Source organism: Pedobacter humicola, from assembly GCF_056490705.1.
Map to the genome: position 1 here is coordinate 173,015 of NZ_JBWJIG010000003.1, position 115,343 is coordinate 288,357.

Here is a 115,343-nt window from a genome sequence, read left to right on the forward strand (position 1 = left end):
ATTCAGTTTTCCATAGCCATACACAAAATCGACCTGTGGTGTTCCCAAATCGTCGGCCGAATTAATCAGTGTTGCCCTGACCAGCGATGCTGAAGCTGCTTTTTTATATTTCTGTTGATAAAACTGTTCTAACAAAGCCACTGAACCACTGGTAATTGCTGCCGAACCCGATGTTCCGTCTTCACCCAGTGCAACGAGCTCAGGTTTTACACGTCCATCATAAGCTGGTCCCTTACTGCTTAAACTTTCAGAAACATCCTCCCTGCTAATCCCCCCTATAACCAATAAATTTTTGGCCTGTTTAAAATTACCTGTTAAATTTGCCCTGGAGCTTATCCCTTGATAAAAACCAACCGACGATGTTGTTGTGCCTTTATTTCCGGCTGAAAAAACATGGATCATGGTGTCGGTTTCAAATATCTGTTGATCATATGCAGCAGCTTCCATTCCGTAATCATTATCAATATCGGTACCGTAAGAATGGTTTTGCACCTTAATCTGAAGCCGGTTTAAATCTGTAACCAAATCAGGCATCAGATTAGAAAAATCAGAATATGCCAGTTTAGCTTTGGGTGCGGCACCCAATCCCCGGATAAAAGAATTGCCATTGCCTAAAGCAAGCGTGGCCATGGTAGTGGCATGACTGGTGGGCGGATCGCCGATAATGGCACCTGGCAAAGTTTTTCCAAGCAGATCGAGATCGGCTGCATCATACATTCCCTCTTTAAAAGAAACATTCATTCCGGTACCATTGATAGCCGGAAAAAGACTATGGGCATTCGAAATCTGATTTAAACTTAAATCGAGACCATTAATCACTACCTCTTCTTTAGCCACAGGCAGAACATCCGCATATAAAACATCATCCTGCTCCAGCATCAACATTAAATCGGCAGCCAAAATGTAAACAGTACAAATATGATTTATATAGTCTATCTTTTTTATGCTAAGGTTTTTGAGGGTATTAGGCAAAGGATTTATGCTTTTAAAAGCTAACCTCACCAGGATAGAATCGTTCTTTTTACTTGTCTTACTTAGCACTTTCATCAGCCGATCACTGGCTTTCCAAAGTCCGTTAGCTTGTTCCTGATAAATGATGTTTTTAGAAAAGCTGGAAACTGCTGATTTTTCGACAATAAAATAATCGCCGGCAAGTTTCTTTTTAGGGTTCAATAATTGGATTTCGCTGGCCGTTAAGCTACGGTTGAACCGACCCAAAATGGGCTGTTCGATACTTATTTTTTGAGAATTGCCTGTCTTTGAAATATATTTTTCAAAAAATTTTTCTATTCCCACAGGTTGTACTTGTGCGTTTAAACAAAACGCAGACATACACAAATACATAACTAAAAATACAGTAGTGACTTTCAATAATTATTTTATTACAAAGTTTTGTTTACATCGTTTATCTTCCCTAAATTAGGATTTATAAGGTAATCCACCAATTTTATTAACTAACTTATTCATTCTAAAAAAAATCAAACCTAAACAAGATGAAAACATCCCAATTTTTATCCATTGCAGCACTATGCCTTCTATTCAGTACTTTATACTCTTGTAAAAGTAATAATACAGAAAATGCTGTAGAAAACAAAACAGATATTTCAGCTGACAAATTATCACAGATCAAATCCCTAGGCTTTAGTACGGATAATGTACGCAAATTAGACGAAGGTTATTTAGTTGAAGGCGATATCCTTTTAACTGAAGATAATTTAACTGAAACGTCAACAGGTGCAAATTTAAATATTGCTGAAACCGAGCAGTACCGAACCACGAATATCGTTAAATCTTTACCACGTGTAGTTACGATATCGGTTACCAATTTACCTCAGGTATACAGTGATGCAGTAAACACAATGATTTCGAGATATAACTCGTTAGGCTTACGCCTTACTTTCCAAAGAGCCAGTGGAAGTGCAAAAGGAAATATCGACATTGTTGGTTTTAATCAAGGACCGAGCGGTGGCTTTATTACGCTGGGCTCATCAGGCTTTCCTACTTCATCAGGTGCGCCTTTTAACCAGGTTAAAATGAACACCAATGCTGCAGCCTATGGTTCTAATCCTAATTTATTGTACCTGGCTTCTGTTCTTCAGCATGAAGTTGGCCATTGCATTGGTTTCCGCCATACAGATTATATGAACCGTGCTTTTAGCTGTGGTTCAAGCGGCGCAGGAAATGAAGGTGCCTCTAATGTTGGCGCAGTTAGAATACCAGGAACTCCTTCGGCTCCTGATGCTGCATCATTTATGCTGGCATGCTCTAATGGTGGCAACCGCACCTTTAATGCAAACGATGTAATTGCAATCAATTACTTATACAAATAAAAAAACACAAAAAGGATTACCTTACAGATCAAATTCAGAAGCCCCGGATATTCGGGGCTTTTTGTTTTAAATGTTTATGGGAACATGGAATGAGTTTTAGTAGCGGAGACACGGATTAAGCCGGAGTATTTTTAACCGATAAGTGCATGCGTAAGCCAGGCTTCAACATGTGATCCATTTTCCGTGCCCCTAGTCTCCGTGGGAGAATGATTAAAGATATTGCAAAAATGGCCTGCGTTTCCACAGGCCATTATCAGATTTTTAAATTGCCTCTTAAGGACACGAACCATGGCAAAGCATTTTTAAGACAGGTAAACACGGATCGAATCTGTGTTCACCATTTTCATACGTGGTTAATCATTACTTCCCATTCTGCTCAATATCCCGGTCCATTTCTACCAGATCCACATCACTTGGTTCAGAAAAATCGCCAATTAAATATTTGTTAAAATGATCAGCCAGTTTCCAGAAAGCATATTCGGTCATATCGCCAAAACCATGGCGCTGTCCTGGAATGATCAGAAAATCGAAACGTTTACCTGCTTTCATCAATGCATTGGCCACACGGATAGAGTTTGCCGGATGCACGTTATTATCTACATCGCCATGCATCAACAACAAATGTCCTTTCAGGTTTTTAGCCAGATCAGGGTTTTTATCGATGCTATATTTAAATGAAGTATCTCCTTTTAAAGAAATGGTTTCCTTTACACCGTGGTGTTTTTCGCTCCACCAACGGTTGTAAATACTATTGTCATGGTTCCCTGCGTTCGAAACTGCAGCTTTAAAGAAATCAGGATACACTAACATGGCCGCGGTAGACATAAATCCGCCACCAGAGTGACCTGTAATGCCCACTTTAGTTTCGTCGATATATGAATATTTGGCTGCCAATTGTTCAATCGCTGTTTTTTTGTCGGCCAAACCGTAATCGCGAAGGTTACCATAACCATAAGTATGGTACCATTTAGAACGCGAAGGATTTCCGCCACGGTTACCCACTGTAATGACAATATATCCAAATTGCGCCAAACGTTCGGTACGGTCCATGCTTTTGCTGAAAGCCTTGTTTACGGCCTCCGTTTGCGGTCCAGGATACACATATTCAATAATCGGGTATTTTTTATTCGGATCGAAATCGAAAGGTTTATACATTACACCATAAAGGTCGGTAATCCCATCATCAGCTTTTACCTTGAAAGTTTCCGGGAATTTGTAACCTGCGGTCATTAATAATGATAGATCGGTTGTTTCCAGATCCATTACTTTTTTACCAGCTCCATCATAAAGGGTAGCTTTTGGCGCCGTATTTACACGTGAGTAATTGTCAACAAAAAAAGTATTGTTATCGTTCATACTCGAAGCGTGGTCAAAATCGCCGGCATTTAACAATTTCATATTCGAACCATCAAAATTGATGCTGTATAAATGCAAATAGTATGGGTCTTCTTTACCCTCGCGTCCATTCGCGGTGAAGTAAAGAATGCGTTTTTTTTCGTCGATATTTACAATACTCTCGCAGTGAAAAGCACCTTTGGTAATCTGATTTTTTAGTTTACCGTTTTCATCAAAAAGATAAAAATGTGCCCAGCCATCACGCTCGCTCCAATGGATCAGTTCTTTACCATCGTTTATCAAACCCGGACGGTTCACTTCAACATAAGTATTGAAACGCTCGTCGATTAAGGGGGTAACTTTTCCGGTTGCAATATCAATGGTACCGATATCAATGCGTTTTAAATCACGACTGGTACGGGAAAAATAGAACCTGCTATCGTTCCCTAGCCAAATCGATGGGCGGAATTCGTTATCGCGGTCTTTGTTTAAGGATGGTTTGCTCCAAACCGAAACACTTTGATCTTTAAAAGCGGCAACACTTAGTTTTTTATAAGATTTTGCCGCGAAATCGAACAGCAACACTTCATCCTGAGGGGCTTCGGCCTCTCCAGGCATCTGGTATTTATACGTTTCTAAAGTTGGACGGCCAGGTGTAACGCTATTGATTACCCATAGGTCTTTAACTTTGCGCGAATCAGTCCTGTCCAATACAAAATATTTCGAGTTTGGCGACCAGAGCACATAAGCACCGCGGCGTTTTTTATTGTTCTTTTCGTTTTCCACATTGTTTTCGCCATCACCATCACTTCCATACGAATAGAATTTCACGCCATCTTTAGTTAACTGGTGCTCTACAATGGTACTGTCGTCTTCATTCTTAACTGCTTTTTTGTAATTGTCTTTATCCATCCAATACAGGTTGTAATTGCGGGAGAAGATAATAGCTGATGAATCGGGCGCAACTGATCCCCAAACCGGTTTTGGTTTAGGCTTACTGAAATTTGGCACTTCTGTTAACTTTGCAGAAGCCAGTTCATATTTAAAAGAAAATATTTTCTTCTGCATCGAATCTGCAGCTTTTTTATCTTTTCTGTCTTTTTTTAACTCATCGACACTGCTTTTGATTTCGAAAGATATACTTTTTTCGTCGGCAGAAAATTTCAGGTTTTCGAGCGGTAAATGTTCAGCATCGAATGGATCACGTACAGCTAAAGTAATATCGGCTGCGATTTTGGCATTATCAAACATGAGTTTTTTGCTTTTGGTTGCAGGATCGACCAGATACCAGAATTTTCCGTTCGGACTTTCAAAAGTGTACCAAAAACGATTGCTCAGCTTTAGCCAATGTGGATCTACCGCGGTAGAATACACCATTTTCTTCAACTTATTTGGCGAAAAACGCGATGCAAGCTGGTAATTTGCCTTGGGTTGAGGCTGAATATTCTCAGTAATGGTAAATGTTTTGTTTTGTGCAGCTACAGTTAAAGATAAAAACTGCGCACCCAACAGGAGTTTATAAAGTTTATTCATTAAAGTTTGTTTGAGCCGCTAAATTATTTAATTAAAGGCTATTAATCAGGTTTTAATATGTAATAAATGCGATAGTTTGCATAATTTCTTAGCTCTTCAATTAATTACTAACACAATTTATTTTCTTAGTTAAATAATTAATGGTTTTTTTAGTTTTGTAGCTATATACCCTAATCATGAAATACAGCTTTTTAACCCTAATAACAGCCGGAGTAATCTTATTTGCCAGTTGCCAGTCTAAATCTCAACCAGAAAATCCTGCTACAACAGATTCTACCACACAAACAACCAAAACCGAAGGAAACCCAGCCACAGCAGTTGATGTTTCGAAGATAAAAGTTGCCGATGCGAAGACAATCCTAGCCCGGAAACAAGTGCCTATTTTATGTTATCACCAGGTAAGAAACTGGAAACCAACCGATGGAAAGGTAGGTAAAGATTATATTGTAGAAATCCAGAACTTTAAAGACCAGATGAAAATGCTGGCCGATAGCGGTTACCATAGCATTTTACCCGATCAGCTTTACGCTTACCTGAATACTGGTGCTGCCCTGCCAAGCAAACCTATCATGTTAACTTTTGATGATACGGACATGGACCAGTTTACCATTGTTCGCCCTACTTTGGATAAATTAGGCTTTAAAGCCGTTTATTTTATCATGACGGTTTCTATCGGCAGAAAAGGCAAGTTTGTAGATTACATGACAAAAGAACAGATCAAACAGCTTTCTGATGAAGGAAACATTATCGGCAGTCATACTTACGACCACAAAAACTTTAAAAAGTACGCTGGTAAGGATTGGGAAGAGCAATTGGATAAACCCACTAAAAAACTCGAAGAAATTACCGGAAAAACCATGACCGAATTTGCTTATCCTTTTGGTTTATGGAACGCAGAAGGAATCCCTGAATTAAAAAAACGTGGTTTCAGAATGGCTTATCAACTATCAACCAAACGTGATGAAAAGGATCCATTGTTTACCATACGCAGGATAATCGCCAGCGGATACTGGTCGCCAAAAACATTAAGCAACAGCATTAAAAACAGCTTTTAAAAACTAATCCCGGCAAGTGTCGGGATTTTCTTTTTTAACGAAATCTCTTAAACATGAAAAAATCCGCATTATTGTTTTTATTGACTTTACAGTTGATCAAACTCCATGCTCAAACACCGCATTTAAGCGGAAAGGCAGAAATTGTAATGGCCACTGGCCAGATTACCTGCGATTTTGTACTCAGCAACATCCCTAACCTGGGAAAAGACTATCAGATCTTACTGAACAAAGGTTTCAACATTAAGGCCATAAAAGATTCGGCAAACCAGACACTAAAATATTCTGGATTTTATGGCGGTGCCATGCGAGGCGAAGGTTTAACCTATGCGCCTTTGTATAAAGACAGTACCATGGTAAACCCGGTTAAACTGCACATCACCTATACCGGAGCCTTCCCAATTTATACCGACACACTAAACTTTATCGATTTTAAGGGGCTGATCGCCTTTAACGGCAAAACCATGCGGGCTACCGATCAATCTAAATGGTACCCGATTATTTACGACATCAAAAACGACCGGCAGATTGAACAGATGACCTTCGATATCCAGGTGACCAGTAAAGATGCCAAAATGATCTTTGTAAATGGCGATCAGCCTAAAGCAGGTCCGGTTGCGAATTTTAAGTCGGCCATCCCCATTGCACCCATGATTTTTGCAGGCGATTATGGTGTACAAAAAACCAATGGGGCGATATTTCTAAACACGCAGATGAACGATAAGCAGCTGAAAGTTTTTGAAGAAAATATTGCCGAAATGAAAGCTTATTATTTCAAGGTTTTAAAAATCCCCTACAACACTAAAAATGTATTTATTGAACATGCACCGGTAGAAAAATTCAACAAAGGCAGAAGCTGGGGTTTTGTGGCTTTCCCAACCATTGCTTTTGCAGGCATTAAACTGGGTGATATGATTGATGAGGAACACCGTAAACTTAAAGATTCCACCGATTATCCTTTTATTGCACATGAAATTGGCCATTATTATTTTGGTAATGTGTTACAGCCGAATTCAACTTTATTCTGGTTCTTTTTAGAGTCTACTGCCGAATATCTATCGGTTAAGGCGAGTGAAGAAAAATTCGGCAAAACTTTCGGTACCAAATATTTTGAAGACAGAGGAAAACAGTTAAAAAACTTTAAGGCCAAACCTTTAAATACCATTAAAGAAATTAATGAAATATCGGGTACCTACCGCTATTCCTATGGTCCCTTCCTACTCCGTGGTTTAGAACAGATGATCGGCGAGCAGCGCATGTTTAAGTTCCTTAACACCTGTTTAACCACTAAAAACGAATTAACGGATTATAATTTCTTCAGAAAAAATGCATTAAAATCGGGCGTCACGCAAAAAGAGTGGGATGCTTATGAAAAAACATATATCCTTTCTGAAAACGCTGTATCTTTGATCAAATAAATTTCAAAAAACATTGAATAAAGATTTAAAACCAGCTATCCATACTCTTTTATCGGTTCTATTTTTGGGGTCATTTTCATTGGCCTGTTCCGGCAACAAACAAAAAGAAAAAATTTCGGTAGCCGGTACTACCGAAACGGTTCAGATCGATTCGGCCAATACCAAACCTGCCGATAACAAAACCATTCTGGCGCGCAGAGAAGTACCCGTACTTTGCTACCACCAGATCAGAAACAACATCGCCAGCGATAGTAAAAGGGCACACGACGATATTATAGCCCCCGATAAATTTAAGGAACATATGAAAATGCTGGCCGATAGCGGTTACCATTCCATTTTGCCCGATCAATTGTATAATTATCTGATTTATGGAGCCAAACTGCCAGAAAAGCCGATCATGATCACTTTCGACGATACCGACCAGGATCAATTTACCACAGGCAACGCTACCTTGAAAAAATATGGCTTTAAGGGGGTTTATTTTATCATGACTGTATCCATTGGTAGAAAAGGCAGAATTAATTACATGACAAAGGAGCAGATTAAACAATTATCCGACGAAGGCAATACGATTGCCAGTCATACCTATGACCATAAAAACTTTGCTCAGTTTACCGACGAAGACTGGACGACTCAAATTGATGTCCCAACCAAAAAACTCGAAGAAATTACCGGCAAAAAGGTAGAATATTTCGCCTATCCCTATGGCGTTTATAAAGCTTCGACTTTACACAAGCTAAAAGAACATGGCTTTAAGGCTGCCTTTATCCTGTCTACTGCAAGAGATGAGAACTACCCGCTATACACCATCAGAAGGATAATTGATCCGGGAAGATACACTGCAAAAAACTTATATTACAGCATCAATAAAAGTTTTAATAAAACAAAATCTAAGTAGAGGGGTTTAAATTTAAAGAGGTTAGAAAGTGGTTTAAGGGTTTGAAGGTTGAATATTGAAAGGTTAATTTATCATAAAATACAACATTCAAACTTTACAACTATAAACCAAATTAAAACACTAACAATACCACAATGAAATATCCTTTAATTTTTTGCCTTTTCGGAATAGCGATCATATCAGCCTGTAACAATCCTAAAAGCGGAGCCAATAATACTGAAAGTTCAGATAGCACAAAAAATGCGAAAGCGGAGCTTACCGAGACTTTTTATAAACGGTTAGAAGGTACCATTGCAGGTAAAAAGGTAGTGATGCACCTGCAAAAGGTTGATGATGATGTAAGTGGCACTTACTATTACGATGGTTCATGGCTCAACCTCTCAACCGATACCCTGATCGGCAGAGATAGTATTGTACTTACCGAATACAGTTTTTATGAATCGTATTTTACCCAGGATTTTAAATCACCACATTTAGCGCTAAAATGGAATGGCAATGGCTTTAATGGCAATTGGGAAAGTGGTGATAAAACCAAGAAATTCCCTATTGATTTAACAGAAAAATATCCTGACGGCAGTTATCCATTCAACGCAGGCATCTATAAAGATTCGATTAAAGCCTTTGCTAATCAGCCGAAATCGCCAGCGGCGGAAATTAGCTTTGAATATCTGGAAAGCAAAAACAAGGATGGATATGGCAACTGGCTCAATACCGAACTCAAAAAAATTTCTGGTGTTAAATCAATGGTCGACCGTTCGATAGGCTTCAAAAATATTGCTGATGCCTATTTTAAAGACTATAAAACACAGGTTACCGAGCAGTCAAAAACCAGTCGTGGCGAAGATTTTCAGGCCTGGATGAATTACACCAACAACAGTCAGCAATCGGTTAGCTATAATGATAATGGTTATGTCGTAATCGATTTTCTTGCTGATGCCTACACCGGTGGTGCCCATGGCAATTATAGCAGCACCATGTACTGCCTGGATGTGAAAAACAAAAAACAACTGGTGCTGAGCGATATCATTAAAATAGATTCGAATAGCTTACAAGGTATTTTAGAACGTAATGTTCGAAAAGAATACAACATTAAAGCTAAAGATGCTTTAAGTACCGTACTCTTTGATGATTTTATCAAACCAAACAATAATTTTTATTTCAATGCAAATGGTATCGCTTTTATGTATAACCCATACGAAGTAGCCAGTTATGCTCAAGGTCAGATTGTAGTTTTTGTTCCTTATGCGGATTTAAAAACGTTTTTAGTGCCGGCCTTTGCGCAAAGGATGGGGATTAAATAAATTCTTGGCTGGCAGTTATTACCAATGTAAACTATACACAGGGAATTGTTAACTGAAAACTTTACAATATCTCCTTCACGATATAATCCTTACCATTAAACTTAAAACTTTCATTTTTAGCTTTTCCGATCAAAAACCTGCCTATAGGTGAAGCCTGAGAAACAGCAAAGAATTTCTGTCCATCACTATTTAATTCACCTGCACTGATGCTGATGTAAAAATTACCTTCTGAAGTGAGTACCAAACTCCCGTTTTTAACTACCTTATCTGATTCTACATTTTCAATCTGCTGCAAGGCAATTTTCTGTTGACCAGCTTCATAAAGTAATTTACCGTTACGGTCCATTTCCTGCTGCATCATTTCGCGGGTAGTTTCATATTTATCGCCAGCACTGCTTTTTGTATCATCATTGGATGCCTGCCGGGCCTGTTGCAAAGAATATTCAATGTTTTCTATCCGGTTTTGGATAAAGGTTAAGCAAAGCTGATAAAGATTGGATTTTAATGCAGACATATAATAATGGATGATGTAAGACGGATAATGGGCATGGGTGATGTTAAATGGAATGCTATTTGCGCAATTCAAATGCCTGTTTTAAAATGGATTCGATTTTCTTTTTGGGGATATCTTCAAGATGGTTGATCAATAAAATTTTCATTCTGGCTCTTTTCTCCTGCAACAGATCTTCGTGTTCAATTTTATTTCCGTCAACCAAACCAATGTAAGGCTGATGGAGCTGTTTGTGCATCCAAATATAGCAGAACATTTTTCCTTTATAATAATAAAAAGGCATTCCATATTTCCAGTGCTCGGTAATACCGGCGTAAGCCATTAAAAGCAACCTCAAATATTGAAGACAGCTTTTAACCGGTTCATCTTTTTGCTCGAAATAATTATCCAGAGGACTTAACATAAATGGAAAATGGATGATGTATAGTCAATAGCTCATGGTTGATGGCAATTAAATAATCTCAGGCATGAAATTAATTAACCAGACTGACCATGAACTAATAACTATTGAACGAATGAACTAACCCTCTATCCACCTCACTTTTTCCACCATCGAAGTCCTATTGGGTTCCCAGGGTTTTTCGTTGTGATAGCCCATATAAAATAGGCCGATGCACTTTTCATTTTCTCCCAGACTTAAAAAATCACCCAGATCATCAATCAGTGGTGGCGAACTCCAATATGCACCAACTTGTAAACTTTCGGCAGTTAAAGCCATATTCTGAACGGCGCAGGATACGGCTGCCAATTCTTCCCACTCCGGTATTTTACCGCTCACCTGCATATTAATGGCAATAATACAATCGGCCTGGCTTGTTTTTTCGGCAAAGCTATCGTACTTTTTCTGTAAAAACTGTTGCGGACTAACCAATGCTTGATATAATTTACCTAACTCTTCGCCAAGTTTGGCTAAACCAGCTTTTCTGATGACCACAAAGCGCCATGGTTGCGTTAATTTATGTGTTGGTGCATAATTGGCAGTTTCTAAAATCTGGTTGATCACCTCAACCGGAATTTCCTTTTTGATATAACTGGCAGGGAAGATACTGCGCCGTTCCTTTATAACTTTTGTAACGATATCATATGTTGTACTCATTTGGTAAATATAAGGTAAAAGGCCCAAGGTAGAAGGTTAAAGGCTCTAATAGCATCAAGATTTGACCTTTTAATGTTCATTTTCCAGGCATCCGCCATTTAATACCTGCTACTCAATACTTGATACTAGCAACTTGCTACCCGATACTCACTACCTGCTACCTTACTTGCTACTTTAACTGCTTCCTGATCTGTTTTACCTTTGCAAAAAAAGCAATACTCTCCTTATCCACCAGAAAATCCATCGTTTGTAAAAGCTCTTCCCTGATCCAATCATGTTTGGCATTTAGATTGGCCAGGATATTCAAACAATGCGATTTTATGGCTACAGGAATCTGCTCATCAATCAACCAGGCAAAAACAACTTCTACCAAATGATCAGTATCGTAATCAGTAATAATCTGTTTAACCGATACCGATGCATTTTTCTTGGTCATAAATGCCAGGATTTTAACATAATGCCGCAGTGCCGATAAATTGCGTTGTTGAGGAAACTTTTCTAAAAAATAAAGTGCATCAGGTAAAAATCTTTCCTCATAACAAGAATATACATTTTCTAAAATCCATGCCGATCTGAAACCGATCTGTTCATCATGATGGAAACTTAAATCAATCAGATCTTTAACCGAAAAGGTTTCATCAGAGGCAACAGCTGCCAGTTTTTCTACTTTAGTTTTTTGAAGTGTGGTTTTAATAGTTTCGAGCAAGATATTGTGCATATGGCTAAAATAAATGTTTTGGCACAGATTTACAGATTATTTTGCCACAGAAAGCATAAGGTATAAAAAAACTAATCCATCTTTATGGAGCAAGCATGATTAGCTTTCGGTTTCAAACCATTGGCCAAAAGCTTCTTCCTTTGTTAAATAAACCTGGTAGTAGCGAACACGGAGTGCAACGGAGTAAAGCGGATAACGGGACTGCAACTCCCCCACAAAAAACAGAACCCGCCATTTCCCCTCCTCAACCGTTCAACCTTTCAACTTCAACAATCAAATACCTTTCTACCCTCAACCTTTTTGCCTATCTTTGCGCCTTATTTCAATTAAGCATGATTTCAGTTTCTAATTTATCATTACGGTACGGCAAGCGCACACTATTTGAAGATGTTAACCTAAAATTTACCCAGGGCAACTGCTATGGTGTAATTGGGGCTAATGGTGCGGGTAAATCTACTTTTCTAAAAATTTTATCGGGAGAAGTTAACCAAACTTCTGGTAGCGTGGCTTTTACTCCAGGCGAAAGAATGGCAGTTCTAAAACAGAACCACTACGAATTTGATGAGTTTTCGGTATTAGAAACCGTAATGATCGGCCATAAAGAACTTTATGCCATCATGAAAGAGAAAGATGCCATTTATATGAAAGAGGATTTTACCGAGAAAGATGGCGAACGTGCCGGAGAACTGGAAAATCTTTTTGCCGAAATGGATGGATGGAACATGGAAAGTAATGCTGCAACCATGTTAAGTAACCTTGGCATTACCGAAGATAACCACTATAAATTACTAAAGGAACTTGATAATACGCAAAAGGTACGTGTGTTATTGGCACAGGCCTTATTTGGTAATCCAGACATTTTATTACTGGATGAGCCTACCAACGATTTGGACATTGAAACTATTGCCTGGTTAGAAAACTTCTTGGCCGATTACCAGAATATTGTATTGGTGGTATCTCACGATAGGCACTTTTTAGATGCAGTTTGTACTCACATTGTGGATATCGATTTCGCTAAAATGAGTATTTATACCGGTAACTATACTTTCTGGTACGAATCTAGTCAGCTGGCTTTAAAACAGCGTAGCGACCAGAACAAGAAAATGGAAGATAAGGTGAAGGAGCTTCAGGAATTTATCCGCAGGTTTAGTGCGAATGCATCTAAATCGAAGCAGGCTACCTCACGTAAGAAAGCTTTAGATAAGATCGATATTACCGAAATTAAGGCATCAAGTAGAAAATACCCTGCTATCATTTTCAATAACACAGGCCGCGAGGCTGGTGACCAGATTTTACAGGTAGAAAATTTGGGTAAAAATGGAAATGAAGGCATTTTGTTCGACAAAGTTACTTTTATGGTAAACAAAGGCGATAAAATTGCAGTACTATCTCAAAACAGTTTGGCTACCGCAGCATTTTATGATGTATTAACAGGGAGAGATACCGATCATAGAGGTGAATTTAAATGGGGTGTTACCATCAGCACCGCCGATATTCCGAACGATAATTCTGAATATTTCGCTGGGAAGGATGAAAACCTGGTTGACTGGTTACGCGAATATTCTGGCACCGAAGCCGACGAGCAGTTTGTACGCAGTTTCCTCGGCCGTATGTTATTCTCAGGCGAAGAAGTGCTTAAAAACGTAAAAGTACTCTCAGGGGGCGAGAAAATGCGCTGTATGTTTTCCAGGATGATGTTACAACAAGCCAACTTATTGATGTTTGATGAACCTACCAATCACCTGGATTTGGAATCAATTGAAGCGTTAAACAATGGCATGAAAGATTTTAAAGGAGCAATTTTGTTTACCTCACGAGATCACCAGTTGACAGAAACCGTTGCTAACCGCATTATCGAGATTACGCCAAAAGGCACTATTGATAAGCTAATGACTTATGATGAATACATTAACAGCAGTGATGTTGCGAAATTAAGAGAAGAAATGTACGCTTAATTCTTCAATTAAAATACCGTTTTAAAAGCCATATGCCATGCATGTGGCTTTTTTTTATAAAATAATTTAGAGCAACTGTAGCGTTCTTATTCAGTTAATCGTTTACAAAGAAAAAAGCGTTAATGGCCATTAACCAATTTTGTTAATAAAAATTGATTTAAAACATTAAAATGAAAACGAATTTGAAAAATTTTAGCACAACGACAAAAATTATACTCTCTCTCTTAGCGATCACTTTAACCATAACTGCTTGTAAAAAAGACTTTAACGATGATCCGATCGAAGCTGCAGGTATTGGTTTTATACATGCATCACCGGGAACAGCTGCTTTAGATTTTATCTTGGATAACCAAAAAATAAACAGCTTTACCTATACTAAAGATTTAGGGTATTATGCTGCTTATCCTGGAACAAGGTTGGTAGGCGTAGCTAAAAAAGATTCTTTAAAGTATTTAACAACGGCTACCGCTACATTAAAATCAGGATCATTCTATTCGGTTTTCGTCGTAGATACTTTAAAATCTACAAAACTTTTAATTCTTGAAGATGATTTAAAAGCGCCTGAAACCGATAAAGCAAAAGTTCGTTTCGTAAACTTAAGCCCAGGTTCTTCGCCATTTGATTTAACTGTTTCAGGCACGGATGCACCATTGTTTACAGCAAAAGCATTTAAAGAGTTTACCACTTTTAGTAACATTACTCCAAATGATGCTTATACTTTCCAGTTAAAACAAGGTGGTGACGTTAAAGCAACCTTACCAGCCGTTAAAATCGAAAAAGGAAAAATTTATACCATTTGGGCTAAAGGCTTATCAAGCAAAACCGATAGCACCGGAGTTGGCTTATCAGTGATGACAAACAAATAAAATATTTCACTCTACCTGTGAAAACAAAAATGACACCACTCAAAAAAACTGAGTGGTGTTATTTTCTTAAATTTGTAAGCAAATTAATCATGATAAACCTTTAATAAATAGTCCTTTACGGGAGTGATAAAAAAAATACTCAGTTTTGAGGAAATTTTAAAAGGCTGTGTAAAAAACGACAATAGCTGTAAAGAAATGATGTATAAATCATTTTATGGCTATTTAATGGGCATTATTTTAAGGTACACAAAGAATCCTTCTGATAGTGAAGAGCTTGTAAATGACACTTTTATCAAGATTTTCAAACATGTTGGCGGCTTTAAAGCGCCAAAAAACCCGGAAGAACTACAGCGCTCTTTTAAAGGTTGGATTGCTCAGATTGCTTCCCGAACAGCAATAGATAAGATACGGAGTTCGAAGGTTCAGTTTTATGTTGATGATCTGGCAGAAAGTGAACATCCGGTTACCCAGGTTTCGGTTGCTTCGGAACTTCATGTTAATGATATTTTGAATTTACTAAATCACTTACCAGATACACAGAGACTGGTATTTAACTTATATGAAATTGAGGGCTTTGCCCATGATGAAATTTCGAAGATGTTGAACATTCCGGAAAGTTCGAGCCGTGTTTACCTTACACGCTCCAAAAATAAGTTACGTACCCTTTACCTAAATACCATGGTTAATTCATACGAAAAAAATGGATAAGGAATTAATTGAGCATATTACAGCGCAACTCCAAAACCATGAGGAAATATACCCTGATGGTGCGTGGGAGCGCTTTTCGAAAAAAGAAAATAAAAGGCTACGGATAGCTTACTGGCCTATATGGGCAGCTGCTGCCATCATTTTAATATTTGGTGGTGTATTTTTGACTTTAACGAATATTACACCTCAAAACAAGATTGCGATTATTAAACCTAAGGCAGACTATAATCCCTTAACTGAAGGAGATACCAATACCGGGACTAAGGAGGCTCCTAAACCATTAAATGAGCATATTATTTCTTTAAATCATCCGGCTGTAAATGATCAGGCTATAGTTTCGCATACTGTGAAGCCCCAACCGGCCCCACAAAGTGTGGTAACGCAGTATAGCGACGATGCATTTGTTAATACGTCAGAAGAATTACATCTAATCAATAGCAATATATTAGAGCAGAAAGTTGCAGGCATCAATCTTTCAAACTTGAAGTCAAAAGAGTTTGATATTTCAAGAGAAAGGAAAAAAACTGCACCAGTTAAGCCGACCACATTTGAAGATCTGCTTGCACGAGACAGTTATGCAAATCAGCAAAAACCCCAGTCTAAAACAAACGAAAATTCTAAGTGGCAGCCTGATGTATACGTTGCCCCTGCAATGGGGAACGACAACAAGGTAACCATGAACTATGGTTTCTCTTTATCTTACGCCATTGCCAATAAACTTTCGATAAGTTCTGGTGTTTCTTATGCCTCAATCAGTACCACCGAATCGTTAAATGCTTCTGCACCACAAACGTTATCGGGCAAAAACCTCGAATCGGTTGATGCGAAGGTCCGTGGAATTAATATCCCTTTAGAATTAAAATATAGCATAAGTGATAAACTGTACACCAATATTGGGGTTTCTGCATTGGCCGTTTTAAATAACTCACAACAGAACAATTATATCGTAAATCAGGTACAGAGTTTTTCTTCTCCTGCAGTAAATGGTTATTCCGACTCTAAAACACTTATTGTGAAGGAAAAAACAACCGAGCCGCAGCCCGAATCCAATATCGACCCTGACAAGTACATTGGATTTTACAACTTCTCTTTGGGTTATAAACAAAAAATATCCAAAAAGAACAATATTGCCATCGAACCTTTCTTAAGGCTTCCGATGAAAACCTTCTCAAAAGAAAATCTCAATCTTACCAACGGCGGACTACGTTTGAAAATTGATTTTTAAAAAAACTAAGATATTTAGTATATTTGGTTGGATACCGAATATGAAAAATATCAAGCCATACCCTACCGAAGAAGAGTTACCTGCAATTAAAACGCTTAATGAAGTGGATTTTTCTGCTGCTTATAGTTATGCCGACTATATGCGCTTTGAGTTTGAAGAGCGATTAGAAATCATCAAAGGGCACTTGTTTAAGATGAGTCCTGCTCCCTCCCGTCTTCATCAAGGGATTTCAGCTAACATTTTCGTTCCTATTTACAATATACTTAGAGGGAAACCGTGTCGTGTGTATAACGCTCCATTTGATGTACGTTTGGCAAAGAAAACCCAGGATGATAAAGAAGTTTTAACCGTAGTACAGCCTGATATAGTAGTGATCTGTGACCAAACAAAACTCGATAAACGTGGGTGCATTGGCGCACCGGATATTATTGTGGAAATTCTATCACCAGGCAACAATAAAAAGGAACTGATCAACAAATATGAGGTTTATGAAGAAGCAGGCGTTAAAGAATACTGGATTGTAAGCCCTTCGGAAAAAACTTTTTTCAGATATATCCTTGATGATGAAGGCAAGTTTCAGCCCACAAAACTCCTCACAATTGGCGAAGTGGTCATCACGTCGGTATTACCAGGATTTAAACTGATTTTAGAAGAGGTTTTTCAGGATTAACAGGGATATAAACGAAGGAAGTCAGGTTCAAATGGCAAAATTGCCATTTAAACCTGACTTCCTAAGAATGCTTTTTTATATCGATTGATTAGTGACCTGAGTGACCATCAGCACCATGCGCATGACCATGAGCCAATTCATCTTGAGTGGCTTCACGTACATTTAGAATCACACCACTAAATACCAGGTTTTTACCGGCCATTGGGTGGTTTAAATCTACTGAAATGGTTTCATCATGCACAGCAGTAACACCTGCTCTAAATTGGTTTCCATTGTTATCTTGCAAAGGAATCACATCACCAACATTAGGCAATTCGCCACCAGCTTCGGTAAACATTGTTTTTGGAAGATCGGCAAAAGCACCTGGATCGATATCGCCATAACCATCTGCAGCAGAAAGTTCGAAGCCATATTCATCACCGGTTTTTAGGCCAGTTAAATGCTCTTCAAATTTAGGCAACATCATGCCAACGCCATATAAAAATACTAAAGGATTTTCTTCATCAGCTTTTTCTACAAAAACTTGTTGTCCTTCTTCGTTAGTAGTATGCAATTCGTAAGTTAACGCTACTACAGAGTTTGGTGAAATATTCATTTAAATTAATTTATTGTAAATACTCTAATGCGTCCTCAACAGTGTTAACCGGCAACTGGCATACTTTATTTCGGCAAATATTTATTAAACTTATTATAGTGCTTTTAAATATTGCTGGGCAAAGATAAGTTAATTATTTACCTAACAAAAAAGATGCGCTGATTGTTCAGAAAAGAAGATGTTTTTTAGTACTAGTACAAAGTTTAGTGCTAAATTTTTTCTAGAAATCTGATAATTCATATAATAGACAGGATATTATGAGTGTCTAAATTTATCCATCAGCTTCTATCTGAAACTTCCTTTATTTAATTTATGATAACGGAATAGAAATTAATCATTTTTTTTGTGAATAATCATTTTCAATTATATTTAAAAAAAATTAACACTTTAATATGATAGAAAACAAAGGAGGTAATCATATTAAACATTACTCGATAAAAAAGTATTTACTCTACGGTACTCTACTCGTCTTTTGTTGTTATTGGTTCTTATCTTTTTATGATGCATTAAAAGCGATAAACTATGAGTTTAATGGGCCAGTTCAAAAAGTCAAACCATCTTCAGGGTATTATAAAACAATCACAGTAAACAACAAAGATTTTGATTTAGAATGGGTTAGATGGTATGATGATTTATATAGTATAGAAGTGGGTGATAGCGTAATTAAAAAAAAAGGCACGCAATGGATGGACCTAACCAAGAAAAAATGATTGTAAATTTACTCTAATGGCGTTCACTTTAAAACCTATAGAAATTCATTTGTAATGATTATACTATTTATCTATCAGCTTTAATGCGTCCTCAACAGTGTTAACCGGCAACTGGCATACTTTATTTCGGCAAATATAAACTTTTGTTTCATTGCTTTGCTTACCTTTTAACAGCGGTAAGTTACTTTTTGTTCCGCCCAATGTAATTTTGTTCGGAATGTAATGTCCGCTTAATTCTAATTTAATAACATCAGTTTCCAAACCGGTAATGGCAATTTCATTAATACCATAAATTTCATTCAATAGCTGAATGGCCCAGTTTGAATAGGCAGAACCATAAGTTTTGATCTTTGGATGAACCGCAGCAAGCATTTCTGAGGATTTTTCAGTATAAAGATCAATATCAAAAAGCAAACCCAGTTTCTTTAAATTCTGTGCCATGACAGAGTTTGAAGCTGGGATTACATTGTCCATTACTTCATGTTTACGGGCAATTAAATCTTCGCTTTCAGCCGAAGTATAGAAAAACATTGGCGAATGCGGATCAGTAAAATTGGTGATTACATAATCGGTCAGTGCTCTTGCTTCTTCCAACCAGTTTTCATCAAAATCAGCCTCATACAAAGCGATCAGGGCTTCGATAAAAAATGCATAATCATCTAAAAACCCGGTAATAGAAGCTTTTCCGTTCTTATAATTACGGTAAAGGCCGCCACTTTCTGATTTTAGGTGATTTAAAATGAAACGGGCTGCCGTAGCGGCTTTTTCATAATATTGATCATGATTTAAAACCTGTGCCGCATCTGCCAGCGATTTAATCATCATGCCGTTCCAGGCAGTTAAACATTTATCATCCAAACCTGGTCTAACCCTTTTGCTCCGAACAGCCAATAATTTTGCTTTCGCTGATTTTACCTTATCGTAAAGCACATTAACATCGATACCAAATTTTGCAAGCAAATCATCATCGCTGATGGTTTTACGCAAAATATTGGTCTGTTCTTCTTCCCAGTTCCCCTCTTCGCTAATGTTGTAATACGCGCCAATCAATTGGGCATCTTCGCCCAGCACCTGATCAAATTCTTTTTTGTCCCATACATAAAACTTGCCCTCCACACCTTCGCTATCTGCATCCAGCGCAGAATAAAACAAGCCATCGGTCGAGGTCATCTCATTAAAAACCCAATTTATGGTTTCTACTACAGTTTGTTTAAAAGAATCGAATTTGGTGCACTGATAAGCTTCTGCATATAAACTAACAAGCTGTGCATTGTCGTAAAGCATCTTTTCGAAATGTGGTACGTGCCATTGATCATCAACCGAATAACGGGCAAAACCACCACCAATCTGATCATAAATACCACCTCTGCTCATTTCTTCGAGCGTATGACAAACGGCTGTAAAAACAGATTCATCATCTTTTAAAAAGCCATAACGCAACAAAAATACCCAATTATTGGGCAGAGGAAATTTTGGTGCCCGGTTGTATCCTCCATATCCAATATCGAAATGGCGTTTCCAGGGATCAATAATTTCGGTTAAATGTTCGTTGCTATAAGTTTCTGTTGAAACGGCGGGAATTATTTTTTCACTGTCTTTAATGCCAGAAGTCAATCGCTCTGCATATTGAATGGCTTTATCGGGTTCATTTGCCCAAAGTGCGGCAACATTTTCTAAAATATTGATCCAATCGTTTTCCCGGAAATAAGTACCGCCATAAATCGGGCGTTGATCGGGTAAACAGATACAATTTAAAGGCCAGCCTCCACTGCCTGTCATGAGTTGGATGGCATACATATAAATCTGATCAATATCCGGACGCTCCTCACGATCGACCTTAATACAGATAAAATGCCGGTTCATCACTTCGGCAACTTCATGATTCTCGAAACTCTCGCGCTCCATTACATGACACCAATGACAGGCTGAATAACCAATACTGACCAATATCAGTTTGTTTTCCGCTTTGGCTTTCGCTAATGCCTCTGCACCCCATTCGTACCAATTAACAGGGTTATGCGCATGTTGAAGTAAATATGGTGATGAAGCGTGGATTAAGTTATTGGTATCTGACATGGCGGCTGATGTAAAATGTAAGCGGGAAAATGGAATATCATTTCGAGGCGTAAATCTATTAATAATCTACAAACCTGTTCCTATTTAGTTTTTGTTTTTATACTTTAGTTGGAAATCCAAATGATAAATGGAATTGAGCACAAATGAGTTATTTATTGCTATAAAGGAGATCATTAATCAATCTCGCTTAAAAATATTCCGTGCGGCAAATTCTGCATTGCTGCAATCTTATTGGCAAATTGGAAAACTTATTGTTGAGGATGAGCAACAGGGAAAGCTACGTGCTGCCTATGGAAAAGAAACTTTAAAAAACCTGTCTATTCAGTTAACGTTAGAGTTTGGGAAAGGTTTTGATGAAAGCAACCTACGAAATATTAGAAGCTTTTACAAATCATTTCCAATTCGTGACGCACTGCGTCACGAATTGAGCTGGACGCATTACCGACTTTTATCCAGATTAGATACTGAAGAGAGAAAAAGATTCTACATTAGCGAATCTATCACTTCAAATTGGAATAGCAGGGAATTGCAAAGACAGATAAATTCTTTATCTTATGAACGCGCTTTAACTGCACGTAAAGAAAATAACCCTACAACAAATATTCATAACTATATAAAAGATCCTTATATTTTTGAATTTCTAGGTTTAAATCCAAATATTAAAAACACTGAAAAAAGATTAGAATCCGCGATTATCGACCATCTTCAAAAATTTTTATTGGAATTTGGAAAGGGTTTTGCTTTTGTAGCACGACAACAACACATCGTAACAGATACTTCAGATTTTTTTATAGACCTTGTATTTTACAATTATATTTTAAAATGTTTTGTCATCATTGATCTTAAAACAACAAATATAAGCCACCAAAATATCGGGCAAATAGATATGTATGTTAGGATGTATGACGATTTGAAAAGAAATCATGGCGACAATCCAACAATTGGCTTATTACTATGTACCGAAAAGGATGAAACAATCGTAAAATATTCAGTTTTAAGCGATAAGAATCAGTTGTTTGCCAGTAAATACCTATTGTACTTACCAAAAGAAGAAGAATTAAAAGCAATCATAGAACAAGACAGACAACATTTTGAATTAGATAACCAATAAAAAATGAAAATCACACACACCGAAATATACCGCTTTAGCATCCCGATGGAACCCTTTGTGATTGCAACAGGAACCATGCATTTTGCCCAAAATGTATTGGTCAGGATTTATACCGATGCTGGCATTCATGGCATTGGAGAGTGTTCTGCTTTCCCGATGATTGTAGGCGAAACCCAGGAAACCTGTATTGCCATGGCGAAGGATTTCGCTGCTATATTAAAAGGGAAAGATCCTTTGGAAATTCCTGAACGGATGAATGATTTATTGGGCTACGCAGACCATAACAACACCATTAAAAGCGCTTTTGATATGGCATTATTTGATATTGCCGCCAAAAATGCAGGATTACCGCTTTATAAATTTCTTGGTGGACAAAAACGTACCATCGAAACCGATATGACCATTGGTATTGATACACCCGAAGGAATGGCTGCTACAGCCTTGAAATATAAAAGTCAGGGCTGCCGCATTATTAAAATCAAATTGGGTAAAAAAGTTCATGATGATATAGAAAGGGTTAAACACATCCGAGAGGCTGTTGGTGAAGAATTGACGCTTCGGTTAGATGCCAATCAGGGCTGGAGTTTTGATGATGCTTTATTTGCTTTAGGTGAATTGGAAAAATACAATATCGAATTCTGCGAACAGCCTATGCGTACCTGGTACGATGATCAACTCCCGGAGTTAAATGTAAACTCACCAATTAAGTTAATGGCCGATGAAAGCTGTTATAACCATCACGATGCCCGTAAACTGATCAACAGCCAGTCTACCACCTATTTAAACATTAAATTTTCGAAATCAGGAGGGATTTTAGAAGCGCAAAAAATCCATGAAGAAGCTTTGCAACGCGGTGTAAAATGCATGATTGGCAGTATGCTCGAAAGCAGAATTGCCTTGAGTGCTAACCTACATTTTGCCTTGGCAAGTCCTAATGTGGAGTTTTTCGACTTGGATACAGCATTATTGGGGCATTTGGTCGATCCTGTAGTTGGTGGCTTAACTTACAACGGTTACTTTCTTGATGTTCCTGAAGAAATCGGTATCGGCGCCGAAGCAGATGAATTTTTCTTAGAAAAATGTGAAAGCTGGACGGTTTAGCTATACCAGTTTGGAGTTGAGTATTCGGCGCCTGGAGTCGGTTAACCGATTTAAACAATTAACCGGTTAACCTCATCTAATGAACCAATAACCTATCCAACGCCAAACTGTCGCCATTAAAAGCATTAAAGTCAACTATATGACCAATGCCGTTAATTTTGGCCTTATCAGAATGCTGCCAAAATTTCCAGCGGCTTTTATCCATGCGTAACTTGGGTTGATAATAGTGCGCAATCCACAAGGGGTAATCGTCAAAATGATCAACCAGATAATCTTCGTAAAACTTAAGCCCAGTGTAAACGATTGGTCTGACTTTTGTTTTCAGTTCAACATAATTAAGGAAATCAGAGAGTTCTGCCCGCATTTTTAAGGGAGAAACACCATCTAACGATTCGATATCAACAACCGGAGGTAAATCCCCTTTTTCTATATTCACTACCTGCAAGAAAAACTTAGCCTGCGTTTTACCATCCTTTTTCGGTCTGAAAAAGTGATAAGCACCACAGATAATGCCCGATTTTGGCGCCTCTCTCCAGTTTCGTTGAAAATATGGGTCAACCAGCATCAATCCTTCGGTGGCTTTAATAAAGGCAAAACGGATACTCACCTCATCTTCTTTCATTTCTTTAACCTTTTGCCAGTTTATTTTGCCCTGGTAATAGGAAACATCGATACCGTGAATGGTATATTTTTGGGGGATTTTGATATTAAAACTTTCATAAGTTCTGTAATTGGGATCCTGTCCCCAATCTTTAACCCAGCGCCAGGTGGCAACAAAACTTCTCAGTACATAACCATAATAAAATGGAGAAAGTAAAACCAACAATAAACCAGCGATAACCAATTTAAGCTGAACGGATATAGCGCTTTTCTTTTTTTTGCTCGCGGCAGATTTTCGGGTTCCAGTTTTCCTAACGGCAGGTTTTCTGGCAACAGGTGTTTTATTTACAGGGGTTCTTTTCTCTGGCGGCATTTGATCGGTTTCCGGATGCAAATTTGTAAAAAATTACCCGATATTTTTCGCCGATCTTTTTTTAGTTGATCACCGGATATTGAATTCAGATGATCAATTAATACGCTGGCTTTTGCTATTTTTACGGCATCCAAATATATCATGTTCAAACTCATTTTTAACACTTACAAAACCTCTTTTAGTGGATTAAGCAGAGAAACCTGGCTTTTGAGCTTTGTGATCCTCTTTAACAGATTTGGAAGCATGTCGGTTCCGTTTATGGGACTATTTGTTACCCAAAGCTTGCATAGATCAGTAACAGATGCGGGTTTGATCATTATTCTATTTGGTGTAGGTTCTGTTCTGGGTTCAGCAACAGGCGGTAAATTGACTGATATGATCGGTTTCCGCCCGGTACAGGTCTTATCTTCCATCATAAGCGGGTTGTTGTTTATTTTATTCTCTACCCTCACCCACTTTTATAGTCTGTGTATCCTGGCCGTAATCATCAGTTTTTTTTCTGAGGCTTTCCGTCCGGCCAACTTCACAGCGGTTGCCCATTACGCCGCAGAAGGTACTTTAACGCGATCATATTCTTTAAATAGGTTGGCTACAAACATGGGCTGGTCTATAGGGATCAGTTTTGCAGGTATAATTGCTTCTATTAATTATAGGCTACTCTTTATTGTTGAGGGTGTGGTGAGTATTATCGTTGGTTTATTGATACTGTCATTTTTGCCACAGGTAAAAGGTTTCATCAAAAAGGCCAAAGAAACAGCCCATAATATGGTCATAACGAAACCATGGCAAGATGCTTTCTACGTGAAATTTATCCTTCTTACCACCGTATTTATTACCTGTGCTTTTTTAATGTTCAGGATTGTGCCCGTATTTTTTAAACAAGAATGGCATATTGACGAATTTGCCATTGGTATTATCATCGGGATCAATGGTGCCGTTATCGCCTTGTTTGAGATGGTGATGATCAATAAAATTGAAGCAAAAAAGTCGCCCATGTTTTTTATCGTCATAGGCGCTGTTCTATTTTCTGCTGCATATATAATACTAAGCACTCCTGTAAGTCTTCATGTGGTTATGGCGATATTAACCATTGTTGTTTTTACTGCCGGGGAGATGCTCACATTACCCTTTATCAATACCATCGTCATCAGCAGAAGTAACGCTCACAATAGAGGCTTATATGCTGCAGGTTATACCTTAAGCTGGTCGTTCGCGCAACTTGCAGGTCCATATCTGGGCTTTTTAGTAGCTGAAAACCTCGGTTATAACTGGCTTTGGTTAGGGCTTGCCTGTATGCTTTTATTATGTGCATGGGGATTTGACACCTTAAATAAAAAGCAGGCAAAAATTGTTTTAGAAAAAAGTAAAGTTCAGCTGGAAATTGAATAAAATCCAGCTGAAGGATAATTATTTTACTTTTTCGGCTTTTACACCTTCGTTTGTGATTTTTACAGGAAGAATATTGCCATCAGCGTCAAATTTCATCTCATCAATGCAGGTAACACGATGATTACCATCGGTTTCAGTTAATGGCCTACGGTGATAAACAATATAATAATTTCCTTTTTTCTCATTGATAATTACAGAGTGATGGCCTGCACCAGTTGCAATTGCCGCATCTTGCTTCAAGATTTTACCCACCCTTTTAAACGGGCCAAATGGCGAATCGCCCACTGCGTAAGCTACAGAGTAATCGGGGCCAGTCCAACCGCCTTCGCTCCACATAAAGTAATACTTACTATTCCTGATAAACATATATGGTCCTTCTACGTAATTATCCGGTGTAATTTCTTTGAAGGTTGTTCCATCATCGAAAGGCACAAAGCCACTAAAATCTTTATTCAGTTTGGCAATATTACAATGTTTCCACCCCCCATAAATCAAATAATACTGACCGTCTTTATCTTTGAATACAAACTGATCAATAGGTTGTGCGCCATTATAAAATTTATCAACCAAAGGTTTGCCAAGGTGATCTTTGTACGGTCCTTCTGGTTTATCGGCAACGGCAACACCAATTCCACCTACTTCATTATCGCTCTGGATATCGTTAGCACCAAAAAACAGGTAATATTTCTTATCCTTTTGAACAATTGCAGGCGCCCACATGGCTTTATTTGCCCATTTTATGGCAGCAGTATCCAGTATATGGGGATGTTTTTTCCATTTCACTAAATCATCCGATGAAAAGGCATCTAAAAATACCTGTTCCTTATATTTTGCAGAGTATGTAGGATAAACCCAATATTTGTTGTTAAAAATAGCCGCATCAGGGTCTGCATACCAACCTTGAAAGATTGGATTCCCAGATTGGTTAATCGTTTTAGTATCCTGAGCGAAAGAAGTAAGCCCCGATAAAAGTAAAAGAGAAGAGAATAGGTATTTCATGGTACCAATTTAGAAAAAAATCTGTGGTTAAAAAATTAAGCGCTAAAATCCATTGATTGAAATCAATAGCAATGAATCTTTAAAACCACGGTTGGAGATAAAAAAATGATTTGGGAAGCAAAAGCTGTCCTGCTTATTTTCAAAAAAAGCAAATAAAAATCCCTGTCTAAAAAAATTAAACAGGGATAGCCATCGACTACGCTCGAACCGACAAATAATAGATTTATTTACTCAGTTCTGCAAAATATTTATGGAATAAAGGCAAGGTCTCGATTCCTTTATAATAATTGTAAATGTCGTATTTCTCATTTGGGGAGTGCAATGCATCGCTATCTAAACCGAAGCCAAAAAGCACTGATTTAATACCTAACACATCTTCGAACAAGGCCACAATCGGAATACTTCCACCACCACGTGTAGGAATTGCTTTTTTGCCAAAGCTATCTTCAATTGCCTTTTCTGCAGCCTGGTAAGCAATGCTATCCGTTGGGGTTACCACCGGTTCGCCACCATGATGAGGGGTAACTTTAACCTTAACATTTTTAGGTGCAATGCTTTCAAAATGTTTGGTAAAAATTTCAGCGATTTCTTCAGAACTCTGGTGTGGAACCAACCGCATGGAGATTTTTGCATTGGCCTTGCTTGGCAGTACGGTTTTTGCGCCTTCACCAATGTAACCACTCCAGATTCCGTTAACTTCCAATGTTGGGCGGGTACCGGTACGCTCTAATGTAGAATAACCTTTTTCTCCCCAAACTTCCTCTATATCAAGGTCTTTCTTATATTCAACTTCATCGTAAGGTGCAGAGTTTAATGCATTTTTCTCCTCATCGGTTAATTCTACCACTTTATCATAAAAAGCAGGAATAGTGATGTGGTTATTTTCATCGTGCAACGAAGCGATCATTTTACAAAGAATAGTAGCCGGATTGGCCACCGCTCCACCATAAACACCAGAGTGTAAATCGCGGTTAGGACCAACCACTTCTACTTCCATGTAAGCCAGACCACGCAAGCCGGTTTCTATTGACGGGTGCTCCATACTGATCATCGAGGTATCAGAAATTAAAACCACATCAGCTTTTAAACGTTCGGCGTTATCTTTTACGAAAATACCCAGATTAGCAGAACCTACCTCTTCTTCTCCTTCGATCATGAATTTCACGTTGCAAGCCAAAGTACCGGTTTCCATCATCAGCTCGAATGCCTTTACGTGCATATAAAACTGACCTTTATCATCACATGCACCACGTGCATAAATTTTGCCATCACGTACAGTTGGTTCGAAAGGCGGCGTATGCCAAAGCTCTAATGGATCTGCAGGTTGAACATCGTAGTGTCCATATATTAAAACAGTTGGTAAAGAAGCATCTATAATTTTTTCACCGTAAACAATAGGATATCCTGCAGTTGGGCAAATTTCGACCTGATCAGCTCCAGCATCTTTTAATTTCTGTGCCACATAATCGGCAGTTTTTAAAACATCGCCTTTGTATTTCGGATCAGCACTAACCGATGGAAAACGCAATAACTCAAACAGCTCATCTAAAAAACGTTGTTTGTGCGTTTCTACATAATTTTTAATCTCTTGCATAACAAAATGAATTTGGACAAATATAGGCTTTAGCAAATAAATGGCACAGTAAGCAGCTATAATTAAACGCACACAAATTAAATATTTCACTTGTAACCAGATAGTTAATGAGCGTAATTATTTTTTTCTGATGAAAAAATCATCCTACTATTTTTTTAAATTCAAAACCCGTCTTTTAACAGATACAAAAAATGGTTTAACGTTTGTAAAAAAGAAAGAAGCAGCATTATTTATATTTAGTTTTTTGTAAATTGCGCCCAATAACAGATCCTTAAATCCTGTAAGAAAGAATTTTAACAATGAAGTTTGGCGCAAAAGTATTTTTATCTCTGCTGCTGCTTCTGTTTATCCGCATTTCTTCTTTCGCTCAAGCTCAAAATCCTACACGTGTAAGTTGCCCGGAAGCGGCCCAATATTATTCGAAAGACAGCATAAACATCGTAACTTTTGGAGCCAGCACAGTAGAAGGTGTAAATGGCCTTGGTTTCCAGACTCTGCTTCAGAACAATTTTTCAAACTGTTACACCAATAAGTTAATCGATATTACCAACCATGGCATTGGCGGGCAGACTACTTTTCAAGGTTTGCTCAGGATTGACAATGCCATAGCGAATAGAACCGGCTTTATTGTGATTAATATGGGAATTAATGATGCCCTTGCCATGATTGGCGGCAAGGGTAGCGTAGCCGAAACTGTAGCCAATATGCGGGTATTTATCACTTCAAGTTTGAAACAAAAACTGGTACCTATATTATGTACACTTCAATTTGTTGATGATAGGACCAATAAAAGTTATATTGCGGTAAATGCAAACATCAGGAATATTAACGCGGCTTACAGAAAATTAGCAACCGAGTATAAAATTTATCTTGCGGATATAAATGCAGCGATGAGACGCGATTTTTCTTTATATCAGGATGCCTTTCACCCCAACGCCCGTGGCTACAGACTGGTGAGTTATGTTATTTTTGATGCCATCAACAAAGCTATTTTTGATAATTTCCTCAAGTTTACGGTTTCTCAGAATTACCCGAACCCCGCGGCAATGCAGACCTTTATCGATGTGGTTTTACCAGAATCTGATAAGCTTAATATCCAGATTTACGATTTAATGGGCCGCCTCGTTAAAACCGTGGTAAATGAATACCTCAATACCGGAAAACATACGTTAGAGATCAATACCTCGACTTTTGTGCCCGGCATTTATTTTTTCAAGATTTCTTCTGATTCAGGCCAGTATAATACGGCAAAAAAGTTTATTGTAGCGAGGTAACAAAAGATTTAAATATTAGTCTACATAGAAGACTAGTATGTTTTTATATCTTTAGCCATGCCTGCAGATTCCCTATTCACCAATGAAACCATTGATCTTGAACAACTTCCAAGATACGAAGAGATACCGTTAAAGCAACCACACCCCCATTACTGGAAAATTATCCGCATCAACCTGCTGATCATTTTTGGTATACTGGGCGTTGGAGTTGGTACACTACTATTATTTGTTGATGAGGTTAGACCCAATGCCTTATGGATAATCCCCGTTTACTTTGCCCTGGTGGTTATTTTCTTTTTGTTGTACTACTTAAGCTTTAAAAAACGTGGTTATGCAGTACGTACCCACGATGTAATATATAAAAGTGGGATTATTGCCGAATCTACTACAATTGCTCCTTTGAATAGAATCCAGCATATTGAACTAAATGAAGGTATTTTCTCCAGGATTTATAAATTAGGATCACTACAGCTGTTTACCGCAGGTGGTCAAAGCGGGCATATCCACATTTCGGGCATTGCCATTGATGAAGCAAAAAGCATCAGGGACTTACTGCTGAAAAAATTAGATCTACTTGAAAACCCAACGACTGAACCGGAAGCGTAATGGACAACGATTTTAGTAAACCACAGCGCGAATCGGCCTTTGGCATTATTGTAATGGGTGCTCATACGTTTTTGCAGATTTTTAAAGCAACCTTCTTCGTATTTATTGCAGCATTTATAAAAATGCCGGCAACTACATTTACCTATCTTTTATTAGGCATTGCCGTTATTTTATTGATCAGTTTCTTTTTTGCATACCTATGGTACCTGAAATTCACTTTCTTCCTTGATAAGGAAAAACAAGAATTTGTGGTAAATAAAGGAATATTTAACCGCGACCAGCTCATTATTCAACTGGATAAAATTCAGCAGGTGAACATTAACCAGAATATTTTGCAGAAAATTATTGGGGTTTATGGTTTAAAAATTGATACAGCAGGTGCACATGGAGACGAAGTAAGCATAAAAGCAATCGATGAAACCTCTGCCTATAATCTAAAAGAGCATTTACTGAACAGAAAGGCAACAGTTGAAACACAGGTTGAAACTGAATATGAAAATCATCTTGCTGAAGAAGCCCCATTTTTAAGAATAAGCGCGTGGACTTTATTAAAAGTAGGGTTAACCTCCAATTACGGACAAAGTTTGGCCCTACTCGCTGCTTTTTTCTACACTGTCATTTATGAGGGCAGGCAGCTGCTCGATGTTTTTAAAATTGATAAAGATGCGATTCAGAGCACGGTAACGGGCATGCTGACTATTGTCACTGTTTTTATTTTAATTGCATGCCTTTTGGTGGTGCTACTGATTATCAATCTCGTTAGAACATTCTACAAGTATTTCGAATTGGAAATCAGTCAGCATAAAAATACGCTATTACTTTCATCAGGATTGATCGCCAAGAAAAATACACTAATCAGTCCGAATAAGGTACAGATTTCAAAATACAGCCAGAATTATTTCCAGAAAAAGATGAACATGCTGAATATGAGTTTAAAGCAGGCACATTTCGGCCAAAGTAAAAAAGGGCATGAAATGCAGGGGAATACCTTAGAAATACCTGGCTGTAATCCTACTGAAAGAGATGAACTGCTAAAAATGATATTAGGTTCAGCCCCTTTAAAAGGGAAAACTTTTATCCCCGACTGGCGTTTTTTGAATTTACCCATTTTTTTTAAACTGGTTTTACCTGTTGCCATATTCCTGATCATAGCGTTTAAGATACCAGAGGTAAAACCATATATCGGTATTGCGATAGCCTATTTTATAATCGGCATTTTAATGATCTACATCAGTTACAGAAAACACCGGATTTCGGTAAACCAGCAATTTATCATCAAAAAAAGCGGTATTTGGGATATTTCGACCGAAATTGTAATGCCAAATAAAATTCAGGCGATTACTACTTTTCAATACCCATGGCATAAAAGTATAGATGTTGGTCATCTTTCTCTACACACTGCTGCCGGGCAGATCCATTTTAAGTATGGGAATTATACCGAAATTAAACAACTGGTAAATTGTTGGTTGTATCAGGTTGAAAGTAGAAATGAAGATTGGATGTAAGCCCCAATTAAGGCTATTGTTTATAGATTTAGCGTAACGGATAGCTCATCCGCTACGCATATCATGTTTCTTATTTTTTGCCTTACAACGTCATAATTCCTTTAATGTTTCCTACCTGTTTATAAACAGCGATCACCTCATCAGCATTTTGCATTTTCTTTTTTACCGTTATCGAAACATATTTTCCGGTTTTCGAAGGTTGCTCAATAAATTCATCATCAGGCAAAATGGCACGTAAGTCTTTTATTTTATCTAACCCACCAGTTATAATAAATTTAAAATTGTAAACCCCTGGAAACTGCTCAACACTTTCCAATTTCTCTTTTAAATTGGCATAAATATCTGCATTTGTCCCTTCCGGGATATCAGAAAACTCAATATCCTTATTTATTTTTTTCTCTTCCATAACCCTAACATATCAAATTCTATACCCAAATCATGAGGGTGTAATTCTGACAGCGTACAACATTTATTTCATAAAAAAACCAGCCACTTTGCGCGAATCGAAGCAAAACATGATGACAATATTGGCTTGGTTTTACCCAAAGTCTCCTAAGGGGCCCAGGTACCCAAATCTAATCTTCTGGTCTTTGCATTTATTTATCTATTGCAAGAAAAATTCTGAAACATGCTCAGCATAACGAACGACTGGGTTTTAAACTAATTACTAACAACTTTGGCAAAAAGCCCTAAGAATTGTTATTTTTGAACCTCAAAAAAACAGGAGCCGATTTGGATTATTTAGCAGGATTAAACCCACAACAAAGAGCAGCAGTAGAAAACACGAAAGGACCGGTAATGATTGTTGCGGGTGCTGGTTCGGGCAAAACCAGGGTAATTACTTACCGAGTTGCCCACCTTATTCAGACCGGTACCGACCCCTTTAATATCCTGGTTTTAACCTTTACCAACAAAGCGAGTAAGGATATGCGCGAGCGTATCGGCAAGGTGGTTGGTGCGGAGGCAAAAAACATATGGATGGGTACCTTCCACTCTGTTTTTGCGAAAATTTTACGTGTGGAAGCCGAAAAAATCGGGTATCCGAACAATTTTACCATTTACGATACCGATGATAGTAAAAGTGTAATCCGCGCCATTTTGAAAGAAATGCAGCTGGATGATAAATTATATGCTGCAAATTTTGTCTTCAATAGAATCTCCTCAGCCAAAAATAATTTAATTTCCTGGGGTGAATACCAGGCCAACGACCAGATTCAGGCCGAAGATATTCAAAACAAACGCCCGTTAATCGGCCAGATTTATGAAACTTATGCCAAACGTTGCTTTAGGGCAGGCGCAATGGATTTTGATGATTTGTTGTTTAAAACCAATATTCTGTTAAAAGAACATCCAGAAGTATTAAACAAATACCAGCAGAAATTTAGATACCTGATGGTAGATGAGTACCAGGATACCAACTTTTCGCAGTACACCATTGTAAAAAAATTGGCCGCTGCCTATCAGAATATCTGCGTGGTGGGTGATGATGCACAAAGTATTTATGCTTTTCGTGGCGCAAATATCCAGAATATCTTAAACTTCGAACGCGATTACCCTGACTTAAAAGTTTATAAGTTGGAGCAGAATTACCGTTCTACCCAAAATATTGTCGACGCGGCAAGCAGTATCATCGCCAACAATAAAAATCAGCTCGAAAAGAATGTGTTTTCTGAAAATGCAGAGGGAGATAGAATTAAAGTTTCGCGTGCGTTTACCGATAACGAAGAAGGTAAACTGGTTGCCGAAGCTATTATTCAGGAGCGCAGTACAAAGGGCTATCAACACAACGATTTTGCCATTTTGTACCGTACCAATGCACAAAGCCGGGCCATGGAGGAAGGTTTACGCAAGCTGAATATTCCTTACCGTATATATGGCGGTCAATCTTTCTACCAACGGAAGGAGATTAAAGATTTAATCGCGTATTTCCGTTTAACTTTTAATCCGAAGGATGAAGAGGCCATAAAACGGGTGATCAACTATCCTAAACGCGGTATTGGTGATACTTCGATCGACAAGATTATCGTTGCAGCAGACCAGCATGGAAAAACCATGTGGGACGTAATTTCTAGTGCACACGAGTATGTTGATGGCCGTTTAGCAAATCAACTGAACGATTTTGCGATGATGGTACAAAGCTTTCAGGCAGAAGCGAAAAAACTCGATGCTTATGATACCGCTTTATTTATTGCTCAACACGCAGGTATTTTAAAGGAATTGTATACAGATGATAGTGTTGAAGGACGTGCGCGATACGAAAATATCCAGGAATTATTAAACGGTATCAAAGAATTTGCCGAACGTGAAGATATCGAAGAAAAAGGCCTTGACATTTTTATGCAGGATGTTGCCCTCTTAACCAATGATGATAAAGATGGCGATAAGAACAAGGATACTGTATCATTAATGACGATCCACTCGGCGAAAGGTTTGGAGTTTAAAAACGTTTTTATAGTAGGTTTGGAAGAAAATCTGTTCCCTTCGCAGATGTCGTTAACCAACCGTACCGATCTGGAAGAAGAACGCCGTTTATTTTATGTAGCCATTACCCGTGCTGAAGTAAAACTGACGCTTACTTATGCTACTTCACGTTACCGCTGGGGAACTTTAACCAACTGCGAACCAAGTCGTTTCATAAACGAAATCAGTCCCAGGTTTTTAGAATTGGATGTTAAACCCGCCAAATCTACCAGTTTTGAGGGCAATTTTGATGACGACCGCAAATCGTGGACTTCTCAGCCCCGCGATTTCATGAGCAAGCCTAAACCTGCAGGTGCCGCTACTTCTGCCCCACCAGTACGCCCGAAAACAACATCGTTACTGGCAAAAGCGCACGTGCCCACACCTGGTTTTACACCATCACAACCGCACGAATTTCAGGGTGGCATGGAAGTGGAACACGAAAAATTCGGTTTCGGAAAAATCATCAGTTTAGAGGGAACTTTACCAGACGTTAAGGCAACTGTATTTTTCCAGGGCTTAGGCAATAAACAACTGCTGCTCAAGTTTGCAAAGCTGATGATTGTAAAATAAGGATAGATTTCCATTTAGCCACGGAAACTCAGAAAAGGACAATTAACAGAAATTCGTCATCCTGTCCCGATTTTACATTGGGATCAGGATCTTAAAAGATTAACATAATAGATGCAGAATCAAGTTCAGCATAACGATAGCTTTTGAAAATTGCGCCCAACGCTATGCCCGCTGCGCTTTACTCTCAGCGTTCTCTGCGGTTAAAAACGCTATGGTTAAAAACTTGAAAAACCACAAAATTATCCTTAATATTGGACTCGGTTCTCCCGATTACAAACCATGCAACTTACCAGGTTAGAAATTAAAGGTTTTAAGAGCTTTGGCGATAAAGTGACCATCAATTTTAATGAGGGAGTTACAGCTATTGTTGGGCCTAACGGTTGCGGAAAATCTAATGTAATCGATGCCATGCGCTGGGTTTTGGGCGAACAGAGTACCAAAGCCTTGCGTTCAGAAAAGATGGAGAACATCATTTTCAACGGGACAAAAAACCGTAAACAGGCACAGCTCGCTGAGGTATCCTTAAGCTTCGATAATACCAAAAACATTCTTCCTACAGCATATTCGCAGGTTACGGTAACGCGTAAACTTTACAGAAATGGTGATAGCGAATACCGCTTAAATGATGTGCAATGCAGATTAAAAGACATTACCGATCTGTTTTTGGATACCGGAATTGGCTCTGATAGTTATTCGATCATCGAGCTGAAAATGGTTGACGAGATCATTACCAATAAAGAACATAGCCGCCGCTCCCTGTTTGAAGAAGCATCGGGTATCTCTAAATACAAATTACGTAAAAAACAGACTTTCAGCAAGTTAAAAGATACTGAAGCCGACTTAGAGCGTGTAGAAGATTTACTTTTCGAGATTGAAAAAAATCTAAAGACCTTAGAAAATCAGGCACGTAAAGCAGAACGTTACTATAAGTTAAAAGAGCAATACCGCGAATTAAGCGTTCAATTGGCTACACATCGTATTGCATTTTTCCGTACTGATTTAAATGCTTTAGAAACACAGGAACAAAACCAACAGGTAAACCGTACAGAACTCAGCAACAAAATAGATACTGGTGAAGCTGAGCTACAAAAGCTTAAACTGGGTAGTATCAGCCAGGAAAAGAATCTTTCAGTACAGCAAAAAGCTACAAATGAGTTTGTTTCCAAAATCCGTGCCTACGAAAGTGAGAAAAAAGTAAAGAACGAACAGATGCGTTTTTTACAGGAGAAAGAAACACGTTTGTCCGGCGAACTTGAAAAAGATAAAAACCAGGTTAATCACATTAAATACAATATCAAGCGACTAAATGAAGAAGTCGTAACAGAAACAGAGGTCTTCAACAAACTGGAATCTGATTTAAAAAGCTTAAAATCTGCGCTCGATACTTTACGTGAGCAGCAACAAACCGAGAAAAACAGAATTGATAACCTGATCAAATCTGTTAATGAGCTGCAAAATCAAGTATACCAGTCGCAAAAGGAAATTGATATCCTGAACATCCAAAAAGATGCTTTGGTACAGGAAAGCAACCGCAATGTAGATGATACCGAAACCAAAACCCTTGAATTAAAGGCTTTTGACCATGCTTTGGCCGAATTGGATATTCAGGTAAGAGATAAGCAGGCCAATATCAAAAACCTCACAGCAGCTGAGGAAATCTTAAAGGAAAAACTGGCTGGTTCAGAAATCAACCTAAGTTCGAACAAGGAAAAACTGACGGCCGAAAACCGTAAAAAAGATGCCAAACAAAACGAATATAACCTCACAAAATCGCTGGTTGATAGTTTGGAAGGTTTCCCCGAATCGATCCGTTTTTTAAAGAAAAACAATGCTTTTGCAAAAAGTGCCCTGCTCCTTTCTGATATTTTATTCTGTAATGAAGATTACCGCATTGCCATAGAAAATTACCTCGAACCGGTAATGAACCATTATGTTGTAGATCAGTATGCAGATGCCGTTCAGGCGATTAACCTCTTAACCGATGCGAGTCGAGGACGGGCTAACTTTTTCATTCTAGAAAATGTTCCCGATAAAAACCCGGTTATTGGTACGCATGAAGGTCTGGTTTCGGCTTTATCGGTTATTGAGGTCGACAAAAAATACCAGCACCTTTGCAATTTGCTTTTGCAAAACGTATACATTGCAGTGGCTGAACAAGAAAATCTATTTAAAACAACGCCAACTGATAGTTTAACCATCCTGGCCAAAAATGGAAAATATGCCCAAACTAAATTTACTTTAGCAGGTGGTTCAGTAGGTTTATTTGAAGGTAAAAGGATAGGTCGTGCCAAAAATTTAGAAAACCTGGCGAAAGAAATCAAAGCTTCCGAATCGCTGATCAATCAGTATAATGCGGCGATAAAAGCCGAAACTGACAATATTTTTGAATTAAAAGAAGCGTCTAAAACCAATCAGATCAGTGCTTTGCAGCAAGAAATGAACCGTTTAAACAACGAACACATTTCGGTACAAACCCGTCGCGACCAATATCAGGAGTTTATTACCACGAGCGAAAACCGTAAAACGGATATCGCCCAAAAAATCGTTTCGATAGAAAAAGCGCTTTCCGAAAAACTGCCAGCACTGGTTCAATTGCAAAAAGACCAACAGGAAGCACATGTTAATCTACAGGAACAACAACTTAACTATCAGGAAATTGCCGATCAGGTAAACGAAAGCGCCGGTAAATACAACCAGGATAACATCCGTTTCCACCAGCAGCAAAATAAATTATCGGGTTTAGAAAAAGATTTAGATTATCGTTTTGTACAGGAAGAAGCTTTAAATAAACGTATAGCCCAAAACGACAAAGAATTACAAGAAGCTTTGATCCAAATTACGGCAACATTGCAACATACCGATCTTAACGACGATACCCTTTTAGAAATGTATCAACAGCGTGAAGAGATGGAAAAAGGCCTGGCGGAAGCTGAGCAAGCCTACTTTACCAGTAAAGGAAGCATTAACGAGGTTGAAAACGACCTTACCAATATCCGTAAAACCCGCGAAGAAACTGATTTTCTGCTAACTGAAATCAAGGATAAAAAGAATGCCTTAAAAATTGATCTCAATGCATTAAAAGAACGTTTAGCTGTCGAATTCAACATTGATATTAATGATCTTTTGGAAACCGATCACGAGATTGAAGCTTTAGAAAGCGAGTTCGAACTGCGCCAAAAGGTTGAGAAAATGAAACGCCAGCTCGACGAGTTTGGTGCCATTAACTCGATGGCCATGGAAGCTTTCAAAGAAATGGAAGAACGTTACACGTTCATCCAGAATCAGAAAAAGGACCTTAATGCAGCCAAAACCGATCTTTTACAAACCATTAAAGAGATAGACGATACCGCTAAAGATAAATTTATGCAGGCCTTTACCCAGGCCCGTGAACACTTCATCGTCGTTTTTCGTTCATTATTCAATGAAGAAGATAGCTGCGATCTCATTTTATCCGACATTAACAACCCCCTGGAGGCTGATATCGATATTATCGCCCGCCCAAAAGGGAAAAGACCGCTATCGATCAACCAGTTATCTGGTGGAGAAAAAACTTTAACGGCCACCGCCCTATTGTTTTCGCTGTACCTGTTAAAGCCTGCGCCATTCTGTATTTTCGATGAGGTTGATGCACCTTTGGATGATACCAACATCGATAAATTTAATAATATTATCCGCAAGTTCTCCGATCAATCGCAGTTTATCATCGTATCGCACAACAAACGCACCATTGCCAGCACGGATATTATTTATGGCGTAACCATGGTGGAACAAGGTGTTTCGAGGGTTGTAGCGGTTGATTTAAGAGAAGTGGCAGCTTAGCTAGTCTATATCTATATAGGATTGTCATGCTGAATTATTTCAGCATCTTTCATGCAATATAGACCCTGAAATGAATTCAGGGTGACGCTTATACATATAATTAATATCTTTATAAAAAACGGATACCTATCACTTCGAATGATAAAATAATGATCCTAACTATCAGAACATGAAAATCCTGTATATCCTTCCCTTAGCCATGATGCTAAGTTGCTGTTCATCAGTAAAAAATCAAAATACTGCTACTTCAGGCAAACTTGATACTCAACTGTTAAAAGATGTTGAAGTACTATCATCAGATGCTTATCAAGGCCGAAAAACGGGCACAAAAGGTGCAGAAATGGCAAGGGCATATATTATTGAAAGATTTCAAAAATTAGGTTTAAAATCCTATCCACAACATGTGAACTACGCACAGGAATTCACTTTTAATGGAAGAGGTAATACAAAGATAAATGGTACCAACGTCATCGGCTACATTCCGGGCAAAGGAAACAATGTTATTGTAGTATCGGCCCATTACGACCATTTAGGGGTAGTAAAAGACGAAGTTTTTAACGGTGCTGATGACAATGCATCGGGAACTGCAGGATTATTAAAAATAGCCGCATATTTTGCTAAGAACAAACCGAATAATACAATCATTTTCGCCTCTTTCGATGCGGAAGAAATGGGTTTACAAGGTGCAAAGGCATTTGTAGGCAATCCACCAGTGCCTGTTAATACTATTGCTATTGATTTAAACATGGATATGATCAGCCATAGTGATAAAGGTGAACTCTATGTATGCGGAACCTTTAAATACCCAGATTTAAAGAAATATGTTGATACCAATAAAACCAATATTAAATTGCTTTTTGGTCATGATGATCCAAAACAAGGTCACGATGACTGGACCAACCAGAGCGATCAAGGTGCTTTTAATGCTAAAAATATCCCCTTTTTATACTTTGGTGTAGAAGATCATAAAGACTACCACAAAGCGACAGATGAATATGCTACCATTACTAAACCATTTTTCAGCAATGCAGCAAGTGCCGTATTAGATGTAGTAAAAAACATTGATAAACAAACCGCCTTACAACAGTTGTTAAAAGATAAAATGATCATGATGGACAATCCAAAAAGATCAGAAAAATTTTAATTACCAATACAAAATAACCTAAACCTGCCCTATTCGGCAGGTTTTTTTATGTCTTATAAATTTCAAAACAAAAATTATTTAACTGTATATCAATTAGTTGCAAATTAAACTATAAAAATAGTTTGCAAACTACTTTTATAGTAGTAACTTCATTTAACCAAACTATAAAAATAGTTGCTATGATAAAAGAACTCACAAAAGCAGAAGAACAAATTATGCTCATCCTTTGGGAAATGGGCGAAGCATTAGTAAAGGACGTTATCGAAAAAATGAACGAACCCAAACCTGCCTACAATACCGTTTCGACGGTAATCAGGGTTTTGGAAGGAAAAGGTTTTGTTGATCATAAAGCCATAGGCAATACACACATTTACTTCCCCATCATCAAAGAAACTGATTATAAACGTTTTGCATTCGACAAGGTAATGAACAATTACTTCGAAAATTCTTATGAAAGCCTGGTTTCTTTTCTGGTAAAAGAAAAAAGTATGAGTACCGAAGAACTTAATGAAATAATTCAATTGGCTGAGAAACTTAAAAAAGATAAATGATGAACTGGTTATATTATTTACTCGAAGCAAATCTATATTTCGCCTTATTTTATGGCTTTTATAGATTATTCCTCCACAGGGAAACCTTTTATGGCTTAAATAGAAGCTATTTAATTGTTACCTCCATACTGGCATTTAATCTTCCATTTTTTCAGCTGGGTTTCTTAAAAGCACCTGTAATCGAACAGATTACGATAGCCCCTACAACGGAAACGGTTATTAGCCAGGTGATGATTCCAGAAAATCTGCCTTTGGAAAGTTATCAACCGAGTATTTTCACCATTGATCATGCAGTTATTGCGATTTATGCTCTGGTTACCATTGCATTTCTGCTTAAAATGCTCTTTAACTTATCCAAAATTATGCGCATGCGTAAGCTACCATCTGTTAAACTCGAAAACGGCGTAAAACTAATCGATTTAAGGGATTCTAAAATTGCTTTTTCGTTCTTCAACCTCCTCTTTTTAGATCCACAGTTAACAGAAAAAAACACCATCCTTAAGCACGAACTGGTCCACATTAAGCAAAAACACAGTTTTGATGTGCTCTTATTCGAAATGATCCAGATCATTAACTGGTTTAACCCAATAACTTATCTCGTTAAAAAGGATATCAAATTAATCCACGAGTATTTAGCTGATGAAGAGACGACCAGGTGCGACGTAGAAAAGTACCAATATGCAATGTTTTTGATCCAAAATTCAACGGGGATCCAAAACCTAACCCTTACTAACCAAATATTCAGTTCATCGATTTTAAAAAAGCGAATTAGCATGTTAAATCAAAAAAAATCAGCAAGTTGGGCAAGGCTCAAACTGTTATTGGCACTGCCAATTACTGTAGGAATGTTATGTATTTCTACAGTGGCCTTTACAAAAGATTACGGATTTGTAGAACTGATGCCTGAGAAACCAAGTGCTCAATTGCCACCTCAACAAGAAAAACCTGACACTAAAGTAAAACGTATTCCTCCACCTGCCATCAGTAAAACGTATTTTCCACCTTATAAAAGAGATAGTAAAAACAATTATGTTTCTTTAGAAAAAAGGCTCATAGTTATTAATGGAAAGGAAGTTGCAGATAAAAACAAATTTTATGGCGCTGCAGACGCTACCGAGATCAAATTTTTAAAAACTGCGGCGGCAACAGAAAAATATGGTAAAACTAAAGGACAATTTGGCGCTATAGAAATTACAGGAAAAAATGTAGCTTTCACTTTACAGCCACCTCTGGTAGATCAAATTAAGTTTCCGCCACCTGTTGTAAAGTTTGATGAACAAACTTCTTTTTATCCAAAAAATGAGTACAATGTTAAAACCAACAAGGCGACAAAACTGGAAAAAAGATATATCATTATTAATGGTGAGCCAGTAGATAATAATGAGACATTTTATGGTGTCCGCAATACAAAATCGGTAAAGTACCTAAGACCATTAGAAGCAGTAAAAAAATATGGAAAAGAAAGAGGTAAAAATGGAGCGGTAGAAATTACCGGTGATAACATTCAGTACGCTCCGAAAATATCTCCTCCGCCGCCCATAAATACAAATGACAAAAAACTCAATAATGTAGTTCTGTTAACACCACCACCACCCATAAAAAATAAAGACGCCAGTAATATTGTGTACCATCAGGATGTAGATTTAGATCGGAGTAAGGGAGATAAACTAATCATGCCAGAATCAGAAAAAAACAAAAAATCAATCTCGATATATAGTGACCGCGGTGAGAAAGTATACATTTCCCCAGATTATAAAAACGATTGGGACGGAAAGTTAAATGCGTTTTCCAACAAGGCAGTTATAGCAGGTAACTATTCTTATGAAGTTATTATGCCGCAACCAAAAGGAGAAAAAACAAAAGTTATAAGGGGCTACATATCAATAAAATAACTATTGCGGCACGTACACCACGTATTTCGTTTCAAAAAAATCTTCTTCAAAATAAGCTGAAAGCGGATATAATTCTGCTTTCAGTTTTGATTCTTTGATTTCTTCTGCCAGATCGCCACCTTTTAGATACAAAATCCCGTTGGGGATGGCATTCAACGAATCCTTTTTAAATTTGCCTTGTATCCATGGATAAAATTCGCCCAAGCGCGTAACAGCTCTAGATACCACAAAGTTAAATTTCTCTTTAATCTGTTCTGCTCTTAAATGATCGGCCCTTAAATTCTCCAAACCCAACGCAGAAGCCACTTCTTTTACCACTTTAATCTTTTTCCCAATAGAATCGACCAGATAAAACTCCGTTTGAGGGAACAAGATGGCCAATGGAATGCCTGGAAAACCGCCACCTGTACCTACATCTAAAACCGATTCGCCGGCTTTAAAAGTACATACTTTAGCTATGCCTAAAGAGTGTAATACATGGCGCTCATATAACTCTTCAATATCTTTTCTCGAAATTACATTAATCTGCGCATTCCAAAAGCTATATAAATCGAACAATTGTGAGAATTGAGCAATTTGTTTTTCACTTAGGTCAGGAAAATATTTTAAAACGATATCGGGTTTTACATCAAGCATATTGCAATTACTAAAGGATTATTGAATTATTTCCAGTTAACTTTTTTCTTGCCAAATAAGGCTAAAAATCCGTTCAGGGTTAAAAACAGAAACAAAAGTATGTCTAAAATCGGGAACCACCAACGCAAATCGCCATAGTTTAAGCGTTTTAGCAGTTTTGGATAGATAAAACACCTGATGATGATGCTCAAACCAAGAATCCCCAGAGCTACATATTGGGCTTCGCGGCTAAAAAACATACAGGCCGCAAAAAAGGCATAAAACAAAAACTGAAATAAAATCTGAAGGCTCAAAATAAATTTATGCTTCGACTTATATAGCTTACCCGCTCCAAAGTGACGTTTCTTCTGTCTCAGGTAACCGCCCCAGGTTTTATTGGGCACGCTCCAAACATGGCTGTCGCGATGTAAACGGATCTCAGTATTGTACTTATTGGCATGTGCATTTACAAATAGATCATCATCTCCAGACGGGATGTGCATATGTGCAGCAAAACCCTTATTCTTAAAGAAAAGTGTCTTTTTATAAGCCATATTACGTCCAACACCCATGTAAGGCATTCCTTTCAATGCAAAAGATAAATAGTTAACCGCTGTAAAAAAGGTTTCGAAACGGATCAATGCATTTAAAAGGCTCCTTTTTTTCATATAAGGTGAATAGCCCAACACAATTTCTGTATTTTCATCCGCAGGCGGCTGCATATCCATCAGCCAGCGTTCAGAAGCAGGTTCACAATCTGCATCGGTAAAAACAAGCCAATCGTACCTGGCAGCCTTTATACCCATCGTTACCGCGAATTTTTTACCGGCGATGAACTTATCATTATCTAAAATTTTAACCACTTTTAGATTACGGTATTTCTTCTCCAGCTGCTCTAAAAACTCCTCAGTACCATCCCATGAGCGATCGTTAACCACCACAACCTCAAATTCCGGATAATCCTGATTAAAAAGCGAAGGAAGATATTGCTCCAGATTTTTAATTTCATTTCGGGCACAAACGATTACACTTACCGGTTTTCGGGCAGATAATGGCACCTCTTCGATGCTTACATTGGCCAATTTTAAATGGACAAATAGTACATAATAAAGCTGAACCAGAAGGCAAAAAGCCAGTATCGAGAGCAGGATAATTTCAAGCAGGGTTAATATCACGATGGTAAAATAAACAGGCGCAAATTTCTCATTTTTAATCTGTAAAACACTTTTATGTGGATAAAAAATTAAACAAAATAATGCCCTCAATTTTTGCTATTTTTGGCAGATTTTTGACGAGAAAAAATACATACAAACCGTTATCATCAAAATAGCAATTAGTATCTAATAAACGTATTTTGGTGATAATAAGCTCCTCTGAAAACTGGAGATAAATAAATAAAAACAGATGAAATTTAGTTTACAGGCTAACGATCCACTATCTAAAGCCAGGGCTGGGACAGTAACAACTGCCCATGGCGAAATACAAACCCCTATTTTTATGCCTGTGGGCACTGCTGGAACGGTAAAAGCTGTTCATCAGCGCGAACTTAAAGACGATATTGACGCAAAAATCATTCTTGGCAATACTTACCACTTATATTTAAGACCAGGTTTAGACATCCTTGAAAAAGCAGGTGGGCTACATCAATTTATTGGCTGGGACCGCCCGATTTTAACAGATAGCGGCGGCTACCAGGTGTATTCTTTAAGTAAAGTTCGTAAAATTAAGGAAGAAGGTGTTACATTCCACTCCCACATTGATGGATCAAAACACCTTTTCACTCCGGAATATGCAATGGATATCCAGCGCACCATTGGTGCCGATATCATCATGGCTTTCGATGAATGCACGCCATATCCATGCGATTACACCTACGCTGCCCAATCAATAAAAATGACGCACCGCTGGTTAAAACGCTGCTGCACCCGTTTTGATAGTACTGAACCTAAATATGGTTTCGACCAGACCCTTTTTCCAATCGTTCAGGGTTCTGTTTATAAAGATTTACGCATTAAGTCAGCAGAGTTTATTGCCAGTATGGACCGTGAGGGTAATGCCATTGGCGGTTTATCCGTTGGTGAGCCTGCGGAAGAGATGTATGCCATGACGGAAGTGGTGTGTAATATATTACCAGTTGAAAAACCACGTTATTTAATGGGTGTAGGTACCCCGATCAATATCTTAGAAAATATTGCATTGGGTATTGATATGTTCGACTGCGTAATGCCAACAAGAAATGCAAGGAATGGTATGCTTTTTACCAGAAATGGCATTATAAACATCAGAAACAAAAAATGGGAGAATGATTTTTCTCCATTAGATCCGGAGAGCGATCTGCATGCTGATTTAGTAACCACTAAAGCTTATTTACGGCATTTGGTACACAGCAAAGAGATGCTTGGCGCACAAATTGCTACCTTACATAACCTTCACTTCTATTTATGGCTGGTAAAACAGGCCAGAGAGAAGATCATTGCTGGTGAATTTTATGAGTGGAAAAACAAAATGGTTAAAGTATTAGGTAATAAACTATAAAATGAGTCTGTTAAAAGGGAGAATAAAAATCATCGATCAGTACATTATCGGAAAATACCTGGGTACCTTTATTTATACCCTGGCCATTTTCGTGATCATTATTGTGGTGTTCGATCTATCCGAAAAGATGGATGACTTTATGAAAAGCGGCTTAAGTTTTTGGGGAATCCTTTCCAAATACTACGCTGGTTCTATTCCTTTTTATGTGAATATGCTTTCACCATTGATCAATTTTATCGCCGTAATTTTCTTTACTGCTAAGATGGCTGATCAGACTGAAATTGTACCGATTTTAAGTGGCGGAGTAAGTTTTAACCGCTTTCTATTTCCTTATCTGGTATCGGCCACGATTATTTTTTCAGCTAATTTATTATCCAATTTATACATCTTACCTTATACCAATACGCTAAAAAACAAATTCGAAAATACCTACGTCAAACGAAACGATCCTTCCACAAAATCGAACATCCACATGAAACTGGATGATAAAACCTATATCTATATTGATAATTTCGATAACAAAACAAATTCGGGATACCGGTTTTCTTTAGACAATTTTAATGGAGATATTTTAACCAAAAAGATCGTCGCCGAAAACATAAAATGGGATTCGCTTAAACGCAAATGGCAGTTAAGCAACTACTCAATCCGCAAGATTGACGGACTTAAAGAAACCATGATTTATGGCAACGGAAAGCTTAAAGATACCATTCTGGATATGCGTCCGGATGACTTCTCCGCCTACGATAACGTAGTCCAGAATTTAACAACCAAGGAACTCTCGGAGAAGATCAGAAAAGAAAAAATCCGTGGAACAGGCGTAATGAACGACCTGCAATTTGAAAGATACAAACGTTACCTGCACCCGCTTTCGGCCTTTGTACTCACACTCATCGGCGTGGCGCTATCTTCACGTAAAGTGCGTGGTGGGGTCGGTGTATCGTTGGGGATCGGGATCTTCATTAGCTTTGCTTATATCGTGTTTAATCAGTTCACCCAGATGTTCTCTACCAAAGGTGGATTACCCCCGTTTGCCGCAGTTATTATGCCTACGCTCTTTTTTGGTCTGTTAGGTTTTTACCTATTGAGAAAAGCGCCTAAATAGCGATGGAAGCCACCAAAAAAAACTTATTAATTCTTCACCTTACCGTATTTGTTTGGGGCTTTACAGGCGTGCTTGGCAAAGTGATTTCAATTGATGCTGTGCCAATGGTATGGTACCGGGTATTGATTGCAACCACTACACTTTTTGCCTGGTTTTTGATCACCAAGAAGAACATCAGGATTACCAAAAAGCAGTTTATCCAGTTCTTTTTAACCGGTGGAATTGTAGCCATCCACTGGATATTTTTCTTTCATGCCATCAAAGTTTCTACCGTTTCGGTTACTTTGGTATGCCTTTCTTCTTTCACCTTATTTACCGCAATATTGGAACCACTGATTAAAAAACAGCCTATCCAAATGGGTGATATTTTAATTGGCCTGCTGATTATTTTAGGCATTTACATGATCTTTAAATTCGAAGGACAATATACTTTGGGGATCATTTTTGGTTTGCTGGCAGCAGTGGCATCAAGTTTATTTTCAACCATAAATTCTACACTCGTACAGAAAAGCGAACCATCTATCATTGGATTTTATGAACTTGTTGGTGCGCTTTTCTGGATTACTTTATACCGTTTATATGACGGAACTTTATTACACACTCCCTTTAATCTGAGTGCTAAAAACTGGCTCTATCTGATCCTTCTTGGCACGCTTTGCACATCAGTTGCCTACGTTGCAGGCGTTGCCGTAATGAGAACCTTATCGGCATTCAGGGTAGCGCTGATTACCAATCTCGAGCCGGTGTACGGAATCGTATTGGCCTTCATTTTCTTCCAGAATAAGGAACAGATGACAGGCGGATTTTATATCGGCGCAACCATTATCCTGGGTTCGATTTTTCTTTATCCGATATATAAAAAAAGAAAGAATAAACTGTAAATACAAGCTCCAGAATCTTTCAGGTTTCGATAAAAACCATTTGAATTTTCCCATAGCTTTATACCAACTGGATCAATTTTCCAATCGTCCTATTATGGCCTGCTTCTCTTTCCACAGGTTATACAATGCTTAAAACTTCACAGTTAAATTTCCTTATAAAGACCAGGCAAAAACACAAGGAGAAAGCTTATCACAGCTCATCATCTTAATGGGAACCTGATCTCGTAAAGACATCGGGATGAGCTTGTATACAGATGCAAAAACAAACGAGCATACGCTACTAACCGACACCTTACGATAAAGATCCTGATGTTCAACTTCATCGCAAGGTCAGCCGCAATCAAACCATCAGAACAAAAAAAAGTTATAAATGAAGAAACTGATGAGCATTAAAAAAGCAATCGAAAATGAGCATTATTTACAACCATACTTTTAATGCCTCATCTCAGAAAATTATAACACAATCTGCGGGAATCCACTCTTAACTTTCTTAACTCGTAAATGATCAGAAAACAGTTATAGTCCTTTTCACCATTAAGGGATGAAGGACAAGATCTATGTTAAAGGAGTGATCCAGCATCGTTTAAAATCAATGAACTTAAGCGAATCAAACAATGGAATTTAATTACTTCTCCTTGCGTTTTTTAGTAAACTACGGAGATGCTCATTTATGTAATAGGATCAGATAGAGACCAGTAAACCCTCCATAAATAGCATTAAAATTTTGGCGTATTACACAAACTCAAGACTTAATCTGATAGCCCCACAGCCCAAAACAATCCAACAATGACAACCGCTTAAACTCCACTCACCAAAGCCCCAATAACGAACCAGAATTGGAGCCAAAATACCGGAGAACATAAGTACAAAAACCGATCAAATCAGCAGCTAACTTAAGTCAAAAATACCTGTTTAATTTTAAGCAATGCTCAAGCCAATAACCAGCCTATTTTTTCAATTGTGAAGCTTGTAAAAAGAATAAAATCTGCGACATCCATCAGCAAAAAACCTTCGCCTAATTGAACGGCAGAAAACTCAAAAAAAAGCAGCTAAATAAGATGATTTAAACGCTATAAAAAGTTCAGCCGATTCAACAAAAAACACCTCCAAAACAAACAAGAAGAAAGGCCAAAATCAAACTCAATAGTGATAATAGATAGGAGGTATATTCTATTGAAATTTTACAGCACTTGGATTTGCAGGTGCTTTATAAAAATGCAATAACTTGTTTAAAAATTTCAGTCTTCAATTCACAGTAGTTTTCGATAGTTATATAAACCTTCTTTGGGAATATGAAAAATACAGGTCACTATGTGATTGCCAGGCGCAAAAAACATGGACAAAAATCACTGCTGTAAAACCAGATTTCAGCATGCATTTCACCAGCTAAGAGAGAAAAAGCAGTCCACTCTCAATTTTGAAAGAACATAGACAAAAACAACAAAAAACCGCGTTTAAACCACAACAAACAGCATTTTTCAATCCTAAATGAAATTTCATTTAAAATACCCCGAAAACACCATTATTCACGAATATCGCCAGGAAATCACATTATAAGGCCAAATTATTATCGATTTCGGGAGCTACAACAACAAAAAAACATACAGTTTTCGTCTTCAAGATCAAATTTTAAGCAAGAAAATGGACGTAAAAACCATGCTCCAAACCCAATTAAAGCTATCAATTTTGGTGATCGAACGGGCATTTCGCTTTCCGATTATTGATCAAAATCAAATAGCAAATGTTAAAAAAGAGATTAAAGATCACCAAAGTACAAGCTAAGTAATCGCTAAAAAATAAAGACATTTTGTCACCACAATCTAATCCAGCGCACGCGCAAAAATTTTGAACGCCGCATTTAACTCTTACCTTTTGCCGCAAAACCCAACTGATATGATGGGATGATAATGCAAAATTTAGACCACCTGAATTTAATTTTAAAGCGGATTATCCGAGCTAAAATCCTGACGATTCTTTCCACATTAAAGGCCAAAAAATATCAGCAAAAACTCACCAAATAAAGAAACATCTTAAGCCATCTCCTTTGCCTTGCCGAATTTAAAAAACCATACACAATTTAAAAAAGGCGTTAAAATTTTTAAAGAAAATCGATTAATAAGTGTAAATTAAATCAATAAAATCAAAGCGATTAAAAATGCTGACTTGAGCGCAAATCAGACATGAAAATAAACAAAATGTAACGGCAAAATCAACAAATTAAGGATTTATATAAATTTTATAAACATTTAAAAATCAATAAATTAAATAATTTAACATCAATTAAAAATTTATAAATACCAGCAATTGCAAATTTCAAAAAACTAAATATTTTAGCAAATAATTTAGATGAATTTAAACATATCAAACAAGAAACTAATTATCAAGTATTTAAGCGCAATTACTTTAAGTTTAACATCACTATCGGTTTTTGGACAGATTTTCAGCACTGCGCAAAACCCCCTTAGTGTAAAATGGAACTACATTTCGTCAGGTGGCTTTAAAATCATCTATCCGGAAGAACTGGAGAAAGAAGCTCAAAGAATGGCCAATACCCTCCCCTTCATCTATACTAAAATAGGTCTTGGCTTAAGGCAGGAAAAAACCTCCATTCCGCTCCTACTACAGAACCGTGGAACGGTAGCAAATGGCTTTGTACAGCTTGCTCCAAAGAAGTCCGAATTCTATGCTACACCACCTCAGTTTTTCGATAGTCAGGATTGGTTGAACAACCTTGCCGTGCACGAACTTAGGCACATTGCCCAGTTTGACAAATTGACAGGAACACAAGCACACCCCTTCCCTGAGCTGGTTTACTTCGCTTACTTTGGGGCCGGCATTCCCACCTGGTTTTTCGAGGGTGATGCGGTAGTTAACGAAACTTCCCTGACCTATTCGGGCAGGGGCCGGCAGCCCAACTGGATCATGCCTTACCGGACTTCCATTTTGGAAGGCAAAAAAATCTCTTATAGCAAAGCTTATTTTGGATCGAACAAAGACGTCACGCCAGGCTACTACCAGACCGGATATCTGATGGTGTCAGACATGAAAGAAAAATATGGTCAGTTCATTTCCGATAGCTTACTCGGCGACATCAGAAAAAGGCCCATAAGACTTTACCCATTTTCACAGAGCCTAAAAAAATTGACAAAACTAAATACCAGACAATACTTTCTTTCCACCCAAAACAAGCTTGCTGAAAAATGGAAAATACAGGAAGAAAAATCGATTACCGAAAGCTATGAAAGCCTAAATAAAAAACCAGCTTTAGCTACCGATTATTTCCTCCCAGTCCGCTTAAATCAAAACCAGGTTTTGGCATTAAAAGAAAGCAAGACTGACGCGCGTTATTTTGTTATTATTAATGAAGATAAATCGGAACAAAAACTATTCGGAATAGGCTATCAGGAACAGCCGTGGTTCAGCTTAAAAAACAACCTCTTAGTTTGGGATGAAATACGCTACGACCCCCGATATAAACAAAGGAGTTATAGTGTAATCTGTTCGTATAATTTAGAGACCAAAAAATTCAAAAAATTAAGCAGCCAAAGCAGGCTCTTCTCTCCCAGCCTTTCTAGTGACGGAAAGAAAATTATTGCAGCTAAAGTGGAGCTGAACAACCAGTTTAATCTCGTAGAATTAGATGCCAGTTCCGGAAAGATCTTAAAGATTTATCCAAATCCGGCGAATGAAATTTTACAGACGCCATCCTTTGATCAGTCTGGAAACAGAATCACCTATATCAGCGTGACTGAAAAAGGAAAAAGTTTATGGCTGATTGATGGGGATAAAAAATCGGAGCTGATTTCGAACAGCAGACAACAATTGAGCCGACCAATTTTCATCAACGAAAAAATTATTTTCAATGCCCACTTTAACGGCATTGACAATATCTACAGTATAGATCCTTTTTCAAAAAAAATAAATGCACTCAGCACTTCAAAATACGGAGCCTTCAACCCTACCGAAAGCACTGATGGCAAAATCATTTTTAACAATTATAAGATCAATGGTTATGAAATTGCCGAAGCAACATTAAAAGAAAAACCGGTTGGTGAAGATAACTTTGTAGATTTTTCTGTCGCTGCAGAAAAGCAGGAAAACGTTGGAAACGTTTTTGATCAAATTCCCGACAGCACCTACCAGTCTAAGCGTTATCATCAGGCATTAAACCTGTTCAGTTTTCACAGCATTATTCCGGTTATCGATAATGAATATCTTTTCGGACTCGAACTGCAATCGAACAACCTGCTCAACACCATGGACGTTTATACAGGTGCAAAATACCACCGCGATTTAAAACGTTTTGAGTACACCGCAGACATCAGTTATAAGGCGCTTTACCCGGTGTTCAGCTTGCTATATCGCAACCGCCCGAAAAGAACGTTCTACAGAGCTAAAAACGTGACACAACAAGGCGATTGGCGGGAAAACTATATTAAGCTCAATGCTTCACTTCCACTCTCGTTTAATGCACGAAATGAGACCTATGATTTTACGCTCAACGCAGCCACCAGTTTTACGCAAAGGTATCTGCCCGAAAATATGCTCAGTAACTTCATCCGTGAACTCAAATTTCCGGTGGAATACAATTTTACTTTCAACCATAGCGTGCGCACTACTGAAAGAGATATTGCTCCGAAATGGGCACAGGTGTTCAGGGCAACTTACAACCACCAGCCCTTCGACAAAAATTTAAAGGGAGAAATTCTTGCACTCGAAAGTTTCCTTTACTTTCCGGGGCTCGCCAAAAACCATTCCTTTTTAGCGAGCTTCAATTACCAAAAAGCTAGCGGTGTAAACCAGTACGCCACCGAGATCGCAACTGTTTATGGATACAACAACATCCTTGCAAAAAGTGTACTGCAAAACAGTCTGCTTTTTAACTACCGCTTTCCTTTTGCTTTTCCCGATTGGGAGTTAGGGCCGTTTGCTTATGTAAGAAATTTCAGGGCGGGTTTATTCTGCCATTACGAGAACATTGGTAAGGGCACTACCTTTAACGATCCGAAAACTTACGGCGTAGAATTAAACACAAGTGTAAACCTTTTGCGCTATCAACCTGTTGTAGATTTAGGAGCGCGGTTGGTTTTTGTTAATCAGATTTACAATCAAAATCCGATATTAGAGTTTTCATTTAATTATAGCTTTTAAAACCATGAGCGCAAAAACAATTTCCATCATTATCCTGACCGCATTGCTGACCATATTTTTGATGGTAAATACCGAAGCCGTTGATTTCGACTTTTTGGTTACCACCGTTCCTGTATCTAAACTCTTGGTGATCGGCATCTGTATCATCATCGGTTTTATTATTGGCTTCGTGGTGGGCCGTCCGCGAAAAACAGTGAGTAGTTATGATGATGAGATCGAAAGACACCAACCAGTTTCGAACAAAAAAGAATTGAGTGATGAGGATAGAGACTACATTAGCTAGTGCCGGGACCAGTAGGGTTTTTGGATTTCAGGATCATGGCTCTTAAGATTTCGAGGTTATAATATTTTAGGACTATTTATTCAAGATGTTTCAGTTAATGGATTTTAAGATTTATAGCTTATTTAGTTTTAATAGAAACATCCCGATTTCATACAATAATTTTTATTTGTTATGATGAAATATGGGGATTTAACTGGCCGAATTATTGGTTGCACAATGCAAGTTCATTCATTTTTTGGCTAGGTTTTCAAGAAAAGATTGATCAAAAAGCCTTGGGTATCGAAAAGAGGATAGAGCAATTGCCCTACAAAGAAGAAATGACGATGAATATTTTTATCGTGATATTAAATTGGATACAGAAGGGTAGATTTTTTTGTTGAGAACACAATCATGTTAGAATTAAAAGCAGTATCAAAATTGAATGATGCCTATCTTGTTCAAGCAGTTAACTATCTCGAAACCTATAAACTACCTGCAGGATCACTGATCAATTTTGGAAGCAGGAGATTAACTTTAAGAGCGTTTGCAATACGAAACATCCGGATAACATGAACTAGGATTAATTCGGGATTCTAAGATTTATCTGAAATCCTATAATCTTAAAAATCCGGGCTGATCGCGGTCATGATCTCTCCGTAAAGCAAACCGCTACCTCCGCCATAATGCTGGATAATTTTCAGGCCTGGCCTTAAGGCAAGAAGTTTATTTTTCAGTTCGGTTTCAGAATCCTGATCGATTCCATTTCCCAATAAAACCAGATCAATGTGCTGTTCTTTGCAAATAGAAATGGCTTCTTCATTTTTACAAACACATAATCCCTTCCATTCGGGCCTTGCATTTAATAAGCGGTTCATTACTGCGGTAATTTCTGTATCCCGGCCGATATAAAGTATGGTAGTTTGCATATTTTTAAATTTAAAAGAATAACACAGATCGAAAAAAAATCGTCATTCCGACTGAAGCACCGATTCTTCATCGGCAGAGTAGTGTTTGGTCTCTACTCCAAAACTTCTCTTCCAAAGGAGTTCCTTTGGAACAATACAATCGAAATGACGATTCTTCTAATTTAATTCATTTCCATCGGAACATCCATCAATAAAACCTCTGCATCGGCAGTATTGGCTTTAAAACTGATGCTGTCTGTATCCCACACGCCCAATCCGTCTCTTTTGCTCAGCACCTGGCCGTTAATGCTTACTTCGCCACTGATGACGAAAGCATAAACCCCGTTTCCAGCTTTTTTAATTTTATACGCTGTTTCAAAACCTTCATCAAACTTACCTAACGAGAACCAGGCATCCTGATGGATCCACACACCGGCATCATCCGCATTAGGCGATAAAATCTGCTGAAAATTATTGTGTCTTGCAGCAAGATCTAAAGTTTGCTGATCGTAACGTGGGGTAACGTTTTTCTTGTTCGGGAACAACCAGATCTGTAATAAATTTAACTGTTCATCTGCATTTGCATTAAATTCACTGTGGCTAACACCGGTACCGGCGCTCATTACCTGAATTTCTCCGTTTTTAATCACTGCCGAATTCCCCATGCTATCTTTGTGCGCAATTGCACCTGCCAATGGAATGGTAATGATTTCCATATTATCATGCGGATGAGAACCAAAGCCCATTCCACCATCAATACTGTCGTCATTTAAAACCCTTAAAACTCCGAAGTGCATTCTTTCAGGATTGTAATAGTTAGCAAAGCTGAACGAATGGTGTGCGTTTAACCAGCCATGATTGGCGTGACCGCGGGTGTTTTCTTTGTGCAAAATAAACTGTGACATAAATTTCCTTTCTTATTTATGATACAAATTTACAGCACTGCTGCTTCCCGAGCATTGATGTAGGGTAAGAAAAGGTATAGTGTATGACGTTTGGCGCTAAGTGGATGAAAAACCTGATGTACTAAGGCCTGTGCTTTGCCAGTACTGCATCGCTGTTAAGCTCCCTCAGTGCATCCAAAGCTATCCAGTTCGCTTTTTTATTGTTTTGGTTAAGAATATTGTTTGCACTTTCTATTGCGTACGGATGCAGGAAAACATTTCTTTTCCCAATCTGCCGTAATGCCCAGTTGATGGCCTTTTTAACAAAATTCCGGTTATCGTAGGCTTCTCTTTCGATGATGGGCAAAAAACCCAGAAAAGTTTCGTCGGGTTCTTTTTTAAGATGCACCGCAGCCTCGGCCATTAGAACAAAACCAGTCCGTTTTACAAATTCGGCTTCAGCCTGGGCAAACTCAAAAACCTTCGGCTTAAAATAAGGCGTTTTAACGAAAAGATTCCCACAAGCCTGATCACATATATCCCAGGAGCTGAAATCTTTTGTCCACGCGTTTATTTGCGCTTCTGTTATCTGTTTATAATCGCCGATAAAGGTAGCCAGCAAACGTGCTTCATGAAATCCGGTTTCCCAAAGCAACAAAGACAGTTCCTGACTTTTACCGATCTGCTTGGCCAGCTTTCTGATATTCGGTACGCGTATGCCAAACGCTTTAGAGGTATCGATCCCAAAATGAGCCATTTTCTTCAGGTAATCAGGCTCGCTGATGGACCGGAGCTCGGAAAGAATGAAATCGATATCGTTCATTACACGAATTTAAGTTTTTTGAGGGACTTAAGAAATTATAAACGCCTGCAGACGGATAAAACTCCGGAAGCCCGGTCAAAACAATTGATCTATACTCCCAATTACTAAACATAACCAATACTTAACACTTTTTCAGTTTTAAGTTTATATCTACCTCTTAAACTTGCTTTAATTTTACATAACAATCAACCTTAAAACCTATGCAAAAAAAACTCACCTTAATGCTACTGTTCTTTTACGCAATAACCGTATCCTGCAAAAAAAACAACTTACCCGAAGAAAACCTCAATACCGCAAATTTGAGGAAAAATGCGCTATCGGCCATTACAGCAGAAATCAGTGCCGCCGCAAGTGTAAATGCCTACACCAATACCTCAAGTTATATCAGCACCGGTTTTTCATTTTTAAACCCAACACAATTGGATAAAAACCGCCAGGCCATTGGCGGCAGTGCCTACACTGAGGTGTATGGCTTTAATGTACCGGAAGAAAACAGGGTAAGGGGTATCAGATGGAATGAAGATGATGAAACCACCTCGATATGGCGTCCGCAGGGAATTGCGGGTTTCTCCAGAAATGGCGTACGCTATTTACTGGTAAGCTGGTACGCCAAAGATGCCGCAGAGAGCAAAGGATCAAGGATAACCCTTATCGACATTAGCCCAAGTTCGGCCACTTATCTAACCTACAGGCACATTTTATTGGTACAACCTACCCTGCCAACAGGAACTTTAGATTATACGCAATATGGCACCTATGCGCCCTTGAATGTACATGCAGGTGGTATAGCTTATTTTAACGGTAAAATTTATCTGAGCAGTACAAGCCTTGGGTTAAGAGTATTCGATTTAGACAAGATTATCGAAGTAACTTCAGGAACCGGCACCGAAAATAAGTGTGGTAAAGATGCCGGCGGTAATCTTTATGCGTTTAATTACCGTTACATCCTGCCACAGGTAGGTTATTATAAAATCAATGATGCTGATCCCTTTTCAACCGTACAGGTAAATTACGAAAACAATCAATTGTGGACGGGACAGTATTATGCCGGAAGTGCCGATGCATCTATTGTACCTAAAATATTCGGGTTTCCGATCAATGCTGCCGGCGAAGTTCAAAATTCGGGCATACAAACGGTAACCCCCAAAAACAGCCTCTTTGCTTCTGATCATGCTCATGGCATTCAGGGCGTTTTCAGGAAAGGAAACAGGACCTGGCTTTCGTGCACCGGATCGCCAAGTGAATCGTACGGATCTACTGCCCGTTTGGCCAGATACACCGATGGAGATACCAATACCACCAGATACAGATGGCCATACGGTGCCGAATCTTTATATCTTGAAACGCAATACAATTATTTATGGAGCTTAACCGAGTTTGAACCCAATGCCGGAGCGAAAAATGGCAGTCAGGTTAACCGCTGCATATTTGCCGTAGATTTTACAAAATACGAATAGAAACCATTAGTATGTAAAAAAGAGCGTGTACCATCATATCATGATCACGCTCTTTTTTTATGGAGCTGAAAAACCAAGCAGATATACCTGATTTTTATAAACCCGGGGAGACATGCCGGTAAGTTTCTTAAAAGATTTGGAAAAATAGGAAAGAGAATCGAAACCGGTTTGCGTGGCTATGTCTGAGTGGGCCAACTGGCTTGTAGCCAATAAATGTTGTGCCCGCTCAATTCGTTTGGCAAGTATATAATTTATGGGGCGTTCTCCGGTAAAAATTTTGAACTGGCGGGAAAAGTAATCCGGATGCTGGTTGACACGCGCGGCAAGGCCAGTTACCGATAAATCCTGATGTAGGTTGACCAAAATATAGCCTACTGTTTCGGCGATTTTAACAGGAACATGAGGTAAGCTTTGTCTGAGAAAAAGCTGGGCATGAAGAAAACGCCCGACCAATTGTAGCAATATACCTTGGGTTTCCATATAAGTGGCTAAATTCTGCAAATTATTAAGTTCCTGATATTCTCTGTAAAAAATGTTCTTTTCATACACTCTGGGATCATCAGACCGGTTGATCCCCCGCCCTGGATTAATTTCGAGCAAACGCTTAAAAAGATCAATATCCAGTTGTGAAGCCTTAATTTTTAAGATGGTCCGGCATTGCGCGAAAAGTGATACTCCGCTTGCGGACTCTTCAAAAAACTGGACAAAATACTGGCTTAAATAACGAGTGCAACGCAGGTTGCATAGGGTAAAACTTGGTATGATATAAAGATATCCTGGTTCAAGTTTTAAAAAATTTACCTGATCGGATATTTCACCTGTACCATCGTCTATGTAATAGATGCGGTGATAAGGGCTGATGACACTTCTATAATCCCATTTGCTCGTGAGATGGACATAATCTACATTTAGTAAAGAAAAGGTGTTTTGCAATACTCTTTTTACCATGTCTAAATGTCGGATTTTTACAACAAATAGTCCAATTTATTTAAAAATACGTCGGATCAGTTATTTAAGTTTGTTACAACAACCAAATATACGACCACATGGCAATCACCATCCCCCAACATCTTGCAGGCGATTATATGGAGATCCCAAGTGATTTAAATATCTAATGATCATCAAAATGAAAAAAACATTATTAATAGGTCTTATCGCATTTTCCCCAATGGCGCATATAATGGCCCAAAACCTAAAGGAGAAAAATGGGCAGGAAATCTTTAAGCCAACGGACGAATCATTAAAACAATACAAATACCCGGATTGGTTCAGGGATGCAAAATTTGGAATCTGGTCGCATTGGGGTCCTCAAGCCGTTCCACGCCAGGGAGACTGGTATGCAAAAAACATGTACCTGCAAGGTAGCCGTGAGTATAAATATCATATTGCAAATTACGGAGCACCTTCTAAGTTTGGCTATAAAGATCTTATTCCATTGTGGAAAGCCTCGAAATGGGACCCCGAAAAACTGATGCAATTATATAAGAAAGCGGGAGCCAGATATTTTGTATCTATGGGATCACACCACGACAATTTCTTTTTATGGAATTCTAAAATCCATAAGTGGAATTCGGTAAATATGGGGCCACATAAAGATGTTGTTGGCTTATGGCAGAAAGCGGCAAAAAAAGAAGGCCTCCGATTTGGGGTCTCCGAACATCTTGCGGCAAGTTTCAATTGGTTTCAACCAAGTCACGGAGCGGATAAAACCGGGCCGTTTGCAGGTATACCATACGATGGACGTGATCCCCAATACGCTGATCTTTATCATTTACCTGCCGATTCGAGTAATATTAATGAATGGCTGACCAATAATAAAGGCTGGCATAAAAAATGGCTGGAATATGTTACCGAGCTGATTGACAATTATCATCCAGATCTTTTGTATTCTGATAGTAAATTACCATTTGACAGTACCGGGCAACGCATGTTGGCGCATTATTACAATCAGGATATGGCTAAGAATAAAGGCAAACTAGAAGCCGTTTACACGCCTAAAGAATTCTCGCAAGGTAAATGGGTACAAGATGTTGAACGCGGTGTAATGGATTCGATTAGCGTATTCCCCTGGCAAACCGATACTTCGATAGGCGATTGGTACTACCGAACCGGACAGCAGTACAAAAGTGCTGATGAAATTGCCCAGCTCCTCATAGATATTGTGAGTAAAAACGGTAATCTGTTGATCAATATTGTGCAAACCCCTGAGGGAGATCTGGAGCCTGATGTAGTAAAAATTGTGACTGAAATTGGAGAATGGACGACATTGAACAGTGAAGGTATTTATGCTACAAGACCATGGAAAGTATATGGAGAGGGACCATCAACCATTAAATCAAATCAGCAAAAAGGTCATTTTGGGGGCTTAACAGATACCCGCGAATATCAACCATCAGATATTCGTTATACCACTAAAGATGGTAATCTCTTTGCCTTCTGTTTAAATACACCTCAAGAGGAAATCAGGATGAATTTGCTCGGTGCGAAATCAAAATACCTTGATCAGCCTATTGCCTCAGTTACACTTATAGGTAGCAAGAAAAAGTTGAAATGGGTGCAAGAGGATGATGCTTTACTCATTACCAAACCAGCCGATTTTCCGACCTGGAAGGTAACATGCTTTAAGGTAATGTTTAAAAAACCATAAAACGATTAGCATCCGCTTAAATAAATGGAATTTTATAAGTTGCCTGGTCAAAAATGCCGCAGAAACAAAAGAGATTGCAACACTGTAGTGAAAGTCCAAAGGGTGTCCAGCCTTTGGACTTTACTCTTAATTATTGATTAAGCTAATGCCTGCTCAATATCGGCTAAAATATCGTTAATATGCTCCAAACCAATTGATAAACGAATAGAACCCTGTTCGATACCCACCTCATTCCTTTGCTCTTCTGTAAGCTTGCTGTGCGTACTGGTTGCTGGGTGTGTAGCGATTGAACGGGTATCGGCAAGGTTTGCTGAGATCGAGAACATCTGCAAATTGTCCATAAATTTACGGGCCGCATCAATGCCGCCATCAACCACGATCGTTACAATCCCCCCACCCTGTTTCATCTGTTTTTTGGCAATTTCGTACTGAGGATGAGAAGGCAGGAACGGATATTTCACCAGTTTAATTTTTGGGTGCTTTTCTAAATATTCGGCCACTTTTAAGGCATTTTCACAATGACGGTCCATACGGATCGCGAGGGTTTCTAAACTTTTAGATAAAATCCATGCATTAAATGGCGATAAAGCTGGTCCGCTATGACGGGCAAAACCAATCACATCGGCAATCAGCTCCTTGGTACCTAGAATAACACCTCCCAGTACACGGCCTTGCCCATCGATATATTTGGTAGCCGAGTGAATTGAAATGTGTGCGCCAAGTTCAATGGGCCGTTGTAAATATGGTGTAGCAAAACAGTTATCAACCACCAATAATTGATTGTGTTTTTTAGCCAGATTACCTAAAAATTCAAGATCAATAATATCGATACCCGGGTTTGACGGTGTTTCGACAAAAATCATTTTGGTATTGGGTTTGATTAGTGCTTCCCAATCCTGTGGTTTATCCAAATCGGCATAATCGAAAGTTACACCCCAATTCGAAAAAACGTTGGTCAATAGTTGGTGTGTAGAACCAAATACCGATCTACTCGAAACAATATGATCGCCATTTTTCAAAAATGCACCAAATGTGGTAAAAATTGCGGCCATACCTGTAGCTGTAGCAAAGCCATCTTCAGCACCTTCCAGAAGGCACATTTTTTCGATAAATTCAGATGTATTTGGATTTGAATAACGGCTATATACATTTCCCTCTTTTTCGTTGGCAAACAAGGCACGCATTTCTTCTGCATCCTCAAATTTATAACTCGAAGTCAGGTAGATGGGTGATGAATGCTCTTTGTGTAAACTGCGTTCGGTTTGAGTGCGTATAGCTATGGTTTCAAAATTTTCGGATTTCATTATATTGTAAGATATGAGTATTGAAATGTGAGACATGAGATTGGAGATGTGAGACATAAGATTTTAGACCTTAAACCTTTTACCCTACACCTTAAACCTATACCTTACACCTTATTTATTTTATAAGTAAAATTAATCGTTGCCGAACGCCCTAAGATATTCGATACCGAGCAATATTTATCAAAGGTCATTTGTAGTGCACGTTCTACTTTTTGAGCGCTTAAATCGCCGAATAAATCGAAATGAATATCAATTACATCAAAAATAGGTGGCATTTCTTCCTCTTTTCTGGTTGCGTTTATGGCAATTTTGATGTCATCAAGAGGCTCTTTTTGTTTGGTTAATACATTTACCATATCAATCCCGCTGCAGCCCCCTAATCCAATAAGCAACATCTCCATTGGCCTGAAACCTTTCCCTTCGCCACCAATAGCGGCTTTTGCATCCAACTCCACAGTAAAACCGCTCTCGTTTTCCGCTTCAAAATTAAATTTACCGCTCTTGCGGATCAGATTTATGTTCATTTTGTTAGTACCGAGTATTAGGATCAAGGATCAAGACGCATTTGCTTTAGTCTTTCTGCTTTAACCTTTAAGCTCTATTTAAATATTATAATAAACTAAGTTGCTTTTTTCCAGCTCGTGCAATTTAACCGGATGGTCGAAAATTGCAAAAACCGACGAACCACTGCCACTCATTAAAGCGAATGTTGCGCCTGCATCGTATAAACTGGTTTTTATTTGACGAATTTGGGGATATTTAGCGAAAACGGATATTTCGAAATCGTTGATAACCTTATTTTTCCATGTTGTTGGATGCAAATGTATGATTTCTTTTAACGATTGCAAAGGTTTTTGCGGTTTTACATGCGCATAAGCATCGGCCGTGCTGACGTGTACAGGTGGTTTTACCAAAACTTTAAACCAGGCTGACAAATCTATCTCACATTTTTCAAACTCATCGCCTTTATTAAATGCATAAACAGGTTTGTTTTCTATAAAAAAAGCACAGTCTGCCCCCAATTGACGGGCGTAACTTTCCATATGTTCAATAGATAAATCTAAACTAAATTTCTCATTCAGTAATTTAATTAGAAAAGCACAGTCTGCCGATCCTCCACCCAAACCCGCACCCACAGGGATATTCTTCAACAAGTTGATCTGCTGTGCAGGAATATTGTAATCTTTTTTCACCAGTTGATAGGCTTTTAAACAAAGATTATCATTGGCATCACCCGGAATATCGATTCCATGGATTTTGCAGGAGGTTACTTCAGCGTCCGTAATTTCAACAGCATCTTTGATATTGATTGGATAAAAAACAGTTTCGAGATTGTGGTAACCATCAGCACGTTTTTCGGTGATATTTAAGCCTAAGTTTATTTTTGCGTTGGGAAAAGATAGCATGTTAGTCCTGAGTCGTGAGTCTTAAGTCCTGAGTCCATGGTGCCGAAACCAGCAGCCAACCCATTTTGCAAACATACAAACAAGTAGCCAATATTAAATACACCGTAGACCCCGGCTTCATGTCGGGCTGATACGTAAATATCAGTACAATGTTAACAATTCACCAGTGTGTATAAAAATGATTTACAACACCTGATAAATTTTAGATATTTGTAGTTTATTAATTATTTACAATTTGGAAGCCCTTAGGGGTTTGGGGTATGAAACAATATTTAGATTTAATGCAGCATGTGCTTGATCACGGCGCTCAAAAGCACGACCGTACAGGCACCGGAACAATAAGTGTTTTTGGTTATCAGATGCGTTTTAACCTGCAGGAAGGTTTTCCGATGGTGACCACAAAGAAACTGCACTTAAAATCTATTATTCACGAACTGATCTGGTTTTTAACCGGTGATACCAATATTAAATACCTTAAAGATAATGGTGTGCGGATCTGGGATGAGTGGGCTGACGAAAACGGCAACCTTGGTCCGGTTTACGGTTCGCAATGGAGAAGCTGGCCAACACCCGATGGGCAGCACATCGATCAGATCACCAATATCATCAATACCATAAAAAACAATCCCGATTCAAGAAGAATTATTGTTTCTGCCTGGAATGTGGCCGAAATCGAGAGTATGGCCTTACCCCCTTGTCATGCTTTTTTTCAGTTTTACGTGGCACCCCCTAACCCACTAAAGGGGGAAACAAAAGGCACACTTAGTTTACAATTGTATCAGCGCAGTGCCGATATTTTCCTGGGTGTTCCTTTTAATATTGCCTCTTATGCTTTGCTTACCATGATGGTGGCGCAAGTTTGCGATCTGGAAGCCGGAGATTTCATCCATACCCTTGGAGATGCACATTTATACAACAACCATATTGAGCAGGCCAACCTCCAATTGAGCCGTGAGCCTAAACCGTTACCCACAATGAAAATCAATCCTGAAGTGAAAAGCATCTTTGATTTTAAGTTTGAGGATTTCACTTTAGAGAACTACGAAGCGCATCCTCATATTAAAGGAATTGTGGCGGTGTAGTATTTGTTCAATCGTTCATTGGTTCAATAGTTCATTAGCAACGTAAAATAGTATATATTTTAAATCATCCCTTATAATTAATTTTATCAATAGAATAATTATGAGCTACAACAAACTTGAAGATTTGGAAGTTTACATCCTTGCAGAGAATTTATCAAATGAAATTTGGGACGTTACCACTAATGGAACTTTTTCGCAAAAGATACCATTGGCAAGCAGGTTTGTAGATCTGCAGACTCAATAGGTGCAAATATTGCTGAAGGTTACGGACGTTTTCATTTTAAGGAAAATAAAAACTTCTGTTATTATAGCCGTGGTTCGATCCTGGAGACAAAATCGCTTTTGAGGAAAATGAAATAGAACCCTGATCACAGATAAAGAATATCAGGATCTTTATAAAAAATTAGAAATCATTCATATTAAGCTTAATTCTTATATAAAATTTATAGGTAAGGGTTCTGTTGGTTCAAAGCAATGAACTAATAAACGCATAAGCGAAATGAACCAATAAACAAATGACCAATGACGAATGAACCAAAAAGCCCTTCGCTTTCGATAGCCGTAGCCGTAGGCGAAAATTTTGCAATCGGCAAAAACAACCAGCTTTTATGGCACATGCCAGCCGATTTAAAGTTTTTTAAACAAACCACCTCCGGACATACTGTGGTGATGGGCCGTAAGACCTTTGATTCAGTTGGAAGGCCATTGCCCAACCGCAGAAACATTGTGATTACCAGGGATACTGAATTAAAAATAGCCGGTGTTGAAGTGGTAAACAGTTTAGATGAAGCATTAGCCATTACCAAAACAGCTGAAAAACCAGTATTTATTGTGGGTGGAGCCGAAATTTACAGACAGGCATTGCCCAAAACCTCTACGCTTTATTTAACTACCATCCACCACAATTTTGATGCGGACACTTTTTTCCCTGAAATTAACCGCGAAGAATGGAAGGTAATTAGCAGTGAAGCACATAAAGCCGACGAAAAAAACAAGTACGATTATACTTTTGAAGTTTTAGAAAGGATATAAATCAAACCGTCATTAATCAGCGCCCGTTTTGTAGGGTGGCTTCGTTCTCCGCAATGATGAGATCTCCAAAGACCACCACAACTGCCAGCTAAACCCGATTGGAAAGGATGCCAATTTTCCTTCAAAATTGGCAGGAGGCAAAGCGGGACCGAACCAAAGCCAAAAGCTGCTGCACCTGCTTTCCCAATTATTTGTCAGCATTATCACGTGGGTATTTGGTAAAACGATTATCGGACAGAAAACGAGATTATTGCCTGATAAAAATTATTGTTAATAAATTATCAATTAAGGGGTTCTATAATTTAAAAATTTAATTAGATTTGCCGACTTGTTAAAAAACAGCGAAAGACAAAATTATTTTAAACAAACAATGCAAGGAAAAGGTTTTATTAAGTTTATAGCGATAGTATTGGCTATCGTTTGTGCGTACGCACTTTCATTTACTTTGGTAGCATCCAAGGTGGAAAAAGACGCAAAAAACGCTGCGAAGGGTGATTTGGCCAAAGAAAAGGCTTACTTAGATTCGATGAGTACCGTGAAAGTTTATCCTTTAGTTGGATTTACCTATCAGGAGGTAAAAGCGAAAGAGATCAATTTAGGTTTGGACTTAAAAGGCGGAATGAACGTAACGATGGAGATATCGTTAGCGGAGCTGGTTAAATCGTTAGCGGGCAACCCTACTGATGGTAACTTCAACGCAGCAATTCAAAACGCACAGACAAAATTAAATGCCGGTGGCAAAGACTACATCAAAATTTTTGTTGATGAATTCGAAAAATTAAGCCCTGGCGTTAAACTTGCAGATTATTTTTCTAATCAGGATAACGCATCTCAGTTAAAACCTAGTGCAAGCAATGCAGAAGTTGAATCTTTCTTAGAGAAGGAAGCAACAAGTGCAATCGATCGTTCGTTTACAGTTTTACGCTCTCGTATTGATGGTTCCGGCGTTGTAAGTCCGAACATGCAAAAACAAGAGGGTAGTAACCGTATCTTAATCGAAATGCCAGGTGTGCAAGACCAGGAGCGTATGGCGAAACTTTTACAAGGTTCTGCCGAGTTACAGTTCTGGCAGGTATACCAGGTACAGGAAGTTGCGCCTTTACTAGAAAACATTAATAAAATTTTAGCGGCAACATTAAAAACTGATGCGCCTGCAAATAAAGATACAACTGCCGCTCCTGCTGCTGGTGGTAAATTAGCTGGTTTAGAAAAAGCAGCTGCTAAAGATACTACTGCTAAAGGTGGTAAACTTGCAGGCTTAGGTAAAAAAGATTCTACGGCTGTTAGAGCCGAATTGGCAAAATCTAACCCACTATATGCTGTTCTTAATCTTCCAATTTATCAGGGCGAAAACGGACAACAACAATTAATGCCAGGTGCAGTTGTTGGTATGTCGTTACAAAAAGATACTGCAAAGGTCAACAACTACCTAAAACTTCCGGAAGTTGCTGCATCTATTCCATCTACGATGAAATTTATGTGGAGTGTTAAACCAAGGGAAGGTTCGAGAATTTTCGAATTATATGCCATTAAAGTGGTAAGTGCCGATGGCAAACCAGATTTAGGTGGCGACGCGATCAGCGATTCGAAAGATGATTTCGATCAGCACAACAAGCCAGAAGTAACCATGTACATGACCAGCGAAGGTGCTGCTAAATGGAAAAAAATTACTGCTGAAGCTGCTGCTGATCCAAACAACAAAAAATCTATTGCTATTGTATTAGATAACCAGGTTTATTCTGCTCCAACCGTACAGAACGAGATTGCTGGTGGTGTTTCTTCTATCACAGGTAACTTTACCCAAACCGATACTAAAGATTTATCAAACATTTTAAAAGCTGGTAAATTACCTGCTCCTGCGCGTATTGCAGGTAGCTATGTAGTTGGTCCTACTTTAGGTGCACAAGCTATCCACGATGGTTTAATCTCATTCGTAATTGCCTTTATCGTAATTTTAGTCTTCATGGCTTTATATTATCACCGTGCAGGCTGGATTGCTAACTTTGCCTTGTTAATCAACTTATTCTTCATCATCGGTATTTTGGTATCGCTTGGTGCAGTATTAACCTTACCAGGTATCGCAGGTATCGTATTAACCATTGGTTTATCGGTAGATGCAAACATCCTGATTTTTGAGCGTGTTCGTGAAGAACTTGCCCATGGTAAAAACACGGCTACTGCAATTAAAGAAGGTTTTAAACATGCAATGCCATCAATCATTGACTCAAACGTTACCTTATTTATTCTAGGTGCCATCCTTTACGTTTTCGGTAGCGGGCCGGTTCAAGGTTTCGCAACTACTTTATGTATTGGTATCCTTTCATCATTATTTGCAGCTGTAGCGATTTCGAGAGTTGTTTTCGAATCGTTATTAAACCGCAAAATCGATGTAAGCTTCGATAACAGCCTAACACGTAATGCATTTAAAAACCTGGCCTTCAATTTTGTTGGCCGTCGTAAAATCTATTACATTATCTCTACCATCATTATCATTGCCGGTATTGGCATGTACTTCAAAAACGGCGGTTTAAACCTGGGTGTAGATTTTAAAGGTGGTAGAACCTATTTGGTTCACTTCGATAAAGCAGTTAACACTGAAGATTTAAAAACCAAGTTAAACCCTGTTTTCGGCAACGAAACCCCAGAGGTTAAAACTGCAGGTGAAGATAGTCAGGTAAAAATTACCACTACTTTCCACATCGAAGATCAGGACATTAAAACTGATAAAGTTGTAGAAGATGCTTTAAACAAAGGTTTAGCAGGTTCTAAATATGAAATCGTAAGCTCACAAAAAGTGACGCCGATTATCGCCAGTGATATCGTAAACGGTGCTTTCTATGCGGTATTGATCTCATGTTTATTCATGTTTATCTATATCGTAGTGCGATTCAAAAAATGGCAATATGGTTTAGGTGCGGTAATCGCATTATTCCATGATGTATTAATGGTATTGTCTTTCTACACGATTTTAGACGGTATTATGCCATTCTCATTAGAAATCGGTCAGGATTTTATCGCAGCAATTTTAACGGTAATGGGTTATACCATGACAGAAACAGTTGTTGTATTCGACCGTATCCGCGAGAAGTTAAAAGAATCCGGTAAAGAAGATTTACATGGCGATGAGCGTAATAACCTGATCAATTTCGCATTGAACAGTACATTAAGTCGTACTATCTTAACCTCGTTAACCGTATTCTTCGTGTTATTGGTTATCTTTATTTTCGGTGGTGATAGCATCCGTGGATTTATTTTCGCCTTGTTGATCGGCCGTATCATTGGTACCTATTCATCATTATGTATCTCTACTCCTATCGTTATCGATTTAGGTAGCTCAGCTGAGAAAAAGAAGTAAAAGATTAATAATCCTAAAATATATAAGCGTTCCGGGCATCCGGGACGCTTTTTTTATGTGCCATTACCATCAGGAAACGAAGACACGAAGTTGATCTTCTATATGTTTAATAATGGAAAAGCAAAGCCTGTAATTCTTCGCTTGCGATAGTCCTGCTATACATTCCAATCTTTTTAATTGGCACTGTTATGCTGAGGAACGAAGCATCTGTTTCATCGGTTTCAAATGCTTCGTTCCTCAGCCTGACAAGATGTTAGGGATTGCTACAAATTAAAAAGGATTTCCATTGCTATCAGGTTTATTTTATTCGGGACAGTGCTCAAAATTAAATAAAACTACGCTCCGTCATACCAACGTTATATCTTGATTATTATACTGGAATATCTGCCAAAACCTTATTCCCTAAACCTTTTGGCTACCTTTTTGTTACATTAGCGATAGATAAACCGATATAAAAATGGATTTACAACTTCCTAAAAGCGAATACCCTAGAGTAGTTATAGTTGGCGGTGGATTTGGTGGAATTGAGTTAGCTAAACGTTTAAAAAATAAACCCTTTCAGGTGGTTATGCTCGATAAGCACAACTATCATACTTTCCAACCGCTGCTTTATCAGGTTGCTACGGGAGGCTTGGAAGCAGATTCGATTGCTTTTCCTTTAAGGAAGATTTTTAAAGGACAGAAAAATCTAATTTTTCGGGTAACTAAGGTTACGGAAGTGAACGCAGCAGAAAACTGTTTGCAAACAGATATCGGCAGGGTTAATTATGATTATCTGGTGATTGCCACAGGTTCTACCAGTAATTTCTTTGGCAATAAAGAAATTGAAGCCAACTCAATGCCAATGAAATCAATTCCGGAGGCACTGGATTTAAGAAGTTTAATTTTACAGAATTTCGAAAAATCACTGATCGAAAAAGATTTGGATAAAAAAAGTGCATTGTTAAACTTTGTTGTAGTTGGTGGCGGTCCAACCGGGGTAGAAACCTCTGGCGCCATTGCTGAGCTTAAAAGACATGTAATCCCGAACGATTATCCGGAAATGGATTTGAGCAGGGTGAACATTTACCTGATCGAAAATTCGCCTGAATTATTGGGGGTAATGTCGCCACAGGCACAAAAGAAAGCCAAAGATTTCCTTACCGATATGGGCGTTCAGATCATGAACGAAACCAGGGTGCTGGGTTACGACGGACATACGCTTACGCTACAGGATAAGGCGCCGATTTTAAGTTCTACGGTAATTTGGAGTGCTGGTGTTAAGGGTGAAGTTTTAGGTGGTTTAAATCAAGCTGAAGTGGTTAGGGGTGGCAGATTAAAAACTGATACCCAAAATTTGGTGGTAGGCTACCAAAATATTTATGCCATTGGCGACGTAGCGGCCATTATTAATGAGGAAACACCAAACGGTCATCCAGGAGTGGCTCCTGCGGCCATACAACAAGGTCATCACCTTGCCAAAAACCTGATCAACATTAAAGAAAACAAGCCTTTAGAAAAGTTCAAATACTTTGATAAAGGCTCCATGGCCACCGTAGGCAGAAATAAAGCGGTTGTAGATATCGGTAAAATCCGTTTTCAAGGGGTTTTCGCCTGGTTTACCTGGATGTTTGTCCACTTAATGACTTTGGTAGGCTTCAGAAACAAAATTATTGTCTTTGTAAACTGGGTCTGGAGTTATTTCAGCTACGACAGGGGAACACGTTTAATTATCAGAACCTTTGCCAAAGACCGTAGTGTTGATTATAGAGACGAGGTACCGACTGAAGAGAAGGTTCATTAGTTTATTGGTCATAGCGATCCCCTGATGGATAATAGTTGATCGTGATGAGTTGATAGGCAAATGGTCTATTGTCAGTCCTAATGTAATTATCTTATCTGGAGTGTATCATAAATTTATATCCGTTTATGATGCACCATCGCTATCAACCACGTGACCATCAACTATCAAAACTTCAGCTCGAATCTAAAAATATTCTTTTCTTTGCGACAAACTTTGCGCATTTTGCGGTTAAACCAAAAATATGAGCCAGAATAAATTCAAATTAGTAGAATGCCCACGTGATGCCATGCAGGGTTTGCATGATTTTGTTCCAACAGCGCTAAAGGTTGAATACCTGAACCTTTTGCTTCAGGTGGGTTTTGATACGCTCGATTTTGGAAGTTTCGTGTCGCCGAAGGCCATCCCACAAATGGCTGATACAGCTGAAGTTTTAGCAAAATTAGACCTCAATAGCACCACGACGAAGCTTTTGGCCATTGTAGCCAATTTAAGGGGTGTAGAAGACGCTGTAAAGCATGGCGCGATCGATTACCTTGGTTTCCCTTTTTCAATCTCAGAAACCTTCCAGCAACGTAATACCAACTCCAGCATCACGCAATCCTTAACTACTGTTGAGGAAATGCTTTCGCTGTGTGCTAAAAACAACAAGAAAGCGGTAGTTTACCTGTCTATGGGTTTTGGCAATCCTTATGGCGACGAATGGAATGGTGAAATTGTAGAACAATGGGCTGATATTTTAGTGAGTAAGGGAGTAGAAATTCTGTCTTTAGCGGATACCGTTGGGGTTTCAACACCAGAAAAGATAACGAGTATATTGCCAAAACTGATTTCGAGGTTTAGCGGTACAGAAGTTGGTATTCATTTGCACTCCACTCCTGCTGAACGTTTTGAAAAGATAGAAGCTGCTTATCATTCAGGCGTAAAACGCATTGATTCGGCCTTAAAAGGCTTTGGCGGATGCCCGATGGCAGCTGATGACCTTACAGGCAATATTGCTACCGAAGATGTAATAGGCTATTTGAATGCTAAGGGAGAAAATTTAAACCTCAAGATGGATAAGTGGAATGAGGCAATGGCTTTATCGGGGGAGATATTTGGGTAATTTATTTGCCACGGAGCCACGGATCCTCACAGAAAATATTCTGTACCATCAGTGCCTCCGTGGCTTACTACATCAAACCTTCTTCACCATTTTAAAATGCTGTATTCCAGCCTCCTCAAACTGCTCGCCTTCGGCTACAAAACCAAATTTGGCATATAAACTCATGGCATCCAGCTGTGAGTTTAAATAAATGTAATGTGCATCTTCAGGTAAATCAGAAAGTGCCTCCGCTATTAGCGCACGGCCAACTCCCTGTCCTCTAAAATCCTTTAATACCGCAAAACGTTCCAATTTATAACCATTATCTGTTTTACGCCACCGGCAAGCACCACAAGGCTGACCGTTACTGGTGGCCAGAAAATGTACTGACTCATCTTCATGTTCCCATTCCAGCTCCGGCGGACAATTCTGTTCGTCTACAAAAACAATTTTACGTATAGCAAATACTTTATCTAAATCTTCGGGATGGTTAACTTTTTGAACGTGTAGACTCATTATCGTGGTGTTTAAAGTGTTTATTCGATTTTAATTTCATTTCATTGAGCTCTTTGGCTACATCTATGGAATGCGAACAATGAATATCGGCCTCTTTTTTGGCAAGTGTAGCAATCGTAACGTAAAATTTATGCAACTGGTCCAGTTCTTTTTCACTGAGGTCTTCAATATCCACCATACGGTTACTCGCACCCTGTTGAGCTGCAATTAATTCGTTCAATTTTAACTGAATGGCCTTACCATCTTTGTTCTGGGCCTTCTGAATTAAGAAAACCATCAGGAAAGTAATAATGGTTGTGCCTGTATTAATCACCAATTGCCAGGTTTCGGAGTAATTGAATAGTGGTCCTGTTACTGCCCATATAATTACAATTGCAGTTGCCGAAATAAAAGCAACCGAACTTCCTGTAAACTTTGTTGCCGCGTTAGCGAATTTTTCGAAAAAATTATTTTTCTTGGTTTCGTTTTTAGATTTTGCCATTACAATTTGTTTGCTTAAATATAACCATAAAACAAACAAAAGCGCCATAAGTTTTTAAACCTATGGCGCTTTTACCTTTAGCTGAAAAGTTGTAATGTTAGAATTATTGTAACCTTAAAACCTTAAAACATTCCATTAAAGCTTGTCGTTTACGTTGATACAGTTCAGGTCTTCGAAAGCAGTGGTTAAACGCTTTACAAAGGTTTCCTCACCTTTACGCAACCAAACACGTGGATCGTAGTATTTTTTATTTGGTTTATCATCGCCATCAGGGTTACCAATCTGGCCTTGAAGATAAGCTTCATTCTTTTTGTAATATTCTAAAATACCTTCCCAAAATGCCCATTGCATATCAGTATCGATATTCATTTTAATCGCACCATAAGAAATTGCCTCTCTGATTTCTTCCTGAGAAGAACCAGAACCACCGTGGAAAACAAAATTGATTGGTTTCTCTGCGGTTAAGCTGAATTTCTCCTTGATAAAATCCTGAGAATTTTTCAAGATTACCGGTTGCAATTTTACGTTACCTGGTTTATAAACACCATGTACATTACCAAAAGCAGCAGCAACAGTAAAACGAGGAGAAACTTTGCTCAATTCTTCGTAAGCATAAGCCACTTCGCTAGGTTGGGTATATAATTTAGAGCTATCTACATCGCTGTTATCCACACCATCTTCTTCACCACCTGTAACACCAAGTTCGATTTCAATGGTCATGTTCATTTTAGCCATGCGTGCTAAATATTTAGCAGAAATTTCCATGTTTTCTTCAATCGGTTCTTCCGATAAATCTAACATATGTGATGAAAACAAAGGTTTTCCGGTTTCAGCGAAGAATTTTTCACCGTGGTCTAAAAGTCCATCAATCCAAGGCAATAATTTTTTAGCGGCGTGGTCGGTATGTAAAACCACGGCAACACCATAATGTTCTGCCAATAAATGTACATGTTTAGCTGCCGATACAGCACCTAAAATACATGCCTGCAATTTCTCATTATCTAATGATTTACCAGCATAAAACTGTGCACCTCCGTTAGACAATTGAATCATAACAGGCGAATTTACTGCCTTAGCAGTCTCCAATACCGCATTAACCGTGTTTGTTCCGGTTACGTTTACTGCTGGTAAAGCAAACTGATGTTTTTTAGCCTGCTCAAACAATTCTTGAACGGCATCTCCGTAAATTACGCCTTTGTAGCCTTTTAAACTCATTTCTTGTTAATTTTATTAAGTCCGAAGTTATAAAAAAAAATAACATTCCAAGCTTTTGTAACAACAGAATTATTTGCCTAACAGCAAAATAAGGCCTATTTAGTGTAAAAAACACATTATCCTTAGTGTAAAAAAGACACACCTATCGAAATAATCAAATCACAATGATCAATTATCAAACATTACAACGTGCTTAGAAAAAAACAAACTGTATACATTCAGTTTGAATATTGCGTTTTAAGCATTAGTAGTTGCTTTGCTGGTCTGATCATTGGAACTCGATTAATGGATATTGGTCATTGCTACTTGACGATTTGTCTTTGATGCCAATTTGATGGTTGGTTATTCCTTATCTTTATTTTATTTTTCGTTTCTTTGCAATCCAATTCTTTAAAAAATTATATGGCTTGGTTTAAAAGAGAGAATAAAGGTATCATTACCACAACTGAAGAGAAAAAGGAAGCACCAGATGGCTTGTGGAATAAATGTCCGAATTGTAAGAAACCACTACATCAGGCAGAACTTCAGGAAAACAAATATGTTTGTCATTACTGCGATTACCACCTGAGGGTAGGCTCAAAAGAATATTTCGAGGTTTTATTTGACAACAACGAGTTTAAAGAGCTTTTCCCTAACCTAACATCAGGCGACCCGCTAAACTTTAACGATAACAAACCTTATACCGATAGAATTAAAGAAAGCCAGGCTAAAACAGGCTTAAAAGATGCTATCCGTGCAGGTGTTGGTAAAATCGAAGGACAAGATCTCGTGATTGCCTGTATGGATTTCGCCTTCATCGGTGGTTCAATGGGTTCGGTTGTAGGTGAGAAAATTGCCAGATCAATCGACTATAGTATTAAACATAAAGTTCCGTTCCTGATGATTTCAAAATCAGGTGGTGCACGGATGATGGAAGCTGCATTTTCATTAATGCAAATGGCTAAAACTTCTGCTAAACTGGCTTTATTGGGTCAGGCTAAAGTGCCTTACATTTCATTGTTAACGGATCCAACTACCGGTGGCGTAACGGCATCTTATGCGATGCTGGGCGATATTAATATTGCCGAACCAGGTGCATTGATCGGTTTTGCCGGCCCAAGAGTAATTAAAGAAACCATTAAAAAAGACCTGCCAAAAGGTTTCCAGACTTCAGAATTTGTTCTGGAACATGGTTTCCTCGATTTTATTGTAGATAGGAGAGCCATGAAAGCTAAATTGGGCGCTTTTATTAAAATGATGAATAACTAGTTTTGGTTAATCGGTTAATTGTTTAACTGGTTAATTGATATTTAGAAAAGCAGGGCGTGAATCACTTCGGTTAATTCAGTCCTGCTTTTCGTTTTATCCCGATGAAAAATATCGGGATGCGCACTACAATCAGGTTTATTTAACATAGGCCAGTGTTTCTTTTGTAAGGCTTTACTAACTAGCGTATTACCTCCCAACTTTCGGGCAGCCCTCAATTTGAGGGGAATATTAACAGCATTTTTTCTTATTTTTAAACTAACCAAACTAAAAATCAGATGAAAAAGCTATTATTACTCACCATCCTGATCACGGCCATTATTTCTGTTAATGCTCAGGAGAAAAAAGCCAAAGTGCCTTATGATGAAACCTTAGCCAAGAAACTCGGCGCCGATAATTATGGAATGAAAATGTATGTTCTCGTGATGCTTAAATCAGGTACCAATACCACTGAAACTAAAGCCAAAACCGATAGTTTATTTGCAGGGCATATGGCAAACATGGGCAAAATGGTTGAAGCACAAAAACTCGTGGTCGCTGGCCCGATGGGTAAAAACGACAAAAATTACCGCGGTATTTTCATTTTAAATACCAAATCAATTGAGGAAGCCAAAAAACTATTAGAAAGCGACCCTGCAATTAAGGCTAAATTACTCGAACCAGAATTATACAATTGGTATGGATCTGCAGCACTGGCTGAGTATCTGCCCTTTCATGATAAAATACAGAAGAGCAGTTTTTAGGTTTTAGCAATTTGTCACGTTGAGCCTGTCGAAACGCCTTAAATGGTGTTATGGTATGTTCTTCGACAAGCTTAAATTCTATATTGATGATACTACCCTCTTTAAACTGGCAACCATTCAACATTCGACAAGTGTCTGCTGTTACCAGCTGACCATAATCAACTGCAACATTTCCATTAACTTCCCCAACCCTATTTCTTATTTCATAAATTAGCGCATCAAATAACTAAACCTAACTAATTATGAATAAAAAACTACTATTTTCAGCGCTACTCCTATGCGCTTCGGCGAGCGTTTTTGCACAAGACAAAAAAGTAATCGACAATATTGTTAAGGAAGTGAATGAAAACTCTCAATTGGAGAAACTCGCTCACGAACTGTTAGATGTTGTTGGGCCACGCTTAGTAGGTTCCCCACAAATGAAACAAGCCAACGAATGGGCCGTAAAAAAATATAGCGACTGGGGCATCTCTTCCAGGAATGAAAAATGGGGCGTATGGGCTGGCTGGGAAAGAGGTATTACCCATATTGATCTAATAAGTCCACGGGTACGTACCCTAGAAGGCACACAATTGGCCTGGAGCCCATCTACCAACGGTAAAGCCATCAATGCAGAAGCGATTATCCTTCCGGAAATTATAGATTCGGTATCTTTTCAAAAATGGTTGCCCAATGTAAAGGGTAAAATTGTATTAATTTCGATGAACCAGCTCTCTGGCCGACCAGAAAAAAACTGGGAAGAATTTGCCACAAAAGATCTTTTCGAAAAGTTTAAAAAAGAAAAAGCCGAAGCAGCAAAAACATGGGCAGCCAGTTTGGCCAAAACCGGTTTAACTGCTAAAACACTTCCTGTAGCTTTAGAAAACGCAGGTGCGGTGGCCGTGGTGATCAATAACTGGTCGCAGGGCTTTGGTGTAGATAAAATTTTTGGCGCAAATACCACAAAAGTGCCAACTTTGGATTTATCTGTTGAAGATTATGGACTGGTTTACCGTTTGGCATTAAATGGCGATAAACCCAAGCTGAAAATTGAGGCTGATTCAAAAAAATCAGGCGCTGTACCAACTTTTAACACCATAGCTGAAATTAAAGGCACACAAAAACCTAACGAATATGTAATGTTATCAGCTCATTTCGATTCGTGGGATGGTGCAAGCGGCGCTACCGATAACGGTTCGGGAACCATTTTGATGATGGAGGCGATGCGCATTTTAAAGAAAATTTATCCTAACCCAAAACGCACCATCCTGGTTGGCCATTGGGGAAGCGAAGAACAAGGTTTAAATGGTTCAAGAGCTTTTGTAGAAGATCATCCGGAGATTGTGAGCAATCTTCAGGCTTTGTTTAACCAGGATAACGGTACAGGCCGCGTGGTAAATATCGGTGGACAAGGTTTCGCTAAATCAAAAGATTACATTACCCGTTGGTTAGCTGCCGTTCCCGACACCATTAAAAACCAGATCAAAACCAGCTTTCCGGGAACGCCAGGCGCTGGAGGTTCTGATTTTGCTTCATTTGTAGCTGCCGGAGCGTTGGGTTATTCATTGAGTTCTACGAGCTGGGATTATGGTACATATACCTGGCACACCAACCGCGACAGTTACGATAAACTGGTATTCGACGAAATCAGAAGCAATGTAATTTTAGCTGCCATTATGGTTTATATGGCATCTGAAGATCCGGAAAAAACTTCGACCGAAAAAGCAACCGATTTACCTGTAAACGAACGTACCGGGAAACCATCTACCTGGCCGGTACAGACGAAATCAAACAGAAAAGGTGGTTTGTAGGTAAGAATATTGAATCGTTTTATAAAAGAGCATTTAGAAACAGGTGCTCTTTTTTATCATGAAATCGCAGACACGAAATAAATAATCTGGTAGTGGTTTTTTGAGTGTCGTCACCCTGAATTTATTTCAGGGTCTAATTACAAAAAGATGCTGAAATAAATTCAGCATGACGTTTTTACAATATATATTTATTCCTCTTTCTGCTGAAATTTATAAAACAAATAACCCAAAAAAGGTAAAATCAGCACACTCCCCAGTAAAAGCGCTAAACCCAGGCTATAAATGGTTTTCTCTGGCCCCACGGTTTCCAGCAATGAAATTGCATCCCCGCTTTTTAAACGGATAAAGTTAGGAAAGTGCGCATAACTAATAGCCAGAAGTATCATCGTTACCTGAAAGCCTGCTAAAATTCGTAAAACCTTCGTTTTGCCTTTAATCAACAGGTACCATAACAACACAAGAGATAAACTGGCCAGTACAATGGCCGATAAACCTACATTACTTTTAAAAACCCAATCAATCAAAGGGATTTTATCACGTTGTGCCGCAATAAATACCATGGCACCAAAAACTACAGCAGCCACATTCATAAACTCGGCTTTTTTAATAAAACGGCGTTTGTCATGATCTTCCTTTGTTTCACCTATCAGGTAGATGGCTGCAAGGAAACCACATAATGCAACCGTAAATAACCCCACAGCGACCGAAAACCAGTTTAACCAGCCTGAAATATAGGCCGTATAGAAATCGGTCGCCTGTGTGTCGATATGGCCAGAAATCAGGCTACCTGCAATAATGCCGAGAAACAGGGCCGTAATAAAACTCGAATACCTGAAGATGCGGTTGTACAGCCACTGCATATCATCTTTAACGGCATCATAATGCCGGAATACAAAAGCAGTACCACGGGCGATAATCCCAATGAGCATAATGGCCAATGGAATATGCAGATAAACCGACATGGTGGTATAAATATGTGGAAAGCCCACAAAAAGGATTACGATGGCAATGATCAGCCACATGTGGTTGGCCTCCCAAACCGGACCAATGGCCTGGTACATGGTTTTCCGGGTTTTACTTCTGTTTTTGGTTGAGGTAAACAGCTCGATAATGCCTGCACCAAAATCGGCCCCACCCAATAAAAAGTATAGCAAAATGGCCATGCATAAAAATGTAATTACAACGTCTTCCATATTTTGGCGATTACACTGATTTTTTCGATTTCACAGATCACAAATTAATGATGATTTAATTCCGTTTTATTGTACAGCACGGGCACCATTTTAATCTGGCGATAAAGTAAAAACGTTACAATAATACTTAAGGAAACATAAATAGCTGAGAAAATATAAAATGAGTAGGCTATACCTGGCATTGGCGTAACGGCATCTTGCGTGCGCATAATGCCGTAAATAATCCAGGGTTGCCTACCAACCTCTGTTACCACCCAACCGGCCTCTAAAGCGAGATAACCAAGCGGAATGGCGAAAACAAATAACTTTAATAACCAGCGTTTTTCGGTTAACGGTTTCTTTTTGAAAAGCATGAAGAAATAAGTTAAGGATACCAAAAGTAGCAGCGTGCCAATTCCCACCATAATCTGAAAAGCATAATGGGTTATGGCTACGGGGGGATGTTCATTTTCGGGTATCCGATCTAATCCTTTAACCTCAGCTTTAAAATCGCCATGTGCTAGAAAACTTAAGGCACCTGGAATTTTAATTGCCCCTTTTACCGTTTTGTCTTTCTCGTTCACAATACCCCCAATTAATAGGGGGGCAGGTTTTTCGGTTTTATACAGCGCTTCCATTGCGGCAAGTTTGGCAGGTTGTCTTTTAGCCACATCTTTTGCCGAAATATCGCCGCTTAAGGGTTGTAATAAAGCGCCGATACAGGCAAATACAGCTGCTATTTTAAAAGCCTTTAAATGGAATTCCTTATTTCTATCCCTCAGAATCATTAAGGCATGTACACCTGCCACAGCGAAACCTGTTGCGGTAAATGCTGCTAAACACATGTGCAAGGCCTGACTAAACCACGCCTTGTTGAACATTGCCTGTATAGGGTCTATATTAAGGTATTGTCCCTTTACAAAATCAAAACCCGCCGGACTGTTCATCCAGGCATTTGCAGCAACTACTAAAATTCCGGAGGCCAAACCACTTACCCCTACTACCATGCCGGTAAACCAATGGAACCATTTATTCAGTTTATTCCAGCCATAAAGGAAAAAACCTAAAGCAATGGCTTCGATAAAAAAGGCGGTACCTTCGAGCGAAAAGGGCATACCAAAAATTGGTCCGGCTTGATCCATAAATTTTGGCCACAATAGTCCCAGTTCGAACGATAACATTGTACCTGATACCGCACCAGTTGCAAAAAATATAGCTACACCTTTACTCCAGGCTTTTGTAAGGTTTTTGTATACCTCATCATTTGTTTTAAGCCACTTATAATGCGATACGGCCATAAAGAAGGGCATCACCATGCCGATACAGGAAAAAATAATATGAAAGCCTAACGATAAGGCCATCTGGGAACGGGCTGCTATAAAATCATCCATGGGCTGTAGATTTTGAATTGTAACAAATATAGTTGATAAACACTAAAGCCTAAGGTAATTCAATGACGTTGAAAGGATTATTTTAAATATAGAACGTTTATAAATTGAAAAAAGATTTGGATGTTCTTTGCTATGAAATATTCAATATCAGGGAAGTCATTCCAGAGGTTGATTTATTTCATAAAAGTCAATATGATTGACGTTAGCAATGCTTTAGGTTTAGGAAATGAATGTCAGTATTCCTTGGGCAGCAGCAGCCCCGCTATTCGTTCCAGCCGATGAAGAATCGGCTGGAACGAATAGCGGGTTTATAATGAGGGGTTTATTGAAATATTACCTCCCAAACCCACCTTAGCGCCAGTTTATTTTATGGCCCAATAGTATACAAAACACTGATCATTAAACTCATAAATTAAAAAATCGATGATCGCGGAATCTAAAAAATGTCTTCGATGTGCAGGATTCACTAATTTATCTGCTTGTCATTTCAAAGCGTAATCTAGATCCCCTCCTAATCAGGAGGGGTTGGGAAGGTTAGCCCCCCTTCAACTCGTCATAAGCAGCCGTTAAACTTCTTTCAATGCCATCCCCCTGCCATTCGGGTGCATTAGGAATGGTGGTTGTTTTTAAGATATCTTCTTTGCTTTTACCAGCTTTGATTTCGCCACCAACAAAAGTCAAAAGATTCTGAAGATAATTTTGATAGGCTTTAACATCTGCTTTGTTTCCGGTTACTTTTTCCGGATCTAAGCTATGTCCCCAGATAAATAAGGTATCATTATCAAACTGGGCTAAAATTTTATCCAACGCGGTAATCCAGTTGCCGATATGTGCGCCATTTTCCCTGTCGATGTAAGGAAACCTACGGTTGAACACCAAATCGCCAACATGTACAATATTGGCATGTTCGAAATGGTAAACCGCATCGCCATTGGTATGACCAGAACCATAATAGTAAGCTTTTATGTTCTCATCCCCTACTTTTGCATTCCATTTTGTTCCAAATGTGGTGTCTGGCAATAACTGTTTATCGAGGTTATTTGCTTTTTCTGCTCCTCTTTTCTGATTGACTAAGGAGTTTTGATGCGCCACAACTTTCTCGGCCAAACCTTTAAATGAAATGTTCCCCGCAGTGTGGTCGCCATGGTGGTGGGTATTGATCAAATATTTGAAAGGTTTTTCACCCAATTTCTTTAATTCTTCTATCACGTGAGGGGCTGAAGCGGGAAACTGTGCGTCTACCACCACAAAACCATTGCTCGAATTTAACCAGCCTATAGTACCGCCCTGCTCAGTAAATATACCGACATTATTACGCAATGGTTTAAAGTTATAGGCCCGTAACAGATCCTGTTGTGCAAAAACATCTGTTTTATAAACCGAAAGCAAGGCCATCGCCAATGCCGAATTTTTGATAAAATTTCTTCTTTCCATTTTTGGGTTAAGCTAAAAAACCACAGCATTTGCCGTGGTTTAAATTTAATGATTTTGATCGTGAATTAACAAATTTTATATTCCTGATCCTGGTAGTGTTCCAGGCTCATGTCCTGGCCCAAATGAATTGTTCTTACGGTCTTTATCTTTGTTAAACAGATTTGTGGTCACTTTTGATGACTTGTTTTCATCAAGTGTTCTATCTTCTTTAAGATCTTCCGCTGTTTTATCCAGTAAATTGTTCTCAACAACTTTACCTTTTTCTTTATTCGTTTCCATAGTAATTGTAAATTGATGTACTAAAGGAACAAGTGAAAAATAAGATTGTTTTTAATAGTTGTTTTGGGAATGGGATTATTGATAACGACATTTCCATGTTTGGTGGCTCACCAAACACATTGCAATAATTTAAGATTATTATCATGTTGGTTCAAACGTAATTACTGTCCCCCGTTTGATGACAAAAATATTCCATCGGTTGGTGAGCCACCAACTAAGTAACCATATAGAGCATAGAAATATTTTAATGGTTGGTGAGCCACCAAGCATGGAATAAATACATCTATTTGGCAATTACAACATCGCTCCGGGAAGTTTGCCCAATTCGTGGATACAGCCGAAGGAATGAAATCTTCTTTTATGGATTTTGTTGAAATGGTTTGAAGACTCGAATGAAAACGGATTGAAAATAAATTTATAAATGTGTTTTCTTTCTTCATTCAATTTTTCTTCCAGTTTAGCGTTTTCCAGATTCTGAGTGTTGCGGTTCTTTTCCATGATGATATAAATTATTGAAAACCTGGCAGGCTTTCAGGGTTAACAATTTTAATAATAATAAAAAGCTATTTTAAAATTTGCTTAACCTTATACCATGGGGATTTTGATAAGGTTTCGTTCTGGAACAACAGGTAAAATGGCGTGGATTGCCTTACGTTTGATTAAATATAAGGTTAATTATTGGGTTTTGCAAGTTAATTTTTAGCTGTCTGGTCATCATGTGTTAACACTTGAAAAGCGTGTTTTTTTTGGGGAAATCAGTTGCAGATGCGTTTAGGTAAATACAATCCCGCTTTGCTCTTTATTTCGCTGCACTCGTGTCCGTTCCGATCGGGTTTAGATGGCACGACCGGTAATCCTATTTGGGGCTGCAACATGCCTAAAAATCCTACTTTGCATCATGTCATTAAACCGCAAATAGCAGCAATAAAGCTGTAGCTAAACCCGATTAAAGCGGATACCGGCCAGGTGCCTAAGGCCTGCGGGCGTATGAGCGAAAAGCAGGGCTAACATTAAAATGAAAAGCTAAACCTGCTTTCCAAAAAATCATTATTGAATTATTTTACCCACAAAAAAAGTCCCGATCTGCACCGGGACTCTCCTATTTGGTTAATGATATTTTACGCTAAAGCATTCTGCTTTACTACCATTTTAACTTTTTCGATTACATAATCCAACTCTTCTTTTGTGGTATACTTACTAAATGAAAAACGTACCGACGGACGGTTTGGATCGGCATTGATGCCCGTTAACACATGCGAACCAATGTTCGAACCAGATGAACAGGCACTACCACCAGATGCGCAGATCCCATTGATATCGAGGTTAAACAACAACATATCGGCCATATCCATCTCCGGGAAAGATACATTCAATACCGTATACAAACTCTTATCTGCATCGGTTTCGCCATTAAAGGCAATACCTGGAATCTCTGCAATCAGTTGTGCTTTCAAGTAATCTTTTAAGCCCTGGATATGTGCCTGGTGCTGATCCATTTCTGCGTAAGCAATTTCTAAAGCCTTGGCCAATCCAACAATACCATACACATTTTCTGTACCGCCACGCATGTTGCGCTCTTGTGCACCACCATAAATCATCGGTGGGATTTTAATATTGCTGTTCACATATAAAAAGCCAACACCTTTAGGCCCATGGAGTTTGTGTGCTGCACAAACAATAAAATGTGCTTTAAGTTCGCGTACGTTGTGCGGATAGTGCCCCATGGTTTGAACCGTATCGGCATGGTAAATGGCATTGTATTTTTCGCAGATATCGCCAACTTTAACCATATCAGTTAAGGTACCCAATTCGTTATTGGCATGCATTAACGAAACAAAAGTACGCTCGTTATTTTGAAGCAGTTCTTCTAAATGATTGTAATCAACATTTCCTTTTTCGTCGATGTTAACGAAACTTAATTTATCGATTTCGCCATTTTTAAGCATGGTATTTAACGTATGCTCAACCGCGTGGTGTTCTATTTTCGAAGTAATAGCATGTTTGATCTCATAAGCTGCAATACCGCAACGGATAGCCGTGTTATCGGCTTCAGTACCGCCAGAGGTAAAAAACACTTCAGATGGTGATGCATTTAGTAAACCAGAAACGGTTTTACGGGCTTTCTCTACAAGCGTTCTTACCTCGCGACCAAGCGCATGAATGGCAGATGGATTACCAAAATAGTTTTCCATCACGTTTGTCATTTCTGCGATTACTGCCGCATCTAAAGGCGTTGTGGCTGCATTATCTAAATAGACCCTTTTCATTTCTACGAATATTTATAAGTTAGTGTGTTGGAGAGCGGCCTTGCTAAGGATAATCTCCGTTTAAAAAGCCGGGGTTTAATCGTTTTATTAAACCCTGACCCGTATAATTAAGCCTAAAATCTTTTTGGGGACTAAAGGTGTAATATTTCTTTAATATCAGAAATAATCTTGTTTGCTAAACTCTCGGCAATGGTTTCATTTTCTGCTTCACTGTAAATCCTGATGATCGGTTCAGTGTTGGAACGACGCAAATGTACCCAAGTTTTATCAAATTCTATCTTCAAACCATCAATTGTGCTGTACGGCTGATTTTTATACTTCTCTTCTACCTGTTTCAACAGATTATCAATATCCATTTCTGGTGTAAGGGTAATCTTGTTTTTAGAAATATGGTATTGAGGATAACTTGCCCTCAATACTGAGATTGATTTTCCAAATTTAGCCAAATGTGTTAAGAATAAAGCAATTCCAACTAAAGCATCTCTACCATAGTGCGATTCAGGGTAAATAATTCCCCCGTTTCCTTCGCCGCCGATAATGGCATTTGTAGCTTTCATTTTGTTAACCACATTCACCTCTCCTACCGCTGATGCATTATATTCTGAACCTGCTTTTTCGGTCACATCGCGTAAAGCACGTGTTGATGAAAGGTTTGAAACGGTATTTCCTGGTGTATTTTTCAATACATAATCAGCAACCGCAACCAAGGTATATTCTTCACCAAACATGCTGCCATCTTCGTTTACGAAACACAAACGGTCGACATCAGGATCAACTACAATACCTAAATCCGCATTTTGTTTCTGAACTTCTTTCGATATTTCGGTCAGGTTTTCTGGTAGTGGCTCAGGGTTGTGCGGAAAATGCCCATCCGGTGTGCAGTATAGCTCAACAACTTTGCTCACGCCTAAGGCTTTTAACAAAGCAGGGATAAAAATACCGCCTGTTGAGTTTACACAATCGATCACTACTTTAAAATCAGCTTTTTTAATGGCTTCAACATCAACTAAAGGTAAGGCCAAAACTTTATCAATATGTTTTTGAAGGTAAGTATCATTTTTGATTACTTTACCCAATTTGTCTACATCAGCAAAATCAAAATCGGCACTTTCAGCCAAATCTAAAACCTCTTTGCCTTCTGCATCGCTAATAAATTCGCCGTTTGCATTCAGTAGTTTCAGGGCATTCCATTGTTTAGGGTTGTGGCTTGCTGTTAAAATGATACCGCCACCTGCTTTTTCATCAGGTACAGCTACCTCTACAGTTGGCGTAGTAGATAAACCTAAATCCACCACTTCAATACCCAAGCCCTGTAAAGTTCCAATAACCAAATTATTTACCATCTCACCCGAAATACGGGCATCACGACCTAAAACAATTCTTTTATTGCCTGTTTTCTGTATTACCCAACTCCCATAAGCAGCTGTAAATTTCACAATATCAAATGGGGTTAAGCCGTCGCCAGCTCTTCCACCAATGGTTCCTCGTATTCCTGAAATCGATTTTATTAAAGTCACTTTATATAATTTATTTGAGGCTCAAAAATAAGAAAAAAAACAAGACAGCCGCTATTTTAGCAGGCTTGTGCAAGTTAATTTACATTGTTTTTATATCCATTGATGCGATCAATTTTATAGATTCGGGCAGGCTGCCAAAAACAAACGTGTGTTTAATTGGAATGGAGATCCATAATATTCCTGCAACTTTATTGCATAAAAACATATTCTAACTTTACTAGCGATTGTAAAACCTTATATTTGCATCTTTTTAAGATACAAACGGCTTTTATATGCAGCGCAAGTGGTTTCAATATTGGTTTAATTCGCCATACTATCATATTCTATATCAACAACGAAATGATGCTGAAGCCGAATTTTTCATCGATAAACTTACGCAATTCCTAAACCCAAAGACCGATGCCAAAATGCTCGATATTGCTTGCGGGAAAGGTCGGCATTCCATTTATCTCAACAAAAAAGGTTTTGATGTTACCGGAATAGATTTATCAGAACAAAGCATCAAATACGCCAAACAATTCGAAAACAGCAAATTGCATTTCCTGGTACACGATATGCGCAGGTTGTTTTATATCAATTATTTTGATGTAGCTTTAAACCTGTTTACCAGTTTTGGTTATTTCGACACCGAGAAAGACCATGTAAATGCACTTAAAACCTTTAGAAAGTGTTTAACGGCAGAAGGTATTTTGGTGCTTGATTATTTTAACACCGAAAAGATTGTCCGCAATTTAAATTCATGCGAAACAAAATCACTTGATGGTATAACTTTCAACATCACCAAAAATGTGATTGATGGAAAGATTATCAAAAAAATAAATTTCGAAGACCATCAAAAGGTTTATAATTTCGAAGAGCGCGTTCAGGCATTTAGTTTTGAAGATTTTCAGCGTATGCTTACCAAAGCTGGGATGACTATCTATAAAACATTTGGCAGCTATGGTTTAGATGATTTTGATGAATGCACTTCGGATCGCTTAATTTTAATCTGTAAAAAAGCATGATAGAAAGCATACAGCAATTTGATGTAGAATTGTTTTTGAAAATCCACCGCGGGCTTTCAAACAGCTTTTTTGACTGGCTGATGCCCTTAATGCGCAACCGTTTTTTTTGGTCGCCGCTTTATCTTTTTATCGTTGTATTTTGCATCAAACAATATAAAAAACAGGGTTATTATATTATCGGCATGGTGCTTTTTACTTTTGCCATGGGCGATTTAATCGCTTCTAGAGTGGTAAAACCCTGGGTAGCACGCGTAAGGCCCTGCAACGATTTAAATCTTTCAAACTACATTATCCACCGCGTACCTTGTGGAAGCGGATTAAGTTTCCCTTCTGCCCACGCCACCAATCATTTTGCGATAGCCGTTTTTTTGATCTGCATTTTCTACAGCAGGTGGAAACCTATTTTGCCTATCGGCATATTCTGGGCATTCATCATCAGTTTTGCACAGGTATATGTTGGTGTTCATTACCCTATCGATGTAACTACGGGTGCTTTGTTAGGTATAACAATAGGCATGATCTGTTCGAGAATATTTAAAAAATTACAACCTGATTTTTAACCTATGGAAATCTGGAAACTCTGCGTACTCTTTTTCTGTGCCTTTTTAGGTGGAACAGCCATATTTTTGGTAAAAAGCGATAAATCTAAGCTGCTGAAACTGATTTTGTCGTTCAGTGGCGCTTATCTATTTGCCATTACGGTTTTACATCTAATCCCCGATGCCTACAGCGGTCCGGATAAAGGACAAATCGGTATTTTTATTCTGATTGGTTTCCTGTTACAAATTTTCCTCGAACAGTTCTCTGAGGGCGTAGAACATGGTCATATCCATAAGCACCACGACGGGCATGTTTTCCCATTCGGGATTATGATCAGTTTGTGTTTACACGCCTTTTTAGAAGGGATGCCGTTGGCAAAAGAACAGCATAACGAATTAATTTTCGGAATTTCGTTACACCATATCCCGGCAGCTTTTGCCCTGGCCAGTATATTATTGCAAAACCATTTCAAGAAAAGTAGCATTGTATTTTACCTGCTGGTATTCGCTATTATGGCACCATTGGGCTTTTATGTAAGCGTTGGCCTCAGCAATGGAACCATTGGGGGTTTAGATGCTTATTTCAATAAGATTATGGGAATAGTAATTGGTATTTTCTTGCACATTTCAACCACCATCCTATTTGAATCGAGTGCCGACCACAAAATCAATACCCGCAAAATGATAGCCGTTTTACTGGGTATTGGGGTCGCGTTGATTGGTTTCTTTGCGGGACACTAGTTCAGTTGGCAGTTCCCAGTTGGCAGTTCCCAGTTGGCAGTTTTCAGTTAACCGATTAATCAGTGTTAACCATTAACCGATTTACCAACCAATAGCCGTTTTAAATACTTAATCGTTTATAATATTTATCCTTACGTAAAACATTAGTAAATTCGTATATGGATGAGATTGTAAATGAACCGGCTGTAGCATACCATAAAAGGCATTATACTGTTGAGGAATATCTTGAAATGGAGAAACCATCAGCTGTAAAGCACGAGTATTTCCAGGGGGAGGTATTTGCAATGTCTGGTGCAGGTGATAATCACAACGAGATTTTCAGCAATGTTTTCGGAGAGATAGTTCACAAACTTAAAGGCAAGCCTTGCAGGGCTTATGGAAGTGATAAACGGATGAATATTCCCGAAAATACGTTGTTTACCTATCCCGACATCTCGATTTATTGTAACGGATTAATACACAGCGACGTTGATGAAGACACCTCTATTTTACCTACGATAATTATTGAAATCCTGTCAGCCTCAACCAAAAATTACGACAGAGGAAGAAAATTCAACCTGTATAAAGATATTCCATCATTAAAAGAATACATTATGATCGATTCTGAATCAGTGTTAGTAGAGGCTTATTACATTAATGATGAGCAAAACTGGGACCTTCACCAACACCAGGATATTTCTGATATCTTAACACTTGTTTCGATGGGATTTGATATCGGCTTAGCCGATATTTATGAGCATGTTTCCTTTAGTGCTGCAATATGATACACTTTGCAACTCAATCGTCCAGCTTAAACAACTAACCTTCAGACAAAATTAACTAAATCGATATATGGATGAGATTGTAAATGAACCAGCCGTAGCATACCATAAAAGGCATTATACCGTGGAGGAATATCTCGAGTTGGAAAAAGCATCGACAGTGAGGCATGAGTATTTCCAGGGGGAGGTATTTGCTATGTCGGGTGCCAGCAATAATCATAACTTTTTGTTTTCCAACGTTTTCCTGGCAGTCGGCAGTAAATTAAAGGGTAAATCTTGTTATATTTTCGGGAGCGACATGCGAATGAATATTCCTGAAAATACCTTATTTACTTATCCTGATATATCAATTTATTGTAATGGATTAAAGCATACCGAATTTGATGGGGATACCGCGATTTTACCGACTGTGATTATTGAAATCTTATCGCCGTCAACCAAAACTTACGATAGAGGAAAAAAATTCAATTTATATAAGGATATTCCATCATTAAAAGAATATATCCTGATTGATTCGGAATCTATTTCGGTGGAAGCTTATTATATTAATGATGAGCAAAATTGGGCACTTCATCAACACCAGGATATTTCTGATACATTAATACTTGTTTCGATGGGGTTTGATGTTGCCTTAGCCGATATTTATAACCATGTCAGCTTTAATACAAAGTAATTAAGCCTTAATTGATAAAATAGGCTTTTTCTTTACACCCTGCCGATCAACCTTGATTTATTTAGGTCAACACCAAAATATTAGCGCAGTTAACTGAGAACTGTCAACTGGATCACTTTTTCTCTTTCTGCTTTCCATAACCCCATGGACAATGCTTGCATTTATTTTTGCAGCAATACCCGCGTTTAAGGTGATAGGCTGCTGTAAACACCATCAATCCATCTTCATTAAAATAAAAATCTTCGCCTTCTTTCATGTATGACCGATTATGGATCCTGAAACAGGTTCAGGATGATGAACAGCAAATATTTTAATGCCGTCCTTCGATTACAATTACTAATTTAATATTTTAACTTCCAGTTTATCTTTAAAATAGTTTTTAAGCTGTTTACCATCGCCATGCAAGGTCCATACCTGTGTTGGTTTCACTTTCTCAATGGTTTCTAAAATCGCAGCCCAATCGGCATGATCAGAAATATAAAGTGAGATTCCGTTTTGTTGCTGCAGGTTTTTCCACCCGGAGGCGAAGGCACGCACCACGTTAATGGCCTTATGGTAACTGTGAAAAACCATTGGAGGAACAATGTAAACCTGATGTTCCTGATTATTTTTCATCACCTTCCTATCGTACATTTTATAGTTTCCCACTTTCATCCCATAATCTTCATAAATTTTAACAAAAGGCATGATGCTATGGTGAACCATGATATTCTTTGTTGGGCAATATTCGTTCAGCAATTGGATAATCCGTTGGCTTTTACCCAAAGCATAAGATCCCAACATAATATTCGCATTGGTTTCGTTCAGCTTTTTGATTTCATCAATTGGCGAAGGGTGCTTCGTTTCAGGATTGGCAAAAGTGCTTTCGGTAATCAATACATCTGCTTCAACAAATTCAAAAGGCTCACAGGTACTATCGGGTTCAATCTTATAATCACCTGTGTATAGATATTTAACCCCCTTGTACTCCATTAAAACCTGCGCAGAACCTAAGATATGTCCGGCAGCATAAAAAGTAATGGTTACTTCTTTTATTTTGAACGCTTCGTGATAAGTTTTTGTAAAAAAATCAACCGCTGCGAATTTGCGGTAACGGTGTTTCATAAAAGTTGCGGTAGCAGCCGTACAATACACATTCTGGCTTCCACCAATGGCATGATCGCCGTGGGCGTGCGAAACCACAGCTTCTTTAACAGGCTGTTGTGGATCAAGGTAAAAATCGCCATAAATACAATATAAACCCGTTGGGGTAATGGTGATAAAATCTTCTAAAATCATAATTGAGATGGATGGATTAAGGATGGTATGATTAGAGCAGATTAAGCATTAGTATTTTTAATTTCTTCCGCCGACTTAAGAAATACCTGGTGTAAAGCTAAAACCTGTTCGATGATGGATTGTTGCTCATCATTCACGATAAAATAGTTTGCCAGCTTCGCCTTTTCTTCATCGCTCAGCTGTTTGTCCATACGGGCTTTTACCTGTTCTTCTGTAACGCCATCGCGTTGCATTAAACGCTTTATTTTAATCTCATAGGGAGCTGTAACTAAAATTGTGGTATCACACATTTTGTAAGAACCACTTTCGAACAATATTGCAGCTTCTTTTAAGGTATAAGGAACAGTTCCGGGAATAGTTTCTTCCCATGCATCAAATGCCCTGAAAACTGCCGGATGAACCAATGCATTCAACTGGGCAAGTGCTTTTTCATTATTAAAAACGATGCCCGCAATATGTCTGTTATTTAGTTTTCCATCTTCAAAATAACTTTCATTGCCAAAAGTACTTCTAAGTCCTTCTATCAATAAAGAGTCCTGGGTCATGATTTCTTTAGCTACAGTATCGGCATAAAACACTGGAATCCCCAACACTTCAAAAACCTTACAAGCAGTTGTTTTTCCGCTTCCTATACCGCCTGTTATACCTACTTTATACATTATTTTTCGACAATGAAATCTATTTTGGAAGGAACTACATTCACCAGCTTACAATAATCAGGAAACTCGGTTATCTTCACCGTAAATTGGTGGTGCCTTAAGTTTTGCCATTCGTCTACATCAATCGTAGCGGTAATAAAACTCTCGTCAACCTGATCGTAATTGCTTAGCGCCACTAAAAACGAAACTTTAACCTTTTTAGGATAAAGTTTTATACTATTATAGTTCCTGTTATTTACAATTTTTATTGGCACTTCAATGGTTTTCTCGGTAAACTCATCTACAGGCAGCCGAACTTCCACAGATGAAGGATAAATACTCACATTTTTATGTATACTGTGCTGTAAAGCTATCCTTGTGGTACTACTGCTCTGTATTTTGTCTTGCTTAAGTGTATCTGTAGGCCAGAATTTAATTTTCGCCAGCTCTTCTGTCGGGCCAGCTACCTTAACATATTTTGGGTTAAGGATGACTTCGCTCGCAATACCATATTGCTTTGCAAAGCTCAGTTTATCGATCAGTTTTACAGGAACTTTTTTAACTATCCGTTTCGTAAAATCGAAATACAGGGTATCTGGTTTAACAGAAATTACTTTTTGGGTACTTTCCAGCTGCCTATTGATGTTGAATAACTGATCGGAAAAAACAATAAAATCTTTGGTGTTTAGCTGGTTTAGATTAACGGAAACGGAAGGTGGACTGATGCGTAAACGTGCAAAGAGCAATTGCCAACCGGTTCCTTCAACCTGTAAATCAATGGTATCAGATTGTAATGGATAAAATGCCCTTTTAGTCGGCGTATTTTTAAAAACTAAAACTGTTTTTGCAGTGTAAATGTACTTGTTATTCAATGCCATAAAAAGCCATGCCGCTATGGCCAGCAGCAAGCAGGCCAGTAAGCTAAATACACGTCTTTTTTCAATCTTAGTTAATCTAATAAAGGGCATAATCAATTGATGTGTTACATATAAATTGGAAAATTCCATTCCAAAATGCATTCAACCAAATGTAGTAAAACAAAAACAGTCCCGAAAGTTTTCGGGACTGCTCTTATATTTTATTAATTTCTTAAGCTTTTGGCGCAACAACTGCTTTAGTTGCATCTAAAGAAACTGCTGATTTATCAAAGCGGATTTTAACACCACCTTCAACTTCAATTAAAAAAGTAGTTTCGTTCATGTCGGCAATACGGCCATGAATACCCGCGGTAGTTACAATTTTATCTCCTTTTTTCAATTCTTCAACCAATTTCTTATGGTCTTTGGCTTTTTTAACCTGCGGACGGATCATGAAAAAGTAGAATACTACCATAATCAAAACCATTGGTACAATTGTGGTTAACATGTTGCTACCGCCTGCTGCTGCCTGTAAAATTACTGTTAATGTCATTTCTTATTTATTTGTTTTTGTGAATAGCTGATCTTTTATTCGCAGTTGCGCTAAATGATCGACTGATTTATTTTTTAGCCAATACCTCTCCTACCAAATGTACGGTAGTTACTGTTGGGTTTGCATTTGACGTAATGGTTACCACTTTATCTTGCATGCCCATTTTGCCTTCGCTGTTAAAAACTACGCTAATGATGCCTTCTTTGCCTGGTAAAATGGGTTCGCCCGGCACCTGAGGTACGGTACAGCCGCAGGTTGCAGTTGCGTTTGAAACAATTAGTGGACTCTTACCTGTATTTTTAAGTTTAAAAGCATGCTGAACCTTTTCGCCTTGTTCTATTTTACCAAAATCGAAAATATCGCGTTCGAAAACAATAACAGGAGCATCTGCTGGTGCAACTTTAGCTGTTTTTGAAGTATCGTTACCCACAGAAACGGTTGATTTGGCTTCTGATGTTTGGTTATTTGCATTGCGGCACGCTGCGAACGAAAGCGCAACTACAGCCAGGATAAATGTTCTTTTCATTTTTAGTCTTCGATTAATCCGCGGCCAATCTTTTTAATGGTGTTGTTTTTCTTAAGATCGCCTAAAATTTTGTCTAAAATACCGTTAATAAATGAATTACTCTTCGGTGTACTGTAATCTTTTGATAACTCTAAATATTCGTTAATGGTTACTTTAACCGGAATAGATGGAAAGTTAAGCAACTCGCAGATGGCCATTTTCATCAAAATGGTATCCATTAAGGCAATACGTTCCGATTCCCAATTCTTAGTTCTATCGGCAATCATTTCCTGATATTTGGCGTCGTTCTGTAAGGTATGTACAAACAGATCCTGAACAAATTTGCTATCCTCAACCCAATCGGCACTGATTTCAGTCAGTTTGTTTTTAAACGGATCTTCGAAAGTGAAGTTTTTCAGGGTTTTGGCTACCATTCCTTTCATTACTTCGTGATCGACCTGCCAGTTGATAAATTTCTCTTCGAAAACCTGCAAAATGGCCTGGTTTTTTAAGATGATTTTCCTGAAAATGTATTTGATAATATCTTTTGATGATTCTAAACTTTCGTTTGGATCGGCAAGATATTCTGCATATTCTTTTGATGCTTTTAACGAGTTGTAAACTGTTTTGCGGATTTCCGGATCAAAGCCCCAATCTACCTTGTATTTTTTAACTGCAGCAACATATTCAGGATTCTGTTGCATTAAAACGCTAAACTTATTGTGTAGCAATTTCATATTAGGATTGATATCCTCTGCTGTTTTGATAAACTTATTAGCGCGCTCTGCAGCGTCGTTAGCAGTAAATTCGGTAACTTCTACCATTAAAGATAACATCCAGATGTACATTTCGTACACGCTATCGATGCTCTGCATTAAGGTTTTCAGATCACCTTTAATGTCTTTTTTGTCTGCCATGTGCCAAGCAAAAATATTTTGCAAAGCTTTGATTCTTAAGTGCCTTCTGTTTAACATGAATGTAAGAACGAGTGTGGTTTTTTAAACCTCTTTTAATAATTATGATTTAATATGACGATTTAATTTTTTTAACATCTGCAATCCGTTTTTCAGCAATGCGGTTTGCAGCAATATTTGTTGAAATGTTTTCAGCTTTACTTAATTTAATCACGCTACGGGTAGCATCATAAATATTCTCGGTAAGCTGTACCGTACGTTTTTTGCCAAAACCAGTCAGTTCAGAGTAGCAGGAAATTAATCCGCCTGCATTGATCAGATAATCAGGCGCGAATAAAATTCCTTTTTTCAAAAGTAACTCGCTATCTAAAACCTCATCTTTTAACTGATTGTTTGCTGAACCTGCAATAATGGCAAATTTCATTTTTTCGATGGTTTTATTGTTTACCGTCGCACCCATTGCACATGGCGCATACACATCGGCATCAATGGTAAAAATTTTATCGGCATCAATAGGTTTCGCTTTATATTTACGGGCAACATAGGTTAATTGTTCCTGGTTAATATCGCTTATCAGTACTTCGGCATTTTCTTTTCTCAATAAGGCAACCAGATGTTCGCCAACGTTTCCGATACCCTGTACTACAATGGTTCTACCTGCAAGCATATCTGTTCCGAAAACCTCCTTTACACTTGCTTTAATGCCTAAATAAACACCTTGAGCGGTAAAAGGGGCAGGATTACCAGCACCACCAATTGATTCGGGAACACCGGTAACATAATTGGTTTCCATACGGATATACTCCATATCGCGGGTATTGGTGCCCATTTCTTCTGCAGTAATGAATTCGCCATTCAGGTTTTTAATAAACCTGCCGTAGCTGCGCATTAAAGTTTCAGTTTTATCTTTTCTGGAATCGCCAATGATTACTCCTTTCCCTCCACCAAGATTTAAACCTGTAATGGCTGTTTTATAAGTCATTCCACGGGATAAACGCAGGGCATCTTCCAAGGCTTCACCTTCTGTGGCGTAGCTCCACATGCGTGTTCCACCTAAAGCGGGGCCCAAAGTGGTATCGTGTATGGCAATAATTGCTTTTAAACCTGTATCTGGATCATTGCAAAAAACCAATTTTTTATGCCCATAGGCACTTAATTGATCTAAAATTGATGAATCTGACGGAGAATTTGCTGGCATATTGAACGTTCGGCTAACCTGCTGCAAAATTAAAATAAAAAACCATTATTACACGTATTTAACGAAACTATAACAAAATTTATTAGGATATGATTAAATTAATGAGCCAATAAATTAAAAAAAAAGCTTTTTTAATAAGGGAGATTAGTGAAAATACTGGTTCGGAGAAACACGAACCAAGGCCTTTTCAAACCATATTGACCACTTAACATCTTCGATATGGTTCATGACTTTCATTAATCAAGTTTTGCTATATCTTCCATTCTACATCATCCGTTTTACATCCTCAAATGTCATTAATATTTAAAGCTTAAGTCCGAATGAACAAACATGCATCATGAAATCACAAAATTATCTAAGTTTGTACAACATGAAACATCTGAGCCGATTAAACAAATACTTTCTCAAATACAAATGGTGGATTATCCCGGGAAGTATTTTCGTGGTCATTTCGAATATATTTGGTGTGGTACCTGCACAAGTGATTGGCTATGCGGTTGATTTGATTACTGAAAACATCCAGGTTTTCAATCTTTTTCATGGTTTCGATCGCCAGGCTATTATTTATGATATTTTCGGCAGCAACCTTTTATATTTTGGTCTGCTGGTTATTGCACTTTATTTACTGAGGGGTCTGTTTCTGTTTTTTATGCGCCAGACGATTATTTTAATGTCGAGGCACATTGAATTCGACATGAAGAACGATATCTACCAGCATTACCAGGAACTGAGCCTTGGCTTTTATCGAAGAAATAATACCGGCGATTTAATGAACCGGGCCACAGAAGATGTTAACCGCGTAAGAATGTACGTTGGTCCGGCGATTATGTACACCATCAATACTTTCGTTTTATCGGTGCTCATTATCTGGTCGATGTTTGATGTTAATTCCAAACTGGCCATCTATTGTTTATTGCCCCTTCCCTTTCTTGTTATTATTATCTATTATGTAAATACACTAATCTTCAAAAAAAGCGGAAAGATTCAGGAACGGTTATCAGATCTTTCGAGTTTCGTACAGGAGCGTTTTTCGGGCATCAGGATCATTAAATCGTATGTGCGTGAGGATTATACACGAAATATGTTCGAAATCCAGAGTAACGATTACAAAAAAGACTCGATGGGTTTAGTTAAGGTATCGGCACTGTTTTACCCCACTATGCTGTTATTGATTGGTCTGAGCACTATTTTAACTATTTATATTGGCGGCATTCAGGTGATGAACGGGAGCATTTCCGCAGGAAACATTGCCGAATTCATCATTTATATCAACCAGTTAACATTCCCTGTAACGATGCTGGGCTGGGTTACTTCGCTCATCCAAAGGGCAGCGGCATCGCAAAAAAGGATTAACGAGTTTTTAGATATTCCATCTGATATCCAATCGAAAGAGACTGGAGAGCGCACTTTAAAAGGCAATATCAAGTTCGATCACGTGAGTTTCACCTATCCGGATACGGGAATTGAAGCCTTAAAGGATGTTAGTTTTGAAATCAATAGCGGCGAATTTGTGGCTATTATAGGGAAAACAGGCTCGGGAAAATCGACCTTGGCCAATCTGATCATGCGGATGTACGATGTAGAAAATGGTGCCATTGATATTGATGGAAAGAACATTAAGGCATTAAACCTAAAAGATTACCGTGGCCAGATCGGTTTTGTACCCCAAGAGGTTTTTTTGTTTTCTGACACCATCAAGAACAACATTGCCTTTGGTTTAGATAGCGTTACGGATGAAGAAGTATATGATGCGGCAAAAAATGCTTCGGTTTACACCAACATTATCGATTTTGAAGAAAAGTTCGAAACCATGCTTGGTGAACGCGGAATTACACTGTCAGGAGGACAAAAACAACGGGTTTCGATTGCCAGGGCACTGATCAAATCACCTAAGATTTTAATATTTGATGATTGCCTTTCGGCTGTTGACACTAAAACTGAGGAGGAAATTTTACAAAACCTGGGTAAAATCATGGCCGGAAAAACAAGTATCTTAATTGCCCACCGAATTTCAACCATTAAAAATGCCGATAAGATTTTAGTGCTGGATAATGGCAAAATCATCGAACAAGGCACACACAATGAATTACTTAGTCAAAACGGGAGTTATACCGAGCTTTATAACAATCAACTTTTGGAGGAGGAAAGCCGAACTATTTAAATTGTATTAAAATTGTATTTTGAACTTTAAATATTTGCTTTATATTTACCGAAACCAAAAACCAACATCAATACCAACCATGGGAGAATTCGACAACAAGGAAAGAGAAGAAGTTTTTTCAAAGAAAGTAAGAGCAGGTAAGAGAACTTATTTCTTCGACGTGAAGGCTACTAGATCGGGTGATTATTATTTAACAGTTACCGAGAGCAAGAAAAGATTAGAAGACGGTGTATTCGTAAAACATAAAATCTTTTTATACAAAGAAGATTTCGAGAAATTTGCAGAAGGATTAAATGAAACTGTTGATTACATCAAAACTCACCAGGATGTGGTTGAAAAACGTTATGAATATTCTGAAAATGGAGAACATAGCGCTAAAGCAAGTGACGATTTTACTTTTTAAGTATTATAATTTCAAATAAAAAGCCTCCCGATTTTAAAAATCAGGAGGCTTTTTCGTATGCTTAATATTTTATTTTATCCCTCCGCCTGCGAGTACTGCCAATAGCAAAAGAAAATAACCAACGATCAATACGATGGTAATTATTCCCCAAAATTTAAAGAGTGATTTGACATGGGAAATGGCATCGTCCAAATTTTCCTGGTCGCCAAACAAAATCCCATGTTTTCCCTTTGTAGAAAAACGGAAAAGTAATAAGCTGGGGTAAAAAAAGAACAAAGCCAGCAACAGATAAAATATGGTAATCCCTGTGGCTCCAATACCAGCTAATGGCCCTAATTGGCTGAGCATACCGGGATTAGCAGTTATTGCAGCCCCTATACCAAATGAGCCTATGGCTAAAAATGCCGAGATGACAAAACCCACAACAGATAAAAATCTTGCCCATTTGCTCATATCGTAAAAGTAACTCCGCATTTCTTCGGTAACGATTAATTTTACTTCCTGCGGCACTTTCTGTTCTAAATCTTCCATTTAATTCTATCTATTTTGGGCTAAACTTAGATAAAATATAGATTTGATACAAGAGCAAGGGTTTAAATAAAGGTTTTAAAAGCTTATCTTTGCGCGGTTTTAGCGGGTATGATGGATGGAAAATGTAAGATGGATAAGGGGAAATATAACATCACGACCAACTAAAACTGTAGACTAAAGACTTAAAGACTAATAAATAATGGCATTACAATGTGGTATAGTTGGTTTACCAAACGTTGGGAAATCGACTCTTTTTAACTGTTTATCGAATGCAAAGGCGCAAGCAGCAAACTTTCCCTTTTGCACTATTGAGCCCAATGTTGGCGTAATTACAGTACCTGATGACCGATTGACCAAACTCGCTGAGTTGGTTAAACCGAACAAGGTTCAGCCGAATACAATCGAGATCGTAGATATTGCCGGATTGGTAAAAGGTGCATCAAAGGGTGAGGGATTGGGAAATCAGTTTTTAGGAAATATCCGTGCTACAAACGCAATTATCCACGTGTTACGTTGCTTTGATGATGGAAATGTAATCCACGTTGATGGTTCTGTTGATCCGATCCGTGATAGAGAGATTATCGATACTGAGCTACAGCTTAAAGATCTGGATACTGTTGATAAACGTATCCAAAAGGTAGAGAAAATGGCTAAAACGGGTGGAGATAAGGATGCCAAACGTACTTATGAGATTTTAACAGTGGTTAAAGCGCATTTAGAATCAGGCAAATCAATCCGTACTGCGGCTTTGGCTCAAGATGATTTTGATTTCATCGAGGATTTAGGCTTACTTACCCAAAAACCGGTAATGTATGTATGTAATGTTGATGAGGCATCGGTAATTAACGGTAACAAATATGTCGATTTAGTGAAAGCAAATGTTGCTGATGAAAAAGCTGAGGTTTTAGTAATCTCTGCTAAAATTGAATCGGAAATTGCCGAATTGGATAGTTACGAAGAACGTCAGGAGTTTTTAGCGGATTTAGGTTTAACCGAATCGGGTGTAAACAAACTGATCCGTGCTGCTTATAAATTATTAAACCTTTATACTTACTTTACTGCAGGCGTACAGGAAGTTAGGGCCTGGACGATTACCAAAGGTTTTACCGCTCCACAGGCAGCTGGTGTAATCCATACCGATTTCGAAAAAGGATTTATCCGTGCCGAGGTAATTAAATATAACGATTTCGTAACACTCGGCTCAGAAAATGCTTGTAAAGATGCTGGTAAACTGGGCGTTGAAGGAAAAACCTATGTAGTGGAAGATGGCGACATCATGCACTTCAGATTTAACGTTTAACCACTAAATCCCCAAGGGGGGAATTGAATAGCATAGCCACTTGAAAGAGTGGCTTTTTTATTTTAAGGTTTTTTATCCCGGAGGCACGAAATGTTTATTCAGCGTTGACAAATTAATAGCACAGTTGCACATCAAATCTTGGCCACGGAGACACAGAAAACACGGAATGATATTGTTTTTTACGCCCAGTCCAATATATAGCAGCTACATTGCCACTTAAACCCGATTGACCGTGAAAGCGCCTGATTCTTCATCAGGCCTTGAACAGAAAGCGGGAAGAAACTTAAACAGAAGCTTCTGCAACTGCTTTTCAAAAACTGTAACCGATTACTGCTAACTTATTAAAATACTTTGGTTATGCTTATATCGAAAACCTGTTAGATCTCTCTCCCGAATATTCGTGACTACCCTTCAGTCGAGAAGATCGGTTTCTCTCTTAAACCTTTAACCCGTACGCGGCTAACTGCACTTTGGTGTCTTCGTAATCGGTATGATGAATGCCTCTTAAGCCCAAACCTTCGGCAACCTGTACAAAAAGCATCCTATCGTCGATGTATAAACTTGTTTCCACATCGCTTTGTGAAATATCGATGGCTACTTTAAAAATATCAGCATCTGGTTTACGGAAATGCACAAAACTCGACGATACAAAGAAATCGACAAATTCATTCAGTTTGAAGGTATTGATCCGGTATTGGTTTAATTCTCTGCCTTCATTGCTGATTACGGCTACTTTAAGGTTATATTTCTTTTTTAACTCACATATCAGTTCAATCATTTCTGGATAAGGAAGCGATTTTTTGAACATAAATTCTTTAAAATCATCATAGCTAAAGCTGCGTTCTTCAAAGAAAACAATACGTTCTAAATACTCGTCAAGCGTTAGTTTACCCACTTCGTAAGTATCGAAGGTAAGGTGATGACGTTCTTCGAGGTCGACAGAATCGAGGTTAAAAAGCACAGAAGCTTCTCCCCTTGCATGCCTGTCCCAGCCATTGGTTAATAAAACGCCGCCGATATCGGTAAAAAGTGTGGTAATTTTCTTTTGCATGAGTTAAGTTTAAAGTAAAACGCCTTTTAAAAAAAGAACAGCAAAGCTGAAATAAATAATCAACCCGGTTACATCAACAAGGGTGGCAACAAACGGGGCTGATGATGTTGCAGGATCGGCGCCCAGTTTTTTAAGCAAAATAGGCAGCATAGATCCGCTTAGAGAGCCCCAGAGCACTACAAAAACCAATGAAACGCTAATGGTAGCAGCAATTAAGATCCAGTGTTCACCATAAACATTTGGTACGGCCACATGCCAGACAAAGATGCGTAAAAAACCAATCAGGCCTAAACACACTCCCAAAAGAAAGCCGGAAGTGATTTCTCTGTTCATTACGCGCCACCAATCTTTAATGGTTACTTCGCCGAGGGCCATTGCCTGTATGATGAGTGTAGAGGCCTGAGAACCGCTATTACCGCCACAGGAAATAATCAGCGGAATAAATAAGGCCAATACAGTAGCTTTATGGATCTGGCCTTCAAAAAAGCCCATTGCGGTAGCGGTTAGCATTTCGCCAACCATTAGAATAGCAAGCCATCCCACCCGTTTTCTAACCAGATTAAAAATAGAAGTATCGAGATAAGGCTCATCCAAAGCCGCTGTACCCCCGATTTTATGCATATCTTCCGTATATTCCTCATTCGCAATCCACAAAATATCATCAACGGTAACAATACCCAGAAGGATGTTATTTTCATCTACTACCGGTAAGGCTACACGGTTGTTCATCCTGAAAATATTGATTGCATCTTCCTGAGGATCGTTCGCTTTTAAGGCAATGAAACGTTTATCAGTCAGTTCGCCGATAATGGCCTCCGGATCGGCCAATAAAACCTCACGGATCCTGATATCATCCAACAACACACCTTCTTTATCGATCACATACACCACATCGATGGTTTCGGAATTTTTTCCATAACGCCTGATGTGTGCCAAAACCCTGGTAATAGACCATTCGGGTTTTACCGCGATATAATCGGGCGTCATTAAACGGCCAATACTATCTTCTTTATAACCTAAAAGGGCAAGCGATTCTTTACGCTCCTCGGGCGGTAAAAGCGTAATCATTTTTTTTACCACATCACCTTTTAATTCGCTAAAAAGTGCAGTACGGTCATCAGGAGGCAGATCTTTAATGATCTGATTCAATTTATTGCCAGAAAGTTTTTTAATAATGCGCTCCTGGGTAGGAAAATCGAGGATGCGGAAAACGTTTACGGCCCTGTTGAGGGATAGGGTTTCGATAAATTTAGCTGCATATTGTGGAAGTTCATCAATCAGTTCTTCAACATCCGAAATATTCAGTTGATCGAGATATTGCTTTAAAGCCTTATCATTTTCTTTTTCAAGCAGTTCCTGAATCTCTTCCACAACCAATTCTTCCATAAACAACTAACTAATTTATTACATGCCTAAACCTCTATTAACGGTTCGCAAAGGTGCATTTTTATTTCCTAAAAAGCCAGAAGTGGCCATTTTAAAATTCGCCCGACAGCCTTTAAAATTAAAAATAAACTGGAGGAAAGTTTGTGTGGCCCGTGTTTACCTGGTGATTTAATCATTTTTTAACATAAAAGATAGCTCAACGGTTAAAAGTTTATTTTAATGTGAATTTATCCGTGAAAAATAGCCTAGATTTTTTAATGAAATGATTTTGATTTTTCTATATTTGCAGCCTTGCTCCCGTAGTTCAATGGATAGAATTATGGTTTCCGGTACCATCGATATGAGTTCGAATCTCGTCGGGAGCACCTCACGAGACAAATCAGTTTTATGCTGTTTGTCTCGTTTTTTATTTTATGCAAATTGATTATTAATCAGGCATATTAACTCAACACCTTTGTTCAATCAAGGTGTTGCTGCATTCGCCGCCGTTGAAGAGATGCAACCGACACCAATATCTTTTTCATATTACTCTCTTTAATTTTACAAATAGGTGGCTATCAGACAGGTTTGCTACAGTCTGTTGCCGATAATTACTGGCCGGAAGATAGCTGCAATTCTTATGCTTTTTTCCCAAGCCTAAGTAGCACACCTACGCCAAATAACTATGTTAATTCGAGCTGGTGGTTACGCAATGGTGTATTTGTACGTCTGCTAATGGATACCAAAGCACAAAAGGCATACGCGTCTTAAACAACAAAGCTCCAACATCTTATCATAATATCCAATTATTTTTGCAACTTAAAAAAGTTCGAAATGAATGTTAAAATGGTCCCAACTGTAGAAGCGGTTGGCCTTCTGTTTCCGAAGTATTCTGCAGTGACACCCAAGCTTTGACCAACAGGTTTGTTGATATTGTATAGTATTGAAGTAATAGAGCTATAAGCAGATGATGCATTAGTCTTTATAATACCCAGCTTTATCTACTAAGGTCGGACTAACGTATGTCAGCTTAGATGAACCGAGTTGATTCATTTAGGATTAAATATTATTTATTCTTCTAATTGTAAGTCTATAGGCACATTTAATTTACTTCTTTGGTTTTGATACTGCAGTTTTGAGTATGGCCCTAAAACGACACCTTTTTTCTTCAATATAATCCAGTAATTTTGTTTTCTTACGAAATCACCTTTTATATAGGTATCAAACTTGACTATACTATCTGCCATTAAATCAAGTCTTTCAAAACTTGCTTGGTTGTTTGGTTTCATTTCTTCTACCACTCTTGCATGGATAGCGCTGTCTATCCATAAATGTGATTTTAAAAAGATTTTTTCGGAAGTATCACTTTTCGAGGTATCGGTTTTGTTAATTATCAAATCGTATTTATAGCGTAAATCTTGAGCCAAAAAACGCTTATATCCTTTTAAGGTTGGCTCCTGAATCACTAAAATATAGTCGTTATTAAATTTGTAGTCAATAACGTTTGGATATACCCCATCTTGCATTATATTTCGAGCCCTTATCCAACGTTGGTCTCCATCGACACGATATACATAATCGCTGCCTAAATCAATAGAACTATCTCCTAAGTTAGCACAGGATGTGATCATAAGAAAAACTGAACTGGTAAACGCAAGTATAAAATTGTTGTAGATTTTCATTTCTTAAATTATTAAGGGCCTTGACCTAAGGTAGCAACCCCTGAAAAATTAATTAAATACGGCGTTCCGTTACCTGGTGCCATTCCAAAGCCCGTAGCAACCTGCTCGCCAAGCCAAGTAGAAATTTCTAAAAAATTCAATTTTCCATGGGTGCCCCTTAGCTGCGCCAATGTCAAAATCAAACATATTTGAAAGGATTTGTACTTGATTGTTACCCAAATACCTAACATCAAGAGTACCAAAGACAACGCCGTCATTAAAGAAATTCTTTCTAAGTAAAGATATAGGATGAACTTCATTCACCTCCCAATCTTTTGCTATCGAAGGGTTAATACTTTTTAAATTAACGCTTGAAGCAGCTATCTTTATTGCTTTGACCTTACCCATCCTATACCAACGGTTAGCTTCTATTATCCACAGTTGGCCATTGCCATCGACATCCCAGGCCGGGTGTCCCCCTTGACTGGCATTCGTCTCTCTCTTAATTTGTTTAGGTGATTATGGCATTATTTACAGACAACCGCGACCAATCAACTCCCCTCGCTCAAAAGCAGGGATGTAAACACCAGTGTTATCATCGTTCCCTTCCAAAAACATCTTTATCAAACGAATCGTCTTCTTCATCACTATCGTTAAAATCTTCATCCGACATACCATCAGGATCGATAAAACGAATCGGGTTGTTTTTTCCATATGTATATGGCGAACATCCCCTGTTCAGCTCAGCCAGTGGATCCACTCCAGTCCATCTCCCGATCAGTGGATCATATGATCTTGCCCCGTAATCATACATCTTCTCCTGGTCCTGTTTCTCCTTGCCATTATACTGGAACTTGTTCTCAACACCTACCAGGTTCCGCTGGATGTCAAGCCCGAATGCATAGTAATCTGTCTCCTGGATCTTTCTTACCGCTCCCCCGCTGATATCAAAGTACACCCTTCCGTTACCCGGGTGGTCTGTCAGCGTGTGTTCGTAGCTATAGCTGGTCGCACTGATGCGCCTCACCCTGCCGGTCTCTGTCGCCACATACTTCAGGGCACCGTCCTCGTATTGGATACCGCTAATATACTCATTATTTAAACTCACTGTCCCACCGACCAGATTTTTCAGTTTATTGCCGTTGGCATCATAGGTATAGGCCGTGGACCAGGAAGCTGAAAAGAAGATGAGGTATTGGTGCTCGCATCACCTACACCGTTCAGCCTATGGCCCGTTTAGCTATAATTCTGCTGATCCACTACAGTCGTCAGTGATTTCCGCTGGAGGCTGGTAATGTTCCGCTGTAGGCAACCGTCTCGTCATTGCCATTATAATCTGAGAGAAAATCCGACATTTAAAAACAGAGACAGGCCTTTTGATTTCGTGCTTATTGATTTGAACGAAAAACGGGTACTTTAAGACACTCTTGTTTCATTTATATATAGTTTTGCTGGAATTGGACGTTTGAAACTTTTTACCAATTGGCACCAGGATCGACTTCAAAACTCCCTGTGGTACAACCACTTAATTCGCCGGTTTGCGTGACGTAGGAAGTATTGATTAAGTGATCAATTATTTTTATACAACAGTACAGGATGGCCATTTGCCTAAAAATGGCTAATTTGATTTTTTTAACCAAATTTAACCTGATGCTGAATAACAGATACCCAAAATATTTGTTTCTAGGAGCCCTATTGCTGGCTTTCTCTTCTCTGTCTGCCATTGCTCAATTGGCAAAGGTGCCCATAACTCCTAGCCAACAGGAACTGCAGCGGCCCTTTGGCAAAACTGATGAAGTTTCTTTTCAAAACCCCTCGAAAATCTATCATCCTGAAACCTGGTTCCATTTTATTGGCGGCAATGTTTCAAAAGACGGGATTACCCTTGATCTTGAGGCGATTGCCAAAGCTGGCTTTTCAGGAATACAACTGTTTCATGGTCAGTTTGGAGGTCCATGGCCTGGAGTACAGCCGCAGATCACGAGCCTGAGTGAAAACTGGGATGATGCCGTTAAACATACTGCGCTGGAGGCACGCCGCCTTGGTCTGAGATTTTCGATGAACAACTGTCCGGGCTGGGCAACTTCTGGTGGACCGTGGATTAGCCCCTCAAATGCCATGCGCAATCTGATCTGGAATCGGACCGACGTGACCGGTGGAAAACGCATTACACAAGTTTTACCTGTACCCGATCCTAATACAGAAGAATGGAGAGATTATAAAGAGGTGGCCGTACTCGCTTTCCCCACACCTGTTGGCGATACCGGGAAACCACTGGTACCCAAATCCATAAAAAGCAATACCGATTTTACCTGGGATCCCTATTTTCAGGCACAAGGAAAGGACCCCATCCGGTTGTCTCCTGTAGGAGCCAGCCAAGCACACTGGGTGGAGGTTGAATTCGCGGATCCGGTAGCCGTCCGCAGCCTGGAGTTTTCCAGCGTACAGCGCTTCAACCATGGCCAGTCTTACGAACCTGGTGTAAACATCCTCATCCAGGGCATCTTGCCCAATGGAGCGGTTAAAGATATCCTCCGTGCAGAAATGCCGCAGTCTAACTGGCAGGATGATCAGCCCATTACTTTGGCCTGTTCTGAACTTGCAGGCGTAAAAAAGTACCGCATATCGATTTCCAACAAATACAATATGAGCCTCAGCTCGATCCGTTTGTTCTCTGCGGCGAGAAAAAACAGCTGGGAATCGGAAGCCGCCTGGACTTTAAGAAGTATCCAGCGCAGTGGAGAGCATCCAAAACAATCGCCCGAAACTTTCATCAGGCCCGAACAGATTATTGATATTTCATCAAACATGGATAAGGATGGCAAACTGAGCTGGCTGGCACCGAAAGGAAACTGGACAATCCTCCGTCTGGGACATGTTAATGCCGGCAAACAGAATGGCCCCGCCCCTGCTGAAGGAACCGGCTGGGAAGCAAACAAACTAGCCAAATCAGGTGCGGATGCACATTTTGCTGGCTACATCGGACGGCTCTCGGGCGCAAATGGCCCCCTTGCTCAAGGACTTCTGAATGGAATGCTCATCGACAGCTGGGAATGCCATACGCAAAGCTGGACGCAGGAAATGGAACCAGAATTTAAACGAATTTCCAGCTATTCGCTCCGTAAATGGCTCCCAGCCTTATTTGGCTACGTGATAAAAGACCATGAAACAACCTCCAGGTTTTTGACCGACTGGCGAAAAACATTGAATGACCTGATGACTAACAACTACTATGGCCGAATGGCGACACTTGCAAAAGCCAATGGACTTTCAGTGGCCTACGAAACAGCCGCAGGAGATGTAGTTACGGGAGATATCCTCGAATACTTTAAAAACGCGGATGTACCCATGTGCGAATTCTGGCAACCGCTAAGTTCGGGATTTGTAGGTTCATTGAACTTTAAACCGATAAAACCCACAGCATCTGCCGCCAGAATGTATGGTAAACCCCGTGTTGCCGCAGAAGCATTTACTTCCATGGCGCTAACCTGGGACGAGCATCTGGAAATGCTTAAAGAGGTGGCCAATATCAATAGTGTGCAGGGCGTAAGCCATTATGTATTTCATACCTATACCCATAATCCGCAAAACCCTTTTTTAGCTCCCGGAACCTCTTTTGGCGCAGGAATTGGCACTCCTTTTTTAAGGGGACAAACCTGGTGGACTTATATGCCCGATTTTACAACCTATCTGGCACGCTGCACCTATCTGCTTGAACGCGGAAAACCCGTTTCCGATGTACTTTGGTACCTTGGTGATGAGATTGACCATAAACCGGATCAAAATGCCCCCTTCCCTGTCGGATATAAGTACGATTACTGCAATCCTGATGCACTGCTCAACAGAATAAAAGTAGACAATGGAATGATTGTTACCCCGGAAGGCATCCGTTACCGGGTGTTATGGCTGCCAGATGCGCAGTATATGCGGCCCGAAACGTTAGAAAAAATACGCCTGCTGGTCCGCAATGGTGCTACGGTTGTAGGTGAAGCTCCTATTGGTTTAGCTACGCTTTCTGGTGGCGATCTTGCAAAGAAACGTTTTAGCGCAGCCGTTAAAGACATCTGGGGCGGAACGCTAAAAGGTTTGCGGAAGACTGGTAAGGGTTATGTTGTTTCAGGCTTAGCACTAGGTGATGCACTTACTGTACTAAAAATAAAAGCCGATGTTTTAGGTACCGAAGCATTATGGGCTCACCGCCGCATCGAAGGTGCCGATTGGTATTTCGTCACGGCTCCAGAAGGCAGTGGTTATCAGGGCGAGCTTAGTTTCCACGCTACCGGTAACGCCGAACTCTGGGATCCGGTTACAGGAACATCACGGCCCATTGAAAGTATTCAAAAGGCTGGATATTCAACTGTCAAACTCGATCTTGCAAAAGCTGGTTCTTGCTTTATTGTTTTCCGTAAGGAAGAAAGCAGCCCCCAAGTAGTCCAAAAGAAAATTTCTGCATCCGGCACCAATATTCCGATTTCAGGAGCCTGGAAACTATCTTTCCCAGAGGGTTGGAATGCACCTGCATCGATGCAATTAACCGAGCTGAAACCATGGAAGGACCTGGACATTTCTCCCGAAGGAAAAGCATTTTCAGGTACCGCTACCTATACCACCACATTTAACATCGACAGTGTTGCCCTGAAAACAGCATATACAATCGACCTTGGCAAAGTAGACATGGCGGCCACTGTTATTTTAAATGGAAAAGAAATTGCCAGACTCTGGACGCCGCCATATCTGGTTAACTTTATGGATGGAATTCGAAAAGGACAAAATGAATTAAGTGTGAAGGTAACAAGCACCTGGCATAACCGCCTGGTTTTTGATGCGGGACAACCAAAAGAAAAGCGTAAAACCTGGACAATTTCTGGTCCCGACAAGAATGCACCTTTACGCGAATCTGGTTTGCTGGGGCCGGTGAAAATTACCAAGTATTAACCAAATTGAAATTCCAAAAAGATAGATAGATTTAACCAGAAAAAGCCCGACTAATCAGGTTTAGATAGACCATTTTATTGGAGCGTTTAAAAACAATGTCGTGGCACTGGTTGAATTCAACAAAATCTTTTAAAGTCTGGATGAATTTTTGGATAACCACTGGATGGATATCGATCTCCTCAAAATGGAGGTTATGTACGATCATCACCTTCTGCTTGCGGTCGGCCTTGGCATCCATTCTGGCAATAAAGGTATCGCCAGCCAATACAGGTAAGGAGAAATAACCATACTGGCGTTTCGGTGCAGGCACAAAACACTCAATCTGATAATCGAAACCAAAAAAGTCTTTTAACCGGTGGCGGAAAACGTTAAGGATATCAAAGGGTGAAAGAATAAAAACATGATCTGATATTTCAACCTGAATATCCTGGTTGGATAACATATACAGTGGCCCTTTTATCCCGTCTACGTCAATCAACTTCACCAGACCTTCCTGTAGCATTTTTTCGAGTTCGCTTTTAATCAGGTTACCTTTCACCCTTCGGCCACGCCATGCCATTTCCTTAACCGAACAGATGCCCAGTGCACCCAAAGTCCTTTGGATGATATACCTGGCAAATTCTTCGGCCGGGGGCATCGTCTGATCGGTATCCGGCGGCACGAGGTTCAGTGGCAGATCATAAGACTTATGGAATTTTTTGTCGCGGCTGATCATTAATTGCCCTTCCAGATAAAGCCTTTCCAGCGCAATCTTTGCAGGCCGCCAGTCCCACCAGCCACTACTGGCCTCTATCCTGTCGTTCTCAAAATCGCCCACCATTACGGCCCCCTCCCGTTCCACCTGATCCATAATCTGTCGCATCAGGTTCAGCTCTGGTCTGCTCATCGCTTTGCCTTGTAATCTGAAGGCCTCTTTTATGGGAAGCGAAAAACGAAAATCATGCATCGTAAGATAACCCGCATCAGATGTAAAATATTCGAAGATCCGTCCATCCTCGCAAAGCTCAGCAAGCCAGGAAATTTCATAGTCTGGCACTCTGGCAAACATCACATGGTGATGCGCCCGCTCCACTACATAATTAGTATCCAGTTGTACAAAGCCCAGGTGGTTAATGAGCTGATAAACAGCTTCGATCCCTAAACCAAACGGTGCATAAGAGGCAAGTCCGGCCGCCTCAAGGATGATTTTTCTAGCCTGGGCCTTGCTAAGGAGAATAGGTTCCATTAAACGAATTTAAATAATATTTGCTTTAAACCTGGCATGTACAGCTGGCAGATTTTAGTTTGCGCAGTACAGCAGAAGCCAAAAACGGGAAATAGTTCGCCACTCGATTTAATGAAAAAATGGAAGATTAATGCCCAAAGTGTGCATTAATCTTTCCATAAAGGCGTTAATTACAGGAAGATTTATTTGATTGATCAGCTACCAAGCAGCGCCGAAAGTTTTTCATCGATCAATTTTTCATCGTCGCTATACACCACGATTTTCCCTTCTTTATCTAACAATACATAAAATGGAATAAAATGTACCTGATACAAGCTTCCGACTCTTGCGGGCATCATTTTTTTAGGGAATTCATCTATTACCTGAAGCCAGGGCATTTGTTCTACATCCATGGCTTTAATCCAGTCGTTCCACTTGCTATCGTCGGATACACTCAAAATTTCAAAACCCTTACTGTGATATTGCGCATACACCTGTTTCCAGTGCGGAATAGCTTCCCTGCAAGGCTTGCACCAACTCGCCCAAAAATCAATCATCACATATTTTCCGCGCAGATCAGAAAGTGATACTTTAGTGCTGTCCCTTTTTAACAATGTAAAATCAGGCGCCATATTTCCTGGTAAAAGTGCTTCCCTATCTTTCAATTGTTTTGCAAGTGCCTTATAATAGTTACTGGTTTTAGCTGCTCCCTTAAATTGGTCCAAAATAGCTTTTAAAGTCGCTACAGGCATAGTTGTATTAAACCTATAATAATTGCTAAACGAATATACAGCTGATACGGCAGATGGATACTGATCAATAAATTGTTGGATCTGCTTTAACTGAGCAGCATTAATCTGTTCACTCAGTTTGCTAATGTCAGCCTTGATCAGTTCTTTTTTATCGGCACTTTTTTCGGCGGTAAATTGTTTACCCAAGGCCTCTCTTTCCGACTTTATTGCTGCAAGTGCAGGATTGTTCTCTAAGGCATCAAACTGATCCTGGCTTGTAGATCCTTTCACAATTACTTTTTTTAAACGGGCACCTTTTCCCTGCCCGTATTTGGTATAGTCGTAATGATCTGCTCCTATGGTGTCGATACTGATATTAACTGTGGTATTCTCTAAAAATAAATTGGCCGACCAGTTACCCGGTTTGATCAGCAGACCCAGCATTTCAGCATTCGTCAGTTTCCCTTTAAAAACAAACGATCCATTTGCAACATCTGCACTGTCGATATTGGTGGTGCTTCTATCTTCTTCATTATATCTGGAAAGATAAATTTTTCCACTTTTTATACCATGGACAGTGCCATTCAAGGTATATCCACTTTGTGCAGATACCCATAGTACCGAAACACTACACCAGAGTAACAAGCTTATTTTTTTTAACATGATATTCATTTTATATTCTGATTAATTAAAAATACTGGCCAGCTTTTTATCCATTTCTTCATCACTATCACCGCCGCCGCCATAGCGCCCGATAATTATCCCGTTTTTATCAATCAAAATTTTGGTCGGAAGTGAGTGGATGCCAAAACCCTCACTGGTATCTTCAGAACGGTCGTAGCCTGTTGAAGTACGTTTTAAACCACGAAGTACATGTTTCCATACCCCGATCTTGTCTTGTTCAACCGCTCTCTTCCAGGCTTGCTGCGCACTGTCGTCATCTGCAACGCCGATAATTTCTAAACCTTTATCTTTGTATTTGCTGTATAAAGAAAGTAAATGTGGATTACCTTTACGGCAAGGCACACACCAGCTCGCCCAAAAATCGAGCAGCACGTATTTCTCTCCTTTAAAATCAGCCAGGCTTAAATCTTGTCCGTTAATATCTTTTTTTGCAAAAACTGCCGCTGTACTACCTGGCGAACCCGATTGCAGGCTTTGCACCTCCTTGAGCATCTTTTTACCATAACTGCTTGCTTTTACCGAGGGGCTAAAGGCTTCATAATATTTTTTGGCATCTGCCAGTTTTAAACCAGATATTTTGAAGCTAAGCAGATAAGCCGCATAATAGGAATTAGGGTTATGACTGATAAAATCAAGATCAATCTGATCACGTTTCAAATTAAATGGTTCAAGCTGGTCTCTGATTTCGGCAGCCTTTTCCCTTAAAACATCTAATTCGGCATCTGGGCGGTTTTCTTTCTTAGCCTGTACATAGGCATCGCTTGCTTTTTGAAGTTGAACCAGAATAGGTTTGGTTTCTTCGGTTATCGGTGCTTTCTTTTGCTCCAGAAGCATGTATTCGTCGTGCGGTTTTGAACCTGTTAACTTCAAGGCTTTAAACTGTCCTTCTGTAAGCACTAATTTTAATGCTCCCGGCGCTAAAAACAAAATACCAAAATTTGGTTCCTCCATGGTTAACCTTTTAACATCACCCATAATGTAAGCCATTACAGGTTCTGTTAGGGTACCTGTAAATTCAAATTTCCCTTTTGTTATGGTGGTGCTATCTTGTACCGATTTACCATCAGGCTGGGTATACCTTAACTTTAATATTCCGGTTTCTTTGCCGTTTATCTCACCCTTAAGGGTAAATGGTTGCTGTGCTTTCAAGCTAAATGCGGCAAACACAGCTGTTACAAATAAAATATATCTTTTCATATTATTAATGTTATTGTTGGTTCTGAATGATGTTTGGATTTTCTGTTAATACGAGCTGAGAAATTCTCATGACTACTTTAGGATCGGTTGGACTAATGGTGAGTGGCGCTGAATTAAAGGAGCTGTAATTCCTCACCATTGGTAAACCATTTCTGAAATAATCGTAGCTGTTGTGCCCTTCAAAGGCAAGTTCCAATCTTCGTTCTAACAAAATAGCATCAGATAAAGCCTGTCCTGACAGGCCTGCCAATGCCGTTAATCCTGCACGGGTGTGGATCACATTTAAATCGGCAAGCGCACCGCTGGCATCCCCACTTTTTAACCTTGCCTCTGCCCTGTTGAGGTAAACTTCTGCCAACCTTAAATGATTAAAAGCAGCATATGAATAGTATACACCGTTTACACCATTAAAAAAACGGTAACTGTATTTACCGGTACTTAATACATCTGTGGTATTGCCCGGATAAAGATCTGTGAAATAAAAGCTTTTCCGCAGATCGTTTGGCGCCAGTTTACTCAATAAATCAGGAGAAGGTTTAATCTGCCCTGTAGTGTATAAATTTACATAGGTTCCCTGAGGCTGCATCAATAAGATAGGCAGGGTTGAAGTATTCGCTTCATGATTAATGGCCCAAATGGTTTCTGTATTTAACTGATTGCTTGCCGTATAATAACTGGAATAGGCCGTGCCCTGCAATAAACGATAGCCCCCATTTACAATTACCGAGTCGGCAGCCTGGGCCGATAGCTTCGCATAATTGGCATTGGGCTGATCAAAGGTTCCGCTCATATACAGATATACCCTCGAAAGCAGTGCGAACGCAGCATATTTAGAAGCAAAACTATTCACACCTTTCGTTTTAAAAGTAGCGATAGACTGATTTAAATCTGCAACAACCTGGTCATAAGAAGCCTGTACGGTTGCGCGTGAAGGGGGTGTTGCATTCAGATCAAGCGGTGAGGTAATGATTGGAAGACCAAGATTGGAAGACGGATTCTGATAATATGGCCTACCATACACACGGAGCAGGTTAAAATTGATGAAAGCTCTTAAAAAAAGGTTTTCTGCCTTTGCCTGCAAAATCACGTTATTGGTTTCGGTGGCAGGTACATTTTTCAGCACTACATTTACGCCCAATAGTGCTTTGTAAGAGGCAAACCAAAAGGCATCAGACAGGCCAAAATCTTTCGATTCGGAGTTATTGTATTTAAAGGCATCCGTATTTTGCAGATCGATCGAACTGCTTGTGGATGTTACATCGATAACCTTTACATTATTCCCACGGTATTCGCTGATATTGAACCAGGGCGTTTCGTAAGTGCTATACAAGGTAGTATAATTTCCAATGGTGGCTTTGGTATAACCATTGGGCGACGCAAACTGCTGGTCCTCAAAGTTTACATTATGTGGAGCAAGGCTATCCAGCTGTTTTTTACAGGCAGATGAAGTAATCATGATCAACAAGGCGCCTATATATCCGATATTAAATATTGTTCTTTTCATTGTGTTTTGCTTAAATTAATATGGAATCAAGAATTAAAATCCGGCGTTTAATCCAACTACAAAGCGTCGGGGCATCCCGCTGGCTATACCAGTACCGCTGTACGAATTGGATGTTCCACCTATAGTTGCTCCTTCAGGATCTGAAGCAAATAAATCTTTAGATTTGATTACAAATACATTGTCCATGCTGGCATAAATGTTAAGGGATCCCAAATGGATTTTCTTTAAAATCGTAGCCGGTATATCGTATCCCAGTCGAACATTACGCAAACGGGCGTAACTTGCATCAACATACAATAGCGACGAATTGATGTTAATGCCACCACGCTGATCAAAAGCCAGATCGTAAAAATTTGGATAGTTGGCATCGGTATCGCCAGGCCCTTGCCAAAAGCGGATGGCACTATTGGGCTGTGGTATGTTAAAACCGGCCTGCCAGGCTGTCGGACTAACAAAGCTCCTCACGGCATTATTCATGATCTTATTTCCATAAGAGAAATTGAACAATAAACTCAGATTGAAATTCTTGTACCGGAAATTATTCGTCCACCCCCCAAAAAACTTAGGCGTTGCGGAACCGATGTCCTGAAAACCACGTAAACGATCGGCTTTTACAAGCGCGATACTGTCTACAATCTGGATCTGCCCGTTAGGCATAATCCTTTCGAACTGAGGCCTGCCGTTTGCCGGGTTTACACCAACATATTTTATGGCTTTTAAGGTATTAATATCGTCGCCAACATAACGGTAATACGATCCGCTATAACCATCAATCAAAGAGTCTCCTTTAATAGAAACCAGTTTATTTTTATTAAAACTGATATTGAAATTCATGGTCCAGCTAAAATCTTTTGAGCGGATATTTTCCGTATTCAACTGTAAATCAATGCCCTTGTTCCTGATCTCCCCAACATTGCGGTATTGCGAACTAAAGCCCACATAACTCGGTAGGGCTACGTTTTGGAGCAGGTTTTTACTGTCTTTATCATAAAGATCAATGCTTAGGTTAACCCTTTTAAATAAGCCGATGTCCAATCCCAAATTGGTGGTATAGGTGGTTTCCCAGGTAATGTTATCATTACCCAGGCGATTGATTGTTGAACCTGAAGTGGTTGTGGTATTGTAAAATACTGCGTCGCTATAGGTAGTAAAATTGAGGTAATCTGCTCCTGCTTCCCTTCCTGAGGTTCCGTAAGAAGCCCTCAATTTTAAATTGCTGACTGCTTTCGCGCTCTGCATAAACTCTTCCCCACTGATTAACCAACCGCCGCTTACCGCATAAAAAGTACCGTTACGGTTATTCAGGCCGAAATTGGTAGATGCGTCTCGCCTGATAGACGCTGATGCAAAGTATTTCGATTTGTAGCTATCATTCACCTCACTAAAAACAGAAAAAGAAGCCTTATCAACAGGAGCGACAGAAGATGGGATGGCCGGTGTACCCGTGAGTTTATTGATCCAGGTGCCATAGGTTAAAAATGCACCCAGATTGCGTTCGCCGGGATATGGTGTGTTATAAGCCGATACCGACACATTTTCTGAATGTGTACGCGAATATTCCTGACCAACAATCGCAGAAAGCTGGTGACCGCCAAAGGTTTTATTGAAATTAACCAGGTTTGAGGTTAAGAAATAAGTGCCCTTGGTATCATTAAGTGTTAATGCCCCGTTAACAAAAATCCTGTTGGAAGCCGCACCGTCATATCTTCCTCTATAGGTCCTCGGGTCTTTGTAACTGTTTACACTGTTGCTGTTATAATTAATCGTGTTTGACGATTGTAGGGATAACCATGGCGTAACCGCATATTTTAAAATACCCGTCCCCATCAAATTTAAACGGTTCGTTTTTACCGTGTTGTATTCATGAGAATATAAAGGATTATCGTAATATTGGGTTAAACGTGCACCTGATGCCCTGTAGGTATAATTTGAAATAGAATCGGCCAGTGTACCATTTGCATAATTGGGTGAAACCCAGGGTTGAAAAAGATAGTACTGATTTTCGCTATTGGTTGCGGTATAATTATCCAATATCGCATTGGTGTTCAAGCTAAACGTAAGCTTATCGGTAATCTTTTGATCTACATTAACGCGGATCGATTTACGGCTTACACCATCATCCAATAATGTACCATCCTGCTTATTCCAGTTTAAGGCCGTATAAAACTTGGTTTTATCTGTTCCGCTGGAGATGGACAGATTGATGTCGCTCTGGTTGCCATCCGTAAAAAAGGCATTGTTATCCCATTCGGTGTTTACAGCTAAATCCGCGTCAGAGAAAATCCGGGTCGTGTTAAAATATTGATCGAAAGTTGGATATGTTGTTCTTAGCGACGCTGTACCATTATATAAGGCCTGCATGTATTTGGTGATGTGTGCAGTGGCCTCTGCGGTATTCATGAAACGGATGGCACGGTTGTTCTGTACTTTTCCGTAATTCGCACCAAAGTTGATTTTGGTCTTACCAACGCTTCCCCGCTTAGTTACCACTACAATTACTCCTTGCGCCGCCCTCGAGCCGTAAATCGCAGTAGAAGCCGCATCCCTTAAAATATTTACACTCTCAATATCCTGAGGATCAATAATGTCCTGAAGATTGGCGGCATTGG

The 115,343-nt window shown here is 39.0% G+C and carries 101 protein-coding genes and 1 tRNA gene (2 of these 102 running past the window's edge); 52 read left to right on the plus strand and 50 right to left on the minus strand.

The annotated features are described in order from the left end of the window. Positions 1–1,332: the start of a S8 family serine peptidase gene (locus AC04Q1_RS06885; protein WP_478363106.1), read on the minus strand. Its footprint begins 1,452 nt before the window's first position; 1,332 of the gene's 2,784 nt are visible here — the first part of the coding sequence; it begins with the start codon at positions 1,330–1,332; its stop codon lies off the left edge, out of view. A gap of 161 nt (positions 1,333–1,493) precedes the next feature. Between AC04Q1_RS06885 and AC04Q1_RS06890 the strand changes: the two genes are divergently transcribed. Then, positions 1,494–2,330: a M57 family metalloprotease gene (locus AC04Q1_RS06890; protein ID WP_478363108.1), complete on the plus strand. Its 837-nt coding sequence runs from the start codon at positions 1,494–1,496 to the stop codon at positions 2,328–2,330. 360 nt (positions 2,331–2,690) lie between these two features. Here AC04Q1_RS06890 and AC04Q1_RS06895 read toward each other — a convergent pair whose 3' ends face one another. Then, positions 2,691–5,198, minus strand: a complete 2,508-nt coding sequence (locus AC04Q1_RS06895) for a S9 family peptidase (RefSeq protein WP_478363110.1) — start codon at positions 5,196–5,198, stop codon at positions 2,691–2,693. 176 nt (positions 5,199–5,374) lie between these two features. On the opposite strand from AC04Q1_RS06895, the gene AC04Q1_RS06900 reads away from it, so the two are divergent. The 4 genes from AC04Q1_RS06900 to AC04Q1_RS06915 all read left to right on the plus strand — a co-directional run bounded on the left by AC04Q1_RS06900 (position 5,375) and on the right by AC04Q1_RS06915 (position 9,867). After that, positions 5,375–6,253 carry a polysaccharide deacetylase family protein gene (locus AC04Q1_RS06900; protein WP_478363112.1) on the plus strand — a complete coding sequence of 293 codons (879 nt, stop codon included), beginning with the start codon at positions 5,375–5,377 and terminating at the stop codon, positions 6,251–6,253. A 53-nt stretch (positions 6,254–6,306) separates the two neighbouring features. Further along, positions 6,307–7,668: a M1 family aminopeptidase gene (locus AC04Q1_RS06905; protein ID WP_478363114.1), complete on the plus strand. Its 1,362-nt coding sequence runs from the start codon at positions 6,307–6,309 to the stop codon at positions 7,666–7,668. A gap of 13 nt (positions 7,669–7,681) precedes the next feature. Further along, the gene (locus tag AC04Q1_RS06910) at positions 7,682–8,566 is read left to right on the plus strand and encodes a polysaccharide deacetylase family protein (protein WP_478363116.1); all 885 of its coding nucleotides are present in this window, start codon (positions 7,682–7,684) and stop codon (positions 8,564–8,566) included. Between the two features lie 134 nt (positions 8,567–8,700). Continuing rightward, positions 8,701–9,867: a DUF3298 and DUF4163 domain-containing protein gene (locus AC04Q1_RS06915; RefSeq protein WP_478363118.1), complete on the plus strand. Its 1,167-nt coding sequence runs from the start codon at positions 8,701–8,703 to the stop codon at positions 9,865–9,867. A gap of 61 nt (positions 9,868–9,928) precedes the next feature. Here the strand turns inward: AC04Q1_RS06915 and AC04Q1_RS06920 are convergent, their stop codons facing one another. From AC04Q1_RS06920 to AC04Q1_RS06935, 4 genes are all read right to left on the minus strand, one after another. Next, entirely contained in the window at positions 9,929–10,381 is a 453-nt protein-coding gene (locus AC04Q1_RS06920) for a 3-oxoacyl-ACP synthase (RefSeq protein WP_478363120.1), read from the minus strand. 55 nt (positions 10,382–10,436) lie between these two features. Then, positions 10,437–10,781: a DUF1801 domain-containing protein gene (locus AC04Q1_RS06925; RefSeq protein ID WP_478363122.1), complete on the minus strand. Its 345-nt coding sequence runs from the start codon at positions 10,779–10,781 to the stop codon at positions 10,437–10,439. A gap of 117 nt (positions 10,782–10,898) precedes the next feature. Continuing rightward, positions 10,899–11,474 carry a nitroreductase family protein gene (locus AC04Q1_RS06930; protein WP_478363124.1) on the minus strand — a complete coding sequence of 192 codons (576 nt, stop codon included), beginning with the start codon at positions 11,472–11,474 and terminating at the stop codon, positions 10,899–10,901. A 169-nt stretch (positions 11,475–11,643) separates the two neighbouring features. Next, positions 11,644–12,192 carry a hypothetical protein gene (locus AC04Q1_RS06935; RefSeq protein ID WP_478363126.1) on the minus strand — a complete coding sequence of 183 codons (549 nt, stop codon included), beginning with the start codon at positions 12,190–12,192 and terminating at the stop codon, positions 11,644–11,646. A 332-nt stretch (positions 12,193–12,524) separates the two neighbouring features. On the opposite strand from AC04Q1_RS06935, the gene AC04Q1_RS06940 reads away from it, so the two are divergent. The 5 genes from AC04Q1_RS06940 to AC04Q1_RS06960 all read left to right on the plus strand — a co-directional run bounded on the left by AC04Q1_RS06940 (position 12,525) and on the right by AC04Q1_RS06960 (position 17,616). Then, complete coding sequence (locus tag AC04Q1_RS06940) at positions 12,525–14,147, plus strand: ABC-F family ATP-binding cassette domain-containing protein (RefSeq protein ID WP_478363460.1); 1,623 nt, start codon at positions 12,525–12,527, stop codon at positions 14,145–14,147. Positions 14,148–14,317: 170 nt separating this feature from the next. Then, positions 14,318–15,013, plus strand: coding sequence for a DUF4397 domain-containing protein (locus AC04Q1_RS06945; RefSeq protein WP_478363128.1), 696 nt, complete (start codon positions 14,318–14,320; stop codon positions 15,011–15,013). A gap of 123 nt (positions 15,014–15,136) precedes the next feature. Then, positions 15,137–15,721, plus strand: a complete 585-nt coding sequence (locus tag AC04Q1_RS06950) for an RNA polymerase sigma factor (RefSeq protein ID WP_478363130.1) — start codon at positions 15,137–15,139, stop codon at positions 15,719–15,721. Then, on the plus strand, positions 15,714–16,946 hold the full coding sequence (locus AC04Q1_RS06955) for an outer membrane beta-barrel protein (RefSeq protein ID WP_478363132.1): 1,233 nt from the start codon (positions 15,714–15,716) through the stop codon (positions 16,944–16,946). The genes AC04Q1_RS06950 and AC04Q1_RS06955 overlap by 8 nt, the downstream gene beginning before the upstream one ends. 40 nt (positions 16,947–16,986) lie before the next feature. Beyond that, positions 16,987–17,616, plus strand: a complete 630-nt coding sequence (locus AC04Q1_RS06960) for a Uma2 family endonuclease (protein WP_478363134.1) — start codon at positions 16,987–16,989, stop codon at positions 17,614–17,616. 88 nt (positions 17,617–17,704) lie between these two features. Here the strand turns inward: AC04Q1_RS06960 and AC04Q1_RS06965 are convergent, their stop codons facing one another. Continuing rightward, the gene (locus tag AC04Q1_RS06965) at positions 17,705–18,211 is read right to left on the minus strand and encodes an FKBP-type peptidyl-prolyl cis-trans isomerase (RefSeq protein ID WP_055905862.1); all 507 of its coding nucleotides are present in this window, start codon (positions 18,209–18,211) and stop codon (positions 17,705–17,707) included. A gap of 392 nt (positions 18,212–18,603) precedes the next feature. Between AC04Q1_RS06965 and AC04Q1_RS06970 the strand changes: the two genes are divergently transcribed. After that, entirely contained in the window at positions 18,604–18,921 is a 318-nt protein-coding gene (locus AC04Q1_RS06970) for a hypothetical protein (RefSeq protein WP_478363135.1), read from the plus strand. Between the two features lie 63 nt (positions 18,922–18,984). Here the strand turns inward: AC04Q1_RS06970 and AC04Q1_RS06975 are convergent, their stop codons facing one another. Beyond that, complete coding sequence (locus AC04Q1_RS06975) at positions 18,985–20,997, minus strand: thioredoxin domain-containing protein (RefSeq protein WP_478363136.1); 2,013 nt, start codon at positions 20,995–20,997, stop codon at positions 18,985–18,987. Positions 20,998–21,124: 127 nt separating this feature from the next. Here AC04Q1_RS06975 and AC04Q1_RS06980 point away from each other — a divergent pair, with 127 nt between their 5' ends. Both AC04Q1_RS06980 and AC04Q1_RS06985 read left to right on the plus strand, forming a co-directional pair. After that, positions 21,125–22,108, plus strand: a complete 984-nt coding sequence (locus AC04Q1_RS06980; RefSeq protein ID WP_478363138.1) for a PDDEXK nuclease domain-containing protein — start codon at positions 21,125–21,127, stop codon at positions 22,106–22,108. A gap of 3 nt (positions 22,109–22,111) precedes the next feature. Continuing rightward, positions 22,112–23,209 carry a mandelate racemase/muconate lactonizing enzyme family protein gene (locus AC04Q1_RS06985; protein WP_478363140.1) on the plus strand — a complete coding sequence of 366 codons (1,098 nt, stop codon included), beginning with the start codon at positions 22,112–22,114 and terminating at the stop codon, positions 23,207–23,209. A 76-nt stretch (positions 23,210–23,285) separates the two neighbouring features. Here AC04Q1_RS06985 and AC04Q1_RS06990 read toward each other — a convergent pair whose 3' ends face one another. Continuing rightward, complete coding sequence (locus tag AC04Q1_RS06990) at positions 23,286–24,182, minus strand: glycoside hydrolase family 25 protein (RefSeq protein ID WP_478363142.1); 897 nt, start codon at positions 24,180–24,182, stop codon at positions 23,286–23,288. Positions 24,183–24,323: 141 nt separating this feature from the next. Here AC04Q1_RS06990 and AC04Q1_RS06995 point away from each other — a divergent pair, with 141 nt between their 5' ends. After that, complete coding sequence (locus AC04Q1_RS06995; protein ID WP_478363143.1) at positions 24,324–25,571, plus strand: MFS transporter; 1,248 nt, start codon at positions 24,324–24,326, stop codon at positions 25,569–25,571. A gap of 18 nt (positions 25,572–25,589) precedes the next feature. Here AC04Q1_RS06995 and AC04Q1_RS07000 read toward each other — a convergent pair whose 3' ends face one another. Both AC04Q1_RS07000 and AC04Q1_RS07005 read right to left on the minus strand, forming a co-directional pair. Further along, positions 25,590–26,570: a glycoside hydrolase family 43 protein gene (locus tag AC04Q1_RS07000; RefSeq protein ID WP_478363145.1), complete on the minus strand. Its 981-nt coding sequence runs from the start codon at positions 26,568–26,570 to the stop codon at positions 25,590–25,592. A gap of 223 nt (positions 26,571–26,793) precedes the next feature. Continuing rightward, positions 26,794–28,164 carry a dipeptidase gene (locus AC04Q1_RS07005; RefSeq protein ID WP_478363147.1) on the minus strand — a complete coding sequence of 457 codons (1,371 nt, stop codon included), beginning with the start codon at positions 28,162–28,164 and terminating at the stop codon, positions 26,794–26,796. 299 nt (positions 28,165–28,463) lie between these two features. Here AC04Q1_RS07005 and AC04Q1_RS07010 point away from each other — a divergent pair, with 299 nt between their 5' ends. The 3 genes from AC04Q1_RS07010 to AC04Q1_RS07020 are packed head-to-tail and all read left to right on the plus strand — an operon-like array spanning position 28,464 to position 31,549. Further along, positions 28,464–29,438, plus strand: a complete 975-nt coding sequence (locus AC04Q1_RS07010; protein WP_478363149.1) for an SGNH/GDSL hydrolase family protein — start codon at positions 28,464–28,466, stop codon at positions 29,436–29,438. A 57-nt stretch (positions 29,439–29,495) separates the two neighbouring features. Beyond that, the gene (locus AC04Q1_RS07015) at positions 29,496–30,044 is read left to right on the plus strand and encodes a PH domain-containing protein (RefSeq protein WP_478363151.1); all 549 of its coding nucleotides are present in this window, start codon (positions 29,496–29,498) and stop codon (positions 30,042–30,044) included. Continuing rightward, positions 30,044–31,549, plus strand: coding sequence for a PH domain-containing protein (locus AC04Q1_RS07020; RefSeq protein WP_478363153.1), 1,506 nt, complete (start codon positions 30,044–30,046; stop codon positions 31,547–31,549). The genes AC04Q1_RS07015 and AC04Q1_RS07020 overlap by 1 nt, the downstream gene beginning before the upstream one ends. Positions 31,550–31,631: 82 nt before the next feature. Here AC04Q1_RS07020 and AC04Q1_RS07025 read toward each other — a convergent pair whose 3' ends face one another. Continuing rightward, entirely contained in the window at positions 31,632–31,955 is a 324-nt protein-coding gene (locus tag AC04Q1_RS07025; protein WP_478363155.1) for a DUF493 family protein, read from the minus strand. A gap of 326 nt (positions 31,956–32,281) precedes the next feature. On the opposite strand from AC04Q1_RS07025, the gene AC04Q1_RS07030 reads away from it, so the two are divergent. The 5 genes from AC04Q1_RS07030 (at position 32,282) to AC04Q1_RS07050 (ending at position 41,988) form a co-directional block, all read left to right on the plus strand. Further along, positions 32,282–34,582: an ATP-dependent helicase gene (locus AC04Q1_RS07030; protein ID WP_478363462.1), complete on the plus strand. Its 2,301-nt coding sequence runs from the start codon at positions 32,282–32,284 to the stop codon at positions 34,580–34,582. A gap of 279 nt (positions 34,583–34,861) precedes the next feature. Beyond that, positions 34,862–38,401, plus strand: coding sequence for a chromosome segregation protein SMC (smc, locus tag AC04Q1_RS07035; RefSeq protein WP_478363157.1), 3,540 nt, complete (start codon positions 34,862–34,864; stop codon positions 38,399–38,401). 169 nt (positions 38,402–38,570) lie between these two features. Then, positions 38,571–39,545, plus strand: coding sequence for a M28 family peptidase (locus AC04Q1_RS07040; protein ID WP_478363159.1), 975 nt, complete (start codon positions 38,571–38,573; stop codon positions 39,543–39,545). A gap of 179 nt (positions 39,546–39,724) precedes the next feature. Further along, positions 39,725–40,096, plus strand: a complete 372-nt coding sequence (locus AC04Q1_RS07045) for a BlaI/MecI/CopY family transcriptional regulator (RefSeq protein WP_086547078.1) — start codon at positions 39,725–39,727, stop codon at positions 40,094–40,096. Continuing rightward, positions 40,093–41,988, plus strand: coding sequence for a M56 family metallopeptidase (locus tag AC04Q1_RS07050; protein ID WP_478363161.1), 1,896 nt, complete (start codon positions 40,093–40,095; stop codon positions 41,986–41,988). Before AC04Q1_RS07045 ends, AC04Q1_RS07050 begins: the two co-directional genes overlap by 4 nt. On the opposite strand, the gene rsmG is transcribed toward AC04Q1_RS07050, so the two are convergent. Both rsmG and AC04Q1_RS07060 read right to left on the minus strand, forming a co-directional pair. Further along, positions 41,989–42,624, minus strand: a complete 636-nt coding sequence (gene rsmG / locus AC04Q1_RS07055) for a 16S rRNA (guanine(527)-N(7))-methyltransferase RsmG (RefSeq protein WP_478363163.1) — start codon at positions 42,622–42,624, stop codon at positions 41,989–41,991. A gap of 26 nt (positions 42,625–42,650) precedes the next feature. After that, positions 42,651–43,868: a glycosyltransferase gene (locus tag AC04Q1_RS07060; protein ID WP_478363165.1), complete on the minus strand. Its 1,218-nt coding sequence runs from the start codon at positions 43,866–43,868 to the stop codon at positions 42,651–42,653. 139 nt (positions 43,869–44,007) lie between these two features. Between AC04Q1_RS07060 and tgt the strand changes: the two genes are divergently transcribed. The 6 genes from tgt (at position 44,008) to AC04Q1_RS07090 (ending at position 53,110) form a co-directional block, all read left to right on the plus strand. Then, positions 44,008–45,138: a tRNA guanosine(34) transglycosylase Tgt gene (tgt, locus tag AC04Q1_RS07065; protein ID WP_478363167.1), complete on the plus strand. Its 1,131-nt coding sequence runs from the start codon at positions 44,008–44,010 to the stop codon at positions 45,136–45,138. A gap of 1 nt (position 45,139) precedes the next feature. Beyond that, positions 45,140–46,243 carry an LptF/LptG family permease gene (locus tag AC04Q1_RS07070; protein ID WP_478363169.1) on the plus strand — a complete coding sequence of 368 codons (1,104 nt, stop codon included), beginning with the start codon at positions 45,140–45,142 and terminating at the stop codon, positions 46,241–46,243. Positions 46,244–46,245: 2 nt separating this feature from the next. Beyond that, a complete protein-coding gene (locus AC04Q1_RS07075; RefSeq protein WP_478363171.1) occupies positions 46,246–47,124 on the plus strand; it encodes a DMT family transporter in 879 nt (292 codons plus the stop codon). A gap of 2,346 nt (positions 47,125–49,470) precedes the next feature. Continuing rightward, on the plus strand, positions 49,471–52,275 hold the full coding sequence (locus AC04Q1_RS07080) for a TolB family protein (protein ID WP_478363173.1): 2,805 nt from the start codon (positions 49,471–49,473) through the stop codon (positions 52,273–52,275). 4 nt (positions 52,276–52,279) lie between these two features. Further along, positions 52,280–52,558, plus strand: coding sequence for a hypothetical protein (locus AC04Q1_RS07085; protein WP_478363175.1), 279 nt, complete (start codon positions 52,280–52,282; stop codon positions 52,556–52,558). A gap of 348 nt (positions 52,559–52,906) precedes the next feature. After that, positions 52,907–53,110, plus strand: coding sequence for a GxxExxY protein (locus tag AC04Q1_RS07090; RefSeq protein ID WP_478363463.1), 204 nt, complete (start codon positions 52,907–52,909; stop codon positions 53,108–53,110). A 47-nt stretch (positions 53,111–53,157) separates the two neighbouring features. Here the strand turns inward: AC04Q1_RS07090 and AC04Q1_RS07095 are convergent, their stop codons facing one another. From AC04Q1_RS07095 to AC04Q1_RS07105, 3 genes are all read right to left on the minus strand, one after another. Further along, positions 53,158–53,463, minus strand: a complete 306-nt coding sequence (locus AC04Q1_RS07095) for a hypothetical protein (protein ID WP_478363177.1) — start codon at positions 53,461–53,463, stop codon at positions 53,158–53,160. 161 nt (positions 53,464–53,624) lie between these two features. Beyond that, entirely contained in the window at positions 53,625–54,347 is a 723-nt protein-coding gene (locus AC04Q1_RS07100) for a pirin family protein (RefSeq protein WP_478363179.1), read from the minus strand. Positions 54,348–54,468: 121 nt separating this feature from the next. Continuing rightward, positions 54,469–55,149 carry a DNA alkylation repair protein gene (locus AC04Q1_RS07105; RefSeq protein ID WP_478363181.1) on the minus strand — a complete coding sequence of 227 codons (681 nt, stop codon included), beginning with the start codon at positions 55,147–55,149 and terminating at the stop codon, positions 54,469–54,471. 200 nt (positions 55,150–55,349) lie between these two features. Between AC04Q1_RS07105 and AC04Q1_RS07110 the strand changes: the two genes are divergently transcribed. Further along, entirely contained in the window at positions 55,350–56,606 is a 1,257-nt protein-coding gene (locus AC04Q1_RS07110) for a hypothetical protein (protein ID WP_478363183.1), read from the plus strand. Positions 56,607–56,663: 57 nt separating this feature from the next. On the opposite strand, the gene AC04Q1_RS07115 is transcribed toward AC04Q1_RS07110, so the two are convergent. After that, entirely contained in the window at positions 56,664–57,554 is an 891-nt protein-coding gene (locus AC04Q1_RS07115; protein WP_478363185.1) for a helix-turn-helix domain-containing protein, read from the minus strand. Between the two features lie 178 nt (positions 57,555–57,732). Between AC04Q1_RS07115 and AC04Q1_RS07120 the strand changes: the two genes are divergently transcribed. Next, positions 57,733–59,253 (plus strand): alpha-L-fucosidase, encoded by a 1,521-nt coding sequence (locus AC04Q1_RS07120; protein WP_478363187.1) that lies wholly within the window; start codon positions 57,733–57,735, stop codon positions 59,251–59,253. Positions 59,254–59,390: 137 nt separating this feature from the next. Here the strand turns inward: AC04Q1_RS07120 and AC04Q1_RS07125 are convergent, their stop codons facing one another. The 3 genes from AC04Q1_RS07125 to ispE all read right to left on the minus strand — a co-directional run bounded on the left by AC04Q1_RS07125 (position 59,391) and on the right by ispE (position 61,963). Then, complete coding sequence (locus AC04Q1_RS07125; RefSeq protein WP_478363189.1) at positions 59,391–60,557, minus strand: trans-sulfuration enzyme family protein; 1,167 nt, start codon at positions 60,555–60,557, stop codon at positions 59,391–59,393. A 104-nt stretch (positions 60,558–60,661) separates the two neighbouring features. Next, the gene (locus tag AC04Q1_RS07130) at positions 60,662–61,081 is read right to left on the minus strand and encodes an OsmC family protein (RefSeq protein ID WP_478363191.1); all 420 of its coding nucleotides are present in this window, start codon (positions 61,079–61,081) and stop codon (positions 60,662–60,664) included. A gap of 78 nt (positions 61,082–61,159) precedes the next feature. Continuing rightward, positions 61,160–61,963 (minus strand): 4-(cytidine 5'-diphospho)-2-C-methyl-D-erythritol kinase, encoded by an 804-nt coding sequence (ispE, locus tag AC04Q1_RS07135; protein WP_478363193.1) that lies wholly within the window; start codon positions 61,961–61,963, stop codon positions 61,160–61,162. Between the two features lie 260 nt (positions 61,964–62,223). On the opposite strand from ispE, the gene AC04Q1_RS07140 reads away from it, so the two are divergent. The 7 genes from AC04Q1_RS07140 to AC04Q1_RS07170 all read left to right on the plus strand — a co-directional run bounded on the left by AC04Q1_RS07140 (position 62,224) and on the right by AC04Q1_RS07170 (position 70,317). Next, positions 62,224–63,045, plus strand: a complete 822-nt coding sequence (locus AC04Q1_RS07140; protein ID WP_478363195.1) for a thymidylate synthase — start codon at positions 62,224–62,226, stop codon at positions 63,043–63,045. A gap of 100 nt (positions 63,046–63,145) precedes the next feature. After that, on the plus strand, positions 63,146–63,289 hold the full coding sequence (locus tag AC04Q1_RS07145) for a hypothetical protein (RefSeq protein ID WP_478363197.1): 144 nt from the start codon (positions 63,146–63,148) through the stop codon (positions 63,287–63,289). 8 nt (positions 63,290–63,297) lie between these two features. Beyond that, a complete protein-coding gene (locus AC04Q1_RS07150) occupies positions 63,298–63,405 on the plus strand; it encodes a four helix bundle protein (RefSeq protein ID WP_478363465.1) in 108 nt (35 codons plus the stop codon). A 162-nt stretch (positions 63,406–63,567) separates the two neighbouring features. Beyond that, the gene (locus tag AC04Q1_RS07155) at positions 63,568–64,077 is read left to right on the plus strand and encodes a dihydrofolate reductase (protein WP_478363199.1); all 510 of its coding nucleotides are present in this window, start codon (positions 63,568–63,570) and stop codon (positions 64,075–64,077) included. Positions 64,078–64,447: 370 nt separating this feature from the next. Continuing rightward, complete coding sequence (secDF, locus tag AC04Q1_RS07160) at positions 64,448–67,432, plus strand: protein translocase subunit SecDF (RefSeq protein WP_478363201.1); 2,985 nt, start codon at positions 64,448–64,450, stop codon at positions 67,430–67,432. Positions 67,433–67,889: 457 nt separating this feature from the next. Next, positions 67,890–69,215: an NAD(P)/FAD-dependent oxidoreductase gene (locus tag AC04Q1_RS07165; protein WP_478363203.1), complete on the plus strand. Its 1,326-nt coding sequence runs from the start codon at positions 67,890–67,892 to the stop codon at positions 69,213–69,215. Between the two features lie 241 nt (positions 69,216–69,456). Next, positions 69,457–70,317, plus strand: coding sequence for a hydroxymethylglutaryl-CoA lyase (locus tag AC04Q1_RS07170; protein ID WP_478363205.1), 861 nt, complete (start codon positions 69,457–69,459; stop codon positions 70,315–70,317). Positions 70,318–70,389: 72 nt separating this feature from the next. On the opposite strand, the gene AC04Q1_RS07175 is transcribed toward AC04Q1_RS07170, so the two are convergent. The 3 genes from AC04Q1_RS07175 to fbaA all read right to left on the minus strand — a co-directional run bounded on the left by AC04Q1_RS07175 (position 70,390) and on the right by fbaA (position 72,508). Further along, entirely contained in the window at positions 70,390–70,812 is a 423-nt protein-coding gene (locus AC04Q1_RS07175; protein ID WP_478363207.1) for a GNAT family N-acetyltransferase, read from the minus strand. Beyond that, positions 70,787–71,293, minus strand: a complete 507-nt coding sequence (locus AC04Q1_RS07180) for a low affinity iron permease family protein (RefSeq protein WP_478363209.1) — start codon at positions 71,291–71,293, stop codon at positions 70,787–70,789. The genes AC04Q1_RS07175 and AC04Q1_RS07180 overlap by 26 nt, the downstream gene beginning before the upstream one ends. Before the next feature lie 135 nt (positions 71,294–71,428). Next, positions 71,429–72,508, minus strand: coding sequence for a class II fructose-bisphosphate aldolase (fbaA, locus tag AC04Q1_RS07185; protein WP_116252823.1), 1,080 nt, complete (start codon positions 72,506–72,508; stop codon positions 71,429–71,431). Positions 72,509–72,910: 402 nt separating this feature from the next. On the opposite strand from fbaA, the gene accD reads away from it, so the two are divergent. The 3 genes from accD (at position 72,911) to AC04Q1_RS07200 (ending at position 76,286) form a co-directional block, all read left to right on the plus strand. Further along, complete coding sequence (accD, locus tag AC04Q1_RS07190; protein WP_131532007.1) at positions 72,911–73,756, plus strand: acetyl-CoA carboxylase, carboxyltransferase subunit beta; 846 nt, start codon at positions 72,911–72,913, stop codon at positions 73,754–73,756. Positions 73,757–74,031: 275 nt separating this feature from the next. Next, positions 74,032–74,496, plus strand: a complete 465-nt coding sequence (locus tag AC04Q1_RS07195) for a YciI family protein (RefSeq protein WP_478363212.1) — start codon at positions 74,032–74,034, stop codon at positions 74,494–74,496. Positions 74,497–74,738: 242 nt separating this feature from the next. Then, positions 74,739–76,286 (plus strand): M20/M25/M40 family metallo-hydrolase, encoded by a 1,548-nt coding sequence (locus tag AC04Q1_RS07200; RefSeq protein ID WP_478363214.1) that lies wholly within the window; start codon positions 74,739–74,741, stop codon positions 76,284–76,286. A 188-nt stretch (positions 76,287–76,474) separates the two neighbouring features. Here the strand turns inward: AC04Q1_RS07200 and AC04Q1_RS07205 are convergent, their stop codons facing one another. The 7 genes from AC04Q1_RS07205 to glmM form a co-directional block, all read right to left on the minus strand. Next, positions 76,475–77,479 carry a cytochrome d ubiquinol oxidase subunit II gene (locus AC04Q1_RS07205; protein ID WP_478363216.1) on the minus strand — a complete coding sequence of 335 codons (1,005 nt, stop codon included), beginning with the start codon at positions 77,477–77,479 and terminating at the stop codon, positions 76,475–76,477. A gap of 44 nt (positions 77,480–77,523) precedes the next feature. Beyond that, on the minus strand, positions 77,524–78,849 hold the full coding sequence (locus tag AC04Q1_RS07210; RefSeq protein WP_478363218.1) for a cytochrome ubiquinol oxidase subunit I: 1,326 nt from the start codon (positions 78,847–78,849) through the stop codon (positions 77,524–77,526). A 534-nt stretch (positions 78,850–79,383) separates the two neighbouring features. Then, on the minus strand, positions 79,384–80,283 hold the full coding sequence (locus AC04Q1_RS07215) for an MBL fold metallo-hydrolase (RefSeq protein ID WP_478363219.1): 900 nt from the start codon (positions 80,281–80,283) through the stop codon (positions 79,384–79,386). A gap of 75 nt (positions 80,284–80,358) precedes the next feature. Further along, positions 80,359–80,562 carry a hypothetical protein gene (locus AC04Q1_RS07220; protein ID WP_478363220.1) on the minus strand — a complete coding sequence of 68 codons (204 nt, stop codon included), beginning with the start codon at positions 80,560–80,562 and terminating at the stop codon, positions 80,359–80,361. A 294-nt stretch (positions 80,563–80,856) separates the two neighbouring features. Further along, positions 80,857–81,060 carry a hypothetical protein gene (locus tag AC04Q1_RS07225; RefSeq protein WP_316846695.1) on the minus strand — a complete coding sequence of 68 codons (204 nt, stop codon included), beginning with the start codon at positions 81,058–81,060 and terminating at the stop codon, positions 80,857–80,859. Positions 81,061–81,680: 620 nt separating this feature from the next. Beyond that, the gene (locus tag AC04Q1_RS07230; RefSeq protein WP_478363221.1) at positions 81,681–82,829 is read right to left on the minus strand and encodes a cysteine desulfurase family protein; all 1,149 of its coding nucleotides are present in this window, start codon (positions 82,827–82,829) and stop codon (positions 81,681–81,683) included. 131 nt (positions 82,830–82,960) lie between these two features. After that, a complete protein-coding gene (gene glmM / locus AC04Q1_RS07235; RefSeq protein WP_478363223.1) occupies positions 82,961–84,346 on the minus strand; it encodes a phosphoglucosamine mutase in 1,386 nt (461 codons plus the stop codon). A 272-nt stretch (positions 84,347–84,618) separates the two neighbouring features. On the opposite strand from glmM, the gene AC04Q1_RS07240 reads away from it, so the two are divergent. The 5 genes from AC04Q1_RS07240 (at position 84,619) to AC04Q1_RS07260 (ending at position 88,064) form a co-directional block, all read left to right on the plus strand. Further along, a complete protein-coding gene (locus AC04Q1_RS07240; protein ID WP_478363224.1) occupies positions 84,619–85,350 on the plus strand; it encodes a class I SAM-dependent methyltransferase in 732 nt (243 codons plus the stop codon). After that, the gene (locus AC04Q1_RS07245) at positions 85,347–85,910 is read left to right on the plus strand and encodes a phosphatase PAP2 family protein (protein WP_478363226.1); all 564 of its coding nucleotides are present in this window, start codon (positions 85,347–85,349) and stop codon (positions 85,908–85,910) included. Before AC04Q1_RS07240 ends, AC04Q1_RS07245 begins: the two co-directional genes overlap by 4 nt. Positions 85,911–85,913: 3 nt before the next feature. Then, the gene (locus AC04Q1_RS07250) at positions 85,914–86,630 is read left to right on the plus strand and encodes a ZIP family metal transporter (RefSeq protein ID WP_478363227.1); all 717 of its coding nucleotides are present in this window, start codon (positions 85,914–85,916) and stop codon (positions 86,628–86,630) included. Between the two features lie 158 nt (positions 86,631–86,788). Continuing rightward, positions 86,789–87,394 carry a Uma2 family endonuclease gene (locus AC04Q1_RS07255; protein WP_478363229.1) on the plus strand — a complete coding sequence of 202 codons (606 nt, stop codon included), beginning with the start codon at positions 86,789–86,791 and terminating at the stop codon, positions 87,392–87,394. A 67-nt stretch (positions 87,395–87,461) separates the two neighbouring features. Beyond that, complete coding sequence (locus AC04Q1_RS07260; protein ID WP_478363231.1) at positions 87,462–88,064, plus strand: Uma2 family endonuclease; 603 nt, start codon at positions 87,462–87,464, stop codon at positions 88,062–88,064. Between the two features lie 112 nt (positions 88,065–88,176). Here the strand turns inward: AC04Q1_RS07260 and AC04Q1_RS07265 are convergent, their stop codons facing one another. The 8 genes from AC04Q1_RS07265 to AC04Q1_RS07300 all read right to left on the minus strand — a co-directional run bounded on the left by AC04Q1_RS07265 (position 88,177) and on the right by AC04Q1_RS07300 (position 94,007). Further along, positions 88,177–88,320: a DUF5522 domain-containing protein gene (locus tag AC04Q1_RS07265; RefSeq protein WP_478363233.1), complete on the minus strand. Its 144-nt coding sequence runs from the start codon at positions 88,318–88,320 to the stop codon at positions 88,177–88,179. Positions 88,321–88,400: 80 nt separating this feature from the next. Then, positions 88,401–89,342: an exonuclease gene (locus tag AC04Q1_RS07270; RefSeq protein WP_478363235.1), complete on the minus strand. Its 942-nt coding sequence runs from the start codon at positions 89,340–89,342 to the stop codon at positions 88,401–88,403. Positions 89,343–89,383: 41 nt separating this feature from the next. Then, the gene (gene coaE, locus AC04Q1_RS07275; RefSeq protein ID WP_478363236.1) at positions 89,384–90,001 is read right to left on the minus strand and encodes a dephospho-CoA kinase; all 618 of its coding nucleotides are present in this window, start codon (positions 89,999–90,001) and stop codon (positions 89,384–89,386) included. Next, a complete protein-coding gene (locus AC04Q1_RS07280) occupies positions 90,001–90,948 on the minus strand; it encodes a YbbR-like domain-containing protein (protein WP_478363238.1) in 948 nt (315 codons plus the stop codon). The genes coaE and AC04Q1_RS07280 overlap by 1 nt, the downstream gene beginning before the upstream one ends. A gap of 121 nt (positions 90,949–91,069) precedes the next feature. After that, positions 91,070–91,390, minus strand: a complete 321-nt coding sequence (gene yajC, locus AC04Q1_RS07285) for a preprotein translocase subunit YajC (protein WP_478363240.1) — start codon at positions 91,388–91,390, stop codon at positions 91,070–91,072. A gap of 67 nt (positions 91,391–91,457) precedes the next feature. After that, positions 91,458–91,916: a DUF1573 domain-containing protein gene (locus AC04Q1_RS07290; protein ID WP_478363241.1), complete on the minus strand. Its 459-nt coding sequence runs from the start codon at positions 91,914–91,916 to the stop codon at positions 91,458–91,460. 2 nt (positions 91,917–91,918) lie between these two features. Then, a complete protein-coding gene (gene nusB / locus AC04Q1_RS07295; protein WP_478363242.1) occupies positions 91,919–92,869 on the minus strand; it encodes a transcription antitermination factor NusB in 951 nt (316 codons plus the stop codon). A 49-nt stretch (positions 92,870–92,918) separates the two neighbouring features. Then, a complete protein-coding gene (locus AC04Q1_RS07300; protein ID WP_478363243.1) occupies positions 92,919–94,007 on the minus strand; it encodes a Glu/Leu/Phe/Val family dehydrogenase in 1,089 nt (362 codons plus the stop codon). 370 nt (positions 94,008–94,377) lie between these two features. On the opposite strand from AC04Q1_RS07300, the gene AC04Q1_RS07305 reads away from it, so the two are divergent. Together AC04Q1_RS07305 and AC04Q1_RS07310 are read left to right on the plus strand one after the other, a co-directional pair. After that, positions 94,378–96,168, plus strand: a complete 1,791-nt coding sequence (locus AC04Q1_RS07305) for an ABC transporter ATP-binding protein (protein ID WP_478363467.1) — start codon at positions 94,378–94,380, stop codon at positions 96,166–96,168. 79 nt (positions 96,169–96,247) lie between these two features. Further along, positions 96,248–96,571, plus strand: a complete 324-nt coding sequence (locus tag AC04Q1_RS07310; protein WP_167295577.1) for a DUF3276 family protein — start codon at positions 96,248–96,250, stop codon at positions 96,569–96,571. 69 nt (positions 96,572–96,640) lie between these two features. Here the strand turns inward: AC04Q1_RS07310 and AC04Q1_RS07315 are convergent, their stop codons facing one another. Then, a complete protein-coding gene (locus AC04Q1_RS07315; RefSeq protein ID WP_478363245.1) occupies positions 96,641–97,102 on the minus strand; it encodes a hypothetical protein in 462 nt (153 codons plus the stop codon). Positions 97,103–97,301: 199 nt separating this feature from the next. Between AC04Q1_RS07315 and ychF the strand changes: the two genes are divergently transcribed. Then, a complete protein-coding gene (ychF, locus tag AC04Q1_RS07320) occupies positions 97,302–98,402 on the plus strand; it encodes a redox-regulated ATPase YchF (RefSeq protein ID WP_478363247.1) in 1,101 nt (366 codons plus the stop codon). Positions 98,403–98,838: 436 nt separating this feature from the next. On the opposite strand, the gene AC04Q1_RS07325 is transcribed toward ychF, so the two are convergent. Together AC04Q1_RS07325 and mgtE are read right to left on the minus strand one after the other, a co-directional pair. Then, on the minus strand, positions 98,839–99,453 hold the full coding sequence (locus tag AC04Q1_RS07325; protein ID WP_478363249.1) for an HAD hydrolase-like protein: 615 nt from the start codon (positions 99,451–99,453) through the stop codon (positions 98,839–98,841). A 9-nt stretch (positions 99,454–99,462) separates the two neighbouring features. Continuing rightward, a complete protein-coding gene (mgtE, locus tag AC04Q1_RS07330; RefSeq protein WP_478363250.1) occupies positions 99,463–100,839 on the minus strand; it encodes a magnesium transporter in 1,377 nt (458 codons plus the stop codon). A 22-nt stretch (positions 100,840–100,861) separates the two neighbouring features. On the opposite strand from mgtE, the gene AC04Q1_RS07335 reads away from it, so the two are divergent. From AC04Q1_RS07335 to AC04Q1_RS07345, 3 genes are all read left to right on the plus strand, one after another. Then, on the plus strand, positions 100,862–101,011 hold the full coding sequence (locus AC04Q1_RS07335; protein WP_478363251.1) for a hypothetical protein: 150 nt from the start codon (positions 100,862–100,864) through the stop codon (positions 101,009–101,011). A gap of 121 nt (positions 101,012–101,132) precedes the next feature. Beyond that, a tRNA-Arg gene (locus AC04Q1_RS07340) sits at positions 101,133–101,204 on the plus strand. Positions 101,205–101,406: 202 nt separating this feature from the next. After that, positions 101,407–101,589, plus strand: a complete 183-nt coding sequence (locus tag AC04Q1_RS07345; protein WP_478363252.1) for a hypothetical protein — start codon at positions 101,407–101,409, stop codon at positions 101,587–101,589. Between the two features lie 299 nt (positions 101,590–101,888). Here the strand turns inward: AC04Q1_RS07345 and AC04Q1_RS07350 are convergent, their stop codons facing one another. The 3 genes from AC04Q1_RS07350 to AC04Q1_RS07360 all read right to left on the minus strand — a co-directional run bounded on the left by AC04Q1_RS07350 (position 101,889) and on the right by AC04Q1_RS07360 (position 103,506). Continuing rightward, entirely contained in the window at positions 101,889–102,500 is a 612-nt protein-coding gene (locus AC04Q1_RS07350; RefSeq protein WP_478363254.1) for a hypothetical protein, read from the minus strand. A 69-nt stretch (positions 102,501–102,569) separates the two neighbouring features. Further along, entirely contained in the window at positions 102,570–102,887 is a 318-nt protein-coding gene (locus AC04Q1_RS07355; RefSeq protein WP_478363256.1) for a hypothetical protein, read from the minus strand. Positions 102,888–103,074: 187 nt separating this feature from the next. Beyond that, positions 103,075–103,506 carry an RHS repeat domain-containing protein gene (locus AC04Q1_RS07360; RefSeq protein ID WP_478363258.1) on the minus strand — a complete coding sequence of 144 codons (432 nt, stop codon included), beginning with the start codon at positions 103,504–103,506 and terminating at the stop codon, positions 103,075–103,077. 587 nt (positions 103,507–104,093) lie between these two features. Between AC04Q1_RS07360 and AC04Q1_RS07365 the strand changes: the two genes are divergently transcribed. Continuing rightward, positions 104,094–107,414 carry a glycosyl hydrolase gene (locus AC04Q1_RS07365; protein ID WP_478363260.1) on the plus strand — a complete coding sequence of 1,107 codons (3,321 nt, stop codon included), beginning with the start codon at positions 104,094–104,096 and terminating at the stop codon, positions 107,412–107,414. Positions 107,415–107,445: 31 nt separating this feature from the next. Here the strand turns inward: AC04Q1_RS07365 and AC04Q1_RS07370 are convergent, their stop codons facing one another. The 5 genes from AC04Q1_RS07370 to AC04Q1_RS07390 all read right to left on the minus strand — a co-directional run. Beyond that, positions 107,446–108,639 carry a winged helix-turn-helix domain-containing protein gene (locus AC04Q1_RS07370; RefSeq protein WP_478363262.1) on the minus strand — a complete coding sequence of 398 codons (1,194 nt, stop codon included), beginning with the start codon at positions 108,637–108,639 and terminating at the stop codon, positions 107,446–107,448. Between the two features lie 194 nt (positions 108,640–108,833). Continuing rightward, positions 108,834–110,012: a redoxin domain-containing protein gene (locus AC04Q1_RS07375; protein WP_478363264.1), complete on the minus strand. Its 1,179-nt coding sequence runs from the start codon at positions 110,010–110,012 to the stop codon at positions 108,834–108,836. 21 nt (positions 110,013–110,033) lie between these two features. Beyond that, entirely contained in the window at positions 110,034–111,230 is a 1,197-nt protein-coding gene (locus tag AC04Q1_RS07380; RefSeq protein WP_478363265.1) for a TlpA disulfide reductase family protein, read from the minus strand. Between the two features lie 10 nt (positions 111,231–111,240). Further along, complete coding sequence (locus tag AC04Q1_RS07385) at positions 111,241–112,734, minus strand: RagB/SusD family nutrient uptake outer membrane protein (protein ID WP_478363267.1); 1,494 nt, start codon at positions 112,732–112,734, stop codon at positions 111,241–111,243. Positions 112,735–112,767: 33 nt separating this feature from the next. Next, positions 112,768–115,343: the 3' portion of a SusC/RagA family TonB-linked outer membrane protein gene (locus AC04Q1_RS07390; RefSeq protein WP_478363269.1), read on the minus strand. It continues 832 nt past the right edge of the window; the window shows 2,576 of its 3,408 coding nt (coding positions 833–3,408); the start codon falls outside the window, past its right edge — the gene reads right to left on this strand; it ends in the stop codon at positions 112,768–112,770.

Coding starts and splice junctions, on each gene's coding strand:
- AC04Q1_RS07120 (WP_478363187.1), top strand. CDS start 57,733: ATGAAAAAAACATTATTAATAGGTCTTATCGCATTTTCCCCAATGGCG.
- fbaA (WP_116252823.1), bottom strand. CDS start 72,508: ATGAGTTTAAAAGGCTACAAAGGCGTAATTTACGGAGATGCCGTTCAA.
- AC04Q1_RS07385 (WP_478363267.1), bottom strand. CDS start 112,734: ATGAAAAGAACAATATTTAATATCGGATATATAGGCGCCTTGTTGATC.
- AC04Q1_RS07045 (WP_086547078.1), top strand. CDS start 39,725: ATGATAAAAGAACTCACAAAAGCAGAAGAACAAATTATGCTCATCCTT.
- AC04Q1_RS06965 (WP_055905862.1), bottom strand. CDS start 18,211: ATGAATATTTCACCAAACTCTGTAGTAGCGTTAACTTACGAATTGCAT.
- rsmG (WP_478363163.1), bottom strand. CDS start 42,624: ATGCTTGATGTAAAACCCGATATCGTTTTAAAATATTTTCCTGACCTA.
- AC04Q1_RS07115 (WP_478363185.1), bottom strand. CDS start 57,554: ATGGTAAAAAGAGTATTGCAAAACACCTTTTCTTTACTAAATGTAGAT.
- AC04Q1_RS07025 (WP_478363155.1), bottom strand. CDS start 31,955: ATGGAAGAGAAAAAAATAAATAAGGATATTGAGTTTTCTGATATCCCG.
- AC04Q1_RS07170 (WP_478363205.1), top strand. CDS start 69,457: ATGAGCCAGAATAAATTCAAATTAGTAGAATGCCCACGTGATGCCATG.
- AC04Q1_RS07335 (WP_478363251.1), top strand. CDS start 100,862: ATGCCTAAACCTCTATTAACGGTTCGCAAAGGTGCATTTTTATTTCCT.
- AC04Q1_RS07165 (WP_478363203.1), top strand. CDS start 67,890: ATGGATTTACAACTTCCTAAAAGCGAATACCCTAGAGTAGTTATAGTT.
- AC04Q1_RS07155 (WP_478363199.1), top strand. CDS start 63,568: ATGACGAATGAACCAAAAAGCCCTTCGCTTTCGATAGCCGTAGCCGTA.
- AC04Q1_RS06890 (WP_478363108.1), top strand. CDS start 1,494: ATGAAAACATCCCAATTTTTATCCATTGCAGCACTATGCCTTCTATTC.
- AC04Q1_RS07355 (WP_478363256.1), bottom strand. CDS start 102,887: ATGGGTAAGGTCAAAGCAATAAAGATAGCTGCTTCAAGCGTTAATTTA.
- AC04Q1_RS07005 (WP_478363147.1), bottom strand. CDS start 28,164: ATGCAAGAGATTAAAAATTATGTAGAAACGCACAAACAACGTTTTTTA.
- AC04Q1_RS06955 (WP_478363132.1), top strand. CDS start 15,714: ATGGATAAGGAATTAATTGAGCATATTACAGCGCAACTCCAAAACCAT.
- AC04Q1_RS07125 (WP_478363189.1), bottom strand. CDS start 60,557: ATGAAATCCGAAAATTTTGAAACCATAGCTATACGCACTCAAACCGAA.
- AC04Q1_RS07310 (WP_167295577.1), top strand. CDS start 96,248: ATGGGAGAATTCGACAACAAGGAAAGAGAAGAAGTTTTTTCAAAGAAA.
- mgtE (WP_478363250.1), bottom strand. CDS start 100,839: ATGGAAGAATTGGTTGTGGAAGAGATTCAGGAACTGCTTGAAAAAGAA.
- AC04Q1_RS07105 (WP_478363181.1), bottom strand. CDS start 55,149: ATGAACGATATCGATTTCATTCTTTCCGAGCTCCGGTCCATCAGCGAG.
- AC04Q1_RS07130 (WP_478363191.1), bottom strand. CDS start 61,081: ATGAACATAAATCTGATCCGCAAGAGCGGTAAATTTAATTTTGAAGCG.
- nusB (WP_478363242.1), bottom strand. CDS start 92,869: ATGTTAAACAGAAGGCACTTAAGAATCAAAGCTTTGCAAAATATTTTT.
- AC04Q1_RS07020 (WP_478363153.1), top strand. CDS start 30,044: ATGGACAACGATTTTAGTAAACCACAGCGCGAATCGGCCTTTGGCATT.
- AC04Q1_RS07210 (WP_478363218.1), bottom strand. CDS start 78,849: ATGGATGATTTTATAGCAGCCCGTTCCCAGATGGCCTTATCGTTAGGC.
- AC04Q1_RS07265 (WP_478363233.1), bottom strand. CDS start 88,320: ATGAAAGAAGGCGAAGATTTTTATTTTAATGAAGATGGATTGATGGTG.
- AC04Q1_RS07075 (WP_478363171.1), top strand. CDS start 46,246: ATGGAAGCCACCAAAAAAAACTTATTAATTCTTCACCTTACCGTATTT.
- tgt (WP_478363167.1), top strand. CDS start 44,008: ATGAAATTTAGTTTACAGGCTAACGATCCACTATCTAAAGCCAGGGCT.
- AC04Q1_RS07000 (WP_478363145.1), bottom strand. CDS start 26,570: ATGAAATACCTATTCTCTTCTCTTTTACTTTTATCGGGGCTTACTTCT.
- AC04Q1_RS07270 (WP_478363235.1), bottom strand. CDS start 89,342: ATGATTTTAGAAGATTTTATCACCATTACCCCAACGGGTTTATATTGT.
- AC04Q1_RS07175 (WP_478363207.1), bottom strand. CDS start 70,812: ATGAGTCTACACGTTCAAAAAGTTAACCATCCCGAAGATTTAGATAAA.
- coaE (WP_478363236.1), bottom strand. CDS start 90,001: ATGTATAAAGTAGGTATAACAGGCGGTATAGGAAGCGGAAAAACAACT.
- AC04Q1_RS07140 (WP_478363195.1), top strand. CDS start 62,224: ATGAAACAATATTTAGATTTAATGCAGCATGTGCTTGATCACGGCGCT.
- AC04Q1_RS07245 (WP_478363226.1), top strand. CDS start 85,347: ATGATAGAAAGCATACAGCAATTTGATGTAGAATTGTTTTTGAAAATC.
- AC04Q1_RS07240 (WP_478363224.1), top strand. CDS start 84,619: ATGCAGCGCAAGTGGTTTCAATATTGGTTTAATTCGCCATACTATCAT.
- AC04Q1_RS07300 (WP_478363243.1), bottom strand. CDS start 94,007: ATGCCAGCAAATTCTCCGTCAGATTCATCAATTTTAGATCAATTAAGT.
- ychF (WP_478363247.1), top strand. CDS start 97,302: ATGGCATTACAATGTGGTATAGTTGGTTTACCAAACGTTGGGAAATCG.
- AC04Q1_RS06900 (WP_478363112.1), top strand. CDS start 5,375: ATGAAATACAGCTTTTTAACCCTAATAACAGCCGGAGTAATCTTATTT.
- AC04Q1_RS07375 (WP_478363264.1), bottom strand. CDS start 110,012: ATGTTAAAAAAAATAAGCTTGTTACTCTGGTGTAGTGTTTCGGTACTA.
- AC04Q1_RS06960 (WP_478363134.1), top strand. CDS start 16,987: ATGAAAAATATCAAGCCATACCCTACCGAAGAAGAGTTACCTGCAATT.
- AC04Q1_RS07230 (WP_478363221.1), bottom strand. CDS start 82,829: ATGAAAAGGGTCTATTTAGATAATGCAGCCACAACGCCTTTAGATGCG.
- AC04Q1_RS06915 (WP_478363118.1), top strand. CDS start 8,701: ATGAAATATCCTTTAATTTTTTGCCTTTTCGGAATAGCGATCATATCA.
- AC04Q1_RS06980 (WP_478363138.1), top strand. CDS start 21,125: ATGGAATTGAGCACAAATGAGTTATTTATTGCTATAAAGGAGATCATT.
- AC04Q1_RS07350 (WP_478363254.1), bottom strand. CDS start 102,500: ATGAAAATCTACAACAATTTTATACTTGCGTTTACCAGTTCAGTTTTT.
- AC04Q1_RS07145 (WP_478363197.1), top strand. CDS start 63,146: ATGAGCTACAACAAACTTGAAGATTTGGAAGTTTACATCCTTGCAGAG.
- AC04Q1_RS07220 (WP_478363220.1), bottom strand. CDS start 80,562: ATGGAAACGAATAAAGAAAAAGGTAAAGTTGTTGAGAACAATTTACTG.
- AC04Q1_RS07205 (WP_478363216.1), bottom strand. CDS start 77,479: ATGGAAGACGTTGTAATTACATTTTTATGCATGGCCATTTTGCTATAC.
- AC04Q1_RS07100 (WP_478363179.1), bottom strand. CDS start 54,347: ATGTCACAGTTTATTTTGCACAAAGAAAACACCCGCGGTCACGCCAAT.
- AC04Q1_RS07050 (WP_478363161.1), top strand. CDS start 40,093: ATGATGAACTGGTTATATTATTTACTCGAAGCAAATCTATATTTCGCC.
- AC04Q1_RS07180 (WP_478363209.1), bottom strand. CDS start 71,293: ATGGCAAAATCTAAAAACGAAACCAAGAAAAATAATTTTTTCGAAAAA.
- AC04Q1_RS07080 (WP_478363173.1), top strand. CDS start 49,471: ATGAATTTAAACATATCAAACAAGAAACTAATTATCAAGTATTTAAGC.
- AC04Q1_RS07040 (WP_478363159.1), top strand. CDS start 38,571: ATGAAAATCCTGTATATCCTTCCCTTAGCCATGATGCTAAGTTGCTGT.
- AC04Q1_RS07315 (WP_478363245.1), bottom strand. CDS start 97,102: ATGGAAGATTTAGAACAGAAAGTGCCGCAGGAAGTAAAATTAATCGTT.
- AC04Q1_RS06945 (WP_478363128.1), top strand. CDS start 14,318: ATGAAAACGAATTTGAAAAATTTTAGCACAACGACAAAAATTATACTC.
- AC04Q1_RS06995 (WP_478363143.1), top strand. CDS start 24,324: ATGTTCAAACTCATTTTTAACACTTACAAAACCTCTTTTAGTGGATTA.
- AC04Q1_RS06940 (WP_478363460.1), top strand. CDS start 12,525: ATGATTTCAGTTTCTAATTTATCATTACGGTACGGCAAGCGCACACTA.
- AC04Q1_RS06935 (WP_478363126.1), bottom strand. CDS start 12,192: ATGCACAATATCTTGCTCGAAACTATTAAAACCACACTTCAAAAAACT.
- AC04Q1_RS07255 (WP_478363229.1), top strand. CDS start 86,789: ATGGATGAGATTGTAAATGAACCGGCTGTAGCATACCATAAAAGGCAT.
- AC04Q1_RS07015 (WP_478363151.1), top strand. CDS start 29,496: ATGCCTGCAGATTCCCTATTCACCAATGAAACCATTGATCTTGAACAA.
- AC04Q1_RS07290 (WP_478363241.1), bottom strand. CDS start 91,916: ATGAAAAGAACATTTATCCTGGCTGTAGTTGCGCTTTCGTTCGCAGCG.
- AC04Q1_RS07250 (WP_478363227.1), top strand. CDS start 85,914: ATGGAAATCTGGAAACTCTGCGTACTCTTTTTCTGTGCCTTTTTAGGT.
- AC04Q1_RS07195 (WP_478363212.1), top strand. CDS start 74,032: ATGAAAAAGCTATTATTACTCACCATCCTGATCACGGCCATTATTTCT.
- AC04Q1_RS06975 (WP_478363136.1), bottom strand. CDS start 20,997: ATGTCAGATACCAATAACTTAATCCACGCTTCATCACCATATTTACTT.
- AC04Q1_RS07215 (WP_478363219.1), bottom strand. CDS start 80,283: ATGGAAAGAAGAAATTTTATCAAAAATTCGGCATTGGCGATGGCCTTG.
- AC04Q1_RS06920 (WP_478363120.1), bottom strand. CDS start 10,381: ATGTCTGCATTAAAATCCAATCTTTATCAGCTTTGCTTAACCTTTATC.
- accD (WP_131532007.1), top strand. CDS start 72,911: ATGGCTTGGTTTAAAAGAGAGAATAAAGGTATCATTACCACAACTGAA.
- AC04Q1_RS06895 (WP_478363110.1), bottom strand. CDS start 5,198: ATGAATAAACTTTATAAACTCCTGTTGGGTGCGCAGTTTTTATCTTTA.
- AC04Q1_RS07280 (WP_478363238.1), bottom strand. CDS start 90,948: ATGCCCTTTATTAGATTAACTAAGATTGAAAAAAGACGTGTATTTAGC.
- AC04Q1_RS07370 (WP_478363262.1), bottom strand. CDS start 108,639: ATGGAACCTATTCTCCTTAGCAAGGCCCAGGCTAGAAAAATCATCCTT.
- AC04Q1_RS07095 (WP_478363177.1), bottom strand. CDS start 53,463: ATGCAAACTACCATACTTTATATCGGCCGGGATACAGAAATTACCGCA.
- yajC (WP_478363240.1), bottom strand. CDS start 91,390: ATGACATTAACAGTAATTTTACAGGCAGCAGCAGGCGGTAGCAACATG.
- AC04Q1_RS07325 (WP_478363249.1), bottom strand. CDS start 99,453: ATGCAAAAGAAAATTACCACACTTTTTACCGATATCGGCGGCGTTTTA.
- AC04Q1_RS06925 (WP_478363122.1), bottom strand. CDS start 10,781: ATGTTAAGTCCTCTGGATAATTATTTCGAGCAAAAAGATGAACCGGTT.
- smc (WP_478363157.1), top strand. CDS start 34,862: ATGCAACTTACCAGGTTAGAAATTAAAGGTTTTAAGAGCTTTGGCGAT.
- AC04Q1_RS07085 (WP_478363175.1), top strand. CDS start 52,280: ATGAGCGCAAAAACAATTTCCATCATTATCCTGACCGCATTGCTGACC.
- AC04Q1_RS06985 (WP_478363140.1), top strand. CDS start 22,112: ATGAAAATCACACACACCGAAATATACCGCTTTAGCATCCCGATGGAA.
- ispE (WP_478363193.1), bottom strand. CDS start 61,963: ATGCTATCTTTTCCCAACGCAAAAATAAACTTAGGCTTAAATATCACC.
- AC04Q1_RS07200 (WP_478363214.1), top strand. CDS start 74,739: ATGAATAAAAAACTACTATTTTCAGCGCTACTCCTATGCGCTTCGGCG.
- secDF (WP_478363201.1), top strand. CDS start 64,448: ATGCAAGGAAAAGGTTTTATTAAGTTTATAGCGATAGTATTGGCTATC.
- AC04Q1_RS07365 (WP_478363260.1), top strand. CDS start 104,094: ATGGCTAATTTGATTTTTTTAACCAAATTTAACCTGATGCTGAATAAC.
- AC04Q1_RS07305 (WP_478363467.1), top strand. CDS start 94,378: ATGAAACATCTGAGCCGATTAAACAAATACTTTCTCAAATACAAATGG.
- AC04Q1_RS06970 (WP_478363135.1), top strand. CDS start 18,604: ATGATAGAAAACAAAGGAGGTAATCATATTAAACATTACTCGATAAAA.
- AC04Q1_RS07380 (WP_478363265.1), bottom strand. CDS start 111,230: ATGAAAAGATATATTTTATTTGTAACAGCTGTGTTTGCCGCATTTAGC.
- AC04Q1_RS07260 (WP_478363231.1), top strand. CDS start 87,462: ATGGATGAGATTGTAAATGAACCAGCCGTAGCATACCATAAAAGGCAT.
- AC04Q1_RS07010 (WP_478363149.1), top strand. CDS start 28,464: ATGAAGTTTGGCGCAAAAGTATTTTTATCTCTGCTGCTGCTTCTGTTT.
- AC04Q1_RS06990 (WP_478363142.1), bottom strand. CDS start 24,182: ATGCCGCCAGAGAAAAGAACCCCTGTAAATAAAACACCTGTTGCCAGA.
- AC04Q1_RS06905 (WP_478363114.1), top strand. CDS start 6,307: ATGAAAAAATCCGCATTATTGTTTTTATTGACTTTACAGTTGATCAAA.
- AC04Q1_RS07110 (WP_478363183.1), top strand. CDS start 55,350: ATGCAAAAAAAACTCACCTTAATGCTACTGTTCTTTTACGCAATAACC.
- AC04Q1_RS06930 (WP_478363124.1), bottom strand. CDS start 11,474: ATGAGTACAACATATGATATCGTTACAAAAGTTATAAAGGAACGGCGC.
- AC04Q1_RS07070 (WP_478363169.1), top strand. CDS start 45,140: ATGAGTCTGTTAAAAGGGAGAATAAAAATCATCGATCAGTACATTATC.
- AC04Q1_RS07225 (WP_316846695.1), bottom strand. CDS start 81,060: ATGGAAAAGAACCGCAACACTCAGAATCTGGAAAACGCTAAACTGGAA.